Origin of the sequence: Bacteroides togonis (assembly GCF_900130135.1) — a bacterium.
Taxonomy (GTDB): domain Bacteria; phylum Bacteroidota; class Bacteroidia; order Bacteroidales; family Bacteroidaceae; genus Bacteroides; species Bacteroides pullorum.
Window position 1 is genome coordinate 3,638,165 of the sequence record NZ_LT670820.1, and the last position, 115,343, is coordinate 3,753,507.

Consider the following 115,343-nt stretch of genomic DNA (forward strand, 5'->3'; position numbering starts at 1 on the left):
TAAGCATTTTGTTAATCTTTAGAATCATTCTTAACAATTATCGCCTCTTCATCGTTATTCTCATCCCTATCTTCAGAACCTATCCGAACTCTTACAGAACTTCTATAATCTAAAAAATCTTCAGGCATTTCTGGTTCAATAACTCCAGACATTATTTCCGGTTCCGTAGATTCGTTGTTCAATGCTCTTCTTATTGTTTTGCCAACAAAACTACCTGCAGTATCAATTAATGTTCCTAATTCCTTAAACATAATAATATTCATTTTAATGATTTATTTTGTCAATCTTCTTCTCCAACGAATTACCCACCATGTCTAAATCATCATCCTCAAGCAGCAACTTTTCTAGTTCGTCGGAAAGACACCCCATCATCACTTCTAAACCATCGTCCTCAAGCACATCATGAAGCACATTTCTGGTCTTTCTTCCTGCATTATCTACAAATTCTCCTAGTTCTTTAAACATAAAAATTAGATTATGATTTTATCACCAGCTAACAATTTATTATTAAGATGTGTTTCTATTTCAAGTAATTCTTTTTCACATACAGAACAAGTTCCCGTTGCACATTGTTTATGATGACATAAATGCGGTGTATATGGTATATTGTTAGCCGCAGCGATTTCAATCCTTATTTGTTTTAAAACCTCACAAACAGCTTTACCATAATTCATCTCCTCACTTGTATTTTGCTCCTCAGGACATTTAGGTTTCTTATCCGAAGCACGATAGGTAAAACGGTCAAATTTTGTAATTCCCAATGCCTTTAATTCTGCAATTGAATTTTCAACATCTTGCTCGGTATTATATTCAGGAATAAGAGGGACTCTAATGGTTAGCCTCTCCGTCAAATTATTGTCAACCATATATTTAAGGTTGCGAATAGCTTTGCGATTATTACAGCCTGTATATCGTAAATATATCTGATTATTCACATCTTTTATATCAACAATATAAGAATCAACAGCCGGAATTAGTTCCAAAAGGTTCTCTAACGGAATATTCAAAGATGTTTCCAAATATATATGCAACCGTTCATCGCAAATCTTTCTAAACTCCGAAATAAACTTACTGTGAAGTCCTGGCTCTCCACCGCCAAAAGTTATACCTCCCCCAGTAGCTATAAGATATATTAAATCTTTTTTTATTATATCATATAACTCTGCTGGTGTATAACTAATTATTCCAGTTTCTTCCCAACATAATTTATTGATACAATATTTACATCTTAAGGGACAACCCGAAAATCCAACAAGAGTTGTTACTCCCTCTCCATCTGTCAGTAAACGATGACGACAAATGCCAATAAAGAATGTTTTATCCATTCCTTTACTGCTAGAATCTGTCGCATCTTGTAAGAAACCAGAAGGAGAGTCCTGAATAATTCCTGTAATTAAAGAACTAAGTATTCCCATGATATTTATATATAGCTATTTTTTACTCTTTTCATACTCTATCAACTTTTTAATAGAATCAATTTCTAACGCATCATTAGGTGTAAGATGATTTTTAGCAGTCAATCGCAGAACTTCTTTTTTTATGAAAGCCTTGACTTCCAATTGCATAATTTGACAGTGGGTTAAATCTCTATTTTGAAGAGTGCCACGATATAAATAATTGCAGGCGATACATGTAGGACAAGATGATACATATGGACATGTTGCACATCTAACATCGGAAAAGTCTTTAGTTTGGAATATCAACCCATCTTTAATTTTCTGCAATTTTTTACCTTCTAGCACAAGTGGAGAAAGAATATGACATGGATATGATTGTCCATCAACATCAAATACTTGAAAACCATTTCCAACTCCACAAATTTCCCATTGCTTTTGTGGTACATCTACACAACGAGCATATTCATTTAAATCATGTATGAACTGTGAAATCAAAGGCTTGTCGTAATGCTCATTATAGTATTTTAAGAGTATGTTCAATTGCTTTCCATATTCTCGAATATGTTCTTGACTCCACTCATATTCTTCGTAAGCGACATTAGGATGAACCAATGCACCTCTTTCCAGTAAATAGATGACCCCATCTGCCATTTTTCCAACCGTTTCCGTGTTAATAGTCATTTGAATGGGCTGTTTAGGCCAAGTTGAGAGGAAGAAATCTATATCAATCTTGTTGCTACCTCTATTATTGGTTTGTGATGTGGGCAACCCGTCATAACTTAGTCCTAGCGATAGAATATGAGAGTGTTCTTTTAACCAATTCTTCAGTTCTGTAGTGAGTAATGTACCATTCGTACTTCCGAACAGACGGTAACTCCTGTTCCAGTTACCTTTTTCTATCCATTCTACAAGAGGTCGTATCATACTCATGGCCATTAGGGTTTCACCTCCCATAAATGCAATATCCAAACGCCCTTCATCTTTTTTTAGTAGAAATGGCTCAAGAATGTTTTGAGCCATTTCCAAAGTCATATCTTTATTGCGTTTTGTTCTGATATAACAATATTTGCATTTCAGATTACAACGATATGTTGTTAGTAATCCAACGGCTTCTCCACAAGTACTATTCAGACATTCTGTACTATTATTCATAATTAACCCGGATAAGAACCATAAGAATAATTGCAATCTGTTGCACCTTGGCAACCATGCCTAGTTGCACATAACTTCTTACCGACCGAAGATTCTTCCTGATTGTCATCACCTTCGCGTTCTATGTTTTCCGCTCTTTTCTGTAATTCTTCGAACTCTTTCATTGGCGCAGCCAAAGGATCCTCCTCTGAAAGAGATGATGAAGAAAGACCATCTGAATCTGTATTTGAAACCTCTTGTTCTGTTGAAATGATAGCCTCCTCTGTAGATCTTTCTCCATTCGTCACATTATCTTCTAATTCCGTTTCATTGGCATTGATATCAACATCATCATAACCATTATACATTTCGTCCATGACTAATTAATTTAAAATATTATAAACTATAACTCAATCCGTATTGAATTTATGGATTTTCCTGATCTCCATCTTCATGTTGCATAATATCAGACAAATCCATTTGTGGTGTAACAATCTCATCATTCCATTGTTCGGCATTTTTAATTGTTTCATAAGATGCTTCAGCATCATGTTCAATCGCATTATAATTGCCTAAAATTTTATCTAACATACTTGTCCTCCCACATTAAAATTCATCAAAATTGTATGTCTCATCTATATCAAGCCCATTATCTCCCAATGGAATAACTTCATCCAAATAAGAACTATCTCCTAATTGAAGATATGTATCCGGCATTTCATCCAATTCGAATAGATCGTTAAGATAATTGAAGTCGGAATCTTCCCAATGTTCAATAAATTCCTCATGAGACAACCCTTCGGCCACATTGAAGAGATGCCCTTCATTATAATACGGTTCATACCCATCAGAATCTAATTGATATATGTCAGAGAACTCATTATGAAAAGGAAACTCTGCCACTGAGTATTCTGTTGCGAAGTTTGAGAATTCCATTTCTCTTGTCAGTTCGTTATACTGATATGGTGCCGGAACATCAGTCGCCATCATATAGAAATCGGAATCTTGCCATGCGTGCACAAAATGTTCCATTTTGTATTCTATAAACACATCACCGCGTCCAGGATCTGTAATTATCACAGTTGAGTTCTCGGGATGAAGTGGGTCAATTCTTGCTCCAGCAACAACAATGGCATGATTAGGGCTCTTCATCTGCTGAAAGAACTTCCATTCATCAGAACCAGGTTCTGCCCACAATTCGTCAGCATCAACAGACACTATTACCCTATGCCCACTCTCTAATTCTTTTACCAAATCATATACTGTGTTGTCAAAACTTGTATGTGTGCTAATTTTGCATGTTTCAAGCAGATTACCAATATCTTTTGTCATCGTACCATCTTCCGGATTATACCAACCTTTTTCAGTGGCATACTCCATTAGTTCATCCTGCGGAATCTGAATCCCGTAATCACGCATAATAATCTGCTGACAGCGTACAGCACACGACGGTGTAGTTCCTTGGAAAATATTCAGATCCAAGGTATCTGTATTTCGATTTGCTCCTCTTGAAAATTCCAACATTGTGTTCCGTTTTTTACAAAGATGATAAAATAAATCATTTTCTATCAGCTAGTATCCCTTGTTGATTTGTTTCAAGAATAATATCTTGTTCAACGATACCGGTAAAGTCGCAGCCTTCATTTGCCTTTACAAACTCAAATGCAAGCACATCGCCATTTTCGTCTTGTGCAATTCGCGTAATTGTATCTGAGTTCACAACATCATCTTTAATCAATGACTTGCCATTCAAGACAATACAGAATTCCTCGTCCAAAATACTTTCCGAGCAAGTCTGCCCATTTAAAAATGCTTTTAATTTAGACGTTATAAGCGTGTCAATATGAACTATAGATTTAACTCTCCCCGATGAGGAGATTTGCTTCTTAGCCCATATAGCTCCGTCTTGCTCAAGTATGTACATCTTAATTAACAATGATAGCCAGCATTTTTAGCTTTTTCATGATATTCTTTTTCTTTAGCTTCATTCGCAATTATACCATAGATTTCGCTTCCATTTTTAAACAATTCTGCCATATGGAATAACGCCGCGGGTTCTGTATATTCTTTGCGTAGCTCATTAAGTACATCATATTCTGAAATGCCAAAAAAATCGGCAAAAGATTTGTGTTGATTATATGAGCTTACCAATGCATGCAAATAGGATTCTAATTCATTTAAATGGTCATATTTAAATCCTAAATGAGTTGCAATATCCTTTACAAACTCAACTTCAGCAGGTTCCAAAATACCATCTATTGAAACCATTCTGCATGCCATATCTAGCATCTCACATTTGATTGATTTAGTATTCGCATGCTTACATATCTCATCAAGAGACATCAACTTTTCACGTTCGTTAATATTAACCTTTAATTGATATTCATCACATAATTCTTTGAAGACAGATTTTTCAAATTCTGTCACATTATTATCAGACCATAATGCTAATGCAGCAATATGTAATAATCTTAATTTTTCCTCTTCTTTTTTAAGAAAACTATTTAATGCATTATTTGTATTATTTATAGAATCATTAAGCTTCTTTTTGGCTTGTTTTACCTCTTTAAAACCTCTAGACATATCTTCTAGTGTAAACGCTATGGAGGACTCGGGTATTTGATTAACATATTTATCTGCATATACTTTATCTGCAATAAAAACAAGTACAGATTTTCTTATGTCTCGTCCAGAAAATCCTTCTGATATATCAGCTAAATAACTTAAGTCATTCTCTGACAATGGTTTCACCAATGGTATGCAATTGGGGATCAATTTTTTTATTATTTTGATTCGAGCATCCTTGTTCGGAATCTTAAACTCAATAGGTTCAATAATACGGGAAATTACGGCTGGATCGAAATCAGTAATATGATTACTCGCAAAGATTATACATCCATTATGCTCTTCAATGAGTTGATATAACTCATTAGACATACTATTATAGATTTTTGAATTCGCATTTGAGCTAGGTAATCTTTTGCTTAAAAAGGTGTCTGCTTCATCTATAAATAAAACTGCATCTTGTTCTTCTGCAGCTTGGAAATATGCTCGCATATTTTTTTCACCCTCTCCTGTATATTTTGACTGAATTTTAGAATAGCTTGCAACAAGAATTTGTTTTCCTAGCAAGCGGGCAACAGCATGAGCACACATCGTTTTTCCAGTACCAGGTGCACCATGGAAACATAATATTGACTTGGTTGCAGGATCAATTTTATTATATCCCCAAGTATTAAATATCAGCTTTTTATCCCTAACTATAGTAAGTGCTCTTTGGATGGCTCTTGATTCATCATCATTAATAATTACATCCTCAAATGAATATTTAGGGTCTATAGCAACATACTGAACTGATGCATCATCTTTATTGAAAGGAAATATATCTGATTTATTTATTTCATTTAAAGAATAGAAAATAAATACTGCATTAATTAGTCCTTCAATCTTTATATTATTTGAAATTGCACAGCTAGATGTTGTATAGAATGAGGATGTTTCTATATATGAATCTATAGATTCATTTTTCCCAACAAATACACCTTTTGACAATTCTTGGAAATTTGGATTATTAGGAAGATAATTAAAAAAAAGATAAACATATAATTTCCCATCCAATGTTCTTGCTCTGGAAGACAAAAATCTATCCTCTAGGATATGAGAAATTTTTGAAGATATACTTGATGCATCATTATTAATAGGATGTTTTTCATCCATTTCGGATATTAATGTAATCTTCATATTCTAAGAAAATGATTGGTTTATATACATATTAGTTGATGAACCTGTAACTACTATATTTGCAATAGTTTCTCCACTACTATTTTTGCCTGACACTTTTAATCTAGGACCAACAGTAGTGTGCTCAATTTGTGTTACAAGGAAACTGTTTACAGCATTTAATGCTTCTCTTTGTTTTGCCTCCTCTTTAATTTTCAAAGCTGTTATACATCCTTCTATGTAAAATTCTATTTCAGCAATGACAGCTCCAATAGCTGCACCAATAGCTGCACCGAGTAAGAAACTTAATATCATAATTATTCAATATCTTGTTCAAATATATCCTTACCTAAAGAAAAGATATCTTTTATGTCTTTACTTATTGATTTATAAGAGTAAAATTTTATATACTCTATCTCGTTGTTAACAAATAATACAACAGAAATACAATTATCTCCCACATTAAAAGATAATGACTGCCCTTCATTTTTAAGGATAGCATACATTTGAGCCGTTGGAATATTATTTAATATTTGAATTTTACATCTTTGTCCTTGGTAAGCAGCCATATTATTTTGATATATTTTTTTTACATCTGAAATCAATATATCGTAATTGACTTCGTCAACATCAGTTTTAACAATTTTTTTTCTCTTTTCAGCTACCTCGTTATCTGTAAGTAATCTTTTGATAATTAGAAAACCTCCAACTACTACTGCTGCAGATACTAGTGCGATTTTTGTGATACTCATATTATAATTTTTTAGTGAGAATACTTTTACCTTGTCAAAAGAACAGTGTTTTATAACAAGGTAAAAGTCATCCTATATTATTCAACTTCTTGTTCAACGATACCGGTAAAGTCACAGCCTCCATTTACCTTTACAAACTCAAATGCAAGCGCATCGCCATTTTCGTCTTGTGCAATGCGAGTTATAGTATTAGAATTCTTTACATCAGAAGACAATTTGAGTTTTTCACCAACGGTTATTGGCTGACCGTCAAGAAATTCTTTTAACTTTCTAGAAATTGTTGGATCTATGGTTTTCTGTTTTTTAAACTTACTCCCAAATTTTTGATATTGTTTAGAAGCCCAACTCAATCCTTCTTTTGCTAAAGAATAAACTCCATAAACAATCAATGCTACAGCTAAACATGCTGTTTTAAGTATTGACCACGCAATTTGACCAAGACCTGTGATAACTTGTCCGAGTCCTTGAAAAAATCCTGCCATAATAGTTATTTGCTGAATGATTGTACATATATGTTTTTATTCCCAAATAAATCGCTGATGTCTTTTGGTAAAACATCACAAGTATAACAGATTTTCGGATCGTGCCTTTCCGCATAAACACGATCTTCATCAGCAAAAAATACAGCAATAGCAATACTTCCGTCATTAAAAAAACCTCTTACCATATAATATCTGTCACCTTTTAAGTTTTGTTTTATCCATTTTAAAATTACAGAAAAATCATCGGCTGCTGACAATTTGTGATGTTGACAATATCCTCTCGAAACTTCTGATAACATGTAATTTAACACATCTGTCGTCGAAGAAAATTGAACATCCTCTTTTCTTCCTAACATTTTTTTCAAACCACCGCTAAGGTTGTTTTTCCCTTTTTCGAATGATTCATCAGCAGACTCGGCTAATGAAACAACTAGTTTTTTTAATAAATCACCCATTTTTATTTGTTTAAAGTAAATATATATTTATTAGTTTTTTTATAATACGCATCAATATCTTGAGGAAGAGTTTCATAATATGAAATTAAAGATGTTTGAGACACTTGTGCTTCATCTTTAACATAAAAAAAACCTAGTAACAAATATTTGCACATGTCTTTTGAGTATGCTCTAATTAGCTCAAATGATGTATTTTCTTCCTTTCTATATTTGTTTATCCATTCTTTTACTTCCTGCGAAGATTTAAATCTATTATTTACATATTTGAAATCATCCAATTCAATCATAGATTTCAGATTTTCATATATATTACTGGCTTCTTCTAGTAAAGAATCATATCTATAAATTTCTGATTTCAACATATTAACATCAATATTAATATTAGAAAATTTATCTATTGAAATATTCTTTATTTTATTTGATAACATATTAATTTCAATTATTTCATCTGTTTTCAATTGAATATCCTTACAGATTATGACAATAATATTGACCGCATTGTATACCAAATCGTATGTTCCTAAGGCTATATTATTTGAAACCTGTTTAAGATAAAAAAAATTATAACTATTATTTAATTTTATTTTTGCAGATAATTCTTTTAATGAAGAACAATACCATAATGTCATATTTAGTTTTTTCCTATATAACAATTGTGCGGCTTCTGTTGGAAAAGGAATCTCATCATCAACAAAAGATTTTATATTATTATATAAATCAATGATGCTCTGAGGATTATTATGCAATTTAACGGCAACCCCATTAAACTCCTCTGTGTAAATCTGTTTGTATTGAGAGCTATATATACTCTTTAACATAGTCGCTAGTGTATTCTTATTATTTATAATCAACAGAGGTAAAAGAGGTGGATATCCATAAAAATCCCAATAATACTTGTCTGCGATAAAACCTATTAAACTTTCCAGGTAGGGAACAAATTCCTCAACTGTTGTATCTATTAAATCGCCTTTAGGACTCTCATCATTAGGTGAGTAATTCATTCCTTTTATATAGTCATCTTCATATGAAAAAACTCCATTAGCAGGAACAATCTTAACATCCGTATCTTTTCCCATGCCCCACATTTGCACTTTAAAATATAAATTGGGACTGAAATACGGAGTGATTACAACGGTAGGAACATTCTTTAGTTGAGTCTTCAATAAATCAACATAATCTAAGTCAAGACAGGATTTTCTCCAAGCTCCCCCATAATATGCAATAGGATGAGATGACTGCGTATTCCAGTGTTGATTACAAGAAGCTTCCAACTGTAAATCGATATCTGTATATACAGCCTCATTAAATCTATCGCAATTCGATGGTGTTAATATTACATGAAGAACGATACTTTTTGTTCCATTAAAAAAGGTTCCAAAAGATTCTCCACGCATTACAAACGGAAGAACTTTCAGAGGCCACTTCTTGATAGCAATTTCTGTAGAGTATTGTTTGACAATGTCATCGTAATTTGCCTCAATATCCTCCAATCTTTGTTTATGAACATCAGCTTCTATTTCCAATGCCAATTGAGCCGCTTCACGTTGTAATTGGCGCATCCGGTCAAAATCTTTCTGCTGTGCAGCTCTTTGGAACTCTCTCTGACGGGCTTGAAGTTCTTCTGCTTTCTTATTTGCTTGCCAGCTATTGAATAATTGAGCTCCAATGCTGGCTGCTATCATTGTCCATGGCATATGCGTACTCTTTTATAGATTTTCAATCATTTTTGTAGCATTATTCAGTTGTCCGATTAAAATTGTTTTTTCATCGTCCGTGAATACTTTTTTAGATGAGTCCAACTTCGTTAATGATTGTATTGTATTTCGGTAGTCATTAAGAATAAAGTCCAAAACAGGCTTGTTCTCTTTTGCTAACAACATTTCTCTCAAAGCCTCGTCTTCCTGAAGCAACTTTGGAAATGTTGGAGTTAAACCATGTGCCAAAAGGACATACGAATCACGAGCACAACCAGATATAACAGTCGTAATCATTGTTAACTTTTGTTGAAACGCCTGTCGGTAGTCAGTCGATTTCAATTGCATAAAATCACAATCTATTGAAAATAATGGTCGAACCAAGGGCTTAGTCTCGCATTGCGCATCCCACATTGCAGCGGTAAAATGCACCTTGTTTTTCCAGAAGAGAGGAGATATGACAACAGTGGGGATATTTCCCAATATAGCATGTAAGTTAAAAAGTGCCGCATTCCGTGCCACATCCTTATCACACCAGCGTCGATATACTATATTCCCTAATTTATCACCATAGAGGTCTAGAGTATCAACGATTTCGTCGTAATCAATTCCAGCATTTCCCAATGTATGCAATAAGATAACATTAAGTGGTACCTGGGTTCCATAACCTAATTTTCTGTATTCTTCAATTGCATCTATAATAATCGGGAAGGCTTCGTCTTTTAATGGGAATTCCTTATCTAATAAAGTTTTTAGTTCGCCCATTAAAGATTTGAGTTTTGAACTCTCAAATTTTTCGATTAAGCGATATTCTCTCGTTACTCTCATCTTATGCCGCATATCGGCGACCTTTTTCGCTTCGATTTCATCTTGAAATTCGCGTTTAGCTTCAGCCAATTCTTCTTGAAATTGTTCGCTTTTTGCAGCAGCCACATCTTGTTCTCCTCTACGATGGTATCCCATGAGGGTTTGTGCTACAGCGTTAACTAGCATATATGATCCAAAGCCGCCTCCTGCATTAATATTCGTCCCAACTGTATTCATTCCTGTCATACTTATCATGATTATAACTCCGTGTTATCAGGCATACATTCCGTATCCCCATTTAAGTCGTTGTGAACTTCAATTCCATCACAATTCGAATCATCCCCTATTTCTTCTGGGATATGATTATCACCTGATCCAAGCATTTCGTCAGATTCACTATATGCAGATGTTGCGACTTCAATATCTTCTATTTCAGATATTGGGTTCGACCAATCTAAATTAGAGTGCAAATCAAGGGTCAATGGCACTTCCGGCAATTCAAACTCCGTGTCAAAATTAGGATGAGCATCAAAAATAGACTCCGTTATATCAGGATCTGCAACAGAAACCTCAACTACAAAATCCCTAAAATCATTGTCCAAATTCATCATATCTTCCACTTGAGTTGTTTCTGTTGAAGACAAATTTCCTTCCAAATAAGCTCCTAATGTCTCTTCGGAAATTGGTAATGGTTTAATATTCTTTATCATATCAAGCCCTCCTTCTTTAAGACATTAGTAAATTGCTCTTTTGCAAGTTTGTGCTTATTGTAGTAATTGTCCATCGACATTCCCAATAATTCTGCTGTCTCTTCATTTGTCTTTTCTTCCACATAACGATAGCGAATTAAATCACGATAACGTTTGTTGCGCATTAGCCCCAACATAGCGTTAACATCTGCTTGATTTAAACTTTTTATGTTTATAGTGGCTATACTGTCTATTTTTCTATCACTTGAATCCTCTGAAACTTCTATAATCATTGGCCTTTTCTTAAAAAGTTGATGACAATAATTCTCTACAACAATTTTTAACCAATGTTCTAAACGACATCCAAACCCGAAAGATGCTAAATAACATTTTCCTTTTTGGGGGGTTGGTGTCATCAAATACACATATATTTCATTAATAAATTCAAGACAGGATTCACAATCCGTATAATATTTATCATATCTTGTTTTGAAAATGGGATAATACATTTCATAGAGATACAATCGAGTTACACGAGCATCTCTTTTTAGAATAGCCTGAACAATCTCTTGATCAGACAAAGATTTGATATATTCTTTATCTATTTGTTTCACTCTTATTATCGTTACAATCAATTATCAAAGTGCATTTACCTTCATATCTCCTGCTAGGAGATAGATATTCACGTTCATATATCTAATAGCCATAGTTTTATGTATGAATTTTTCATAAAATTTGTTATACTTTAGAGATTTGGACGAAAAATTATTAACCGACACTGAAAAAAAACATCAAAATAATGAGCTAAAATGCAGCAAAACAACTACATTTGCATAAATGTATCTATCTCCTAGCAGAAGATTGATATTTTACCTAAACAGTTTGAATAAAAAAGGAGTCTGTTGAGGACTCCATATAATAAGATTTTTGATTATAGCAGTTTTAGTATTTTCCGATTAGCTTTATCTATTACCTGCGTTTCTAAAGAAGCAAGATAAATTTGTGTAGTACTTTCAGAATCATGCCCCATTCCTTCGCTGATAATTGAAATCGGTATTCCTTCACTTCGTGCAATGCTTGCCCAAGAATGACGGGCACAGTACATGGTCAATGGTATTGGCAAATTCAAATCCTTTCCTATATTTTTGAGATTACGATTAATTAACGACTGTACATTTTGGTACTGTTTGCGCACATTTCCTTCAGGTCTTTTTATGATAGGCAAGAGATAGGGAGATATGGTAGAAGAAGAATATTTATTAACGATTTCCTGCATACAATGCTCCCATTGAATATTCAATAATTGCCCGGTCTTTTTCCTGCGATAACTCAATACATTGCCCTTTAAATCCTTTTCCTGTAAATAGGCAATATCCACGAATGACATTCCCCGAGTATAAAAACTGAATAAGAATATATCACGAGCAAACTCTTTTGAAACTGAATAACTTAAATCCAAGTTTTTCAGTTTTTTTATATGTTTTAGTGAAATGGCTCTTTTAACTGTTTTCTCGGAAGATGTAAATACACGCCTAAACAAATTTTTATTTTCAACAAATCCGTCATCAATCGCTTTATTATAAACGGCTCTCAGACGTTTCATATAAAAAGATATTGTGTTAGGAGAAAGAGATTTAGACTTAAGATGATATTCATATGCAAGCAGCAGGTCAGAATCCATATCTTCAAAATATAGATCCACTCCATTCCTGAATTCAGAAAAACTGTTAAGAGTAGATGAATATGTTTCACTCGTTCGATACTGTCCCTGTTTCCAAAATCGGCTAATCATATTATTCATATAGTTGAATAAAGTAATTTCCGAAGCTTGATTCTGAAACTCCTGTACTATGTCGTCCGTAGTGAATGTTTTATTAGAAGATAACAGTCTGTTAAAAATTTGCTGAAATCTTCTTTTGTCCCATTCTATTTTCTGTATGACTGTTGACAAGTAATTATATCTTGGCATATCCGCCTGACTAAATTCCAGATTACCGCTATATATATTCCATTCAGCAGTCTTTATTTTATAATCTGTCACAAATTGTCGAGGTACTCTCTTATATATTATTTGGTAGTATAAACTACCTTCCTTTCCATCAACGGTTGATGGTCTAAACTTTACCTTTACTGATATCATACTTATAATTTTACTTTGACAAGAAAAAAGCCTTCTCTTTGTATCAAAGGAAGGCTTATAAATAATTTAATCACGGTATATAAAGGAGTTCAAACTCCACCTTCCTTCTCCGTTCAATGCTCGGAACTACCTTGCCTCTATAGCAGCGGAAGGAAATGTACTCCTTATAAATGTCCCTGTTCCCGGCTTCCAGTTTCTTGACAAGAGTGCTCTTGGGTATCTTCTTACTGCCTAAAAGCCTATAAGGACCGACATTATAGGCAAGCGTGGCCAGTAGCAGAGAATCCTTTCCGAATTGCCTGAACATGGCGCAGAACTTGCGCAAATCCTTCCTGAGAAGTTCATCAGCCTGTTGCCTTGTCATGGTATGGGCAGAATACTTTTCCCCGGGTTGCAGGCAATGCCCCCAACCAACATAGGGGTAATGCCGGGAAGAATGCCAGCCCTCAAACCGCTTGATGCACTCGACGGCAAGGCTGAACCTGTCCTGTTTCTCCTTTACCGGATTCTCCGCCCACAACGGTATGCTCCCGAAGCAGGCAATGGCGAAAAACGCCGCAAACAATTTTGCTCTTATTCCCATAGGCAGGTCAGGTTCATTGTGATACGATGACGACAGGCTGTTCCTTACCGCCGGAGGTAACCACGGTATCCTCATCCTCGGTCTCATTGTTGAAATCGAAGGTCAGCTGGAAAAGCTGTGCCGGCTCGCTGTTGTCCTCAAAATAGATGTCGATGCTCTGCTGGTCCTCACACTCGGAGGTGTAATAAAGGCGGAACACTTCCCTGTCCAGGGGATAACGGTCGTTGGGCAGCAGCACCATCCCGTCGTCCATGCGCAGCTTGCCTTTGCCGTCCGGCTGGAAATAGCGGATGGTATATCGGGCGTCGGAGAACCGTCCTTCACGTTTCAGTTCACAGCGGATTTCCACGGTTTCACCCTTCACAATACGTGTGGGAACCGGCATCGTCTCCACCTTAAAGGGATAGGACTGCTGCACGTCAAGGTCATCGCTGCACGAGGTCAATATACTGAAGGTCATGCCCATCAGGGCGCATACAAGGGCAAACAGCCCTTTCTTGTTCATAATCGGTTTCATATTCATTTCTTGTTTTAACGGTTTATAAAAAAATTACTGTTCAGGCGGAAAATTGCTTTCCAGATATTCGTTCAGGTCCTTGCATCCGGCATACAGGTCGGAACAATCGTCAATCCTGTCACCGTAGCGTTTCCGAAGGACGGCCAGTGTCCTTTTTCCGGCATCGTCATTGTCCAGGTAGCACCGGATTTTCCCGTAATGGTCCAGATAAGAGAACGAGCGTTCAAGCAGGGCCACCGAATTGAGGACCAGATAGTCCTCACCGCGGCTGATGCCGAGTACCTTCCACGAAAGGAAATCGATGAAACCCTCAAACAGGTTGCAGGTAAGCGAGCCGTTGCGGATAACGGAAATATCCTTGGGCGGGATACACCATTTCATGAACCTGCTCCGTAGCTCATAGCCTCCACTCATATTCCTGAAGCCGACGGCAAAATACCGCTTGCCGTACAGCCGGAACCGTACTTCCTCGCACTCTGCACGGGCAATTTCGGCAGGAATACCGCGTCCCTTCAGATAACCGAGCAGGACATTGCAGTACAAGGGACTCCGTACCACTTCCTCAAAGCGGGAAGCCTCTTTCCGCTTTTCTGTCCTGACACTTTCCTTTTCTCTTTTCTGTCCGGCATATTCAGGTATTGTGCCTCCATATACTCCGGCGATAAACCTCGCCTGAGCCATGAAGCCGTCACATCCCGAAAGTTCTCCCGCAAGGGTGAAGATGTCGCCTCCATGCCCGGTACCGAAGTCGTGCCATACACCCTTGCGGGTGTTCACATGGAACGAAGGTGTCCTTTCCTCACGGCACGGGGAGAGATACCAGCATTCGTCGCCGTGCCTTCTGACGGGCTCATGTCCCAGACGGGACAGGAATTCCTCAATGGGAATGCCTCTGATCATCTCTATATCCATAGGCGTCTAATTGATGATGAAACGGACTCCAAGCCCGAACTGTGTCGTGAACTTTCCCAGCGAACTTCCCCAAAGCACACGTTCACGCACATGGGCAAGCAGCACGATACGGTCCGTCACATAGCTTTCCAGCTCCAGCGTCAGGGCTCCGCCATAGACGAAGGCATCGCGGTGGGAAAGCATGGAACCGTCATACAGAACCTTTTCTCCCCAGTTCAACGTCTCATATCCCACCAGGGCGGAACCGCCGACAGAGAGGAAGAATATCTTCGCCGGGTCGGACAGGAACTTCAGGTAATAACCGCCCTCGGCCGTAAACTGGGCCCGTGGAACGGAAGTCCCGCGATAGCCGTAGTTCTTCAGCAGGTATTCCACGCCAGCCACCCAATGGTTGGCCCTTTTCGTATAGCCCGACACGGCAACCCCCGTGTACCAGTCAACCGGAGATTGCAGGCTTCCGGCAAAGCCTCCCCTGAGTTCCACGCCCTTCATTCCGGGAAGGTAACGCTGGGCGTATGCCTGCCCCGATGACAGGGCAAGCGATACGCATACGGCAAAAAGAAACAGATACTTCTTCATGGTCATTTCACTTTAAGTTCATTGATCACCCTCGCTCTCACGATATCCTCACTCTCCACGGTGAAGGTCTGGTGACGGCCTCCGCTCTTCTCGTGCATCTCCACCACCAGCATCTTGTCGGCGGGAATGGTGAACTTGTCAAAGACAAAGACGGTACGCTCGTCCTTCTTTCCGGCAACAGCTGTGGCATAGTTGTAGGCACGCAGCGGAAATATCACCTGTTCCTGAATGGCCGTGCGCTTGAGTACCTTCTTGTCCACGATCTTGAACGTCACGAAATCCACCTCATAAGGCACGTTCGACGTGTTCTTCACCTGGGTATGGAAATAGAGCAGCCCGTTGTGGGTATAGAGCCCGCGCAGCAGGTACTGGATGCCGAACGCCTTGCTCCCGATATGCTTGACATGACGTCTGTTATCCTTGTGGATGGCCTTGGCAATAAGGTGTACCAGCTTGGGCGACTCACTGCCGAGTTCCTTCAGGTAGATGTCAAGGGCATTGTTCGGGCGGTTCACCTCGCTGCCGTCATGAATAAAATCGGCCATCTCAATGTTGAGCAGCAGAGGCTCATCGGCATACTTGACATTGAAGGTGTAGAAACTTCCGCTTTCGGTAATCACCGACATGTTGGTCTCCTCACGGAAGTTCTTTCTGGTAGCCTTGACCCTGATTACATTCTCTGAACCGTCCGCCTTGCCCGCAATCAGATTAGGAGAACCGAGATCCACGTAACGGACAGCCGAGGGAAAGATGATATGGGTTGTCTTGTCATACGTCACTTCCAGTCCGTATGGCGGAATCATCCGGTCAAAGGTGAGCTTTCTGGACAGCCCGTGATAGAGGTCGCCGTCCTCCTGCTGCGGATAGATATCCGCCTTCAGGGTCAAATCATTTACGGCCGTGGTATCAGCCGACTGTGCATGTGCACTTGTAACGCCGCCTGCGAGGGCAAGCATCAAAAGAATCTTTTTCATGTCTTTACTGTTTTAATGGGTTATTGATTGTTGTTCTGATAAAGCATCAGTCCGTAGTCTGATTTGAGATGCACCTTCTCCTCGCGCATCTTCTTGGAAATGTACTGCGACACGCCCTGTATGGCCCCCCGTCCAAGCTCGGAGAGGAGCTGGTCGCCTGCCGACTGGTTGGTGATGGAGATGGTCGTGCCGAGATTCTGTCCCATGTTGGCGGCCACTTCCCTTACCGCATTCGCTTCCGTCGAACCGGGAATGAATATCCCGTCCTGTCCGTCACTGTCCAGCACCGCCAGTTCCACGGGAATGACATTGCCGTCATATTCGACCTGAAGGATTTCAATGCCAAGCCGTTCGCCCTGGATACGTCCCTCACCGGTCAGCAGGGTATTACGGGGAAGCACATATCTTCCCACACGCATGGCCTCCAGCAGCCTGAGACGCACGCTTTGTCCGCTGATGACGGTCTGGTCGCCATGCACGCAGGCTCGTATGGTATTTTTCGTCCTCTGTGTCCCGGCACTGCCCACAGCCGTATGGAAGCCGGCATCCGCACCGGAAAGCAGTCTCGCGAACTGCACCGAGTCGGCAAGAGGCTGAGGAAGGGACGACACGACCGGAGAGGAAACCAACCCGACGGGAACGGCTTTCGCCTTCCTCTCCCTTGAGGGGCTTTCCGTCTCCTGACTCTCCGCTGTTCCCGTGCTGCCGCCCGAAGGCATATATTTGGCGGCAAGCTCATAGGACTTCTCCAGCAGGGCCACCTGCTCCTCGTAGCTCGGTCCGGCCGTCTGCGTTGCGGCAGCCTGGCGGAGCTGTTCCACCTCTGCTTTCAGCGCCTCCTTCTCCGGGTCTTCCTCCGGACTCTCGTAAAAGCTGCCAAGCGTGGCGTTGATGTCGTTGTAGGCCGAGGCGGAAGAGGCGAAAGCTCCCGTCCTGCCGTTTCCTACGGAACGGTACGCACGGCTTTCATTTTCACTTCCAATCTCCTGCTCCGTTTCTGTTTCCGGGACATTTTCCTGTCTGTGTCCATCGGCCAGGGCGGAGAAGTCGGCCAGCGTACGCTTCTTCTCCTCCTGCCGGCGAACCATGTCCGCCTGCTCATAGGCAGCCATCTTGTCCGCCTCGATACCCGTACCCCTCGGGTCGGGAAGTTCGGCATTGAAGCCCGTCTTCCTTTCCGCCTCCTGCCTGTCTTTCTCGGACGGGGCGAAAATCAGCCACATACACCCGAGGAACAGCAGGAACATACCGGTGAAAACCAGATATTTCCTGATTTTCTGCTTCTGTTTCAATTTTTCTGCATCCGTACTCATAACCTTACCTGTTGAACTGGTTAAAAAACTCTTCCATCTCACGGATTTTCACGTCGGAAAGGGTATCCGCCGGCACAAAGTCGGGAACCTCAAGCGGCGTTATCCTGATGATGTCCTGCCGGGCGTCCTCCCGTCCGATGTCATAAATCGCCCGGAAAATCATGTAGAAATTCACCAGCGCGAAAAGGGAAGCCATCACGATGACGGCGATTGCCCTCTGACGGGGTGTGAGCCTGTCACAAAGGCCGCGCAGCCTGCCCCCGATAAAATCCTTGATTTTTACATACATCTTTCTCATACATACCTTGTTTTTATCTGTCATACATTCTGATATCCCTGTTCTCCAGCACATGGAACCCTTCCAGGATGAACCCGTGCGGATTGTTGTCACTGCGGGTGGAATTCCGAAGCCTGCCATGCGTGACAAGGCTGCGTTCCGTCACACTCTTCTCACGGATGATGAAAAGGCGTGCGTATGTCATGACATCATACGGATAGGTGTTGAAGTCGCATTTCACGCTGTCTATCTCGATACGCTGGCTGACATTGCCCGAAATTATTCTATTGTAATAACCCTGTTCGGCCAGATCCCCGTAATGGGAATAGGCGGAACGGTCACTCAGGAACATGGCACGCTGCACGTTCCCCTCGATGGCACTCTTGTCAGGGGCCAGCGTGAAGAACAGCTCATGGAAACGTCTGACATGTTCCCTTGCCTCCACGGGACGGTTCTGCTCCAGGTCCTGCGAGAGGGCGAGCATGAGCGACTTCCCCTCATCCAGCACATAGATCTTCTGGCGCTGGGCTTCGGCAAAACTGTATGCCTTCCACACGGAATAGCCCACAAGCAGGGTGCAGACACCCAGATAGACTATTCCGAACAGGCGCAGATGCCGGAAGCTGGTCTCGATATTTTTCAATGATTTGAATTCCATTCTTATTCGTTTTATGATTGTTACTTGATTAGTCTTCCGGCCACATTTCCTACAGTAGCACCTGCGGCACCGCCCACAATGGAGCCCGTCTTGGAAGCAGCCTGATTCACGTTCTTGCCGTAATTTCCTGCACCTCCACCGGCCTGCACGATCCAGTTGGCCACGGTCGGAATCGTGAAATACCCGATGATGCCGATAATCAGGAACGTGATGTACACGGCATTGGAACTGTCCGGAATGAAGTTGGGGTCGGACAGCTGCTCGATGTCCCTCTGAAGCATCAGGGTCTGTATGCGTGCCAGCACGCTGCTGAAAAGATCAGAGACGGGCAGCCACAGATAGATGCTGATATAGCGAACAAACCATTGGCTCAGCGAGGCCTGAAAGCCGTCCCAGCACGAAATGGCAAAGGAAATCGGTCCGAGAATGGAAAGGACAATCAGGAAGAATGTCCTTAGCGTGTCCACCACAAGCGCTGCCGCATTGAACATCAGTTCCAGCAGCTCACGGAAAAAATTCTGCACGGACTTCTTCATGTTGTACATGGCACGGTCCACATACATACCGCAAGCCTCGATAGCGTCCAGAGCTCCCAGTTCATCCAGTTTGTTGTCAAAAGCCTCCTTGTCCACCAGGTAGGCCGTCTCGGGATTCCTCCGCATCGCCTCAATCTCCAGCTTGTCCTTCTGCTGCCGATACTCGTTCATGTCGAAGGTCTGTGTCTCAAGAATCCTGTGCGTCCCGGTCACAATGGGTGACAGGATGCTGTTGAGCGTACCCAGCACGATGGTCGGAAAAAACATGATGCAGATACCCAGAGCAAACGGACGCAGCAGGGGGAATACGTCAATGGGTTCGGCCCTGGCCAGCGACTGCCAGACACGGTACGCCACATAAAAGAGGGCTCCCAATCCGGCAAGGCCCTTGGCCACGCCGGTCATCTGCGAACAGAGCGGCATCATGTCCGTGTACAGACTTTGTAGGATCTGGTGCAGATTGTCAAAATTCACAGCCAACAATACCATAAGCAATCCTCCTTGAAATTACCAGTAGCGTTCGTTGGGTGAACCGTACAGGGCCATCACGCGGTCAAGGTCATTCTGTTTCTTGGCTCGCAGGTACGACACGCCGATGTTCTTGTTGGTATAGTACTGCACCAGACTACGGTATTGCAGCATGTCGGTATAACAGCGGTCGATGATGTCCATACGTTCCTTGTCGTTCATCGAAAGGCCGTTCTCGTTGACCACCGTCTTCAGGTCCGTCAGCAGATTGGCACTCTCCTCCAGCAGCTTCGTGTAGCCGAGGGCGATGGCACTCAGTTCCTCAGGGGTGAAATAAGGGTCACTGAGCATACGCTCATAACTGGTCACATAGATTTCCGTGATGTCGCCGACCATCAGGATGGTCTGCTGCACCTTGCGGGCATCGCGTACCAGATTCTTCACTTTCCTAAGGCCGTCATAATACTCCTTGCCCTGCTTGTAAATCTTGACCGTCTCCTGAAAATTGTTGAGCATGTTGCCAGCCGTCGAGGACGTGTGGACGATGTTCTTGGCGGCATTGATGATGCCCTGGGCAAGATTCCCGGGATCGGTCACTACCCATTGGGCGTGTGCCCTGCCTGCCGAAAGGAGGCAGATACAGCATAAGGCTGTCAGAATTCTTTTCTTCATGTCGTTAATCTTTAATGGTTGATAAATCTTTTCCGTTAGTTCAGAGTCCCATCTTGCGGCCTTTCGGCTTAGGACGGACGTTGATGTGCGGTTTTCTCCGCAGTGTTGTTTCCGAAGAGACCGTGCGGGCAGGCCTGATATTCCTGAAGAACTCGTCCGCATAGGGACGTCTGCCGGTCATCCTGACAAATCGGGCGTCCAGTTCCCGGTAAGCCTTCTCCGCCTGTTTCCGTATCACATCCTCCGGACTGCTCCTGTCAATGCCGTATTTCACAAGAAAATCCGGGCGGATATGTATCGGGTCATGTACGGAACCCGGCGAGGCGGCAATACTGCCCAGCCTCTCCAGTTCCCCGTTCAGCTTGTCAAGGTATTCAGCCGGAGGACGGGGACACACACTTTCAAAAATCTTCTCCACCGCATGTGTCAGTCTTGCATCCACCTCCAGAATGTCGGGTACTTCCCCCATCTGCCTCTTCCGCAGGTATTCGTCAGGAGCCATCCCTTCAAGCTGATGGAACAGACGGTAATCCTCCGTGAGTCCGTAATACTCCTGTATGGAAAGAGGAATATTCCAGCCCTGCATCAGGGACCAGTAGAGGGATGACACGACCTCACGGCGTTTGCTTTCATTAGATTCCAGATCGCTATACATAAATTCAGAAGTTTAATTGGTTGATAAATGATTTCACTTTTTCCTCTTGCTCTCGGCCAGCTGCTTGATTGCCAGCTCGATATTGCCACCCAGCTTCCGGGTAAGCCGCATCAGTTCCAGCTTTTCCGTCTCCTCGGTCGTATAGGTGTAGTACTCTTCCGGCGAGACCTCGGTGGCATAGACCGCCGACTGTGTTCCGCCGAGACCTATCCACACTTCCTTGTACTTGCGGGACGGGCTGTTGGCCATATTGATGGAGAGAATCTGGGCACGTTCCTTATCGGTCAAACCCAGCAGGGACTGGATTTCATCGAACTTGTTGACATACTTCCTCTGGTCCAACAAAATCTTGCAGTCGCTGTTGTTGATGATGGTTCCCTTGACGATGGGTGACGAAATGATGTCTTCCACCTCTTGGGTAACGACAACAGCCTCTCCGAAAAACTTTCGGACGGTCTTGAAAAGGTACTTCAGATATTCCGCCATACCTTCCTTGCTGATGGCCTTCCATGCCTCCTCCAGCAGAATCATTTTGCGAATACCTTTCAGCTTTCTCATCTTGTTGATGAAGGTTTCCATAATGATGATGGTGACAATCGGGAACAGTACCTTGTTGTCCTTGATATTGTCCAACTCAAAGACAATGAAGCGTTTGGACAACAGATCAAGCTGCTTTTCGGAGTTTAACAGATAGTCGTATTCGCCACCCTTGTAATAAGGTTCCAGCACATTCAGGAATCCCCACACGTCAAAATCCTTCTCCCGTGTACGCTTGGTCTTCAGGATTTCCTGATACTCGTCGCGGATGAACTCATAGAAGGTGTTGAAGGACGGAACCACGGTACTGTCCGTGCGTATCTTCTCCAGAAAGAGATTGACCGCGTTGGAGAGTGCCACCTCCTCGGCACGTGTCGGCGGCTCGTCGTCACGTTTCCACAGGGTAAGGATAAGCGTCTTGATGGACTCCTTCTTTTCGATGTCAAACACACCGTCCTCCACGTAGAAAGGATTGAAGGCTATCGGATCGCTCTCCTCATAGGTGAAATAGATGCCGTCCTCGCCATGCGTGCGTGCATGGATAAGGCTGCACAGTCCCTGATAGGAATTTCCCGTGTCCACCAGCAGCACATGCGCTCCCTGTTCGTAATACTGGCGCACCATGTGGTTGGTGAAAAATGACTTTCCGCTGCCCGAAGGTCCGAGGATGAATTTGTTGCGGTTGGTAATCGTACCGTTCTTCATCGGCAGGTCGGAAATGTCCAGATGGACAGGCTTTCCGGTCAGACGGTCCACCATGCGGATGCCGAACGGCGAGAGTGAATCCTTGTAGGACGTTTCCCCGATGAACAGGCACAGGGCCTGCTCGATGAAGGTGTAGAAGCTTTCCTCTGACGGGAAATCACCGGCATTGCCGGGAATGGCCGCCCAGAAGAGTGTCGGCACATCGACCGTGTTGTGACGGGGCTTGGCCTCCATCAGGGCAATCTGACTACCCACATCATTCTTGATACGCTTCAGCTTCTCCCGGTCATCGCTCCATGCAAAGACATTGCAGTGCGCACGGATGGAAGTGAGTCCCTTGCTGTGCGCCTCGTTCAGATACTCCTCAATCCATTCACGGTTGATCTGGTTGGAACGGCTGTAACGGGACAGCGAGTGCATGTTGCGGGCGGTCTGCTCGAACTTTCGCAGGTTCTCCGCCGAATCGTCTATGAATAGATACTGGTTCACGATATGGTTGCACGTGAGCAGTATCCCTATCGGTGCGGCAAAGGACAGGCGGCAGTCGCTGTGGTCCGTGGACAGCCGTTCATAACGGCTGTCCGTACCCACGGATGACGGCAGGTCTTCCGTTTCGGAGAGGGTATGCAGGCAGAGCAGGTTGTCGCCGACCTTCATTTCCCCGGCTCCGAGAGTGATGTCCTGCAGGCTGGTCGTGTCCTCCTGCGAGAGCGAGAAATACTTTTCGATAATGCCCGCGGAGGTTTCAGTACCGATAATCTCTTCGTCCGTCAGCCTGACCATGCGAACCAGGCCGCTGTCGTTCACGATACGCTCGAACTGCCCGCAGCATTCCAGGAAGCGTGCGACGGTATCCTTGTCCTGCATCTCCTTGGGGATGATGAACCCGCGCGTGAGGGCGTTAAAGCTGCTGGTCGTGCGGCTGTGCTCCTTCGTGGTTTTTGTCAGGAACAGATAGCAGGTATGGTTCAGGTACGGCCGCTCGTTGAAATGCCGTTCAAAGCTGCGGCTGAGGAAACTCAGGTCATCCCGGCAGATATCAGGTCTGTAGCTCTCCTCAATGAAGATGTCCTGCTTGTGGACGATGCTGTAGTTCGGCAGAACCCGGACAGCCTTCGCCCATGTGGAATGGAGGGCCTCGTACTCGGCGCGTGTCAGCGTAAACACTTCGGGCAGCTCCACCCTGTAGGCCACGGTGATGTCGGCATCCTTGCTGATGATGCACCCGTGCTCGACGGCCATCAGAGGAAACCGGCTTTCCAGTGTGGCGGCTTTCATTACATTTCTCATACATTACGTTTTTTCGGGGTTGGACAAATCAACCGGAGGAAACCCTTCCGGCTGATGATGTAGCGGGGATGGCGGCGCAGCGCCTGCAATTTCATCAGTCCCCATTCACCATATTTCGCGTTCAGGCGGAAAGTCACCCAGACAAGCACCGAAGCGCAGATGACACCGAAGCCGATACATACCCACTGGTCGATGCCTGCCATGTACATGATGACAAACAGGACGAACAGGGCGAGCAGTCCGCCGGCGAAAATGAACAGGTACTGGCTTTTCAGCCCCTTGAACTCAGGGCTGCGGCCGATTCCCTTGTTGATAGGATACTCCGCCATAATCAGAGGAAGAATGAACGTAAGATTGTGGCGGCTACGATTAAAAAGATGCAGGCACCGAACCAGCTGGCTGCCGTCTTGGAGGTGTCGGGATCTCCCGAGGAAAACTTGGAATAGACCTTCACGCCTCCGATAAGACCGACCACGGCTCCGATGGCATAAATCAATTTGGTTCCCGGATCGAAATAGGAAGTGACCATGTTGGTGGCTTCAGTGATACCGCCGATACCGTTACCCTGGGCGAAGGCCCCTGTCGTTGCAAGCAGCATCATGGCTGCAAAAAAGAATCTTTTTTTCATGTGTCGAAACTTTTAATTGGTGAGACAAAAAATGATTTCGACCACGAATATATAACGCTTAATTAATTGATTTACAACACTGACGATGCATGACATCGGGTGTCATTACGTTACATCGGAAAGGGATTTCCAAACGATATGAAAAAGAATTTTGGGCAGCCGCTTGAAATAAGGGAGAATATAAAAACGGGCACTCTCCATGAAAAAATAAAAACGCTGCAACTTGTCAGAATCAAAAAAGCGAAGTCTGAAAACCGGGCGGCTTTCAGACTTCGCTTCATGTCATGTGAACGCTGTTTACTCTGCTGCTGAATCGGAAGAGAAGACACGCTGTTTCCTTCGTTCCTCCTTTTTCTCTTTTTGCAGCTTCTTTTTGAATTCCATTTCCTTCAGAATCTGTTTCAGCGGCCTGACAGTTTCAGGCTGCTCACGCTTGAACCTCTTGAAGTAGATATTCTCTATGAACTGCGGAAGCGGAACTTTCCACGGCTCCTGTCTGTGGTTGTCAATCTTCCCGAGTTTGTCAGGATTCAGACCAAGTTCACGTGCCATCTGCACATGCCTGTCCGACAGACGGTGACGCTTCTGGGCCGCCATCCATTTTTCCAATATTGCTTTTGTTACTGCCATAGACCTTTCTTTATCTGATTGCAAAATAACGACAAATTATCCTGAATCAATGATATATAGAACTATTTAACTTAAACATATTTTCCAATATCAAATGACTCATCCGAGTTGTCCGGGACATATTCCGGTACATTATTGATTTGATCCATCATATTGTCCAACAACATTCCTATTTTCTGCATATTCTCCTTTTCCTTTCTGACAAAATCCTGAATATCATCATCTGACAATATCAAGACAGCTCTATGTCCGGCTGAATTTTCTGACGAAGGGTTTTCAGAGCCTATGCCTTTACGTTTAACGGTCTGTTCCATCTTTACATATACTTGTTCCAATCAATAACATTCCTTTTTGAATTCCGCTTTGAAACTTCCGTTTCAGACAGCAGCCGTCCAGAGGAGTCCAGATGCTCCTTCAGCAGTTTTTCGACCTGGGCGGTTGTACTTATCTCAGTGGAAAAGAATCCGAACAGATCCGTATCCTGAAGACGGTACAGGGTTTCTGCGGCAGCCTGAATGTTTTTCCGGTCTTCCGTGGCAGACATCAGTACCTCTGCCACATTACTCAGTTCTTCAAAAGTAAGAGGCTTGGAGAACTCAGGGTCAGGAATAGACTCCTCGGAAGCCATGAGGTCCTGTCTGTCCGATTCCGTCAATCCGTTACCGGAAGTGATTCTATTTTCCACGTCATCCGAGTTAATCTCTTCATCCTGGTCGATTGCGACCTTCTCCAGTTCCATAGTGCGTACAGGTATCTTGCGGGCCATATCCGGGTCTTCCAGATATACAATGTTTGTCTTGCCGATCACGTCATCGTCCGTATCATTGTCCGCCCGTACAGGCGAGTATGTACCATCCTTTACAGCCGAACCCCGACTGTCTCCGACAAAGGTTTTCCCGGAATTCTTTCCCGCTTTCTCCACCATGCGTTTTTTCCGTTTCCTCCACAGTCCAACACGTATACGGCGGGCATGACGAAGAAGCCTGTCCCAGAAATCATACGACACAGGGCAGAAAATGATTGCCCACACTTTATGCAATATGTAGATGGCTGACACCAACTTTACTGAAAAATAAAATACTGACATTTCCATAACTTTCAAATTTTAGGGGGTGAAAAACGTTCCTTATACATTTGGGTAATTTCATCTATGTTAAGTTCGATATGCTCCGCAATGATATTGCTGATATAACTTGAAATGCTAACCTCCGGAGCTATTACATGAAGATAGTTCTTTATCTCATCGTACAGCTTACGGTTAAGATACACCTGAATACGTCCCGGCATGGGGGTATTCACCAGATATTTCTGTCGGAAGCCACTGTCCGACTCACGTTTTCTGCGTGTCTTCGGTCTGTCCGGCACGGTATCCCCGACAGGTTCCGGCTCGGACTCCACTTCAGAAGATGTATCCTCTTCCCTGGCATTGTCATTCCTACCGGGCTTGTCGGTCATGGCGGCTACCATATACCCACGGACAGCATCCTCATCCACTTTCACGATCTTCTTTGCCATATTCATTAAAAATTAAGTTTTACAATCAATTCATCGGCCAGTTCCTGCAAACCGCTGCCCTTGAGCTGTCCTGCCGGAGGAGGCAAAAGAGAACAACGGAAAAATGTTCTGGATGACGAGGAAAACTCCTTCTCATAACGGCACAAATCCGGGATGGTAGAATCCAGTACTTTAAGTCCCTGTTTCTTCATCAGTGCCATATAATTGTTGAGTACTTCGGTATTGCTTCTTCTTCTGACCTTAGTCCAGAACAGGAATACATCTTTCAGGGGAATATCCTTCCGTTCCCTCGTGAACTTCATGACACTGCTTGCAAAACTGAAACTGCTGTCCATGACAAAATTGTCGGCGGCAATGGGAGTCAGCACATAGTCCACATTGAAAATGGTCTGCAAGACGCCTGACACATCCATTGTCCCTGGCAAGTCTATGAAAATGATGTCATAATCACCTGTTTCCGCAAGTTCTCCGGCAATCTGACGCGCATCCTCCGGCCTTGCCCTTCGGATAGGATAAATCCTGCGGCCTCTAAGCCTCTGCTCATCAAGCTGTACCATATACTTCTTGTTCTTCTCCACCATTTCCATGTCACGCTCCCTCAGATTGAACAGGCTGCGCTGGGTGGAATCACAGTCAACGATGGCGATATTCCTGTCCATCGAATAACTCAGGAGACTGGCAAGCGTTACAAGCATCGTACTTTTGCCTACTCCTCCTTTCTGGTTGCTCACGGCAACGAATAACGGGTTCTTCTTCATAACTGATTGTTTTAATTGTTTATTACACGGTTGTCTTATCTGTCTGTTGTCTGCTTGCTTGGTGATACGGTTGTATGGTGCGCACCAACCGACAAACCAAACGTCATCGGTTGCAACAGACAAATAACCCGACCAATGTCTGTCTGTGTACTGCAACAGCCGGTTACACGAACCGACAGAACAACAGGGAAACAGGTACAGACCTGTCTGTTGCAACCGTCCGCACTGCAAATAAAAGAGGATTTTCCCGAATAATCACCATCATCCGGAGACGGTGACGACCCTTGTCACCGTATGACATCTTGTTACATATAATCCGCTGTTTTACAGATAAATATACCGCCGTAACTTTGCCACCGACAACGGAATGGATACCGGATGGAGCTATCCCGAAGCCGAAGAATGAGGCTGAAGGTCAAAACTCAATTTGACTTCAGGCAAATTCATGTTCAAGCGAACATAGCAAGTTGTGTTTTGGGCAGCCCGAAATGATTCGGGCATCCCAAAACAAACTTGCCACTCGCCTGAAGGCTCGGGAGGGATTTCCTCCAAAGTCGGAAATCCATGACGTAAAATCAGAAACAGAAAATCTCAATGCGTATGGAAGAAAACAGTAAAAGAAGAACAAGAAGAAGCACGGGCAGAAAACCGAAGACCGACCCGGCAGTATTCCGCTACGGTATCAAACTGACTTCGGAAGAGAACGGAAATTTCGAGCTGCTGTTTGAAAAATCCGGGATGAAACAACGGGCAAGATTCATCAAGGCGATGATTTTCGGACGCGAAATGAAGGTAGTCAGAATCGACAAAGCGGCGATGGACTACTACATCAGGCTGACCAATTTCTACCACCAGTTCCAGGCTATCGGCAACAACTACAACCAGACGGTGAAGGCAGTCAAGTCCAATTTCGGCGAGAAGCGGGCATTCGCCCTGCTCCGAAATCTGGAGAAAGCCACTATCGACTTGGTGGTACTGAGCAAGCGGATTGTCATGCTTACCCGGGAGTTCGAGGAGGAATACCTTATAAAAAGAAGGAAGGAGGAGCAGCAGAATGGTAGCTAAGATCAACCGTGGTGTATCGCTCTACGGGGCGGTCATCTACAACCAGCGTAAAGTGGACGAGGCAACCGCCCGTATCATCGCAGGCAACCGCATGATTACCGACCTCAGCGGAAATCCCCACAATGTCATGCAGCAGACGCTGTGGGCTTTCGAGAGCTATCTCGCAGCCAACAGAAACACGGAGAAACCGGTACTGCACATCTCCCTGAATCCCTCGGTGGACGACCGCCTCACGGACGGGCAGTTCGCGGAACTGGCACGCGAGTACATGCAGAAGATGGGCTACGGCGACCAGCCCTACATCGTTTATCTGCACGAAGACATTGACCGCAGGCATGTCCATATTGTCTCCACCTGCGTAAAGGAGAACGGCGAGAAAATCAGTGACGCATACGAATGGAACCGCTCGATGAAAGCCTGCCGGGAACTGGAAAACAAATTCGGGCTCAAACCTGTGGCAGACAAGCGGAATGAACTGCTGGAACCGTATCTAAAGAAAGCGGACTACCGGGACGGGGACGTGAAACGTCAGGTCGGCAATATCCTCAAGAGCGTGTTCACCGCCTACCGCTTCCAGACATTCGGGGAGTTCAGCGCCATGCTCTCATGTTTCAACATCGAGGCCAAACAGGTTCGAGGAGAATTTGAAGGTTCACCCTACAACGGTATCGTATATACCCTGACAGACGATACGGGCAGGCCGGTATGCACGCCTATCAAGTCCTCGCTCATCGGCAAGCGCTTCGGCTACGAAGGGATAGAAAAAAGGATTGCCGTCAATGTCCGTGACTTCAGGAGCCGGAAGTGGCAGCCGAAAATCCATGACACCGTCGCGCTGGCCATGCACGGATGCCGTGGAAACCGGGAAGACTTCATCCGGCTTCTCGGGGAAAAGGGCATCGATGTGGTGTTCAGGGAAAACGAGGAAGGCCGCATCTACGGCGTGACTTTCATCGACCACAGGAACCGTGAGGTATATAACGGCTCCCGTCTGGGCAAGGAGTTTTCCGCCAACGCCTTCGAACAGCTTTTCAGCAGGCCGCAGGAATTTCCGGAACAGGAAGCTCCCGGACAATATGCCGGCACACGGGAGAGCCTTTCCGACAGCATGGAAAGTACCATCGAGCAGGCTTTCGGGATATTCAGTCCCGACATCAACGGGCCGGACCCGCAGGAGGAGGCACTCGCCCGCAGGCTGCAACGCAAGAAAAAGAAGAAACGCCGTTCACGCGGCATATCCTGATTGTCAATTACCAACCATCAAAATTTTTACAGTTATGCAACAAGAAGATGATTTGAGAGGACTGGCCAAGGTCATGGAGTTCATGCGTGCCATTTCCATCGTGTTTATTGTCATCCACGTCTACTGGTTCTGCTACGGGACATTCGTGGATATGGGTATCAACATCGGAGTCGTGGACAGAATCCTGCTGAACTTCCAGAGGACGGCAGGACTGTTCAGCAACCTGCTTGTGACGAAAGTGTTCGCCTTCATATTCCTGGGCCTTTCGTGCCTGGGTACGAAAGGGGTCAAGAACCAGAAGATGACGTGGCGGAAGATATACGCCGCCTTCCTCGGCGGCATCGTCCTTTTCTTCATGAACTGGTGGATGCTCGACCTGCCGTTCAACCCGACGGTGAACGCTACCGTATATACGCTGACGCTCACCGCAGGCTACATTCTCCTGCTCATGTCGGGAGTATGGATTAGCCGTATGCTGAAGCATAACCTCATGGAGGACGTGTTCAACACCGCCAACGAAAGTTTCATGCAGGAAACAAGGCTCATGGAGAACGAGTATTCCGTCAACCTGCCCACGAAATTTGTCTATCAGGGCAAGGAATGGGACGGCTGGATCAATATCGTGAACCCGTTCCGGGCCTCTATCGTGCTGGGAACACCAGGCTCGGGAAAGAGCTATGCCGTGGTGAACAACTACATCAAACAGCAGATCGAGAAATCATTTGCCATGTATATCTACGACTACAAGTTTCCGGACCTCTCGGAGATAGCCTACAACCATCTGCTCAAGCACAGACAACATTACAAGGTCAAGCCGGAATTCTACGTCATCAATTTCGACGACCCCAGACGCAGCCACCGCTGCAATCCAATCAATCCTAGATTCATGGCAGATATCAGCGATGCCTACGAAAGTGCCTATACCATAATGCTCAATTTGAACAAGACCTGGATACAGAAACAGGGTGATTTTTTCGTGGAGTCACCGATTATCCTGCTGGCCGCAATTATCTGGTATTTGCGGATTTACAAAGACGGAAAGTACTGTACGTTCCCTCATGCGATCGAATTTCTGAACAAGCCCTATGCGGATATTTTCACGATTCTGACCTCGTATCCGTCCCTCGAAAACTACCTCTCCCCGTTCATGGACGCCTGGCAAGGAGGCGCACAGGACCAGTTGCAAGGCCAAATCGCAAGTGCGAAAATCCCGCTTTCAAGGATGATTTCGCCACAGCTGTACTGGGTGATGACGGGGGATGATTTCACGCTGGATTTGAACAATCCCGCACACCCCAAAATCCTTTGCGTGGGTAACAACCCGGACAGGCAGAATATCTATTCGGCAGCATTGGGACTGTACAACTCCCGTATCGTGAAACTGGTGAACAAGAAAGGGCAGCTCAAGAGCTCCATCATCATCGACGAGCTGCCCACCATCTACTTCCGTGGTATCGACAACCTGATTGCGACGGCCCGAAGCAACAAGGTGGCCGTCTGTCTCGGCTTCCAGGACTTCTCGCAACTGGCACGTGACTACGGGGATAAGGAAGCGAAGGTAATCCAAAACACGGTGGGCAACATCTTCAGCGGACAGGTGGTTGGAGAAACGGCAAAATCACTGTCGGAACGGTTCGGCAAGATTCTCCAGCAGCGGCAGTCCATATCCATCAACCGTCAGGACACTTCGACTTCCATCAATACGCAGCTTGATTCCCTGATACCGGCCTCCAAGATAGCCAACCTTTCGCAGGGTACGTTCGTGGGCAGCGTGGCCGACAACTTCGGGGAGGAGATAGAGCAGAAGATTTTCCATGCCCGCATCATCGTGGACAGCGCAAAGGTATCGGAAGAGATGAAAGCCTACAGGAAAATTCCTGTCATCAACGAGTTCAGGGACGCGGACGGAAACGATATCATGCAGCAGCAGATTGACCGCAACTACTCGCAGATAAAGGCGGATGTCTTGCAGATAATAGAAGAAGAAATGGAAAGAATAAAAAATGATCCGGAGCTGAGACACCTCATCCCGCAGCAGGAGGGAGAAGAGAACAATGACGGAGAATAAAGGAAAAAGGAGACCGCTGTTTTATTTCCGCCTGCAAAGGTCGTCCCGTGCCCGCTGGATTGTGCAAGGCCGGGCCCCTCCGTGGTTTGCTGAAAAAATCATCCTCGCCCGGGGGCTCCGGTATTTTTTCGCAAAGCCTTGCGCAATCCGGCACGGGACAGAAAGGCAGGCAAGAAATAAAATACCGGCTTGACAAGCCGCAGATGTCTAACTCAAAAAAATGAAAGATATGAGCAGAAGCAACTTCACCCCGATGGAAAGATTCCATGAGATTCTAAACGGACACGGACTACAGGCCATGAACGTAGGTATAAATCATATCCGCATCTTCAGGGACGGCCGGAAAATATTCGACTACTATCCGCTGAGGATGAAACTCTTCGACTACCACAACTGGTACCAGCTTACCTATCCATCCTTCGGCAATGGCGACGGAAAATGGGAACAGGAACTTCAGGAGATAATCGGCAGACTTTCCGCCGCATAAACGGTATGCTATGGCAGCGCACATGAAAAAGACGGAATGGGACAACATTCCCGAATGGGCCATATATGCCCTGGAATACGGAACGGAAGAGGACGGCAGCCTGAACGAAGAGGAACGGGCCATGATTGAAAAGTTTGTCGGCACACATTTCCCGAAAGGATACACGATGAGCGTTAATTGGGACGCCTGCAACGAGTTTGACCGCTATCCCGCATTTGGAGAGCCTTGCAAGACCTGCAAGGTTCTTTTTGTTTCACCATAAATACACAGAAAAATGAAAAGAATGACACTGAGCGAATACCTCGCTGTCCCCGAAAATTACCGGGGAGTATGGACTACCGAACGATGGGACATTCCCGATTGGGAAAACTTGAGAAAAAGCCACATGGGAAAACGTACCCTGATGGTATATGACAAAGGCACGTGCCTGCTTGTCGAGGGGCTGAGTCTTGAAATCGTGGATGACAGTTCCTGGAAGAAGCCGGAGGAAATCAAGAAGGAAATCCGTGAAAAATATCAGGAGTACCGTACTGAAAAGGGACGTGAACCGCATTTCCTCGAATGCATCATACGCTGGAACGACACCTTGGAGACACTGGAGACAAGAATAGCCCTGGACATGGATTCCGATACGGAAATGGACGATGAAATCTTCTTCTACTGCGATACTCTGGACAGCCTGCTGTCGCTGGCTGACAGAAGCGGGGAAGATTTTGTCATAGCCGGATGTTTCAGCTTCGGTGAATATGAAGAACTGTTACAGACAACATAAAAATGAATGAATATGATAATCAAATGTCAGGAACACTACGACAAGGTGGTGGAATACGCAAAAAGTATCGGAGACAATACCTTACAACAGTGCATCGAACGATTGCAACAGTGGGAAAAGAACTCAAACGGGAAATATGAAATAGAACTCTACTGGGACTTTGCACCCCATTCGTTCGGATTCGCCGAAAGAACTCCCGACGGACGGACTGGAGTCGTCGGAGGGGTACTCTATCATGGCAGACCGGACGAATCATACGCCGTGATGCTCAATCCGTTCCATGGATGGAGCATACACACCTGAAGATAAAATCCTGTAAAGCCCATTTCCCCCAGTAAATGAGAAAATGGGCTTTCATCACTTTTGTAACCTGTCTAACAGGAGCGTTCGTACCACCTCATAGCCTTCCTGCGGATTGAACTCTTCATCCGGCCGAAGCAACTGCATGGTATCACCCAAGAACTCATCATCCTGCATTTTGTCTTCCATATTGATAATAAATTCTTTGTAAGTAGGAATATGGTCAACCACAAATTCCATATACTTCTGATAGCAAGCCAGCACGTTGTCTATGTTGATGTCTGATGTGGTCAAGGCCTTGTACAAATCATACAAATCACGTCCTTTTCTCCGTTGGTACAAGGCACGCAGTTTTGTACCAACCAGTTCATCCAACTGATAAGTCAGGACATCGCATTTTCCGTTATACCATTTGTTGACCACTGAAAATGGCATACGTTGCATAGGCAGTACACTGAAATGTTCCTTGCAGTTGATTTCCACTTTCAGATGAATCGGGACTACTGGTATGGATTCTGATTCCAGCCTGAAAATCAAAGTGTTGTTGTGCTTTTTCTGCTTCACTTTCGGCTCTCCGAGAAAAGCGAGTGCATCTCTTATATGGTCATAGGTCTCTTTGATCGGTTCTGCATTAATCTGTACCAAGTCAATATCTTCACTGTACCTGGGTTGGGGCGAGAGAAACAACTTGTGTAATGCGGTCCCTCCGCGAAAAGCCAGATGGGAAGCAAGATATTCATCCTTGTATATCTCAGTCAAGGCTCTGCATATCAGCAGATCCTGTTCGACCTGTTCGGACTCTGTCCATGGAACATGTTCGCTCCATTCTCTGATTGCAAATTCCGGTATCATTCGTCTATTTCTATTTCCTGGTTAATGATTACTTTCCATTTCTTGTCAACCTCACAACCCTCTGTCGGTTTGTTTATCTTAAACGGTATCTTTCTAAATTTCAGTCCTGCAACCTCCATTTTGGAATATAAGGTTTCCGCCAAATCCGCTCTTTCCAATACATGTTCCAGAATATAACCCAGACGTTGAAAGACCGGTATGGCCGATGTCTTGAAAAAGGAATCATCCAGGCTGTCCAGATTCATTGTCTCAACCAATTCATTCAACACGGTGCAGACGCGATTCAGACCACCTACACTTTTTTCGTTTTCCACCAGGTCAACAGCTGTCAGTTCAGGACAAGAAACATTGATATGACCTGTCTGCGTCTTGTGCTTCCTTACAAATTCCATACTTATTTCCTTCTTGGAAAAGAACAATATGGATGTTCCGCTCTTTGAAGTATTCCTCATGCCCGGTTGTTCCACCATGAGGGAAAATGTCTGTACTCTTTGATGTGACGCGCCATAAAATGAAGCCGCATTCAAAAGAGCAACATAATATCTTTTCCCAAGATAAGACATCAGCTGATCCATATAGAAAACAGGCGGAATTACGCCTTTTAACGAATATTCAACAGGCATAATGACATAAAAATTACGCCAGGGAGAAACTATCTTCGCTTTGGCGGCCAAACGGTACAATGCGGTTTTAATATATACCTTACCCGCTGAGGGGAATTGCTTTTCTATATCCTCTTTAGTGAAGGTGTAATATCCCCTTACTTCCCGGCTTTCAATCCAATCTGACAAAGTTTCTATATGCTTCTTCATAATTTAACTGCAATGGCATTGCAAAAGTAGTCATTTTTTGACTACTTACGCAGATTTATTGCATTTTTTATGTTGAAAGGGAATTTTTCTCCATATTTCTATAAAATGGCATCATAAGCCACGCTTCACTTGATAAGTCCCTTCAGAGAAGTTAACTCGGAGGGCGAATACCTCCACGTTCAAGCCTCCGGTTTTCGGGACACAAAATTCCCTGCGGTAATTTTCCGCCCGAAAAAACGCTCCGGTATTGCCGTCCGAGTTGGGGAAAGTACCGGGACTTAGCAAGCGAAGCGACCTACGACGCATAGATACAGGTCAACATAAAAAAGAATCCGGCGGGAGAACCATGCTCCCGTATGCCATCCCAATGGATTACGCCATCCGGTTATTCCACTAAACGGAAATCCGCATCCTGTCACAAAAGGACACATCAAGGGGGACAAAAGCAGCTCGCTCCCAACTCTGCATAATTACAGTTTTTCCTTTTCTTCCGTGCGGTAGTGCGTACCACCACGCCCGTGCATGTCCGGCCTGTTCCAGCCTTTTCCCTTTCCTTTGCCGCCTTTTGTTTTTTCTCCTTTTCCTGCCGTTTTACCCCGTTTTTTCACTCCGTTTTCTCCGGCCTGCGGTGTAATGTGATGACACAAGATGTAATGTGTGTCCTAACACATTGCAAATCAATTATTTATCAACTTTTCTCCTATATATTTGCGGTGACAACATGAGTTATCAACACTAAAAATCAAAAATTATGGCAAAGAAAAATGCAAGGGAAGACCCCCCGAAACCGCAGGTCTCCGAAAACGAGCAGATGAGTGACATCGTGTTCATCCTCGACAAGATGGAACTGATTCTGGAAGCGGTGTCGCAAATCGGACAGGACGGAAAATTCAACACAGTAGCCGCCGACAGGCAGAACCGGAACTCCTTCCTGAAGATTGACCGCTATGCAGACGCCTTCGAGAACTTCATCAAGAACTTCTGGAGCCAGCTGAAAGACCCGACACGTTTCGGAATCCTCTCCGTCAAGGAAGACAGGCTGGACGACCCTGCCGTGCAGCAGGCCATCGAGGACATCGCCGCAGGAAAAAAGACAAAAGCCGTGGAGGAATTTCTCAAGCAGTACGAGATTGTTCCGCGCAACAAGGAAAACCAAAGTATCAACCAAAAAAATCAAGAAGAAATGGCAAAGAAAAATGAAACCCAGCAGCAGGCTGCCGCAGCCGACAGCCAGCCGCAGACCCAGTCCCCCCAGTACCGTTACAACGAGTCCATGATCAACTGGGAACAGCTAAAGAATTTCGGAATCTCCCGTGAATACCTTCAGGAACGCGGACTGCTCGAACAGATGCTCCGTGGCTACAAGACCAACCAGGTCGTGCCCATCAGCATGAACTTCGGCTCGGCCGTACTGAGGACGGACGCACGCCTGTCCTTCCAGCAGTCCATGGCGGGCGATGTGGTACTCGGCATCCACGGTATCCGGCAGAAACCCGACCTTGACCGACCGTATTTCGGACATATCTTCTCCGACGAGGACAAGAAGAACCTGCTCGAAACGGGCAACATGGGACGTGTCGTGGAACTGAAAGGGCGTAACGGGGAGTATATCCCATCCTTCATCAGCATCGACAAGCTGACCAACGAGGTGGTAGCCATGAAAGCGGAGAACGCCTTCATCCCGAGGGAAATCAAGGGCGTGGAGCTGACCGAGCAGGAGCAGAACGACCTGCGTGAAGGCAAGAAGGTCTATGTCGAGGGCATGATCGCCAAGTCCGGCAACGAGTTCAACGCCTTCATCCAGGTGAATGCCGAACGCAGGGGCGTAGAGTTCATCTTCGAGAACGACAAGCTCTTCAATCGCCAGACACTCGGGGGCGTGGAACTGACACAGAAACAGATTGAGGACCTGAACGCCGGAAAAGCCATCTTCGTCGAGGGAATGCAGCGCAAGGACGGTGAGGTATTCTCCTCCTACGTGAAGCTGGACGAGGCGACAGGCCGCCCGTCCTACACCCGCTACAACCCGGACTCGCCGGAGGGCGCACGCGAAATCTATATCCCCAACGAAATCAACGGCGTGAAAATATCGCTGGAGGAACAGCAGCAGCTCCGTGACGGCAAGGTGATCTTCCTCAATGACATGGTGAACCGCAAGGGAGAGGAATTCTCCTCCTTCATCAAGGCCGACCTGGAGACGGGACGCCTGAGCTACTCCCGCACGCCGGACGGCTTCGAGCAGCGCGAGGATTTCAAGATTCCTACCAAGGTGTGGGACGTGGAGCTGACCAGAAAGCAGCGTGCTGACCTGCAAAGCGGAAAGGCCGTGCTGGTGGAAGGCATCAAGGGATATGACGGGAAGACCATCTCGCAGTACGTCAAGGCGAACTTCAACCAGGGACGGCTGGACTTCTACAACGAGAATCCCGACCGCAAGCGTGACGCCTCGCAGCGCAACGTGGTGGCAAACAATCAGCGACAGGAACAGGGCAACCGCAAGTCAAAGGGTGCGAGCATTGCCTGATGGCAGGCAACTGAAAAATAAATGTTGAATCAAAAAAAGAAAGAAATATGAAAAAGGAAAACGGAAACGACATGCCTTTCAAGGCTGATGAAGTGAACTGGGACGAACTCTCCGGTATCGGTATCATGAAGGACGAGCTGGAACTCTCCGGCGAGATGGACACCCTCCTCAGGGGAGAGAAAACGAAAGTGATGTCCCTGAGCCTCGTGCTCCTCGGCGTGGACGTGGTGATGGACGCCACCCTCCAGCTGGTCCGCAAGGGCGAGGCGCCGCTGCTGGAAATCCAGGGAGTGACACCGCTGGGCAAATAACCTGAGAGCAATTATCAAGTAAACCGATGTCTTACCGCCGTTTCCTGTCTTCCGCATGGAAAACGGGAAACGGCTTAATTTTTATCCAATATGATAGCAATCATCAGTGAAAAGCCGAGTGTAGGCTTGGACATAGCCCGTGTAGTCGGGGCTGATACAAGAAATGACGGCTACTGTTCCGGTAACGGATATATGGTGACCTGGGCACTGGGACACCTCGTGTCACTGGCCATGCCGGACACTTACGGTTACACGAAAACGGCGGCGGAGGAGCTGCCGATGCTGCCGGACCCGTTCCGTCTGGTCTCCAGACAGGTACGCACGGACAGGGGAATGGTTACGGACATCGCCTCCTCGAAACAGCTGAAAGTCATAGAAAACGTGTTCAACCGCTGTGACAGCATCATCGTGGCTACCGATGCCGGTCGCGAAGGGGAACTTATCTTCCGCTGGATATACGACTTTCTGGGCTGCACGAAACCGTTCAGACGCCTGTGGATCTCCTCGCTGACCGACGAGGCCATACGGAAAGGGCTGGAGGAACTGAAGGACGGCTCGGAATACGACAGCCTGTATGCCGCCGCCGACAGCCGCGCGAAGGCGGACTGGCTGGTGGGCATGAACGCCAGCCGTGCCCTGGCCATCGTCTCCGGCTCTTCCAACAACTCGATCGGACGGGTGCAGACTCCGACGCTCGCCATGATATGCAGCCGCTACAGGGAGAACCGCAGTTTCGTATCCACACCATACTGGCAGCTGCATGACACCCTCAATGGCGGCACGTCACACCGCCGCTTCTTCCATCCCGCGACCTTTGACGACAGGCAGAAGGCGGAAGCCGCCTACCGCAGTCTCTCTCCCGATTCTTCGGCGACGGTCACGAAAGTGGAGCGCAGGAAAACCCTGCAACAGCCGCCGCTGCTCTACGACCTGACGGCACTCCAGAAGGACTGCAACGTGTATCTCGACCTGGCCGCAGCAAAGACGCTGGACATCGCCCAGTCGCTCTACGAGAAGAAGCTCATTTCCTACCCGAGAACGGGAAGCCGGTATATTCCGCACGATGTGATGGCCTGCGTGCCCGGTCTGCTGGAAAGAATCTTGGCCATGCCGGGATTCGCCACAAGTGCCGGAATCCTTGACTTTGCGTGTCTCAACACCCGCAGCGTGGACGACAGCAAAGTGACGGACCACCATGCCCTCATCACGACCGGCATCGCACCCGAAGGGCTTTCCGAGGCGGAAGAGGCCGTCTATACGCTGATAGCCGGACGTATGCTGGAGGCGTTCTCGCCCTGCTGCGAGAAGGAACTGATTCTTATGGAATGCCGTCTGGACAACATGGATTTCCGCTCGAAAAGCTCCCTTGTCGTCAGTCCGGGATGGCGCGGCATCTTCCGCAGGAAAGAGGACAGGCAGGACGACGAACCGGAAACCGACGAGGGTACGGCCGTATTTGCCGAAGGGGACACGGTACCGGTTTCAGGATTCGGACTGGCCCAGAAGAAGACCGTGCCCAGACCGCTCTATACCGAAGCCACGCTGCTGGCAGCGATGGAGACCTGCGGCAGGGAGATAGCCGACGAACAGGCACGCGAGGCCGTGAAGGAGCTGGGCATCGGCACGCCCGCCACAAGAGCCGCCATCATCACCACACTGTTCAAGCGTGACTATATCGCCCGCTCCGGCAAGAGCATCGTCCCCACGGAAAAGGGACTCCATATCTACGATGCGGTGAAGGACATGCTCGTGGCGGACGTTTCCCTGACAGGAAGCTGGGAGAAGACCCTGCTCCAGATAGAGCGGCACACGCTCGGACCGGACACGTTCATGGCATCCATCACGGACTACACCCGCAAGGCTACCCGTGAAATCCTGAACCTCAGCCTTCCGGCGGTAGCCGCCCGCACGTTCACCTGTCCCAAATGCAAGACCGGACACATCATCGTCAGGGAGAAGAGTGCCCGCTGCGACAATAAAGGGTGCGGACTGACCGTGTACCGCAGATTCCTGAACAAGGAACTGACGGACCAGCATCTGGAACAGCTTTTCTCCTCCGGCTCCACACGGCTCATCAAGGGATTCAAGGGAAAGAAGGGCGTGGCTTTCGACGCTTCGGTCACTTTCGACGCCGGGTTCACCCTGACACTCTCGTTCCCCAAAAACGGGAACGGCAGGAAAAGGAAATGATGAAGCCATCCCGATTCGCGGGGCAAAGGTCGCAGCCCGCCCGTTTCCACCGGCAAGGTCGGGCCTTACGGTTTCTGGGAAAAATCATCCTCGCCCGAGGCTCCGGTATTTTCCCCGAAAACCTTGCCTGTGGAGGCGGACTGCAAGAAAGCCCCTGAAACCGGGAATGGCATTCCCGCCAAACACATGAAGATTATGAAAGCAAAAGAACGTATCAGAAAGATAGCGGACAGCAGATGGACAAGGACACTCGCGCTGGCCGTAACAGCAGCCATCATATTCAGCTGGCTCTATTCCCACGGCATATCGCCCGTATGGACCGCCGTGGCCATCATCTGTTTCAGGGGATTCTTCAGGTTCCTCTACCGTATAGCCTGTTTTCTCGTGGCACTGGCCATCATTCTGTGCATCCTGAGTTTTCTGGTCTTCTGAAATCTGACGATATGGAACATGCACGGAATTTATCATTGCAGCATAAGGGAGCTGTCCGGGAGCGGGCGGCTCTTTCTGTATCCGTCACAGCCGGAAATGACACGGGAAGAAAAGGGAATGGACTAAAAACACAGACATTGGCAAACCGAGAACTACAGGGCAAAGTTGGCAAACGCTTCTTGTCGGACGGCAAGGTCAGGCCGCAAGCGGTTTCGGAAAAAATCATCCTCGCTGCGCTCCGGTATTTTTCCCGAAAACCCTGCCTTTCCGGAAGCATTTGCCGTTGGGCCCTTGTAGTTCAACGGGCTGCCAAAGCCCGGGTATTCACAGTTAAAAATTAAAGAATATGCAACAAGCGATCATCACAAGACAGTCACCTGCCCCGATAGGGATACCCGTGACAAGAAGACCGAAAGTACACGTCCCGCAACCGGCAATCAAGCTGCCGCCAAGGGGAACCACCGGCCCCGTTCACATCTCAAAGCTGCTGAACCCCGTTCTGGAAATATGCAGACATCCGGACAGGGACAGGCTGCTGGCAGAATTCTTCAGCGAATATTGAAACACATCGTCTAATCATTTAATTTTTTTCAATTATGTTTTTCACAGCAATCCACCAGATGATGACGGAAAGCGTGGACCTCACGATCGTCATCCGCAAGACAAACGGACAACTGACCGTTTCCACATTACCCAAGTCGAACGGACTCAAGGACGAGGCCCAGAACCACATCGTGCCGCTGACTGTCACGGGCACACCGCAGGAACTTGACACAGGATTCCTGCAGGCAGTCACAAGACCGATACAGAAAGCCTGCGGGCTGATCTCCAACATGGCACAGTTCGAGGCTCAGGCGGACAAGGCCGCCGCCAGCAGCAAGGCCGCCAAGGAAGCGAAATCCAAGGAAACGAAGGAAGAACGCGAGAAACGGGAAAAGTACGAGAAACTGATGAAGAAGGCGGAAGAACTGACAGCCGCCAAGAATCACAGGGAGGTCATCAATGTGCTCGGACAGGCGAAAGCGTATGCAACAGCCGCCCAGCTGAAGGAAATAGAGGAGAAGATAAAGGCGGCAACTTCCGAAATGAACAAGGGCAGCCTTTTCGACCTGATGGAGCAGGAAGCACAGCCGGAACAGACGGCATATGCACAGACACCGCAGGCGCAACATCCGCAACAGACTGTACCGCCACAGCCTGTATATACACAGTCTCCGCAGCCTCCTATGCCTGGACAGGGACAGACAGTGGCGCAAAAACCGCCGCAGCCTGTACCGCCGCAACCGGCATACACACAGCCACAGATGCCGGGACAGGCACAGCCCGCACCGCAGAGACCGCAACAGGCATACACGCAGCATCCGCAGCAACCGGGAATATGGCCGCCGCAACAACAGCCGCCACAGCCGCAGGCAAGACCGCAGATACAGCCGCACGCGCAATACGTGCAGCGGACAGGCGGACAGCAGCCTCCCCAACCTCAATACCCGCCGCAGCCTGAAATGCGGGAGTGGCAGGAAGAGAGGCTCATGCAAGAGGACGAACAGCAGCAACCGTACCTCTCCGACCAGGAGTACCCCGCATATAGTGAGAAGGACTATGAGGAATACGTTGATTTCCCACAGTCCATGCTGGAACCCAAGTATTCATCTTATCAGACAGTTTAAGCCATGGCACTCGAAATTAAAGGAATGATACGTTCATTCAGATTCAAGAAAGGAACAGAGTATATAACCCTTCAGGACCCGGATCCGAACATCTCGCCGGACATGGTCATGGGCTACTATTCGAACATGTACCCGGAACTGACGACGGCCACCGTACACGGTCCGGTCATCAGGGAGGACATGGCGGAATATGAGTTCAAGACAACCATCGGAACGAAAGGATAAAGGATATGGCAAAGGACAACAGAAAAAAGAAGGAATCATGCAGACTATTGAGCGAATCCCAAATGGAACAGCTTGCAAGGTACATCATACAAGGAACCGGACAAGCCTACCGTTACGGAACAGAAAAGAGAAAAAGGATTGCGGCGCCCAGCGGTGCCGTAATCATTTTTTAAGTACGGCTTTCTCCAATATCGTACCTGGTTTTCTCATAAAGGACTACGATGGGGAGCCGTTCAATATACTGACGGATGAAAACTACGGATTCCTGCTCGCCTCATACCGGAAATATGCGGAACTCATGGGGGTAAAAGCCCATCATGTCCCCGGAAGGAATATCGGGGAAAGCATCAACCAGCTGGTATATGACATGGAAACCCTGCTCAAGGACAATGTGGGTGTCAACATAGAACAAAATCAGCAACACCTGTATTTCAACCTGTGGAAATACCACCAATGGGGAGAATATACGCTGTACTATTTCCCCGTAAAATTCGTGGAAGCACTGAACCCGGTCTTGAAACGGATCTCAATATCGTTCATCTGCGATATGGCTAATGCCAATGGAATCGCCACGATACTGGACGGTGAAGAAACGGACATGGTACTCGACTGGCTTGAAACGGCGGAATGGGACGAACCTGAAACCGACACACGGAACAGGCTCGCCACAATCCGTTCATACAGGAAAGGGAAAGTCCGCAGGTTGCTGAAACGGGTGGAAAAGACATCCTATTACAAGAATCTACCCGCCGCCATACGGAAATATTCCCCGAAGGACAAATGGGAAACGACCCTGCTGGAACTGATGACAGAGGGAGTGCAGTTTCTCTTTCCGGAAAAACCGATCATGCACTACTGCTATGACCCGTACTTCGAGGAGGAACCGGATTACTGGCCGATGGGACTTGACAGACAGATACGGATAGCTTATGACATCTATGATATTGTAACGGAAAGCCTTGAAAACCAATACAATTCAGAGAGGCAAGAAACATATGACCTGATTCCCGTCACCACAATGAAAATATCACCGGAAACTGACAGCCTGTTCAGAATGGAAGACGATTATCCCGAACGTTTTTTCAGATGGGCGGACAAATTCATAAACCATATATCGAATAAAGAAGATGGAAAAGAATGAACTTACGAATACGATACATACCACCCTTTGCCCCCGTGCGGTACTGATAGCTTACACCTATGCCCAGGACAAAAAGTATTTCCTGGAACAGCGGAGCATTGACGCGAAGGGAAGAATGGGTGAAGGACACCCTGTAACTGTGGAATTCATGAATGAACTGGTACGCAACTACTCGGAAACATACAGCGGAACGCCGTATGGCAGACTGCCGTCCAATCTGCTGTATGCGGACACACGTAAGGGAAGCGAGGAATACATCTGGTACAATCCTCCCGGGAAACGGATGATGTATTTCGTGGAAAATCTCGGAATCGAGAACGCGCAATACAACCTGCCTGGCATAATCTATCAGGCCAAAGAAACACAGCTGGATGTTTATGCCTATAAGGACAACCTGCCTGACATGGAGACGGCACTATATGCGGCGCCTCTGTTCAACGTGACAGGCTCAAGCGTGTGTCTCGGTTCGGCAAGAATAGAGAAACCCCGGAACCTGACCTATGCGAACCTGCTCGAATACTGGGAAAAGAAATTCTGGCTGACGGAATTCACCCACCTGGGAGGAAACGGGAACCCGACAAAGTCAAACCTCGTGCTGGTGACAAAGGCGGCACGGGACAGGGATTTCAACCTCGACGAACTGAAACCGTTGAACAATATGAAACTTAAAGACATACTGAAATGAAAAGGGTACATTACATCGACAACTATCTCATAAACCCGCAGCATCCGGTGACGGTAAACCTTATCGGAGCGGGAGGAACAGGCTCGCAGGTGCTTACCTGTCTGGCAAGGCTCGACACGGCACTCAGGGGACTCGGACACCCCGGACTGTTCATAACCGTGTATGATTCCGACATCGTGACGGAAGCCAACATCGGGCGGCAGCTCTTCAGTCCATCGGACATCGGACTGAACAAGGCGCAGTGTCTCGTCACACGCATAAACAACTTCTTCGGCAACGACTGGAAGGCGATACCGGACATCTATCCGACAATCATGAAGGACACCAGACGGGAAAACCTGGCCAACATCACAATCACCTGTACGGACAACATCAAATCCCGGCTCGACCTCTGGAACATACTGAAAGCCGTGCCTATATCAGAATACAGAAGCCACGAAACGCCCATGTACTGGATGGACTTCGGGAATACGCAGGACACGGGACAAGTCATCCTCGGAACCGTGCCGAAGAAAATCAGGCAACCGGCATCCAAACTGTACGAGACAGTCGAATCGCTGAAGGTAATCACCCGCTATGTGAAATATGAGAAGGTTAAGGAGAAAGACTCCGGACCGAGCTGCTCGCTGGCGGAGGCTCTGGAGAAGCAGGACCTGTTCATTAACTCCACGCTGGCACAGCTCGGCTGTAACATCCTGTGGAAGATGTTCCGCAATGGCATGATTGAACATCACGGACTGTACTTGAACCTCTCCACCATGAAAATGAATCCGATAACTGTATAATATAAAAGCGTTTCCATATGATTAAAAGATAAAAAGAACTTGGAAAATAATCCTGAAAACTGATATTTTCCGTAACTTTGCAAACAGAAATCATTAAGCATAATATAAAAATGGAACCATCATTATACAGCTATTCACTTATTTTTGCGCTGCCGTTGATGTTATTCTTCGGCGTTTACTTACTATTATTCAAAATGCCGGAAAAGAGCATTTTCAGGAACTATCTGCGTTCCCGCCGGATTATGGGTGTGGCCATGCTGTTGCTCGCGGTGAACTATTCCGTACATTTCTTTTTCGGAATCAGGTTCAAGAATGCCGATGCTGCCATTCTGATGAACCTTTCAACCTACTTCCTGTGCTACTGGCTTTTCAGTTCGGCACTCACAATTCTGTTAGACCGTTTTTACATAACGAAACGTCGATTATGCACACATATCAGTCTTTGGATTATATATTCTATCCTTTCCTGTATTGTATTGCTGCTACTGCCGAAAGGAATCTTCCAGACGGTTGCATTGCTGGTTCTGGCTGCTTGGCTGGTCATTTATGGATTGGTTCTGGCTTGCAGACTTCTTCGGGCTTATAATAAGGCGATCCGGATTTTTGAAGACACTCAAGCGGATGACATCGACGCGTATATCAAATGGCTTTCCATATTCACTTACTGGGCTATTATCTTCGGTGTCGGATGCGGACTATTGACATTCCTTCCGGATAAATATGTTTACATCTGGATTCTGTCATCGATACCGTTCTACAGCTACCTGTTTTATTCTTACCAGAACTATATGATATTTTATGAACAGGTTGAACGTACTTTGGAGATAGGAAATGAACCGGTTGAAGAAGTAAAGGCTGAATCAGAAAAGGAATTGCCTAAATATTTTGAAAACATCGAGAACAATCTGATTCCATGGCTGGAGCGTAACGGTTACACGCAGCCGGGGCTAACCATACAGGATTTGACACAAATGCTCGATACAAACAGAACATATCTGATTGCTTATATAAAGGAGAAATATAAGGTCTCATTCTGTGAATGGATAACCGGACTAAGACTGGAATACGCCAAAAAACTACTGAAGGGACATCCCGAAATGAGTGTGCAGAAATTGGCTGAATCATCAGGCTTCTTATCCCGTAGTTACTTCATCAAATCTTTTACCAAGAAAGAAGGATACACACCGGCCAAGTGGAGAAAAGCCAATATGGAGTAATTTTATGATAAAACCAGAATTTTCTATTGACTAAAAGTGCTCTATTGACAAAATAAAAGTGCTCAATCAGCAAAAAAGTGCTCATACAACAATTTGAAAAGTGCTCAATCTGCAAATAGTATAAAACGCTAAAATTTTGCGGAAAAAGTATTTATAATATTTGTGCCGGTAAATGCTATTTATTACTTTTGGAGAGTACAAAGATAACAAATTCAAGTTTATATGAGCAGAAAAATCTCTTTTCTTACTCTGTTCCTGTGGCTGACGGCAGTAACTTTTCCTGTCTTTGCGCAGCAGAAAGCAGACACGACCTACACCTTCCGCTTCGTGCCGCAGAAGGACATGTTCTATGTTCCCTGGAACGGCAATGACATGGAACTCGCCCGTCTGCTGGAGTGCATTGAAAGCAACAAGACGGACATTCTTGACGGCAAGCTGCCGCTTTATGTCGATGGCTACTGCAATTCCTTGAATGGCGAAAAAGAAAACCTCGCGATAGCCAAAATTCGCTCGAACCGCGTAAAATCAGAATTGATTACACGTGCGGGAATCAAGGAAGAAAGTTTCATCACCCGCAACCATCCGGCAGAGGGCGATTTCGTGACCGTGCGCCTGACGGTGCCGGCTGAAGAAACAACCGTATCAGATGCGGAAGCAGAGGCACGGCGCAAAGCGGAAGCCGAGCGCTTGGAAGCCGAGAAACGTGCCGGGCAGGAGCGTCTCGCCGAGGAGCAGCGCAAAGCGGAAGAAGCCCGACTTGCCGCTGAAAAGGCAGAAGCCGAAAGGGCGGCCCAACAGCAACAGACGGCAACACAGCAAAATACCATCGTTGCCGATACTCCGTCGGAAACAGAAACCCTAACCGATTATCATCTGTCCCTGCGGGCGAACCTGCTGCGCTGGGCGACCCTGACACCCGACCTTGGCGTGGAATGGCGTATCAGCCCATCATGGGGCATTGCCGTAAACGGCTCGTGGACTTCATGGAGCTGGAACGACAAGGACCGCCGCTACGCCCTTTGGGAAGTGGCTCCGGAAGTACGTTACTATATGGGTGAGAAGAAAGCCTGGTATGTGGGCGCGATGTTCAAGGCAGGGCAGTTCAACTACAAGCTCTCCGGCACGGGCAAGCAGGGTGACCTGATTGGCGGCGGCATCACCGGCGGCTATCAGCTGCGGCTGAACAAGGCACTGGCCCTCGATTTCAGCCTCGGTCTGGGCTACCTGAATGCCGACTATGAGAAATATGAAGTCATCGACGGTGTACGAGTGCGCAAAGGCAGTGAGACAAAGGACTGGTGGGGCCCCATCAACGCCGGTGTGACATTGGTGTGGAAACTTTTCTAACAGAGGGAGGAAGACGATATGAAAGTAAGACAATATATAAATATGATGGGAATGGCAGCCGCCGTGCTGCTCTCTTCCTGCGTGAAGGACACGCTCTATGACACGCCGCACCCCGACTACGGGAAGATTGCGGTGACAGCCGACTGGTCGGCCCGCGGTGAGGGCATCGACATACCTGCCACATGGACGGTCTCGATGGGTGACTATACGGGTACGGAGACTTCCGCCACCCATGCCCCCGACCATCTGTTTGCTCCGGGCAGCTACACCCTTGCGGTGTGGAACCCGGCTGAAGGAATCACGGTAAGCGGTACCACCGCCACCATTGCCGCAGCCACGGGAAACCGGGCAGGCACGGATGCCTTTGTGGACAATGCTCCGGGGTGGTTCTTCACCCATACGGAACAGGTGAGCATCGAGAAAGACAAGGACTATCCGCTGACCGCCGCAATGAAGCAGCAGGTGCGTGAGCTGACGCTTGTCATCGAGCCTACCGGTGATGCCGCCGGACGCATCACGGAGATTGCAGCCAGCCTGACGGGTGCAGCCGGGACACTTGACTTCGCTACCGATACCTACGGAGCCGCTTCGAGCGTCGTGCTGCCCTTCACGAAGATTACCGAAGGAGCCGATGCCGGCAAGTGGACGGCCACGGTGCGGCTGCTGGGTGTGACCGGCACGGAGCAGCTGCTGACGGGCGAAATCCGCTATGCTGACGGCAACCCGCTCCCCACGACGCTGGAGAGCGACCTCACGGAAGCCCTCAAGGATTTCAACGCCGGAAAGAGCGAGTCGCTGACCCTCGGAGGCACACTGGTCGAGACCCCAGAAGAGACGGAATTTTCAGGATTCGAGATTACCGGATGGGAAACGGGGGACGGAGGCGACGTTAGCGCGGAAATGTAAGACAATTAACAATTAACAATGAATAAAATGAAGACTAAACACTTTGCACTCGCAGTGCTGGCATTGTCACTTGCCGCCTGCAACAATGAAAATGAGATTTTGAACAACGACGGCCCCGTAGCCGCACAGTTCACCGCCGACATCTATAAGGCCGTATCCACCCGCGTCAATTCGGAGGGGACCGGCTTTACCGACAACGACTGTATCGGCATCAACAGCGAAGACATCACCAACGTGCCCTACGTGAGAGAGAACGGCCAGTTCGGGCCCAAGGGTACAACCATCTATTTCAATGACACCGAAACGAAGACCTTCAGCGCCTACTACCCGTATAGGGAGGACAGCGAATTGCAGAATGGAATCGTGTCAGTCAACACCGATCAATACGGTCAGGGCCCCGAAATAGACTTCCTTTTCGCCTCGGGAGCCACGGGCAGCACCAGCAGCCCGACGGTGAGCTTCACCGGCGAGCATGCGTTCAAGCACTGCATGAGCCTCGTCAAGTTCAATTTTTTGGAGGGCGAAGGCGTTGACTTCAGCGAAAAAATTCTTAAACACTGCATATTAGAGGGTCTGAAGACTGTAGGCACTTTCAACACCACTACCGGTGAAACCGCCCTGACTGTCAACTATCCCTCGCCGATTACCATGTGGTTTGACGACGGCGCCACCACCTCGCAACTCTTCATTTTCCCGCAGACATTGGATTTTACAACGCCCCTTAACCTGAGTGTGGTGTACAACGGCGTGGAATACACAGCCACGCTGCCGAATCCATCCAAGCCCGTAGCGAATCAGTTCTCCGCAGGCTATGCCTACACCTACAACATAACGCTCAGCAACAAGGGCATCACGGTGGAAGAACCGGAGATTACCCCGTGGGAACCCGGAGAAACGAACAATGTAAGCATCACGCTGTAAGCCCCACATACCGCTGCCCCGGCGCATGCGTCAAGCCGGAGCTGCCCATAGATATTATGGTGCGACGGCCGCCTTCGCAGGCGGCGGCAGCACAAAACGAAAACAAATAAAAAACATCACGATATGAAGAAAAGACATTCCATCCGGATACTTCTCGCCGCAGCCGCACTGCTCCTTGCCACGGCTGCCTGCACGAAGGACGAACTGGCGGACGGCGACCGTCTGCCCGAAGGACAATACCCGCTGGAGATAGCCCGCATCACCCTCAGTGTGGAGGGCGGCGAGGCACAGCCCTGGGGCGCACCGGCGACGCGCGTCAGCGAGGACGGGGACGGCAAAAGCAGCACGTTCGACGCGGACGACAAGTTCGCCGTGCAGATAGACGGCGAGGGAGAGGTCGGCACCTACACCGTGCAGGACGACGGTTCCGCCGAAGCCGAAATACCCCTGTACTGGAGCGACAGGGACGAGGACCACACCGTCACCGCCTGGTATCCCGCCACGGACGGCACCCTCGACCTCGGCGACCAGAGCCAAAGTCTTGCCTACCTGCTGGGCGCCACGGGCACGGGCGACTACCAGACCCCCGTCACCCTGAGTTTCACCCACGCTCTGGCGAAGGTGCGCGTGACACCCACGGACGATGCACTCGGCGAAGTGCAAAGCCTCCAGCTCTATGCCTACACACAGTGTACTTATGAAAAGGGCACGGTAGTGCAAGGCTCGCAAGAGAGCTGGATAGAGATGAAGAAGTGCGAATACACCGAAAACGGCAACGCCATCACCTGCTGGGAGGCGAACGTGGTGCCCGGCTACACGATAACCAAGCTGCAGGCAAACGGCACCGAGGAACGCAACCTCTCTGCCGCCATCACCCCCGAAGCGGGCAAGTTCTACAACATCACGCTGAACAAGGACAAGGGATATACCGACGACGGACAGGGCAACTACACCGTGACCTCCACCGAGGGCCTGAAGAACATCGCCAAGCTGGTGAACGAAGAATGGAAGTTAGGCATCAATATCACCCTGACGGCCGACATCGACCTGAAGGGCATCGACTGGACACCGATAGGCAAAGATGATAACAAAGCATACACCGGCACCTTCGACGGCAATGGCAAGACCATCACGGGGCTGACCGTGACGGGAAGTGACCAATATGCGGGTCTGTTCGGCTACATCGGCTCCGGCGGCACGGTGAAGAACGTGGTGCTGGAGGGCGTACAGATAGAAAGCGATAACAGTTCGGGCTATGCCGGCGGCGTGGCAGGAGATAGCTGGGGTACCATTGAAAACTGCTCGGTGTCGGGCAGCGTCAGCGGCACAACGTTCGCAGGTGGCGTGGTGGGCTCTCAACGGGGCGGTTCCATCACCGGGTGCAACTCCTCGGCCACAGTGAAGGGCGTGATCTTTGCCGGCGGCATAGCGGGAGAAACGAATAGTGGGGCCTCCCTGACCGGCTGCTACGCCACGCGCGACGTGACCGTTGAAAATGACGGTACGAACAACTCCCATGCCGGCGGCGTGGTGGGATACAACGGAGGCGGCACCCTGACCGCCTGCTATGCCACGGGCAGCGTGACCGGTAGCGGAAGCGGCACCATCTATGTAGGCGGCGTAACGGGAAGCAACAATTTCGGCATCCTGACTGCCTGCTACCATGCCAAGGAAGATGTCAGCGGCCCGACCGGAACCACAGGCGGCGTGGCGGGAAGGAACTTCAAGGGCTCCATGTCTGGTGGCGGTATCATCACCGCCTGCTACTGGGGAGACAACGGCCAGACACAAGGCATCGGTGAAGACCAGGTAGGCACCGGCGGAACCACACAGGTGACGGACGGTAACTGGTCAGGAGCCAAGGATGCCATGAACGACGCCCTGACCGCTGAAAATGAAAGTTGGCGATACCAAATTAATCTCGTCAATTCATTACTTGAATTGGTGCAAAATCAATAAAAAGGCAGCCCAAAAGTTTGGCTGATTGGATATAAAATAGTAAATTTTAGGCATTTATGATACGCAAGATACTGACAACTTACGCTGCACGGCTGGATGAATATCTGGCCCGCTCACACCGGCAGCCCGAAGGGGTGGCCGAGGTCGGGCTGATAGGCTCTGCCGGCGAGCAATGCCCCAACAAGCTGGTGGTCTCTCTCGTTAATCTGGAACGGGAAGCCAGCGGCGATGGCGGCTATATGCAGCGTGCCGCAACCGGCTATGCCGGCAGACGTCAGCCGCTGCTGCTGAACATGCACATCATGATGGCGGCAGTATATGAAGACAAACGGTATGCCGAAGCGTTGTCAGTATTGTCCGATGCACTCACTTTCATTCAGTCGCTGCCTCGGTTCGAGGTCGGCAATGAAAGTTATACTTTGGAACTGGTCCCCATGTCCACTACGGATCTGCACAACATCTGGACGACCATGGGAGGGCAGTATTACCCTTCGTTCATCTGCAAGGTTCGCGGACTGACAGTGGATTCCGCCGAAATCATGTCCGGCAGCAGCATGGCAGGAACTACGGATGTGAAAACATAAATATAATCAAAAGTTAGATATATGGGCACTTATCGACCGTTATACAGCCTTCGTGTGGAGCACGACTACTATGACAATCTTGCCTGTCGTGCCCTCGCTTTCCGGCTCAAAGCCGGTGGGGTCGATTTGTGCCGGCGAAGAGGACTGCTGTTCAGACAGACAGCGGTCAACGAGTGGACACTGTTGTATGACTGCGACAGTGCGGGGGTGGACACCTCTTCCGACAAGGTCGAAGCGGAACTCTGCATTACGGATCCGGCTTTCGTCCTGTTCACGGATTGGGCGGCACTGCGCCCCGAAAATGCCTATACCCTGGAGTTGCCTGCATCACGCGATACGGTTGAGGCGGCAGAAGCCATCCGCGAATCCGCTGACAGAAGGCGTATCGGCAGCGGCTTCTGTTCGGTAAGCATCCTGATGACGGAGAAAATCCTTGCAGCCGCACAGAAAGAAAAACACAAGACCTGCACGCTTCGTTTCCATGCCCCGCAATGCAAATGGGAATACCTGCTGGTGCCCCGCGATGGAGGCAGCCCTGATCCCAGGCAATGCCGGATGGAAGAACAGGGCGGCACGCTGGCGTTCACGCCGTTCAAGACATTCAAAGCATACGGGCTGGAAGTGCTTCGCACCGTTTCACAGGAGGCTGTCCCCATGAAGGAACACTATGCCTACAGGCTCAAGGTGTTCTCGTCTGCAACAGGGAGCGGACGCAGGCAGGTATTGCTCAAGTACGTCCCGCCACCGGAACCGGGCAAGTTCCTGGATGCGGAACCGGGCCTGCTCAGGCAGGTCTGCTATCTCTAATAAACTGAATATACCAGATAACTGATTGTCTAACTATTTAAAACAAAAGCGTATGGCACAAATGAAGACACCAGGCGTTTACATCGTAGAGAAGAGCGCCTTTCCGAACTCGGTAGTCGAAGCCGCTACCGCTATCCCTGCTTTCATCGGCATCACGGAGAAGGCACAGAACGGTCCTGATTCATTAAGCGGAAAGCCGTGGAAAATCACTTCCATGACGGAGTTCCAGCAGTATTTTGGAGGGGCACCGTCACCGGTATTCACACTTTCCGTAGGCGAAGCCCCGGCGGAGGATGAGAAGGTTCTCTTTTCCATCCCTTCATCGGACGGCACGAAAGCCCTCAAAGTGGCGGATACGGAAAACCCGTTCTCACTCTATTACAACATGGTGATGTTCTTCGCCAACGGTGGCGGCACCTGCTACATCGTGTCTGTAGGCACATACGCTGAAGGTGCGCCGGTGGACAAGGAGAAGGTGGTGGCGGCGCTCGCCGCACTGGAGAAGGAACAGGAAATCACGATGGTTGTCGTTCCTGAAGCCGCATCCACACCGGACTGCAAGGACATCCAGGGACAGATGCTGGCACACTGCGGAAAGATGATGAACCGCTTCGCCATCCTCGACGTACAGCCCAAGGCCAAGGCCAACGAGGTGATGTCGGAACAGATAGACAAGTTCCGCACGAACGTGGGAGCGAACTTCCTTTCCTATGGAGCAGCGTATTATCCGTGGCTGAATACCTCCGTACTTTCCGACAAGGACATAGACGGTTCCGTACTGGTATGGGCGGACACTTCCGCACCGGACCTGACACCGTTCTTTGCCCCGGGCTCGAAGTTCCCGAAGTATTTTGAAGAGACCTACTCCGATATCGCCGCCGGCAAGAAGGTCGTAAAACCTGCCGTGACAGACGAAACCGGAGCGGAAACGGAACCTGCCGAGACTGCGGACTGCACGCCGGACGAAATTGCGGCCATGAAGAACAACCTGCACAATGCCCTGCTGCAGAACCTTCCGGGCTATCAGTACATTGTCAACCGTGTGAAAGACAGGCTGAACCTCCTTCCTCCGTCAGCAGCGATGGCAGGACTATATACCATGGTGGACAATACGCGCGGCGTATGGAAGGCTCCTGCAAACGTGTCCGTCAACTATGTGAACAGCCCGACGGAAAACATCGACAACGCACAGCAGGAAGACCTGAACATGCCGATGAACGGTAAGGCGGTGAACGCCATCCGCACATTCCCGGGCGAAGGCATCAAGGTATGGGGAGCCCGTACACTCGACGGCAACTCGCAGGACTGGCGGTATGTGAACGTGCGCCGTACGATGATTTTCCTCGAAGAGTCGGTCAAGAACGCAGCCAAGGCGTATGTGTTCGAGCCTAATGTGGCGGCTACCTGGATGAATGTGAAATCCATGATTGACAATTTCCTGCGCAGCGTATGGAAACGTGGCGGACTTGCCGGTTCCACTCCGGAAGATGCCTACGAAATCCATGTAGGGCTGGGCGATACGATGACAGCGAATGACATCCTTGACGGAATCATGCGCGTTACCGTACTGGTGGCCATCACCCGTCCGGCCGAGTTCATCGAAATCACCTTCCAGCAGCAGATGCAGAAGAGCTGATATGACAGGTAAATTTAGTTATATATAAACATTAAAAAATAAGATATTATGGCAGAAGACGGATCAGCACAGAGCGCTACCACGTGGCCCGTGCCGGAATTTCATTTTAGCGTAGAGATCTCCGAGGTAGGAAAAATCTCCTGCAAGGAGGTGTCCGGACTCGATATGGAGTTCGATGTAATAGAGTACCGATCAGGTGACATGCCAGGATTCACCAAAATCAAAATGCCTGGACTGAAGAAGAGCGGTGATGTAACTCTTAAAAAGGCAATGTTCAAGGACGACAAGAAGTTATGGGACTGGATCAACACCGTGAAGATGAACACCATCAAGCGTGCCAGCGTCACAGTGGCCCTGCTGGACGAGAGCGGAAGTCCTGTACAGAGCTGGAAACTCACCAATGCCTGGCCGAAGAAATATACCGTAGAGGGCTTCAAGGCCGACGGCAACGGCGTGTCAATGGAAACCATCGTACTCGCCCATGAAGGTGTGACACCGGCATAATGTAAACCTTAAAAAACGAACAAGGATGGCTTCTGACTCAAATACATGGAAACCTCCTGTACTCTTCCACTTCCGGGTGGACTTCCAATGGAAAGGAGGAGACAAGGCATCCGCCTCCTTTGCGGAAGTGGACGGCTTGAGTCAGGAGCTTGTGCTTGCAAAAGGTGAAGATAATATTGAACTGCCTGAAGATGTGAAATATACGAATATAATTCTGAAACGTGCGCTTGAACCCGTCAATGAGGATATTTCTTTATGGATCAATAACGCCTTCAGATTCAAGGAAGGAATTAAAATTACACCATGTACACTACTTATCTCTCTTCTTGATGAACAAGATAATATAGTTGCAAAGTGGACTTGCGAATGGACTTTCCCTATTAAATGGTCAATCAATCCGTTGAATGCATCCGAAAGCAAGGTAGCCGTTGAAACCATCACCTTGCGGTATAAATCATTAAGGAGGAGTGAATAATGCCGATAATCATTAAGGAAATACAGGTAAGTACGGTTGTGGAAAAGAAAATCATTCTTCCGGAGGAGATTTCGCCGAAGACATTGGAACTTGTCAAACGGGCTGTACTGGAGGAACTGTCCGAAATGGAGGAGCCTGGACATACAACGGACATCAGAAAAAGAGAACGTTGAATCGTAAAAAACTGTAGCAATGAATAATCTGACATTCACGGCATATACGGATGGGAATTACAGCAGTGAGATTGGCAGCTATGACGCACTGCTGGAACCCAATACGTTCAAATTCGATAAAGTGATAGAGTATGCCGAAGACCGACAGCTCGGAACCATCGGCGGGAATGTGAAGTTCGTCCGTTACCGTGCGGAGAATCTCTCGTTCAAGTTCACTATCGATTGCACGGGCATTGTGGAAGGGACCAAGGAGGCCGATCAGGTATATAATGAAATACAGAAAGTAGAAAACCTGCTATATATATACAAGACGGAAAGTCATCGTCCTTCCTATGTAAAGGTGCTGTATGGCGCAGTATTATTCAAAGGGCAGGTGAAGAAGATGGATGTGGATTATACCCTCTTCGACAATAAGGGGATTCCTCTACGGGCATCGGTAACTCTGGCGTTCACGGGCTATCGCAGCAGTGAGGAAGAACGCAAGAAATTCTCCAAAAAGTCGCCGGATATGTCACGGCTCATTACCGTGAAAGAAGGTGAAACGCTGCCCTATCTCTGTCACAAGATATACGGTGATTCGCTGCTTGTGCGTGAAGTGGCAAGGTTCAACAACCTTGACGGATTCAGGAATATACCGGCAGGAACGGAACTGCTGTTCCCGCCGCTCAAAAAAGAATGAACAAGCTATTGTAAACCAGTAGAAAATAATATTACAATATGGCCGACTCTCCATCGAAATATGCAGACCGTATCCTTGCCTGGACAGTTTACGCAGGCGGTACCAGGCTCGACGGTTCCTACGAACTCGTTTCAGTCAAAATACGTCTTGAACTGAACCGTATCGGCAAGGCCACCCTCTGCTTCAACGCCGGGGACATGGATGCCCAGACTTTCGATGAGAGTGATTCGGACAGTTTCAAGCCCGGAAATGCCATCCGCATTGACGCGGGCGACCTGAACGACCAGAAGACCTTGTTCGAGGGCATCATCATGCAGACAGCCATCCGCATCGGGAAGGGACATCGTTCCATGATGGTGGTGGAGTGCCGCGACAACGCATGGCCCGCCACGCAGGGACGGCACAACCGTATCTTCGAGAAAAAGAAGGATGCGGACATGATCAGGGAAGTGCTGAAGGATTATGGAAACGTATCGGTGGACAGTACGGACTACCAGCATCCTGAAATGGTGCAATACTATTGTACGGACTGGGACTTCGCCCTCTCCCGTGCCGATGCCTGCGGAATGTTCATCCTGACCGTGGGAAAGGACATCAAGGTATTCAAACCGAAAGTAAGCGCATCACCCGTCCTGACTGTCACCTACGGCAGCGACCTGATAGATTTCGATGCCGGACTTTCGGCAGGCGACCAGTATTCCGGCTATGATGCCGTGTCATGGAATCCGGAAGAACAGAAGCAGGTCAAGGCATCAGCATCCGCACCGTCACTGAACAGCCAGGGCGACCTGAAGGCGGGTGACCTTTCTGCCGACGGCAACATGCTGCTCCAGACGGATGCCCCGACCGACAGTTCTGTGCTGAAGGCATGGGCGGACAGCATGGCATTGAAGGCCGGACTCGCCCGTTATCACGGCACGTTCAGCTTCTATGGTGCCGCCGAAGCCATACCGGGCTGTATCATCGAGCTGAAGGGTCTCGGCAAACGGTTCAACGGGAAGGCTTTCATCGGCTCCGTAACCCATATCATCGAGAAGAACGAGTGGATTACCAAAGCCGGAATAGGTATCAGTCCCGGCAACATCACCGACGAATCGGATGTGGTAAGTCCGCCGGCAGCAGGGCTGCTTCCGGGTATGGAAGGACTGCACACGGCTGTGGTGAAAAAACTGGACGGCGACCCGCTGAAGCAATGCCGCATACAGGTGGAACTGCCATGGATGGACGGCAAGGAAAAACTGCTTTGGGCACGCCTGTCAACCCTTTACGCCACAGGAGGTTCAGGTTCCTTCTGGCTTCCCGAGCCGGATGATGAGGTGCTGGTGGGATTCGTGAACAACGACCCGACGCACCCGGTAATTCTCGGAAGCCTGTACGGGAACAAGCATAAGCCTCCCTACGAATACGAAGCGAAGAACAACAGGAAAGCCCTCGTCACACGCGAGAAAATGCGCATTGAGTTCGACGAGGAGAAGAAAATAATAACGGTCTCCACACCCGGTAATAACAAAGTGGAAATCAACGACGACGGGAAATCCATCACCTTGTCCGACCAGAACGGCAACAGCGTCAAGATGGACAAGAATGGTATCTCGCTCTCGTCTGCCAAAGACATCAAGCTGACGGCAAAAGGCAACATTTCAATGGATGCCACGATGAAACTCAGCGGCACAGCCAAGCAGGATGCCAGTCTCGAGGGCTTGAATGTCAAAGTGCAGGCTAAAATAGGCGCTACCGTCAAAGGCAACGCCACGGCAGAAGTTTCTGCCAGCGGCCAGACCACCATTAAAGGTGCGATGGTAATGATCAACTAAAAAAGAAAGGAGGACAATATGCCACCGGCAGCAAGACTTACAGACATGCACACCTGTCCCATGCAGACTCCGGCATTCCCATCGCCGATACCGCATGTGGGCGGCCCTATCACAGGACCCGGAGTACCCAACGTATTGATCGGTAAACTGCCTGCGGCAGTCGTAGGCGATTTATGCGTCTGCACCGGTCCTCCAGACACGATTGTCAAAGGCTCCGCAACGGTCTTTATAGGTGGGAAGCCTGCCGCCCGCATGGGTGACACGACGGCACACGGCGGCGTCATCGTAGCCGGATGCCCCACGGTACAGATAGGAGGATGATTGCTGCGGAGGTCACCGTAAAAAATGCGCTGAAGGCCCCGAAAATCATTTTCACGCCCAAGCAAAAGATGCATGATGCCGCCAACAAGGTGGAACAGAGCATTGACAAGGGCACGGTAACAACGTCATCCTCCGGCAGCAACAACGAAGGCGGTGAAGCTAAAGTGTTTTAATTGAGTAATAATCTTAAAAATTTGATAGATATGTACGCAGCAAGACAAAATAAGGAGGCTCTCAGACGAATAATTGAATCTACGGGGAATATCGAAAGAAAACGAATGAATACAAAAAACACATTATTACAATGCTTGCGGTATGACATTCATACAGGAGGATTCCCTTTTGAATATGTCATTGATAGTAACGAATTAGGAAGAGGAACAAAAACTAATCCGGTTACAAGAAATCATGTTAACAATAATATGATTGCTCCGAATAATTTTAACTTAGTATATGTGACATATACTAACCAAGCGGATGCATTGAATGACGTTGGACATATTTATAGAAGTCCTATACTTCAAGTACAAAATCCTGTAATTCCAGGAACACGATGGGATGCTGGTCATGCTTTAGCTAGACAAAATGGTGGACTAGGTGATATTGTTAATCATGTATTTCCTCAAAATAAAATAATTAATAGAGGGTGGAATGGAACTTACAATAATTGGAAATTTTATGAACAAGATTTTCATAATAAGGTTTTCCGAGATGGTTTTGGGCGATGGCGTATATATTGAGTTGAATAAATCATTTTTCCCGTCCCGTCGGATTTGCAATCCGACGGCAATGAGTATCAGGATTTGTAATCCGTAACCACAAAGCAACAGCGTTCTTTGATATACAGGAAAAAGGAATAATGGAAGAATATTCGTTAAATATTAGCAATGCGAAATAAAAGCATTGCTTTTGTAGCTTGACAGACAAAAGGTTAAAGCCCATATAAAACAGGAAATCCGAGGTTTGCCTTCCGGTAAGGACGACAGGGGCTGACACTGCAAAAGCAGTTTTTTATCGAAGTTGTAGCCCAAACAAACATTTACACAATTCCATTATTCCGCTTGTTCTTTTGCGAACAACCGCAAAAGGCAGGCGGTTTCCTTTTTCCAGTCTGCCAAGAACAAGATTTGAGAATAAATGAAATAGTAACACTATATAGAACGAAATATGAACGAAAACAGGGCATTCCTCGGTAACGGCTGGAGCTTTCCTCCGGCATTAGATAAGGACGGCACTCCCACCAAGATGGCCGCCTATGAGGAGAACATCCGCCAGAGTCTGTGGACGCTGCTGAGCACTTCGCCCGGCGAACGCGTCCACCGCTACGGCTACGGCTGTCCGATACGGCGATATGTATTCGAGATTATGGATGTCTCCACACAGACCCTGCTGCGCGATGAGATAGAGCGTTCCGTGGTGATGTTCGAGCCGCGCGTGGATCTGAACCGGGTGGATTTCGAGGTGGATCAGAAAGCAGGCATCCTGAAGATTTGCCTCGACTATACCATCCATCAGACAAACCGCCGTACCAACATGGTCTATCCCTTTTACCTGAATGAAGGAACGGACCTTGTCGGACTGTGAGCAAGCATTGAAAGTACGAATCCGATAAAGTTGACCCTATGGCAGAAAAGACGACATACGAACTGAAAGGCACGTTGCGGGAAGAATGTATGAAGGATACCGCAACCTTGGATGGTTTCCGTGCCTTGGAATGTGACTGGCATGAGCTGTTCCGCTGGCTCATGTCCGTAAGCGGCGACCTGCCGTTACGGGACGCCGACGGCAAAGAGACGGACCGCCTTTCCTGCCTGTGGAAAGACCATGTGCTGGTCGTGCTGGTGGAGATTGTCCGCAAGCACCTCGGCAGCTACATCACTTCTTTCGTGGAAGGACAGGGCACCTCTGCCCAAAAGTGGTTCACACGGAAGCTGATGAACAATTGTACGGACTGGATATTGCGTCTGGACCGTTTCATCCGTATGTCACACGGCTACAGCTCTGACAGTCCTGCGATGTTGGTGGCCTTGGAAATCAAGGAAAGACTCGAATCCGCACTCCCTTCGAGAAAAGAGGAAAAGCGGATGCGCAGCATGCCTTCGTTCATGGACAACAGAAGCCAGCCGTATTACCAGATGCTGGGTGTCCTGGAGGATATACAGGCAAAGGCGGACACTTACATGGCCCGCATAGAATCAGGAGGCGACATGGATGCTTCGCTCGCCTTGTTGCTGACCATGGTACGGAACTATTGCGGAATTGTCTCGAATTTCAACGGCAGATTTTCGGACTGGACGGAATTCTACCGCAGGGAGATTCTGCATGACAAGCCGAAAGGAGCCGTACAGGACGGTACTTACGTCACTGTAATTCCGGACAGGAACCGGACAACGGAAACTTTCTCGCTACCCAAAGGAACCGTTTTTCCGGCAGGTAAGACATCCGGAGGCGATGACCTGCTCTACAGGCTCGATGAAAAGGCGTACGTTGTCCCCGGCAACCTGGCGTCTGTACAGTCTGTATTCCGCAAGGACGGAAAGTATCACACGATGTCCCTGCTCACGGCAGAGAATCCTGTCTTCTCTCTTTTCCCCGACAGCAATGCCGCATCCGAGGAACTCGAATACGGGTGGCTGGTCGTTTCACGAAGCCTCGTTCTATCGGAGGGCAGGCGCGACGTGGAACTCGGATTTTATTTACGGAACGACGACGGAGCATCGCTTTCCGGCCTCTGGACCGGGGAGGAGGAAGATGTCCCCTCATTCAGGCTCTTTGTCAGCAGCGAGGAAGGCTGGATGCCGCTGACAAGCAAGCCGGCATACAGGGCCGGTGGAGATGTGCTTGAATTTACCTTTTCATTCGAAGAAGATGACCCGTGTCCGGCACCGTGCGTCGGGGATATCCACGGGCTCGATACGGAATATCCGGCTGTCAAGGTCCTTTTTGCGGACCGGAGCAAGACAGACACCCTGCCGGAAGGATTACGCATCCGGAACATACGTATCCGGACCAGAGTGGAAGGCATGAAAGGATTCATTCTGCGTGGCGACCTGGGAGATATGGATCCGGGACAACCGTTCTATCCCTTCGGCCCGTTGGGAGAACGTGGCAGCAGGCTCGTGTTCGGCCATCCGGAAACGGCATTGAAGAATATTGTCAGGGTGTCTCTGAAAGGAATATGGAACCGACTGCCGGAAAAAAGCTATCGGGAGATATACCTCCACTACGGCACACAGACCGCCATCAGCAACAGCAGTTTCAAGATAGGATGTGAATGGCTGGCAGGCAACCGGTGGCGTCCGTGTACGGGTTCTCCCATCCAACTGTTCAGGACGGCAGACAATGGTGCATTGTCCGACCGCGCCGTAATGGAACTGAACCTGGACGGATCTGCCGGTTATGCGGACGCACACGACAGAAAAGGGCTTTACCGTCTCACGCTGGAATCTCCCGAAATCGGCTTCGGCGTGAATGATTATTATACGCTCTATGCGGCAGCCATGATGCACAATGGCAAGGAAAAGGAAAAACATCACATTCCCGTACCGGAAATGCCGCAGGTCCCTCTGCTGGCGGAAGCCTCTTTCGGATATGAATCGGACGAGACGTTCATACCGGGTGACACAGGTACGTCACATCTGCTTCAGGTGTCCGAAACGGCCGGATGCGATGAATACACCAGTGCGGACGGTGACTCGCTGCCTCTTTTTGTCCCTGCCATGGCAGTGCCTTCACTGGTTCTCGGGTTTACCCGGCTGGGTGACACGGCACATATCAGACTTTGCTTCAGCCTGAGATATGTCATGACCGGCGACAAGGTCGCTAACTGTACAGGCAGGAACGGAAGCGGACGTATGGCCGTTTCCTGTTACCGGCACGGTGAGGGATGGAAGGAACTCCCGCAGGAATATATCCTGTGCGAAGAAACGGAAGGTCTGACACGGAGCGGATTCATCGAGGTGCAATGCCCTGAACACGGAGAAGACGACAGGGCATGGCTGATGTTCCATTTCCCCGAAGGAAGTGCCCCAACGGATACGGCAGTAGAAGGCGTCTGGATGAACTGCTTCCATGTGACAGCGGAAAACGGCGACGGGAACCCATTGCCGGCAGGCACCATTAGCTCCACGCTTGCGGAAGACAGCCGTATTGCCGGTGTGGAACAGCCGCTTCCGGGCTACGGGGGCATACCTGCCGAAACAGCTGCAGTCTCCCATATCCGTGAACGTATCCGTATCTCCACCCGTGGCAGGGCCGTATGCCCAGGCGACTACGAGGCGTTAGTCATTGAAAAGTTCTCCGATATTGAAAAGGCCTGCTGTATTCCTTCCTCCGGACAGGAAGGCAACGTGACGGTGGTGGTATTCCCTAAACCTGCCAGACGTACCTATCCGCTCCTTCCGCTGTGGAAACTCGCCGAGATGGAAGATTACCTCCGCTCGAAATCCTCCCCGTTCGCCCGGATAAGGGTCATCAATCCGGTTTACGAGCCGATAGATGTCACCTTCAAGGCAGTAGTCCGTCAAGGAGTGCAGGACATAGGCGAAGTGCGGCGCAGGCTGAAACGCCGCATCAGGAGATTTTTCTGTACCTGGCTGGAGGACGGCACCCTTCCTGACCTGGCACTGAAATTCTCTTACGAAGCTCTGCTGGCCCGTGTGGGCAACGACGAGGCCGTCACGGAGACCATCTTGCTGAGAGTCGATGGAGCCCGGAATGAAACAGCCGAAAATGACCTCTGGTACATCGCTTCGACCATTGGCGGAGTGCTGTATGTCAAGGATATCCATATCGACCTGACAGAAAACCGATCCGGGGTGGAAGAGGCACGTATCGGCGATGATTTTGTGATAAGATAATTGATAACAAATAATAGGACACACCATGGATAACAGGCATAAAAACAGGGAGACGCTCAAGTCGTACTTTCAAAAAGGTCGGGTTCCAACTGAAGAACAGTTTGCCGCCCTGATCGATTCGTTGCACAACATCAACGATGACGGATGTCTGACCGCCTCCGAGGACGACGGACTGATATTGTACCCTGCCGGCAACGGACGGGTTCTTGCTTCGCTGTTCAGCAGACAGCCCGTATTGCCGGATACAAAACCCTTGTGGCGAATCTCGCTGGCAGACGACGGTTCACTGGTCATCAGTAACGGACAGGGGGTGAAGTTCCTGATTATCGGAAAGGACGGAAGTGTGGCCATGCAGGAACGAAAGGACAACGGCAGTGGAGAAGACCGGAAAGAACCGAAGGAAGAGAGCGTGCCGGACAGCGACGGTATCGTGAAGGTGAAGGCCGACGGCTACTGGCACGACCTGCCCGTAGAGGCCGCCGTGAAAAGGAAGAGTGACGGATGCAGGGTGTACCGCATTTCCGCCTGCTGGCATCATCCGCGTTCCGGGAAATATGCCTTTTGCGAAGCTACCGCTTCCCATTCGGACGGTACGCGCCGCAAGATGTCGTCCCGCAGGAGACACTGGTGGGGATGGTCCGGTAAAATCAAGATACGCTGGCAGATACAGGACCGCAAGCTGTATCTGCAGATGAAAAGCTGTCGGAACAGGTACGGCGAGGAGTACATTTCCTGCCGGATAGAGACTTTGTGGGATATGTAAAACCTAATTTCAGACAGGATGGCTGACAAATCATTATATATAACCCGGCCGGAAGGGGACGATCTTTATACCGTCCTCCAACGGAAAACGCTTGAAGAGCTTCAGCGCATTTCAGGAGAAGTGTGGACCGACTACAATCCCCATGATCCCGGAGTGACCGTGGCCGACACGGTGAACTATGCCTTGACGGAAATTGACTATAAACTGGATTTCGACCTGGAGGATTACCTGACTGATACGGACGGGACATGGCAGGTGGGCAGATACGGTCTGTTCCCGGCTTCCGAGGTCTATCCTACGACTCCCGTCACGGCCGATGATTACCGCAGGCTTGTCCTTGCCCGTTTCCCGATGGTGCAGAATGTGACCGTGAAGACAGACCGTGAAGCCCGTGCCTACGATTTCACGCTCCGCCTTTCCCCTTTCTTTGAGGATGAGAACGGTATTGTCAACCGCGTGAGGAGTTTCCTGAACAGACACCGCAACTTGTGCGAGAACATCGGCAAAGTGGAAGTGGAACACCCGAAGGAATTGACTTTTGAAACCGAATTCGAGATATTGCCCGGATATAACGCTACCGAGATACTGGTACAGATTTATTGGAATGCCATGCAGTATCTTTCCGGTTCGGTACAACTGGAAATGGACGGTTCCGGACATTCCGGGGAAACGTGCAGCCCCGATGTCTGGTATGACGGTCCGGTAAAGGATGTACGGGTAGTGATTCCCGACCAGGTGAATACGGAGCGGGAACTCTATTGGATACTTTACGGTATCGAAGGTCTCAGGGACTTCAAGACCTGCTGGTTCAAGGACAGGGACGGACACCCTGTAACGGACTTCAGCGACGGATATATGCTTCTGATTCCGGACGATTTCCGGAACGTGAAGGTGAAAGTGCGAGATGAACAGGTCTATGCCGATGTGGACGAGTTCAAGGAGAGGCTGAAAGCCATGTATTTCATGCGCTCCACCTTGCGTATGCGGCACTTCATGCAGGAAAAGGGCCGTGGCATGAATGACATGCACGGAGATACGTCCGTGCAGGAGTTGGTGCGAAAAGCCCACTATAGGAATGTATATGGCCATTATCCGGTAAGCCGGGAACTTCCCAAGTGTTACCATACCGCCGATGCGGATTTCATGAGCGGTACGGACGGGAAGGAAAGGGCGGAAGCGGTGAACTTCGGCAGCTATCTCAGGCTGTTCGACCTGCTGATGAAACGCGGTCTGGAAGAACTGGACGGGCTGAAAAGCGTGCTTTCCCTGAGAGACACCGATACCCCCGGACGCATCCCCACGCTTCCGGATGAGGAACTTGACATGCGTAAGGTCAGGGACAAGTTCCGGAAAGTGGCAGACCTGAAAAACGAATACATGGATTTCCTCGACGGATTATACGGTGTAGACAGTGCCCCCGTATGGCTCAGGGAATTCGATTACTACAGCCGTACGGAAAGCGGCAGGCTGCGCCGACGGATGGCCTTCCTGAGGGAACTGCCGAGGCTGACACGTTACCGTTCACGGGGAATGGACATCACGGGAGCATACGGTGGAGAAAACATACCGACGATAAAACGCTATCTTTCCCTCCTGCTGGACTTCAACTGCGACGAGGAGATTTCCGTAGGCAACGTACTTCCCGGGCATAACCTGATTCTGATGGGTGACGGTGAGAAAGGACAGCGCGTCCGTGAACTGATGAACTCGGCCATGATTGACGATTCCCTTTTCGTTACCGACACAGTGGAAGCAATCGAACCGGATGAGCCGCCCAAGACGGAAGCGGAAAAACTGGAACGCGATGAAGAATTGAGGCGTCACCTGCCGATATTCAATTCCAACTGGATCAGCGGCTCGCTCTTCCGCGAAGGAATCCGCCTGAGTGCCTACAATCTGGTGAAAGTGGGCAACGGAGAATGGCTTCTTGTATTCCAGGGACGGGAAGAACGTCTGCGTATGAACCTCGGTCGTTCGGACGACAAGCAGAGACTCCGGGGATGGGCCAATACCCTGTGCCGTTACCTGCGTGACCTGAACCGGCAATGCGAGGCCGTATATGTGGTGGAAAAGAGCCTGTTCGACCCCGCCGAACCGCTGACGGTACTGTTGGTGTTCACCGGATGGACGGCCAGAACACGTTCCATGCGCTTCAGGGATGCCTGTACGCAACTGGCACGGTCGGTACTGCCGGCCCATCTGAAGATGGAAACCTGCTGGCTACGCTCCTCGCAGATGCAACGGTTTGAGGAATGTTACAGGAAATGGCACGACTGCTTGGCTGGCAGGTTGCCCGAAGACCTGAAACCGCTCCTGCAGAAAACGATGATGGATATAATAGAAAAACAGGGACAGGGATAGGATATAACACAGAGACGTATGACAGTGATTGACAAAATATCGTTCAGGTTCAGGATGGCGGACGAAATGTTTGCCAGAAACCTTTATGCGGACTGGGACGGGTTCTGCCGACACTGTGTGACGGACATTCTGGAAGAATTCTTCGCCGCATACGATGACATGGAGACCTGCCTGGAAATTCCCACCCTGGAATTGGATCTGGGAAGCATACCTCAGGAACGGTTCCTTGAAGTTTTTCCTGTCAGGTTCCGCGAAGAGCTGGAAAAGAAATTCTTGTCATATAAGGAAATTTTACGGACGGATATTCCGGAGTCTGTCTCGGCCGGAAATGCCCGTACAAGACGTTTTGAAAACCTGCTGCATTATCTGGAGCACGGTTTCTGCCTGCCGGAATGGGAAAGGCCGGACTTCGACCTGTATGAAGAACTCCGCAAATACATGGATATGGGGTACGGAAACCGGCTGTTCCCCCTGATGGAACATCCCCATGTACTGGCGAGGCTGTTTACCCGACTGGACAGCGCCCAGCTTGAAAAGTTGTTTTTCAGTGCGGCTGACGGGGCAGGAACCGATTCATTCCTTTCCATGCTGTTCTCCCACGAATTTTCACTTGGTCGCTACGAACGTCAGAGACTTCTGTCCATGATTCTGGAAACGGTACCCCAGAGTGTGGTATGGTTCATCCATGTTTCGCACGACTCCGGCAGACTGGACTTCATGGCGGAGTTGCTGGAAAATCCGCATGTCAGGTCCATCATGGCCACCGAAACGGAAGACCATGCGGAAATCGGCGTGCCGGAATACTGGTACAGACTGTACGGATGGCTTCTGGAGTATTACCCATTCAACGGGGTGCCCATGTTCGGGGACAAGCCACATTTCCGGATTTACCTGAACCGCAGCCTGCTGACTTTCATACATAAGAGAAATTCACCCGTCTATCTTTCAAAAGTGGATATGACCATGCAGTTCCTGCTGGAAGTGTTCGGAGCGGACTATTACCTGACCGTGCTTGACATCATCTACCATAACCAGCGGCTGGACAAGGACGGCTCTCCCGAAAGCGGCGACAGCTATGTATGGGAACTGTATTACATATTGCTCCAACTGTCCCTGATTCGGACAGAACAAGATACAGCCGGGCATACCGGCAGACCAACGTCTGATGAAAAGGCAGATGAAGTATCCTTGTCTGTCCAGGTTCCCGAGGCCCTTGCCCGCAATGACGGCGCATTCGACAGATGGCTGGAAAATACGGAACTGCCGGACGGGATGAAGCGCAGAACGCTCTCACGGCTGATACAGGACAAGCCTGAACTGTTAATACGGTGGCTGACAGGGCGACCGGACAGGAAGTATCTGTCCTTACTGGCGGCTCTGACCGGACAGACGGCTTTGATGAGACTTGCGGGACATGTTTCCCTGCAACTGGCGGAGACACTTGCCGTCCTGTCTGATACGGTTGAAAAGGCATCCGCATCCGTCATGTGGTTACGGGATGCCGGAAAAGACCGGGTGACAAATGCTTTGAAGATGGCCGTATGGCAAGGGATTTCCATGGGTGCATACCCGGATTCGGATTCCGCTTCGGCCCGGATGCGGATGCTGTCCGGATTGTTTTATAAAGAAGTAACCGGACGGGAACTTCCGTCCGATGACGATGTATATGCCGGAATCCTGGAAGCTGCCGGCATGTCCGAATCAGGGTTTACGGACATTACGAAAGACCGTTCCCGCATGGATAATCAGGCTGGGAAGATAATCACTTCCCTAAAGACCGTCCTTTCGGACAACAGCATACCGGAACAGGCAAAGAAGATATTTGTACTGCAATGGTTCGACATTTATCGGGGCAAGGAAAACGAACTGGTTTCTGTCTTGCTGTCGGAGAAACTGTCGGATACCGTCTTCGCCCTGCTTGACAGGACAGCATTACGTAACCTCATCATGAGGCTCGCCGGACAGGTTTACAGCCCAAAAGCCGGGACGGATGCCGTACGCTTTATCGGATGGCTTGTACAGCATATCGAGACAGTAGCAGTACTTGTGTCACGTCCTGTAAAAGACGTATGGCATTCACTATTCCGGTCACTCGCTTCATGGGATATCAGGACAGTTTCCATATCGGCGAACGATGCGGTTGTACGGTTGCTTTCTGCCGTGACCGGCAATGACAGCAACAACATAAAGACGGTTCTCGAATCACTGATCAGCCGATTGTTACGTATTCCCGATACGGCAGTAGCGGATAATGAAAGGACATATCACGACTCCAATACGATAAGAACCCTTCCGGACTTGGAAGACAACTTTCTATTGTCCTTATTGGTCCGGACATGGAGATACATCCGTTCGGAGGACCGGACTTCTGAATGGCCTGCATCGGATGTTCACTACGGCAATCCGACTAATACAAATACCGCTTTACACCGGATTCCGGAGGATGACAATCCTGACAGGATTGCCTTGAATGAGACACGAACCGCATTTGAACAATATGTAAACGACATGACCGGACTGACCGGCTGGTTGCGAGACGGTACATACACATCCGCATTGAAAAGTGAGGTGTTCCGTCATTATATGAATGATTCGCCCAAAGAAGCAATACGTCTGCTTCGGGAAACCGTCACCTTGGATGAAGGCACTGTTGAACTGTGGGCTGAAATCATCGGCAAGGATGCCTTGCTTTATCTTCTCGGACAGTCAGATTCCATGTTGTCAGAAAGGTTGTTCCAAACCATCGGAGCGATAAATACAGTATTGCCTGGTAACGTATTGTTTACAGGCGGTAGCGAAGAATGGGAACAGTCCGTTGCGAAAGCCACGCTCCGCATGATGACGGCAAGAGTAGACATGGGAATAATGAATGTGGAAGCGACCGTTTCCCTTTTCCTGCGCCACCTTCATCATATCCTGACTGGGAACAGAGAATATACGGATGCAGACCGCGGTCAATGGAAAACAATAGAACGACAGACTGTTCGTATAATCACGCCGGAAACACCCTTGGAGGATACTGAAAACAAGAGTACATCCGAACAGAAAGCAGCTTCACTCTCTTTCGACGTTTCCGGAACCGGACAGGACGAAACACTCTTCGATGAATGGGCGACATGGTTGTTGTCCCCGTCTGTCAGTGATACGGAAAAATCACAGATATTACGCCATTATGCCCGCTGGCAACCGGAACTGCTCTGGAAACTGGTACGGTATTCGACCGTCAGTACTCCCGGCAGGAGGCATGTCGCTTCCGCTCAATGGAGTGAATGGCTTGGTGTTGAAGATTGGCTGGAAATGATTTCCGGCATGTCTCTCTCTCTGGGAGACACCTTGGGGCGGACAGTCGGAACGGTTTCGGAAAAATACGGAATAGAAAATAAAGTACTTGCTGAAGGACTGGTACGGTTTGTGGCTTCTTATCCTATAGAACGCATCCGTTACGGCAACGCTTCGGACATCGTCAAGAAGTATCTGGAGAATGTCATTGCCCTCTCATGGGAAAACGGAATGCCGGAGTACATCCGTGAACGGTCCACCGGCTCAGGAGTTGAAAACAGGTCGGAACAGAAAGAACCGGAAGAAGAAAAACAGACGGAATCACCACTACCTGCCGAAAGGAAAACCGCACTGGAAGCGGTTGTTAAGATTGTGGAAGAGGAACTGCACCTGACCGATGCGGAACAGGCGTTGGAAGAATCCGTACTGCCGGAATACATCGAAGTGCCGAATGCCGGACTGTGCTTGCTGGCTGTTTGGTTCACGCGCCTGTTTGGAATGCTTGGCTTGCTGGAAGAAAAAGAAGACGGCAAGAAAGACCTGAAGGATGCCGAAGCCCGGATCCGCGCCATCTTTATCCTGCAGCGGATTGTTACGGGAGAGCCTCGTGAATACAAGGAACAGGAACTGGCATTCAACCGCATTCTTACCGGATGCCCGTTCTATGTGCCTTTACCGAAAACATTGACCCTGACCAGTCAGGAAATACAGACCGTAGAATCCATGCTTTCGGGAGTGAAGTCGAACTGGGACAAGCTGAAGAATACCTCGGTAAAAGGTTTCCAGCATAGTTTCATCGAACGTCCGGGCAAACTGGAACAGCGTGAAGACAAATGGGTGCTGTATGTGGAAAACCGTTCCTACGACATCCTGCTGGATACCCTGCCGTGGTCATATCGACAGATACGGTTGCCGTGGCTCAAGAAGAAAATCAATGTCATCTGGCGTGACAAGGAAGAATTTGACTTTGAGAATTATAACAATTAAATATATACCTATATGGAAGCGGAAAAGACCTATCAAAACAAAGTGGCGCGTACCATCCAGCAGAAGCGTAATGGTGAAGGCGCATTGGAGTTTGCGGATAACCGTCCTGCCGGAATATTGCAGGCCGTGGCAGAACCCGTACAACGTCTTGACGACGAGGACGAGACTTTACAGGGCAAGTTCGAACAGCTTGTACAACGGCTTGATGACGAAGAAGACGAACCGTTGCAGGGAAAATTCGTGCAACCCATACAGCGTGAAGAAGACGATGATGAAGCCCTACAGGGTAAATTCGAGCAGCCTGTACAGAAGAAGAACGAGACAGGTATGCCCGATAATCTGAAAGCGGGCATCGAAGACCTGTCCGGCTTCTCTATGGACGATGTGCGTGTGCACTACAATTCGGACAAACCGGCAACCGTACAGGCATTGGCCTATACACAAGGGACGGACATCCATATCGCTCCCGGTCAGGAGCAGCATCTGCCCCACGAGGCATGGCATGTAGCTCAGCAGATGGCAGGCCGTGTCGAACCGACCACCGAAGTGAGCGGACTGCCCGTAAATGATAATGTGGACCTCGAACATGAGGCCGATGTGATGGGTGCAAAAGCAAACAGTTATTAAATGCAGAAATGATGTAGCCTATGATGACAGCGCATATCGAATGGTTTGAAAGGATGCTGACCACAGCCATACAGCTGTATTTTCAGCAAGGATGTGAATACGCCTCAATAGAGGAAGTCACACCACCTGCTGACGAATGGCTGGAAAGCATGACCGGCAGACAGGAAATCACGTTCAACGAACGGGTTATTATCATGTTGGCTCTGATGCCACATACTTGTCCGCAGGCATTGGATATCTTCTTCGTGCAGAACAAAAACTTCGACCGCCAGTACACCGAGTTCGGCGGCTGGAAAGGGCTGTCTCATGGTGGCTTCCTGCCCACCGGCGAGACCGCTTCGTTCATTATCGCCGGAGAGGACATGGAGAAAAAAAAGGCTGTCATTCACATGTTCCAGCGGGACCACTGGTTCTATACGCAGAATATCTTGCGGCTGGAAGGAGCCGGCGAAGGCGAACCGTTCCTGAGCGGCCAGCTCCGTCCCTCCGAAGAGTTTCTGAGCCATGTCCTGCTGGATCGGGAATATAAACCAGACTATACAATCGGTTTTCCGGCCAAGCTCATTACAACTCCATTGGAATGGGAGGACATGATATTGGATTACAACACATACGAAGCCCTTGAAGAAATCAATACATGGATTGCACACCAGCACACCATCATGGAGGATTGGGGGTTGAAACGCATCTTGAAGCCTGGATACCGTGCCTTGTTCTATGGCCCACCTGGAACAGGAAAGACCCTTGCAGCTACTCTGCTCGGCAAGAAAAACCAGATGGACGTGTATCGTGTGGATTTGTCCATGATTGTATCGAAATACATCGGTGAGACGGAAAAGAACCTCGCCAAAGTTTTCGACCTGGCGGAGAACCGCAATTGGATTCTGTTCTTCGACGAAGCGGATGCTTTATTCGGCAAACGTACATCGACCAACACCTCCAACGATCGTCATGCTAATCAGGAAGTAGCCTACCTGCTTCAACGCATCGAGGATTTTCCCGGCACGGTCATACTTGCCACCAATCTGAAATCCAACATCGACGAAGCCTTCTCCCGCCGCTTCCAGTCTATCATCTATTTCCCGATGCCTGATGAGGAACTCCGTGCCGCCCTCTGGCGCAGTATGCTCCCGAAAGAATGGCTCGGGGATGATGCGGAAGAACTCATCGCAAAAGCCGCCGAAACGGAACTTTCAGGGGGTTCCATTACGAATGTGGTAAGACGGTGTGCGATTGTTTGTGTAAAAAATATAAATCATAAAATAAATGCCAAATACATTAATGAAATCATTAAATTATAATATTATGTACGAAAAAAAGATACAGATGAATAAGGAAAGTCGTATTCTTGATATAAAAACAAAACAATGTTTAATAGACGAGAAAGATAGAAGACTTAAAGATAGTAAAAAGTTGAGAGATCATTTAGCAAAAGAACTAGATATCAGAGATTGTGCACATCCTAAACATAAAGGACGATATGATGACAGTAAAGATTCTCCAGAAGCCATCTTAAGAGATTTAGTATCAAAAGTATATGAAAAAAAAAGGGAAATGAAATATATGGAAGGACTGAAAATTATTCAACGAATTACAGAAACCGCACAAGGTCTAAAGCTTTATAAGGACGCTATCTCCAGCGGAATAATAGATGAGACAAAAATTAAAACTGAAATAGATGAATCACATCATTCAATATTATTGATAATTGATACAACTGAAAAAAATATTAAAATTCATCTTCACTTAAAAATTAATGATGAAGATTCTGCTTTAGATATAAAAGATGGAAATTCAACATATCTTTTATATTTTGAGGAAAAAGATGAAAGAGTTGCTAAATTTATTAAGACATGTCTAAAGGCTTCTTTTGTAAATGATTGTAGAAATATTATATATAGATTTGATCATCGTCACTCTCATCCTAAATATTTATCAGGTATACAAGAATTGATAATGGGAGACTATTTCTGACAAAAAGTATAAAAAAGATAATAGCATACCCTATTGTATGTAAATGATATATGAATATACAGCATAAGATTATTCTCGGCTATGTCATCCTTTTGGCGGTCATTGGTAGCATGGCCGCCATTTTAGTATATGAACGGCAGCGGATGCGCGAAATTGAGGCTGAAACGGCAAACATAAGCCATATACGTCGTAGTATCAACACGGCACATCGCCGTATTACGGGGCTCGCTACATTGGGTGAGGGTGTGGTAAATTGGAACAAAGCGGACTATCTATACTATCGTAACCGCCGACTTCAAGCCGACAGTTTACTGAACTCGCTTAAACGGCACTGCCGTGAATATGTACGCCCGGAACAGATAGACACTCTTCGTGCTCTGCTTGCCGAAAAGGAGACACACCTACTGCACATAATGGAAATGTTTGGGCGACGGACCGAAGCGGACAGCCTGCTGGTAAACCAGTTGCCGGAAGTGGCGAGACGTGCGACACGTATCCGTACCATAGAACAAAAGAAAAAAGGGATTGCAGGATTCTTCGGGAAAAAAGAAGAAATGCAAGTAATGCCATCCCAAAAAGAACTTCATGATTTCAGCGACAGCCTGATAGCCATACAGCAAAGGCAAGCGAGCGAAATGGATATTTATGCCGACAGCCTCCGTATGCGCAATAGGGAATTGAACAGGACATTGAACAAACTTATAAATGACCTTGACGAACAGGCACAGACTGCCTTCTCACAAAGAGAGTTAAAAATGACAGAAGCAGAGAAAATGTCATTCTTTTTAATGGCAGGAGTAATCGGCATGGCCATCATCCTGCTCATCATCTCGCACCTTATCATTATGCGTGACATTAACCAAAGGGAACGGGACAAGGCTGAACTGGAAGATACGGCAGCACAAAACCGTACACTCTCCGACATGCGCAAGAAAATAATCATCACACTTTCCCACGACATACGAGGACCTCTCAATGCCATCAGTGGCAGTGCTGAACTGGCCATGGATACTCGGGACCGGAAACGCCGCAATGCCTATCTCGGAAACATCCTTGAATCATCCCGTCATATCACCCGACTAGCCAACAGCCTGCTTGACCTCTCCCGTTTGGACGATGCTAAAGAAACCTTGAACGAAATTCCTTTCCATCTTGAATCCTTTCTGGAAAGCATCGCTGAAGAATACACACGCAAGGCGAACGACAAAGGACTGATGTTTGACAAGGATTTTATGGGTTGCGGCATCACCGCCCTTGGCGATGCAGACCGCATAAGGCAGATAGTGATCAACATTCTGGAGAATGCTGTAAAATTCACCCGTACAGGTTGTATCAAACTTCAAGCAAGTTATGAAGACGGTGCTCTTTCACTACAGGTCAAAGATACGGGGATAGGAATGGACGAGAACACAACACAACGTATTTTCCAGCCCTTTGAACGGGCTGCTCCGGATTTGGATTCAGAAGGCTTCGGGCTAGGACTTTCCATTACGAAAGGGCTGGTGAACCTGTTTGGAGGAAGACTCTCTGTTTCGAGCCAGGTCGGTAAAGGTAGCGAATTCAAGGTGGAAATTCCGCTTAGAAAAACTGATGATCCTGTAATAGACAATTCAAAACCGGAAGCAGGAAGTCTCAGACTCCCGCGACGGGTTCTTGTAGTCGATGACGATCCCATACAGCTGCGCAACACAGTTGAAATGATGGAACGGAACGGTATCTCATGCCGAGCCTGTACCAATGCACAGGAAGTGGTCAAAGCATTGAGAACCGGAGAATACGACCTGTTGCTGACCGATATACAGATGCGTGGTACGGGAGGTTTTGCCCTGTTGCATCTGCTACGCCTTTCCAACATAGGAAATTCACGGACAATTCCCATAGCTGCAATGACCGCCCGTAACGATGGCAATGCAGACCGCTATATTCAGGCAGGATTTGCCGGCTGTATCCACAAGCCGTTCTATACAAGAGACCTGCTTGTATTTCTCTCGTCACTCATTGGACAGGACAGAACTATGGATGATAACCGTTCCCCAGATTTCGAGGCTCTGTATGTCACTACGGGAGACGAACGCTGGACCTTGGAGACTCTTATAGAGGAATCCAGCAGGAACAGTTCGGACTTGCGGGAAGCTCTGAATCCGTTAAACCCCGACAAAAAGAGAATAAGGGAAACACTGCACCGGATGTATCCGGTGTGGGAACAATTGGGCATATCCCATGAATTGGAACCATACAACCGTGAGCTGTTTGCGGGAAATACGGATGAGTATGAATTCCGCACCGATGTAGAAAGAATTGTCAAGAGAATTGACTGGCTGATAGCCGAAACAAAAAGCCGATTATCGGAAATGGACGGACATAATTAAATGAAAACATGAATGAAATACAGGATTCTGATAGTTGAAGATAACATCATGCTCGCCGGGCAACAGAAAAAATGGCTGGAAAAATCCGGCTATGAAGCAGAGATAACAATAGATGAACCAGGGGCACGAAAACTGCTCAAGAAAGAAAGTTTCGACCTCGTGCTGTCCGACGTACGCCTGCCGGAAGGGGACGGTATATCTTTGCTCGAATGGATGCGGAAGGAACGGATGGATATTCCTTTCATTATCATGACCGGATATGCTTCAGTACCGGGTGCTGTGCAAGCCATAAAACTGGGAGCCAAAGACTATCTGGCCAAACCGGTACAAATGGACGAACTACAGAGACAACTGAAAGACATTTTCCACCCTCGTTCCGTAATATGTGACAAGGACAAGGGCTTGCTACCCAGAAACAGCCTTCAGATGAAAGAAATAGAACATCTGGTCAATACTGTTGCGCCGTTTGATATTTCGGTACTCATACTTGGTCCGAACGGCGCCGGAAAAGAATCGGTGGCACAGCGTATCCACTATATGGGAGAACGGAGGGATATGCCGTTTGTCGCCGTGAATTGTGGAGTTATACCCAAGGAACTCGCACCTTCACTCTTCTTCGGACACATAAAAGGTACATTTACCGGTGCCGACACCAATAAGGACGGGTATTTTGAAATGGCGAAAGGCGGCACCCTTTTCCTTGACGAGATAGGTACATTGTCTGTTGAAGTCCAGGCTATGCTCTTACGAGTGCTTCAGGATGGTACATACATTCCAATAGGTAGCAACAGGGAAAAACGGGCTGATGTCAGGATTGTAGCCGCTACAAACGAGGACCTCCAACTTGCCATACAGGAAAAACGGTTCAGGGAAGACCTATACCACCGGTTATGCGAATTCGAGATTGTCATGCCTTCCCTGCACGAATGTCCTGAAGATATCCTGCCGTTGGCAAACCATTTCAGGAAAAAATTTTCCGGAGAACTGAAAAGACCAACCGAGGGATTCAGCCCTGAAGCGGAACAACTGCTTCTCTCTTACCATTGGCCGGGAAATGTGCGGGAACTGCATAACAGAATAAGAAGGGCGGTACTCATGGCAAAACAGCCGCTCATTAAAACAACCGACCTGAACATTAAAATGGAAGCGGCAAATGAGGAGATCAATCTTTTCCCCGAAAACGATGCAGAAGAGAAACGCTCGATAGTCCAGGCTTTGAAAATCTCCCACGGGAATCGCAAACATGCCGCAGCCATGCTGCATATCGACCCGTCCACGCTATACCGTAAGATGAAAAAATACGGGTTGAACAGAAAATAACAGGTATTCTATATGCTTGTTCGGAATAAAATGCCTACATTTGTAAATGATCGGAAGTCCTGCCATGCAGGACAGACGGTCAAAACATAAGAAAAGAATATCGGCATTGCTTGGAGCCTTGCCGAATGTTACAACATAAGTCGCAAGACGTCTCAGGTAGAAATCTGGTAAATTTCAAATTGTAGAGACTATTGCGTGTAGCTTATGCTATGTCTTATAGCGTGAGCTCATGCATGATTCTACAATGGGCTTACCAGAGCCTCTACCTGATAGTGCGTGAGTTTCACGCTTTTTATTTGAAGGAAAAAGGTATGGCAAGGTTACGGGTTCTGATAGCAATGACATTAGACGGCTCCATTCCGACAGAGGACGATCCGTTGCGACAATGGCTGAGAGACGATAAGGACGGATTTTCATATGGACGCGGTAAGAGTACCCGCCGGCTATATCCGGGTTATCCGCTTGTGGATTTCATGTGTGAGAAAGACATGTCAGCCCCATCAGTCCTTTATCAAGCCGAAATACATGACGAAGAAAGCATAGAACTCCTGCGTGGCCTCTCACTTTATCATCTTATTGACGAGATAATCATCTTCCTGTTTCCATCCACCCGTCCAGACTACAAATCCGTCTCAAAACATATACCGCAGGGTGAATGGAAAATCGTAAAAACCAAAACATTCAAAAACGGAATTTGCCGCCTGATTTATTGCAAAACATTGCAATAAGGTATTGCGACATATTGCATTTGCAATGCTTCCATCAGTCTCGTTTTTATGGGGCTGATTTTTTATTTCTCTATTATTCAGTGACTTGCCATGTTTTTATGTGGCAATATGCTCCATTGGTCCATGTTTTGGCCTATATCATAATGAAACCTGTTGCGCAACACGGTGTAAAAAATGGAATTATTACACTAAAAACAGAATTCATTATGATACAGATAGACAGGGAGACATTCCAGATGATGCTCCACCAGATAATGGAACGGTTTGACAGGATAGACGACAGACTGAACCGCATGAACAGGCAGACTGCCGCCCTTGAGGGTGACAAACTGCTTGACAACCAGGATATGTGCGAACTCCTTGGTGTTACCAAGCGTACACTTGCACGCTACCGCCAGAAGAAGCTCGTCACATACTACATGATTGACGGACGTACCTATTACAAAGCTTCGGAAGTCCAGGACTTCCTGAGCAGGAAAGGAAAGGTACTTCCGGCAAAGATTAAAAAGGAGTTCGGTATTCAATCCTAACAAAACGGCAGTATGGAAATTATATGTATAGACAAACGGACATTTGACGAACTGGTTGTCCGACTCAGCATGATAGAGAAAAAGGTCACCGGTATATGCAGTCCGGCCAAAGACGCGGGACTGAAAAAATGGATGGACAATCAGGAGGTGTGCGGGGTTCTCCGCATATCCAAAAGAACGCTTCAGGTATATCGAGAGAAAGGGCTGTTGCCTTTTACCCGGATCAAGAACAAGTTCTTCTACAAGCCGGAAGATGTGCAAAGCATATTGGAATCAAGTTATCACCCACAAAAAAGAAAGCCATGAGTTACGATCTTATAGACAGAAAGGACCAGCGGATTGATACTATTTTCAAAGGGCTGGAAAACATGGAGCGTATGATAGACGCAATAAGGACAGCTCCGAGACCCGCATTCCACGGTGATTATTTCCTCACGGACGAGGAACTTTCAAAGCTGTTGAAAGTAAGCCGGCGTACCTTGCAGGAATACCGGACCCTCGGCGTGATACCTTACTACCTTGTGCAGGGAAAAGCCCTTTACAAAGAGTCAGACATACAGAAAGTTCTTGACGACGCATATAAAAGATGCAGGGAAGAACAGCGATGGGTATGAAACAATGCAAAAGAAACGGCCTCGTTACAAGGTCGTTTCTTTGTTGTCGGACAATTGGTATCCGAATTTCCTTCTCCGTTTCCTGACAATAACCTCTTCTTCGTACAAGCCAAAAGTTCGGTCCATTCCGGCTGCTTTCAGCCGTTTCATGTCCTCGTCCACTTTCCTGTCAGTCACTTTGGCATAAAGCTGCGTGGTCTCAATACGCATGTGCCCCATCATTTTGCCGACTGTCTCGATTGGAACACCCAATGAAAGGGTTATATGAGTTCCGAAATTGTGTCGTGCCTTATGAAATGTAAGTTCAAATCCATAAACTTCACCCAACTGGTGGGCGAGCATAATGAAATACGTACGACTATACAGATTGAAGACCTTGTCATCCTTTCTCTGTTCCCGGTATTTCTCGATTATCTTCAACGGAATATCCAGCAATCGGACAGAAGACAGTGTTCCTGTTTTCTGGCGGTGGATATGAATCCACCATGAACCGTCTTCAGACTGGGTAATATCATTTACCCTCAGTTTTTTCAAATCCGTATAGGCAAGTCCAGTAAAGGTGGAGAAGATGAACATGTCTCTGACAAACTGAAGCTGTGGCTTATTGACTGGAGTTGTAAGCAGTGTCTTCAGGTCTTCCAGTTTCAGATGACGGCTTTTCCGTTTGGGCAGTTCCGGATGGAGACGGCAGTACGGATCACGACGTATAGTGCCCTGACTGACGGCCCGCATGGTCATCTTTTTCAATCTGTAAAGATGTTCATGCACGCTCTTCGGACTTAACTTCCTGTCTGTTCTAAGAAAGAGCTCAAAGTCATCATAGAACACACGGTCAAGATTACGTAGCAGGACATCCTCTACACCACGTTTTTCCTCGATGAAAGCCGAAAGATGCTTATATGAACGCAGGTAAGAGTCATAAGTTTCTTTTATCCGGTCTATTCCGATACGTTTTTTGAACTCCTCGTTATGCTCCCGGAAAAGAGCCAGGAGTGTAAGCGGCTTCTGTCCGACACCCATCACGGCATTCTTCACCTGCTCTGCCGTAATGAATCCCAGACTGCTCTTTATCCGTCTGTAATGCTCATTTATTTCTTTGGTCAAATCATCAATGGCCCGGTTGACGGTAAGGGCATTCTCACTGCGGCCGTCAGCCCGTCCCTTTTCCGGATTCCAGACGGCAGGATTGACAGACACTTTCGTCCCTATCTGTTCCCATTTGGCATCTATGCTTATCTTGCACAGCAACTGGCATGTTCCATCCTTACGGATTTTGGTACGGTTTATATAAAACAATATCGCAAATGTACTGCGATGTCTGATTTCCGTATTGTTAATTTTTTCTTTCATAATCTTGTCCTTTTATTCGTTTATCAAATGACTACAGAAAATCTTTCAGAAATTTTCTTGTCCAATGTTTTCGTATCTGTATCTATCTTGTTGTCTGTCACCTTTGCATAATGCTGTGTGGTCTCAATACGACTGTGTCCCAACATTTTACTGACTGTCTCCAACGGGACTCCATGCGAAAGAGTAATTTCTGTCGCATAGGTATGCCGGGCTGCATGGAAAACCAGCTTACGCCCTATACCGCAAATTTCGGCGATGCGTTTCAAGTAACGATTCAACGAACTGTTGGAATACATAGGGAGAAGCTTTCCTTTAGGAGCCATATCACGGTATTTTTCTATGATACGAAACGGCAGTTCCATAAGGGGTATTTCAAAATCAACTCCTGTTTTCTTGCGAGAACTTCTGATCCACCAGGTACCGTCTTCCGCAAGAGAAAGATTTTCATTTGTCAACAGACGCATGTCACTGTAGGGTATACCCGTGTAGCAGGAAAACAGGAACATATCTCTCACATGATAAAGAATCTGATCATGCAGAGGTGTTGTCATAATTCTATCCAATTCTTCAGAAGTGAGATATTTCTGTTCCGGCTTCGGATGTACCGGTTCATATCCGACAAACGGAAATACTGTTATTATACCGTCAGCAATAGCTTCTCCGACAATTGTTTTCAGTTGGACGGTAAGATTGACTATTGTGCCTGAAGCCAGACAACATTCCGTACGTAGATACAAGTCATATTTTTCAATGAAGGAACGGTCCAATGCGGCAAAAGGGATATCTGACAGCTTATATTGCATCTGTAAAAAACGTACCAGATGATTGTAGGAATTGCGGTAAGCCCTCAATGTCTTTTCCGTACGATTGATCCCAACACGTTTCTCGAAATTTCTAATGAAAAGTCTGAAATAGCTTAATAGGGTTTCCTGTTCCGAAGCCATACCCAAAAGTTGATGCTTTACATCTTCAGCTGTTACATCCTCACGGATTGCGGATTGTTCCGCATAGATGCCGAGCGCGGCAGCACGTATTTCATCCAGTCTATTGTTTATGTCTCTTGCCGCAACACTTTTTCCACACGCCCGTCCGGATGACCACAATGACTGTGGCACACGAAACTTGACACTGAATGCTGTTTCAGAGTGCTTGCCGACAATAAGCCGTGCCATCACGGGACAGTTTCCCTTGGCATCCGCCTCGCTCTTTTTAAGGTAGAACGAAACCTTTACATCTGTCTGATTCATAATCTGTTCCATTGTTTGCAAAGTTAACGGAGACAGAGTTAATCATCGGCATGTAAAATATCGTCAGACATCGACAAAGCTATCACCATTGACTTCCGGAACCTATATTTTTCATATCTCAAAAAAAATAAGTACCTTCGCTAAGCCAAAATGATGAAACTGCGTTCTTTACGGTCGGAGCAGAAAGGATTTTCAAACAACTCCATACAACTGGAATGGGCAACGGATAGGTAGCAATTTTTTCGCTTAACTATTCAAAAAACGGCTTCAAAGCACACATTTACAAATGCGGAATAATGCTGCGTATCTCCCTGAAAGCCCAATAGTTTACATTATTCTTCCTAAATCCATCCGAAATCGGGCGAGTTTCACTATATTTGCGCTGAAATTTATATTAATACATTAAAAAAAGAAGAATTGATTTATGAAGACGAGAGTATTTTTAGCTGTAGCGTTGGTGTTTTCGTTGGCTATGATGTCCTGTGGCAACAAGAAGGCGGCAGAGGCAAATTCGGAAACGACCACGCAAGTTTGTGATTCTGCATGCACAAAAGGCGCAGGAGAATGTTGTGCCAATGATAGTACTTGCAATGGAACCTGTAACGGAACTTGTGCCGGCGATTGCGAGAACGCATCCTGCCCGAAAAAGGCGTGCGACAATGCTTGCGAGAAATAACCTTTCGATAAAGAAATAAAAAAGATCGGGGCGTGTCCACAGAGGATACGCCTCGATTCGTTTCATATTAACTGCAATAATATGCGTATTGTTATAGAATGTCGCATTTTGATTGAAAAAAGTAACGGATTTGTTTGCATGCTATGAAATAATCTCTACCTTTGCAGCGTTTTAAAGTCAAAAAGAAGATAAGATGATTCAGAACTTTACATATATTCTGCTGTGCGGCATTATTATTCTGCTAGGAAGATGTAGCGGAAGTGAGTGTCGTGCGTGATTATATGTATGTTGAATGATATATGAAGCCTTTCTCACTTCCGTAGTGCGAAAGGCTTTTTTGTTGGACATAACTATAAATACGATATACAAGATGAGTGACAGATTATTTATTTTCGACACAACGCTCCGCGATGGTGAGCAGGTTCCGGGATGTCAGTTGAACACAGTAGAGAAAATCCAAGTGGCCAAGCAACTGGAACTGTTGGGCGTGGACGTTATTGAAGCGGGCTTCCCCATTTCGAGCCCGGGCGACTTCAATTCGGTGATTGAAATATCCAAAGCAGTGACATGGCCTACCATCTGTGCCTTGACACGTGCCGTACAGAAAGATATCGACGTAGCGGCTGAAGCCTTGAAATATGCCAAACACAAACGTATCCACACGGGTATCGGTACTTCGGATTCGCACATCCGCTATAAATTCAACTCCAATCGTGAGGAAATCATCGAGCGCGCCGTGGCTGCCGTGAAGTATGCCCGCCGCTTTGTGGACGACGTGGAGTTCTATGCCGAAGATGCCGGCCGTACGGAGAATGAATACCTGGCCCGTGTCATCGAGGCCGTCATTAAGGCGGGAGCGACGGTGGTGAACATCCCCGATACGACAGGTTACTGCCTGCCTTCGGAGTATGGTGCCAAGATCAAATACCTGATGGAGCATGTGGACGGTATTCACAACGCCGTTATTTCCACTCATTGCCATAACGACCTGGGTATGGCAACGGCCAATACGATGGCAGGTGTATTGAACGGCGCCCGTCAGGTGGAAGTGACCATTAACGGTATCGGCGAGCGTGCGGGCAACACGTCGCTGGAAGAAATTGCGATGATCATCAAGTGTCACAAGGACATCGACATCGAGACGAATATCAATACGCAGAAAATCTATCCAACGAGCCGTATGGTATCCAGTCTGATGAATATGCCTGTCCAGCCCAACAAAGCCATCGTGGGGCGCAATGCTTTTGCCCACTCTTCGGGTATCCACCAGGACGGCGTGTTGAAGAACGTACAGACGTATGAAATCATCGACCCGCACGACGTGGGTATCGACGACAACTCCATCGTACTGACCGCCCGTAGCGGACGTGCTGCTTTAAAGAACCGTCTGCATGTGTTGGGCGTAGAACTGACGCAAGAAAAGCTGGATAAAATATACGAAGAATTCCTCAAACTGGCCGACAAGAAGAAAGATATCAACGACGACGACATCCTCGTCTTGGCCGGTGCTGACCGTACCCAAAATCATCGCATTAAGTTGGAGTATTTGCAAGTGACCAGTGGTGTGGGCGTTCGCTCTGTAGCCAGCCTTGGTTTGAATATCTCGGGCGAAAAGTTCGAGGCGGCCGCCAGCGGAAACGGTCCGGTAGATGCTGCCATCAAGGCTTTGAAGAAGATTATCGACCGTCAGATGACGCTGAAGGAATTTACCATTCAGGCTATCAGCAAGGGTAGCGACGACATGGGTAAGGTACACATGCAGGTGGAGTACGACAACCGCATCTATTACGGTTTTGGTGCCAATACCGATATCATCGCCGCTTCTGTCGAGGCCTATATCGACTGTATCAACAAATTTAAGTCATGATTTAATAGCATCCATTGATAGATATGAATACACTCTTTGATAAAATATGGGACGCCCACGTGGTACAGAAGGTAGAGGACGGCCCTACACAACTTTACATCGACCGTCTCTATTGCCACGAGGTAACCAGTCCTCAAGCTTTCGAGGGTTTGCGTGCCCGCGGTCTTCGTTGTTTCCGTCCTGAGAAGATATTTTGCATGCCCGATCATAACACGCCGACGCATGATCAGGACAAGCCGATTGAAGACCCGGTTTCTCGTACACAAGTAGATACGTTGGCAAAGAATGCCGAGGAATTTGGCTTGACACACTTCGGCATGATGAATCCAAAGAACGGCATCATTCACGTTGTAGGTCCTGAACGGGGACTGACGTTGCCGGGTATGACCATTGTCTGCGGCGACTCCCATACCTCGACCCACGGAGCGATGGGTGCCGTAGCCTTTGGTATCGGTACCAGCGAGGTGGAGATGGTAATGGCTTCGCAATGTATCCTCCAGACACGGCCCAAAACGATGCGTATTACCGTCGATGGTAGGCTGGGCAAGGGAGTGACGGCCAAGGACCTGGCTCTCTACATGATGTCGAAGATGACAACCAGCGGTGCTACGGGCTATTTCGTGGAATATGCGGGCGAGGCCGTACGCAGCCTGACGATGGAGGGCCGTCTGACTTTGTGTAACCTCTCCATCGAGATGGGGGCACGCGGCGGCATGGTGGCACCCGACGAGGTGACCTTCGCCTACATCAAAGGTCGTGAATATGCTCCGAAGGGCGAAGCGTGGGACAAGGCTGTGGCTTATTGGAAGATGCTGAAGAGCGATGACGATGCCGTTTTCGACAAGGAAGTACGTTTCGACGCCGCCGACATCGAGCCGATGATTACTTACGGTACCAACCCCGGCATGGGCATGGGTATCACCGCTCACATCCCTACGACCGAAGGCATGGGCGAGGCGGCACAGACTTCGTTCAAGAAATCGCTGGGCTACATGGGCTTCGAGCCGGGCGAGTCTTTGTTGGGCAAGACAGTGGACTACGTGTTCCTTGGTGCTTGCACCAACGGTCGCATCGAAGACTTCCGTGCTTTTGCCTCCATCGCCAAGGGACGCAAGAAGGCTCCGCACGTGGTGGCTTGGCTGGTGCCCGGCTCGTGGATGGTCGATGCGCAGATACGTGAGGAAGGGCTGGACAAAATATTGGCCGAGGCTGGTTTCGAAATCCGTCAGCCGGGCTGTTCGGCCTGTCTGGCGATGAATGACGACAAGGTGCCTGCGGGCAAGTATGCCGTGTCCACGTCGAACCGCAACTTCGAAGGACGTCAAGGCCCCGGTTCGCGCACACTGCTGGCCAGCCCGCTGACTGCTGCCGCGGCCGCCGTGACGGGCGTGATTACCGACCCGCGGACATTGCTGGATTAAAACAGTGTTTTGTAGTCCGTAAAGCACTGCTTTAAGGACTGCAAATCATTGCTTTATTGAGAACAAAGAAAAGATGTATCGTAACATTCAATAGACGAATAATGAAACAGAAATTTAACATCATAACCTCCACCTGCGTTCCCCTTCCGTTGGAGAACGTGGATACAGACCAGATCATCCCCGCCCGCTTCCTCAAGGCGACAACCCGCGAGGAGAAGTTTTTCGGCGACAACCTCTTCCGCGACTGGCGCTACAATGCCGACGGCACACTGAACAAGGACTTCGTGCTGAACAACCCCACCTACAGCGGCTGCATCCTCGTGGCCGGCAAGAACTTCGGTTCGGGCTCCAGCCGCGAACATGCTGCCTGGGCCATTGCCGGGTATGGCTTCCGCGTAGTTATCTCCAGTTTCTTTGCCGATATTCACAAGAACAACGAACTGAACAACTTCGTGCTCCCTGTCGTGGTGAGCGAAGGTTTCCTGAAGGAACTGTTCGAAAGCATCGCCGCTGACCCCAAGACTGAGGTGGAAGTGAACCTGCCCGCCCAGACCGTGACCAACAAGGCAACGGGCCGTAGCGAGACCTTCGAAATCAATGCCTACAAGAAGCATTGCCTGATGAACGGACTGGACGACATCGACTTCCTTGTGGAAAATAAAGATAAGATAGAAGCATGGGAAAACAAGTCAAAATAGAAATCATGGACACCACTCTGCGCGACGGGGAGCAGACTAGCGGCGTCTCTTTCGTGCCCCACGAGAAGCTGATGATAGCTCGTTTGCTGCTCGAGGAGCTGAAGGTGGATCGCGTCGAGGTTGCCTCCGCCCGCGTGTCCGACGGCGAGGCCGATGCCGTACGCATGATTTGCGACTGGGCTGCTCGACGTGGCCTGTTGCAACGTGTCGAGGTGCTCGGCTTTGTGGACGGGCATGCGTCTGTAGACTGGATACACTCCGCAGGGTGCCGTGTCATCAACTTGCTGTGCAAGGGCTCGCTCAAACACTGCACCTACCAGCTGAAGAAGACGCCCGAGGAACACATCGCCGACATCCGTGCGGTAGTGGACTACGCCGAGGGGCTCGACATGGAGGTCAATGTTTACCTCGAAGATTGGAGCAATGGTATGAAGGACTCGCCCGAATACGTCTTCCAGCTGATGGACGCCCTTGCCGATACAGGTATCCGCCGCTTCATGCTGCCCGATACGCTGGGCATACTCAACCCCCTGCAGGTCATTGAGTTTATGCGCAAGATGAAGAAGCGTTATCCTGATACTCATTTCGATTTCCATGCCCACAACGACTATGACCTGGCCGTGTCCAACGTGCTGGCCGCCGTGCTGAGCGGTTGCCGAGGATTGCACACCACCATCAACGGCCTGGGCGAACGTGCCGGCAACGCACCGTTGGCCAGTGTGCAAGCCATTCTGAAGGACCACTTCAATGCCGTGACTGGCATCGACGAAAGCCGCCTGAACGAGGTGAGCCGTGTCGTGGAGTCGTACTCCGGCATTGCCATCCCTGCCAACAAGCCCATTGTGGGCGAAAACGTCTTCACGCAGGTGGCGGGCGTACATGCCGACGGCGACAACAAGCGCAACCTCTATTACAACGATCTGCTGCCCGAACGCTTCGGCCGACGGCGCGAGTATGCCTTGGGCAAGAACTCCGGTAAGGCCAACATCCGCAAGAACCTGGAAGACCTGGGGCTACAGCTGGACGACGAGTCGATGCGCAAGGTGACCGAGCGCATCATCGAGCTGGGCGACAAGAAGGAGCTCGTCACGCAGGAAGACCTGCCCTACATCGTTTCCGACGTGCTGAAGCACGACGTCCGCACCGAATGCGTCAAGCTGAAGAGCTACATCGTCAACCTGGCCTACGGGCTGAAGCCGATGGCCACCATCAAGGTGGAAATCAACGGCAAGGAGTACGAGGAGAACAGCAGCGGCGACGGTCAGTACGACGCCTTCGTCCGCGCCCTGCGCAAGGTGTACAAGGGTACGCTGGGCCGGCGCTTCCCCATGCTGACCAACTACGCCGTCAGCATCCCCCCCGGCGGGCGCACGGACGCTTTCGTACAGACGGTCATCACGTGGAGCTTCGACGACAAGGTGTTCCGCACCCGCGGACTGGACGCCGACCAGACGGAGGCGGCCATCAAGGCTACGATGAAGATGCTGAACCTCATCGAGGACGGCTTTGGAGAGCCTTCGGAATCCCCTTTGCAAAACACCGGCGTGTAGCCGGAACCGGAGCAGCGTGTAGCCGAGACCGGAGCAGCGTGTAGTTGTGACCGCACCGGCGTGTAGTTCGGAGCGGAGCGGCGTGTTTCCGGTCCGTCTCTCGGAAGAAGGTTGGGAAACAGTGTAGTTTTAAGAAAAATTAGAGCCGGAGATACGGAATAAAATGCTTATTTTGAGCCCCAAAAGCGAGAATCGGATATGAAGAAGATACACCTGAAACCCTGGCAGCGCTACGTGCTGGTCTTCGTCCTGCTGCTGGCCGTCAACGGCCTGTTACGCTGGATAAGCCCCGGCGAGGAGTGGAAAGACGGAAATCTGCTGGTCAGCCTCGTGACGGCGGCCCTGCTCACCGCAGGCTTTATCGCCGCCGACCGCGTGCGCCTCAAGAACAAGCAATACAAAGATAAAGTAGAAGAATTACTAAAAAACAACGAATAAACAACATGGAACTGAAAGTAGCAGTGTTGGCCGGTGACGGTATCGGCCCCGAAATATCCGCCGTAGGGGTGGATGTAATGACCGCCGTATGCGAGAAGTTTGGTCACAAGGTGTCGTACGAATATGCCCTCTGCGGCGCACATGCCATCGACGAGGTGGGCGACCCCTTCCCCGAAGAGACCTATCAGGTATGCAAGAACGCGGATGCCGTGCTCTTCTCCGCCGTGGGCGACCCCAAGTTCGACAACGACCCTACGGCCAAGGTGCGTCCCGAACAGGGACTGCTGGCCATGCGTAAGAAGCTGGGTCTCTTTGCCAACATCCGCCCGGTGCAGACCTTCAAGTGCCTCCTGCACAAGTCGCCCCTGCGTGCCGAACTGGTCGAAGGCGCCGACTTCCTCTGCATCCGCGAGCTGACGGGTGGCATGTATTTCGGTGAGAAGTACCAGGACAACGACAAGGCCTGGGATACGAACTACTACACCCGTCCCGAGGTGGAGCGCATCCTTCGCGTCGGCTTCGAGTACGCCATGAAGCGCCGCAAGCATCTCACCGTAGTCGACAAGGCCAATGTGTTGGCCTCTTCCCGCCTTTGGCGTCAGATTGCCCAGGAGATGGCTCCGCAATATCCCGAAGTGACGACCGACTACATGTTCGTGGACAACGCTGCCATGAAGATGATTCAGGAACCGCGTTTCTTCGACGTCATGGTGACCGAGAATACCTTTGGCGACATCCTCACCGACGAGGGTTCCGTTATCAGCGGTTCGATGGGGCTGCTTCCCTCAGCCTCTACGGGCGAGAGCACGCCGGTATTCGAGCCCATCCACGGTTCGTGGCCGCAGGCCAAGGGGCTGAACATCGCCAATCCGCTGGCGCAGGTACTGTCCGTGGCCATGCTCTTCGAGTACTTCAACCTCAAGGAAGAGGGTGCCTTAATACGTCGTGCGGTCGATGCTTCGCTCGATGCCAACGTACGCACCCCTGAGATTCAGGTGGAAGGCGGTGCCAAGTACGGTACGAAGGAGGTCGGCGCCTGGTTGGTAGATTATTTGAAAAAAGCCTGACATACCATGATAGCCAGGAATCTCATCGACCTTGTGGGCCGCACGCCGCTTATGGAGCTTGTGGCCTACAGCCGCCTGCACGGCCTGACGTGCCCGCTGGTGGCGAAGTTGGAGATGTTCAACCCCTCGGGCAGCGTCAAGGCACGTACCGCCCTGGCCATGATCGAGGATGCCGAGGCGCGCGGCCTGCTGCGTCCGGGCGCTACGCTCATCGAGCCCACCAGCGGCAATACGGGCATTGGACTGGCTATGGTAGCCACGATCAAGGGCTACCGCCTCGTCCTCACCATGCCCGAGACGATGAGTCTCGAACGCCGCAACCTGCTGAAGGCGCTGGGTGCGGAGATCGTGTTGACACCTGGTGCCGAGGGTATGGCGGGTTCCATTGCCAAGGCCGAAGCCCTGCGTGACGCTACGTCCGACGCCGTCATCCTCCAACAGTTCGATAATCCCGCGAACGCCGCCGTGCACGAGCGCACCACCGGCGAGGAAGTGTGGGCCGACACGGACGGGCAGGTCGATGTCTTTGTGGCGGGCGTCGGTACGGGCGGCACCGTCAGCGGCGTGGCCCGTGCGTTGAAGAAGCATAACGCTGCTGTACGTGTGGTAGCTGTTGAGCCCGCTTCCTCGCCCGTACTCAGTGGCGGTAAGGCGGGGCCGCATCGCCTGCAGGGCATCGGCGCCAACTTCGTGCCCGGCAATTACGATGCTTCTGTCATCGACGAGGTGCTTTCCGTGGCCGACGACGACGCCTTTCGTGCCGCTCGTGAACTGGCTGCTACCGAAGGTCTGTTGGCGGGCATTTCTTCGGGGGCTGCCCTCCATGCCGCGTGCACGTTGGCTTCCCGTTCCGATCTGCAAGGCAAACGCATTGTGGTGCTCCTGCCCGATACAGGCGAGCGCTACTTGTCGGCGGGATTGTATTGATTGCGCATCGTTATTAGTATATTAACTAGAATAAATATGAGGAAAATCGTTCTATCCATCTTTTTAACTCTGGTCTCTTGCCTTATAGCTCTGTCACAAACCTATGATGAATGGTGTGAACGTGCCGTAGCCGCTACAGAACAAGATAGCCTTGAATTAGCAGAAAAGTGTATCCGTCAGGCCTTGAAACTGGAGCCAGCCAATCCGCGCAATGCCCTTCTCTTTTCCAATTTGGGTACCATTCAACGTAGCCAGCGTCGCTATGAGCAGGCTTTGGAGTCTTATCGATTAGCTTTGAACATGGCTCCCATGTCTGTACCTATTTTGATGAATCATGCTACTCTTTCGCTTGAGCTGGGGCAGAATGACAAGGCGCGTGCAGATTATTCACAGGTTATTGAATTAGAGCCTCACAATGTTGAAGCATTATTGATGCGGGCCTATATTTATATGCAGCAACGTGACTACAAGTTTGCCCGCCTTGATTACGATACGCTTCTGAAAGTGGATCCACAGAATTATAGCGCTCGTTTGGGACTGGCAACTTTGTGTCAAAGGGAAGTTCGTTATGATGAAGCGTTGGTCGTGTTGGATGGTATGCTGGCCGATAAAGGCGGGACGAGACCTTATACCACTGGTGAATTGGCCACTGTTTGTGTGGTTCGTGCCGGTGTGGAGCTTGACATGTTGAAGCCCGACCAAGCCTTGCTGGATTTGGATGAGGCCATTCGCCTTGATCCTCGTCAATCGGAAGCTTATCTGATGCGTGGTCGTGTACATCTGATGTTAAAGAAGAAAACACTGGCCAAACGCGATCTGGAAAAAGCAGTATCGTTGGGCGTGCCTCAAAGTGAGGTACGAGAGTTGATGAATCAATGCAAATAGGAAAGTAGAGTATCAGACAAAATTTCGGATGAGCTTTACAAACTCTTTCCCATATTTCTTTTTCTTATAGTCGCTGATGCCGCTTACGTTGCCGAAAGCGTCGAGCGTGGTTGGTCGTTGAACGGCCAGCAGATGCAGAACTTTGTCGGACAGAACGAGGTAAGCAGGCAGTACCTCTTCGTCTGCTAGCCGTTTGCGTAGGCTTCTAAGAGCTTCGAAAAGGTCGGTGCTTTCTCCGCTTTCCATGCCCAGAGACAGTTCGCGCATGACGGGAGCAGATGTTCTTTTTTTCCTTCCTCGTGTGGCCGATATCTCTTCTCTACGTATCACTACCAGGTGTGCCTTTTCCCTGCCAAATAGCACATCACTTCCGGCTGGAGTAATCTTCAGATGGTTGCTTTCGTTGTAGGCCACCTCGAAATATCCCATTTGCAACATCTGTAGCAGGTAGTCCTGCCAGTCGCGGGCCGGTATATCGCGTCCGGCACCATAGGTTTTCAGTTGGTGATAACCTTTTTCTTTCAGTTCTGCATTCAGATTGCCGCGCAGGATGTCTACCAGCATCGGGGTGCCTACCTGCTGGTTGGTACGGGCGATAGCACTCAATGCTTTTTGCACGATGATGGTACCATCGAATCGTTCAGGAGGATTTTTGCATACGTCGCAATTGCCGCAATCGTGCATTCGTTGCTCGCCGAAGTAGTTCAGCAGGATGCGTCGGCGGCAAATGTCGGCCTCGGCATATTGTTGCATGCGTTGGAGTTTTTCCAAATTGATTTCACTTTGTCCACTTTCGGTTGCAAATTTGGTTAGCATGATGAGGTCGGCCATCGAATAGAAGAGTAGCGTGTCGCTCGGCAAGCCGTCGCGTCCTGCACGTCCTATTTCCTGATAGAAACTCTCAATGCTCTTGGGCAGGTTGTAGTGGATGACCCACCGCACGTTGCTCTTGTCGATGCCCATGCCGAAGGCGACGGTGGCACATACCACTTGTACTCGGTCGTTGATGAAGTCGTCTTGCGCACGGTTACGCTTTTCGGTTTCTAGTCCTGCGTGGTAGATGGCGGTTCGGATACCGTTTTTTTGTAGCATTTGTGCCACGTTTTCCGTATTTTTTCGGCTCATGCAATAGATGATGCCACTTTCTCCCCGATGTTGGGCAATGAATTCAAGGATGGCTTTATTCTTTTCCTTCGATTGGTATCCCCGTTTGACGGTGAGGCTCAGGTTAGGACGGTCAAATGAAGAAAGGAAGATACGAGGCTCTCGCAGGTGAAGTTGCTTGACAATGTCTTCGCGTGTCAACTTGTCTGCCGTAGCGGTAAGGGCGATAACGGGTGTTTGTGGGAAGAGACTACGTAAAATGCCAAGTTGGGTGTATTCGGGACGGAAGTCGTGTCCCCATTGCGAGATGCAGTGTGCTTCGTCGATGGCGAAGAAGGAAACGTGTATGTCGCGCAGGAAATAATTGGCTTCTGCCACCAGCTTTTCGGGAGAGATATAGAGTAACTTTAATTTCCCTTCCATGCAGGCACGTCGAATGCGTAGGTTTTCCGTTTCGTCGTTGTTGCTGTTCAGAGCTGCTGCGGCGATACCATTGTTTCGGAGACTCTCTACCTGGTCTTTCATGAGTGAGATGAGTGGTGATACCACAATGGCAGTCCCTTTGCAAATGATGGCTGGCACTTGGTAGCAGACAGACTTCCCGCCACCTGTCGGCATCAGCACCAGTGCATCTTTATTCAGTAGCAGGTGGCTGATAATTTCCTCTTGTAATGGACGGAAATCGGTATATCCAAAATAGGTTTTAAGTACTTGTTGTATTGGGTTCATCAGTTGCTGTCTGCTTTTTTTCTTGGGCAAAAATACAGCAATTATTTGAATATCCGTTTCTCTCTTCTCATGAATGTTCGGAAAAGCTTTCTTCAATTTTGGAGGGAAGTGTTAAATAATTATTCCTTTATTCAACTTTTTTTATCCTTTCGACGTTGAAAAAAAGTACCATAATTCTTGCATATTTCAAAAAAAAAACAGACTTTTGTCAAGCCTTATAAAATAGGCAATTAATGTACAACCCCTAACCAGTTTATTTGATGAGTGATTTAGAAAACAAAACGCAAGAAGAGGCTCCGAAAAAACGCCCCTATAATTTGCGTGAGAAAAAAGAAAAAGATGCGGCTTATCGCGCATTGATCCGTCCAGAGTTGGCTGACGAACTGTATGACAAGATCCTTAATATCATTGTTGTGCAGAAAAAGTACAGAGATCGTGACTATTCTGCCAAAGATTTGGCCAAAGAGTTGGAAACCAATACCCGTTACTTGTCTGCTGTAGTCAATTCTCGTTTCGGAATGAATTATTCCTGTCTTTTGAACGAATATCGTGTGAAAGAAGCTATGCATTTGCTGAAGGACAAGCGGTATGCCGACAAGAATGTGGAGGAAATCAGTACGATGGTAGGTTTTGCCAATCGTCAGTCTTTCTATGCCGCTTTCTATAAGAATGTAGGTGAAACACCTAACAGCTACCGCAAGAAGCATGCGGAAAAGAAAAAATAATCCGACTCCTGAAGAGGAGATAGATTGAAAGGAAATATCTGGGGATTTTCCCTCCCCGGATACTTCCTTTTTTATTTGTAATCCCAATAAGCTGATAATATGAAAAAGCATTTCTTTTCAATGGTAGCTGCCTTGTCTATGCTGACGGCATGTGGAGGCGCTTCTCAACAAACGACTGCTGAGGCAGAAAAATTTGATTATAACGTGGAACAATTTGCTGATTTACAGATTTTACGCTATCGCGTACCTGGATTTGAGGAACTCTCACTCCAGCAAAAACAACTGGTTTATTATCTGACAGAAGCCGCTTTGCAAGGTCGGGATATTCTCTTTGACCAGAATGGTAAATACAATCTTCGCATTCGTAAGGTATTGGAGGCCGTTTATACAGGTTATAAGGGCGACAAACAGTCGGCCGACTTCAAGGCAATGGAGGTTTACCTCAAGCGCGTATGGTTCTCTAACGGCATTCATCATCACTACGGATGCGAAAAGTTTGTGCCGGGCTTCACTCCCGAATTCTTCAAGCAGGCTTTGGCCAGTGTCGATGCTTCTGAGCTTCCTTTGGCCGAAGGGCAGACGCTGGAGCAATTCTGTGACGAGATTTTCCCCGTCATTTTCGATCCGGCCGTGATGCCCAAGCGCGTCAATCAGGCCGATGGCGAAGACCTGGTGCTCACCTCCGCCTGCAACTACTATGAGGGTGTGACGCAGAAGGAAGCCGAAGACTTCTACAACGCCCTGAAGGATCCCAAGGACGAAACGCCCGTTTCCTATGGACTAAACAGCCGTTTGGTGAAGGAAAACGGCCGTGTTCAAGAAAAGGTATGGAAGGTGGGTGGACTTTACGGTCAGGCACTCGAGAAGATTGTCTACTGGCTGAAGAAAGCCGAAGGCGTAGCCGAGACACCCGAACAGAAAGCCGTCATCGCCAAATTGGTGGAGTACTACGAAACAGGCGACCTGAAGACCTTCGACGATTATGCCATCCTGTGGGTGAAGGATCTGAATTCGCGCGTGGATTTCGTGAACGGCTTTACCGAAAGCTATGGCGATCCGCTGGGTATGAAGGCCAGCTGGGAGTCGCTTGTCAACTTCAAGGACCTTGAGGCTACTCGTCGTACGGAAACTATCAGTGCCAATGCTCAGTGGTTCGAAGACCATTCGCCCGTGGACAAGCAATTCAAGAAAGAAGAAGTGAAAGGCGTTTCGGCCAAGGTTATCACCGCCGCCATCTTGGCTGGCGACCTCTATCCTGCCACGGCCATCGGCATCAACCTGCCTAATGCCAACTGGATACGTAGCCAGCATGGCTCCAAGTCGGTGACCATCGGCAACATCACCGATGCCTACAATAAGGCCGCCCATGGCAATGGCTTCAACGAAGAGTTTGTTTATAGCCAGGCCGAACTGGATAATATCAACAAGTATGCCGACCTGACCGACGAGCTTCATACCGACCTGCACGAATGTCTCGGCCACGGTTCGGGCAAGCTGCTTCCTGGTGTCGATCCCGACGCCCTGAAGGCTTACGGCTCTACTATCGAAGAAGCCCGTGCTGACTTGTTCGGCCTCTACTATGTGGCCGATCCCAAGCTGGTTGAGTTGGGACTCCTGCCTGATGCCGATGCCTACAAGGCCCAGTTCTATACCTACCTGATGAACGGCTTGATGACTCAGTTGGTACGTATCGAGCCGGGTAATCAGATTGAGGAAGCCCACATGCGCAACCGTGCCCTCATCGCTCGTTGGGTGTACGAGAAGGGAGCGGCCGACAAGGTGGTTGAATTGAAGAAGAAGGACGGCAAGACCTACGTGGTAGTGAACGACTACGCCAAGGTGCGCACCCTCTTCGGCGAATTGCTGGCCGAAATCCAGCGCATCAAGTCGACAGGCGACTTCGAAGGTGCCCGCCAGCTGGTCGAAAACTATGCCGTGAAGGTCGATCCCGAACTGCATGCCGAGGTACTCGAACGTTACAAGAAACTGAACCTGGCTCCTTACAAAGGTTTTGTCAATCCGAAGTATGAGCCTGTGGCCGATGCCGAAGGCAACATCACCGACGTGAAGGTGACCTACGACGAAGGCTATGCCGAGCAGATGCTCCGTTATAGTAAGGATTACGCCACCCTGCCTTACGTCAACGAATAAGGTCTGACGTACGCTATACCTGTCTTTAGGCACGGATGCCACGGATTTTCACGGACAAACCGATGTGACAATTCGTGTCGTTCGTGCCTAAAGTGTCCCAAGAAACAGTCTTATATTGTTATTTTCTATATATTTGAATGATGGATTTACACGAACAACTGAAAGATCTCAAGACCCAGCTCCGACTTTCGATGAACGGAGCTGTGTCGCAAAGCATGCGCGAGAAGGGGCTTGTCTATAAACTGAACTTTGGTGTCGAGCTGCCCCGCATCAAGGGGATTGCTGCCGCCTATGAAAAGAATCACACTTTGGCTCAGGCTTTATGGAAGGAAGACATCCGTGAGTGCAAGATACTGGCCGGTTTGCTCCAGCCCGTCGAAACCTTCCTGCCCGAGATTGCCGACATATGGATAGACACCATGCCCACGGTCGAGATTGCCGAACTCACGTCGATGAACCTTTTCCAGCACCTGCCCTATGCACCCGCCAAGGCTTTTCGTTGGATAGCGGACGAACGCGAGTTGGCGCAGGTGTGCGGCTTTCTCACCATCGCTCGTCTGCTTCAGAAGAAGGGCGATATGGAAGATCGTGTGGCCAATGAGTTTCTCGACCAGGCCGTGTCGTGTTTCCTCGCCGGTTCTTATGCAGTACGCAATGCCGTTTCCGCCGCCCTCCGCCGCTTCATGGAGCATAGCGAGGAACATGCGTTCAGGGCTTGCCGATGTGTGGACGGTATGAAAGATTCATCGAAAGAATCGGAGCAACTTCTATATGGTTTGGTAAAGGATGAAGTAGGAGGGTAAAGGCGTAAGTAAGAAGGGGGAATTCAAAAAAAGAAAGAACTGTACTTCAAAAGTTTTTATTAAACCTTTGGAGTGCAGTTCTTTTTTTATATTTTTGCCGTGCAAGAGTAGCGACTCTGCACAATACATATTAGAATTTTAAGAAGCGTTATGCTTATCTTGTGATTGGAAACCTGAGAAATTTCGAATTGATACAAGAGGATAGCATAGTGGTTCTCACGCATATAGCGTGGGCTGCTATTTCCTACACTTGTATCAAGGTTTTCTCAGGACCTCCAATCAGAACGTGGGCATGCAGTTCCACGCTTTTTTGTTTTTATAACTATCTTGGGAGCTGAAGATAATAATTATGAAAGTGCTGTTATGGAAAAGACGGTTTGTTCAAATTGTGGGGAAAAATTAGTGGTGGATAAATGTTTGGGTGAAAAAGATGCTGTGATGAAGTGTCGTCATTGCAAAAAGGGCTTTAATGTCTCTTTTGATGAAAAAACATTTCCAGCCAAATTCAATTCTTTCAATTGGGGTGCCTTCTTAATGGGGTGGATATGGTGTTTAGGTAATGGGAAAAAAGGGTTAGGTGTTCTACTATTCCTGTTATATTGCTTTATGAATATACCTTATATAGGGATTTTGTTTTCAATTCCAGGTCTTATCATTTCTTTTTGGTTAGGTGTAAGAGGAAATAAAATAGCCTGGAATAATAAAGCGTGGAAATCGGTGGAAGAATTTGAGAAAGTACAAAAAAGTTGGACTGTCGCAGGAGTAATACTTCTCTCTATTGCTTTCATTTTCGGTCTTTGTGCTGTTTCTAAACTTTAACTTTAATACTATGAAAATAGAAGAAATAGATTCTAAGAAAAATCATATTGTCATTGATGAACACCAAACGAACATTAAGACAATAAAAGAAACCAATCCGAATGAAAATAAGCAGATGCCCTCACGTAGTTATTGGTTCCCATTATCAGTAGGATGCAATAGGCTATTATGTGTATTATGTCTTATATTAACGGTAATCGTAGCAGCAGGGCAAGACGAGGATGATGTTGTGACTGCTATCTTCGTTACTCCCATTGTTGGATTTATATTATACTTGGCTGCAATTTGGGTATATCAAGGTTTCAAAGAATCCTCAAAAGCTTTCAACGGCAATGAAAAATAAATATGCAATCCCGTTGGCTATATTAATCATATTGATATTGGGTGTATTGGGAACCGTTGTCGATATACAAATCGAAGAAAAGAAAGAAGAAAATCGGGAACGGTATTTATCGGGGTATTACGATGAACCAGTCTTAATGGAGCAGTCAAATTTTACGAAAGATTGGGATACATATCAGATGTATGGGGCATTTAGCATTAAAATACCTCCTTCGATGGAAGTAAAAGATACAAATTGCATTTATACGCCCGATATGTACGATTATCACTGGAAAAGGAGACGTATTAAAAGAACCCCCATCATCTTTATCCAAAAGGGACTGGTTGCAAGAAACCCTTCTGCAATCAATACTTATTGCCGGATCATTATTGATTTCGAACAAGGGCAGAAGGGGGAATTCTTGAAAGCAGATGAAAAAGAAGAACTGTCTATTGAGGATATTCGCTATTTTCAAAAAGAAGTAGACGTTGGGGATTACGAATTGCTAGGAAAACCCGAGGTGAGGTGGGTTAGAATCGGAACTATATATGCTCTAAACATTGAATACACAAGGAAGGGTGAAGGAAATTATCACACAAACGTGAATACCTATCTACTATCTAATGATGATCAAAATATTGTCATGACGCTCTCTTATAGGAGAGAAGATGAAAGCCTGTGGGAAAAGGAACTGGAAGCTGTCATAAGCAGTTTCAAATGGGGGTAGTTCTTGATAGAGTACTACCGTAGCTAAGCTTTCAAGTACGGAAAACCAGCCTGCTGATTACGAGTGGCAAATGAGCCGACAAATATGCTCTGTATTTGTCGGCTTGTTTGCTTTTTGTTGAAATTCAGCTTGTTATAACGGGCTTCCGCCTTCTTCTCCTTCAGATGGGTTTCCTTCTTCTTCGGTACCGGGTGTGGTCTGTGCTTTGTCGTATTCAATCCATTCGATATTTTTGCTTACCATGCTGCGGGTGGCTGACCCTGTAGAGGCAGGGTAGCTGGTTTCGGGGGTAAAGTTTACTTTTACATGTTGTAGTTGCGTCTGGAAATCGAAGTCTTCTTCGTTTGCTACGCCTTTTGTGTTTAATCCCAATCGGAAAGAGCCGAGGCCTTCCAGTTTTACACTTTTGCCTTGTGCCATGTATTGTGACATGACGTCTGCCATTTCTGTCAATACTGCTTTGACGTCTGTTTTGGTGACAGTGCTCCTGTTTGCTAAGGCTTCTGCTATTTGGTCAGTATTGACGGCGGAGCCTATTGTAATTGCGCGGGGATAATACACATTGGTTTTGGGGTTATATGCTTTTTTATAAAATGCCATATTCGTGTTGTTTTTAGGTTAATATTCTGTTTGTATTTCGGATAGATTTGTAACAATGGCTTTGTGGAAATACTTGTTGGGCCATGTCCTGTTGTCTCTATGGAAATGTCCCTGTAAGGTTCGGGCCATGTTGTCTATGTTGTAATTGGTGGTTTTGATGTAATTCCATTTTATTTCTGACTTTTGTTTTTTCTTCTTTCTCTTTAATAGTATAACGTAAATAGTTTATTTTAGTTGTTCTGCATATAACAAATATTATCTTAAATTAATATGATTTAATAGCTCTTTTGTTTACATTTGCATTCTTAACCTATGAAATAACAGCAAAAAATGTATTAATTGATTTTTTGTGAATTTTCGAGCGCGAAAATGTATGTTATTTTGTAGTTAAACTTATGATATTCAGGCATCTGACAAGTCCGGGATGAATTGGTCTCAGAATTGTGGGATTTGAGATATTCGGAAATCTCGATTCTGAATTGGGGATTATGAGATGGAAGATTTCTCGAGGATGCCTTGAAGGTAATTTTTCTTTACTTGAAAAGTTGCCAAGTTGGTTATTTCGGAAGGTTTCAAACCATCGAAAAGAGTTTTTGTATGCAAATTTATGATTTTCAGCTAAGATTTTAAGGTTGGACTCTTCCCGGGTATTTCTTCTTCTGATAGCGGTTTTGTAAAATAAAGTAGTAAAAAAGTTACAAAAAAAAGAAACTTTTCCCGATTTTCATCGTTACTACTTATGATGAGTAGTTAATGAGTAGTTAAGTAGTAGTTGATAGTAAGTAGGTATACTAACTATAATCACTAGTCTGTTGTAGTCATATTAAAGTAATATCAATAGTAGGTAGTTATATTATGTCCTTACTTAAGATATTATGTTCTTACTTCGAAGTTCTTTTTTCTCTTTCTCTGTAGTTTCTAAAGAAAAAATCTCTATTATTACTTGCTTTCCACAAAAAAGGCTTAACTTTGTTGGCTGATAAAAAAGAAAATGGACTGAAGGATGGAGGTTCAAAATGTGAAAGATACGGTCAAGCAGATATTCACCGAATATCTCAATGCGAACGGGCATCGGAAGACTCCCGAACGCTATGCCATACTCGATACCATCTACTCCATCGACGGCCATTTCGACATCGACACGCTCTACTCGCTCATGGCCGACCAGGAAAAGTTCCGCGTCAGCAGGGCTACCCTCTACAACACCATTATCCTGCTTATCAACGCGCGGCTGGTCATCAAGCACCAGTTCGGCAATTCGTCGCAATACGAGAAGAGCTACAACCGCGATACGCACCATCATCAGATCTGTACCCAGTGTGGCAAGGTGACGGAGTTTCAGAACGAAGACCTCCAGCACGCCATCGAGCACACCAAGCTCAGCCGCTTCAACCTGACACACTATTCTCTCTATATCTATGGGTTGTGCAGCAAGTGCGAGCGGGCCAACAAGAAAAAATTGAAAAACAACATTCATAAGAAAGAAAAATGAAAGTAGATGTACTGTTAGGATTACAATGGGGCGACGAAGGCAAAGGCAAAGTCGTCGACGTACTGACGCCGCGCTATGACGTGGTGGCCCGTTTTCAGGGTGGCCCGAATGCCGGCCATACGCTGGAGTTCGAAGGCCAGAAGTATGTACTCCGCTCGATTCCTTCGGGAATTTTCCAGGGCGATAAGGTGAATATCATCGGTAACGGCGTGGTGCTCGACCCGGCCCTCTTCAAGGCTGAGGCCGAAGCGCTCGAAGCCTCGGGTCACGACCTGAAGCAACGCCTTCACATTTCGAAGAAGGCTCATCTCATCATGCCTACCCACCGTCTGCTCGACGCCGCCTATGAGGCTGCCAAGGGCGATGCCAAAGTGGGTACGACAGGCAAGGGCATCGGTCCTACCTATACCGACAAGGTGAGTCGCAACGGTTTGCGCGTGGGCGACCTGCTGCACAACTTCGACCAGAAGTATGCCGCCGCCAAAGCCCGCCACGAGCAGATACTCAAGAGCCTGAACTTCGAATACGACTTGGCTGAGGCCGAAAAGGCCTGGTTCGAAGGTATCGAATACCTGAAGCAATTCCAGCTGGTGGACAGCGAACACGAAATCAACGGCCTCCTGAACGAAGGCAAGTCTGTCCTCTGCGAGGGTGCACAGGGCACGATGCTCGATATCGATTTCGGTTCTTATCCTTTCGTTACTTCGTCCAACACCATCTGTGCAGGTGCCTGCACGGGCTTGGGCGTGGCTCCTTGTAAGATTGGAGATGTCTATGGCATCTTCAAAGCCTATTGTACGCGCGTAGGTGCCGGTCCTTTCCCCACCGAGCTCTTCGACGAGACGGGCGACAAGATCTGTACCCTCGGACACGAATTCGGTTCCGTCACCGGCCGTCGTCGTCGTTGCGGATGGATCGACCTCGTAGCATTGAAATATGCCATCATGGTAGACGGCGTGACGAAGCTCATCATGATGAAGAGCGACGTGCTCGACACGTTCGAAACCATCAAGGCTTGTGTGGCCTACAAGATGAACGGCGAGGAAATCGACTACTTCCCCTTCGACATTGCCGAGGGCGTGGAGCCTGTCTACGTAGAGCTGCCCGGTTGGCAGACCGACATGACCAAGATGCAGAGCGAGGACGAGTTCCCCGAAGAATTCAATGCCTACCTGTCCTTCCTCGAAGAGCAGCTGGGTGTGCCCATCAAGATTGTGTCCGTAGGTCCCGACCGCGAACAGACCATCGAACGATATACCGAAGAATAATTCGGATGTGATAGACAAAACGTAGGCTTTCCTGTCCGTTTCAGGAAGTCTACGTTTTTTGTTCCTTAAAACATAGTTTTCATTCACTTAAAACACCCTTTTCTTCATGAAGACACATCTTTTAGCTTTAGCCCTTTTAGTAGGGGCTTGTTTGTCACTTCCCGTACGTGCTCAAAGTTATACGCCTACGGAAGAAAATCTGAAATCTCGCCAAGAGTTTCGTGATGCCCGTTTCGGCATTTTCCTCCATTGGGGCTTGTATGCCATGCTGGCTACAGGCGAATGGACAATGACCAACAATAACTTGAATTATAAAGAGTATGCCAAATTGGCAGGCGGATTCTATCCTTCGAAATTCAATGCCGCCGAGTGGGTGGCCGCCATTAAGGCTTCGGGTGCCAAGTACATTTGTTTCACCAGCCGTCATCACGAAGGCTTCTCCATGTTCGACACGAAATACTCCGACTACAATGTGGTAGACGCTACGCCTTTCAAACGCGACATTTTGAAGGAACTGGCCGACGAGTGTCACAAGCAGGGCATCCGTCTGCATCTCTATTATTCACACCTCGACTGGTATCGTGAAGACTATCCTTGGGGACGCACGGGTAGGGGGACAGGCCGTCCTGACGCCAAAGGCAACTGGCCGAGCTATTATCAATTCATGAACAACCAGCTGACGGAGCTGCTCACCAACTATGGTCCGATAGGTGCCATTTGGTTCGACGGCTGGTGGGATCAGGATCAAAATTCCGATTTCGACTGGCAATTGCCTGGTCAGTATGAGCTGATACACAAGCTTCAACCCGCTTGCCTTGTAGGCAACAATCATCATCAGACGCCTTTTGAGGGCGAGGATATCCAGATTTTCGAACGCGACCTGCCGGGTGAAAACAAGGCCGGCCTTTCGGGGCAGGACATCAGCAGCCTGCCGCTGGAAACGTGCGAGACAATGAACGGCATGTGGGGCTACAAGATTACCGACCAGAATTATAAGTCGACCAAAACCTTGATTCATTATCTGGTGAAGGCCGCCGGCAAGGATGCCAACCTGCTGATGAACATCGGCCCTCAGCCTGATGGATGTCTGCCTCAGGTAGCCGTAGAGCGCTTGAAGGAGATGGGCGAGTGGATGAAGACCTATGGCGAAACCATCTATGGTACGCGTGGCGGTTGCGTGGCTCCTCATCCTTGGGGTGTGACTACGCAGAAGGGTGATCGTTTGTTTGTCCATATCCTTGATTTGCAGGACAAGGTACTCTTCTTGCCTTTGGAAGGCCAGAAGGTGAAACGTGCGATGGATTTTGCAAGCCGTCAGGCCTTGAAATTCAAGCGCGTGGACGGTGGCATTGTTCTTCAGCTTGACGAAATCCCTACAGAAGTGGATAAGGTTGTAGAATTGCAACTTGATTGATTGGGACGTAAAACAATGGAAAATTTATAATCTGTGTTAATTCCTGAGGCTACTTGCCTGTCATCGCTTATCTTTGGCAAACTATTTGCACTTGGTAGAAAAACGCATATTGTCAAATGATTAAAATAATAGAGAATAATAGATTATGGTAATAGGAATGCAATGGATTATATTTATCGGCGTAGCCGTTGTGAGCTGGTTGGTGCAGATGAACCTGCAAAACAAGTTCAAGAAATACTCGCAAATACCTACAGGTAACGGTATGACAGGTGCCGACGTGGCTCGTAAGATGCTTAACGACAACGGTATCTATGATGTGCAGGTTACTTGTACGCCCGGTCATCTGACCGACCACTACAACCCTGCCAACAAGACCGTCAACCTGAGCGAGAGCGTTTACTCCAGCAATAGTATCATGGCCGCTGCCGTAGCTGCTCACGAGTGCGGACACGCTTTACAACACGCCCGTGCCTATGCGCCGCTCACCCTGCGTAGCAAGCTGGTGCCGGTCGTTTCGTTCGCGTCGAGCATCATGACGTGGGTATTGTTGGCCGGTATCTTGTTGCTGGATGTCAATTCGAACTTCCTGCTGGCAGGTATCATCCTCTTTGCGATGACCACGTTGTTCAGCTTCATCACTCTGCCGGTGGAAATCAATGCCAGCCGCAGGGCGTTGGTATGGCTCAGTGCGAGCGGCATCACCAACTCCTACAATCACGCTAAGGCCGAAGACGCCCTCCGCTCTGCCGCCTACACCTATGTAGTGGCCGCCTTGGGTTCGTTGGCTACGCTTATTTACTACATTATGATTTTTATGGGCCGTCGTGAGTAATGTCGCTTTGTCGATAGCCTTTGTAAAGAATGGTTACGGCCGATATCTTTCTTCCTTTTTCGAGGAGAATAGATGTCGGCCGTATTTCTTTTTATAAAGATGATGCTTGTTTGGCGAAAAATGGTTATCTTTGACCGCTGGTATTGTTAACTTTAACCAATTTCTATATGATTAAAATCCGTTTTGTTTCGAAGGCTTTGTGCCTTGTTGTATTTTCATTGTTTGTGCAGATGGGTTTGTATGCCCAGAATGAGAAACCTTTTGTTGTCCCCGAACTGAAAGAGTGGAAGGGGAGTGAAGGGGCTTTTATTCCTTCGGCTGATATGCGTGTCGTTTATGCGCAGGAAGCCTTACGTTCAGTGGCCGAAGCCTTTGCCGCCGACTATGGGCAGATGTTCGGTGTCACTCCTGAAGTAATTCAGGGCAAGCCTTCTGCTGGTGACATTTATTTTACGCTGAAGAAAGACAAGAAGTTGGGTCGAGAAGGTTATGCTATCCGTACGGATCGCTACGTCACCGTCTCTGCCCCTGAGGCTGTTGGTGCCTACTGGGCTACGCGAACTTTGCTCCAGATGAGTGAGCAGACAGAAAAACATCAGTTGCCGAAAGGTCAGTTGCGCGACTGGCCCGACTACGCCATGCGCGGCTTCATGATGGATTGTGGGCGCAAGTTCATTCCCATGTCCTATATGCGCGACCTGGTGAAGATGATGGCCTATTATAAGATGAACACCTTGCAGGTACACCTCAACGACAACGGCTTCAAGCAGTTCTTTGGCCACGACTGGGGACGCACCTACGCCGCTTTCCGTCTGGAGTGCGATACCTATCCCGGCCTCACCGCTCGCGACGGTTACTACACCAAACGCGAGTTTATCGACTTCCAGGAAGAGGCTGCTTCACGTTTCGTAGAGATTATCCCCGAAATCGATGCGCCTGCCCATACGTTGGCTTTCACCCATTACAAGCCTGAGATAGGTAGCCAGGAGTATGGTATGGACCATCTCGACCTGTTCAATCCCGAGACTTACAAGTTCATGGACGGCCTCTTCAAGGAATATCTGGAGGGTGACAAACCTGTATTCCGCGGCCCGCGTGTCCACATCGGTACCGATGAGTACTCCAATAAGAAGAAAGACGTAGTCGAGAAGTTCCGTGCCTTCACCGACCATTACATCCGTCTGGTGGAAAGTTACGGCAAGCAGGCCTGCGTATGGGGCGCTCTGACTCATGCTGCCGGCGAAACACCCGTCAAGTCGGAGAACGTTATCATGAGTGCCTGGTACAACGGATATGCCGACCCCAAGGAGATGGTGCGTCAGGGTTATAAGCTCATCAGCATCCCCGACGGGCTGGTTTACATTGTGCCTGCTGCCGGTTATTACTACGACTACCTGAACACTCAATACCTCTATGAGAAGTGGACGCCTGCCCATGTGGCTAAGGCTGTCTTCGAGGAGAAAGACCCCGCCATCTTGGGCGGCATGTTTGCCGTATGGAACGACCATGTGGGCAACGGCATCTCCGTCAAGGACATCCACCACCGCCTCTTCCCCGCCTTGCAGACGCTGGCTGCGAAGACTTGGGATGCGCAGGTCGATTTACCTTATGTTGACTTCGACCGTCTGCGTCAGGGCTTGAGCGAAGCTCCTGGTGTCAACCAACTGGGACGTATCGGACGCACCGAAGGCCTGGTTTATGAAGTGGCCGAAGTACATCCAAATACCAATCTCGCCCACGAGGAGATTGGCTACGGCTATACCGTCAGCTTCGACCTCGAGGCAGCTGATGAGGCTCCCGGTACCGAGCTGTTCCGTTCGGATAACGCAGTCTTCTACCTGGCCGACCCCATTAGCGGACGTTTTGGCTTTGCCCGCGATGGCTATCTGAACTCCTTCCAGTTCCGTCCCTATCCGGGCGAAAAGCTGAACGTGCAGGTGAAGGGGGACAATCGCTCCACTTCGCTTCTCATCAACGGCAAGCTCGTCGAGACGATGGACATCCAGAAACGCTACTTCAACGGTGGCAAGGACTCCATGAACTACGTTCGCACCCTCGTCTTCCCGCTCAAGAAGGCCGGCTCGTTCAAGAGCAAGATCACCAACCTGAAAGTCTATAACCAATAATTTACCTTTGCATGAAGAATTTCAACTTTTCAGCTTCCCTGCTGTGCTCGCTTTCAGGCACGGCAGTTGTGTTGCCCCTGCTCTCGTCCTGCTCCGCGCAGAAGAAGGCCGAGGCCAAGCCATACAACATCGTCTACATCATGACCGACGACCACACGGCGCAGATGATGAGCTGCTATGACCAGCGCTACATCGAAACGCCCAACCTCGACCGCATCGCCGCCGATGGTGTGCGCTTCACCAACAGCTTTGTGGCCAATTCGCTGAGTGGTCCCAGCCGTGCCTGCATGATTACGGGCAAGCACAGCCACGCCAACGGCTTCACAGACAACACTACCTGCGTGTTCGACGGCTCCCAGCAGACCATGCCCAAGCTCCTCCAGCAGGCGGGCTACCAAACGGCCATTGTCGGCAAGTGGCACCTCGAAAGCTTGCCTACCGGCTTCGACTATTGGGAAATCCTGCCCGGCCAGGGTGACTATTACAATCCGCGCTTCATTACCATGCAGAACGATACCGTCAAGGAGAAAGGTTACCTGACCAACCTCATTACCGACAAGAGCATCGACTGGATGGAGAACCAGCGCGACAAGGATAAGCCCTTCTGCCTCTTCATCCACCATAAGGCTATCCATCGCAATTGGTTGCCCGAGCTGAAGTACCTTTCCCTGTACGAAGACAAGACTTTCCCCATGCCCGATAACTTCTATGACGACTACGAAGGTCGTCCGGCCGCTGCTGCTCAGGAGATGAGCATCTGGAAGGACATGGACATCATGTATGATACAAAGATGTATCGCAAAGACCTGAAGTCGCCGCTGAAGGGTGCTTACGAAGCTTATGTTGGCCGCCTTACGCCTGAAGAACGTGCCCAGTACGATGCCTTCTACGCACCCATCATCGAGGAGTTCTACAAGAAGAACCCGCAGGGACGCGACCTGGCCGAATGGAAGTACCAGCGCTACATGCGCGACTATGCCAAGGTAGTGAAGTCGCTCGACGACAACGTGGGCCGTGTGCTCGACTACCTGCAGGAGAAAGGCTTGCTGGACAACACCCTCGTGGTCTATACCTCCGACCAAGGCTTCTACATGGGCGAGCACGGCTGGTTCGACAAGCGCTTCATGTACGAGGAGTCCATGCGTACGCCGCTCGTGATGCGTCTGCCCAAAGACTTCCAGACCCGTGGCGACATCCCGCAGATGGTTCAGAACATCGACTACGCGCCTACCTTCCTCGACCTGGCCGGAGCACCTATCCCCGACGATATCCAAGGCGTCTCCCTGCTGCCCCTGCTCCGTGGCGAAAAGCCGGCCGACTGGCGCAAGTCGCTCTATTACCACTTCTACGAGTATCCGGCTGAGCACATGGTGAAGCGCCACTATGGCGTGCGCACCGAGCGCTACAAGCTCATCCACTTCTACAATGACATCGACGAATGGGAACTTTACGACCTGCAGGAAGACCCCACTGAGATGCACAACCTCTACGGCCAGCCTGGCTACGAGCAGGTGACGGAAGACCTCCGTGCCGAGCTGAAGAAGCTTCAGGCCCAGTATCAGGACCCTATCGAAGAGAAGCTTCAGGCCGAAAAGGCGCAGAAAAAGTAAACTTTATTATCTATCGGATGAGTGGCAGGCCCCCGTCGTCTGCCGCTCATCCCCCTCTTTCCCTGTTGGCAGAAGCAAAGGTATGCCATCTTCTTCAGGCGGCCAAAAACGGGGTATTTGTATGTTCTAAAAATCTGTTAACGAAAATCGGATTTCGTGTTAATAAAACTAATGCGTTGATTTGCAGGGAGGAAAACGATGCTTTCGTGCGTACAAAGCGGTGCTTTCCGATTGGCAGCGCAGCGTGCGTGTGCTGTGGATTTGGGTGTTGCACTTCGTTTTTGTTTTATGTCTGCACGGTTCTTGTGGCTATACTTTCAGGAAAGCGTTTATTGGCTTGGGAAATAGTAGATAAAAGCGTGACGTGTGACAATTGTGACAAATGACAATTAGTAAATCTGTCACAGAAAAACGGGAAATAGAAAATTAATACTATATATATTATATATTTATATATAATATATATAGTATTAAAATATTTAACACTCTCTTCCCGATTCAGGTTAAAAAGTCGATTTTACTAATTGTCATTTGTCACAATTGTCACACTGTCACGTTTTCGTTTCTTTCCAATCTCCAAAGAGCAACACATCCTGTTCTTCTTGAATCGTTGTATGTTTCAGTTTTTCAGACTGTTAAGTATTTTGTTGATTGTGTATGCCCTGAAATGATGCTTGTGCTCTTGGTAATTCGCCAGCTTTTGAGTATCTTTGGGATGGCAATGGAGACAAGAACACTTTACAACGATTTCCCGACTTTTCTGAAGCACTTTTTCCCCGGCAAAGTGCAGAAGATTTCACTTAATGCGGGATTCACGTGCCCCAACCGTGACGGAACGGTGGGTTACGGAGGATGTACGTATTGCAACAACCAGACGTTCAACCCCGAATATTGCCGTACAGAGAAGACAGTGGCCGTGCAGTTGGAGGAAGGGAAACGCTTCTTTGCGCACAAGTACCCCGAAATGAAGTACCTGGCTTACTTCCAGGCCTACACCAATACGTATGGCGAGCTGGAGGCGCTGAAGCGCAAGTACGAGGAGGCACTGGCGGTGGACGACGTGGTGGGGCTGGTCATCGGTACGCGTCCCGACTGCATGCCCGATGCCTTGCTGGACTACCTGGAGACGCTTTCCAAGAGGGCATTCGTGCTGGTGGAGTATGGCATCGAGAGTACGCTGGACCGCACCCTGCGCCGCATCAACCGTGGACACACGTGGCAGGCGGCGATGGACTCCGTGGAGCGTACGGCCGCCCGCGGGCTGCCCGTAGGCGGACACGTCATCCTGGGGCTGCCTGGCGAGTCGCGCGAGGACATGTTGGGACAGGCGGCGGACATCTCGCGTCTGCCACTCGACACCCTGAAGCTGCACCAGTTGCAACTGATACGCGGTACCCGCATGGCGCGCGAGTACGAGGAGCGGCCCGAAGACTTCCACCTGTTCGACGACGTGGACGAATACATCGCTCTGGTGGTGGATTACATCCAGCGTCTGCGCCCTGACCTGGTGCTGGAGCGTTTCGTTTCCCAGTCGCCCAAGGAGCTGCTCATCGCACCCGATTGGGGGCTGAAGAACTACGAATTCAACCACCGCCTGCAAAAAAGAATGAAAGAACTGGACGCCTGCCAGGGAAAGTTGTATAATCAATAAAAATATTGTATTTTTGCATCACGTATCATGACTGGAATGAATCCAAATAAGACTATCAAAGTATGAATCAGAAAACATTGATTAAAGGAAAAGTACATTACGTGGGAGTGAACGACCGTAACAAACACCTTTTCGAAGGAATGTGGCCTTTGCCCTACGGTGTTTCTTACAACTCGTATCTGATAGACGACGACATCGTGGCGCTGGTGGACACCGTGGACGCGTGCTTCTTCGAGACGTATCTGCGCAAAATCCGTTGCATCATCGGCGACCGCCCTATCCAATACCTCATCATCAACCACATGGAGCCCGACCACTCGGGATCTATCCGCCTTATCAAGCAGCACTACCCCGACATTGTCATCGTGGGCAACAAGCAGACCTTCGGCATGATCGAGGGCTATTATGGCGTGACGGGCGACCGCTACGAGGTGAAAGACGAGTCGATGCTCGACCTGGGCCACCATAAACTGAAATTCTACCTGACACCGATGGTACACTGGCCCGAGACGATGATGACTTTCGACGAAACCGACGGCATCCTCTTTGCCGGCGACGCTTTCGGCTGCTTCGGCACGCTGGATGGCGGCTTCCTCGACACACGCATCAACTTGGACAAGTACTGGGAGGAAATGGTGCGCTACTACTCCAACATCGTGGGTAAGTATGGCAACCCCGTGCAGAAGGCACTGGCCAAGCTGGGACACCTGCCCATTACGACCATCTGTTCAACCCACGGGCCGGTTTGGACGGAGAACATTGCTCGCGTGGTAGGCGTTTACGACCGCCTGAGCCGCTACGAGGCCGAGGAAGGCGTGGTCATCGCCTACGGCAGCATGTATGGCAATACGGAGCAGATGGCCGAAGCCATTGCCGCCGAGCTGTCTGCCCAAGGTATCAAGAACATTGTGATGCACAACGTAAGCAAGAGCAATCCTTCATATATACTGAAAGATATCTTCAAATATCGCGGCCTCATTGTGGGCAGCCCTACGTATAGTAACCAGATTTATCCCGAAGTGGATTCGCTCCTCTCCAAGATACTGGTGCGCGAAGTGAAGGGACGCTATCTGGGCTGGTTCGGTTCGTTTACGTGGGCAGGTGCTGCCGTGAAGCGTATCGCTGAGTTTGCCGAAAAGAGCAAGCTGGAAATTGTGGGCGACCCTGTAGAAATGAAGCAGGCCATGAAGGAAATTACCTACGAGCAGTGTGAAAACCTGGCTCGCGCCATGGCCGACCGCCTGAAGAAGGATCGGAAATAAATATTACTAACCTTATAAATTAATCAGACATGAGACTAATCATTCAGCCGGATTACCAATCCGTATCGAAGTGGGCAGCTCACTATGTAGCTGCGAAGATCAAGGCCGCCAATCCTACGGCGGAGAAACCCTTTGTATTGGGATGCCCCACAGGTTCTTCACCCCTGGGCATGTACAAGGAGCTGATTGACCTGAACAAGAAGGGACTCGTTTCCTTCCAGAATGTTGTTACTTTCAACATGGACGAATATGTAGGCCTGCCGAAGGAACACCCCGAAAGCTACTATTCTTTCATGTGGAACAACTTCTTCAGCCACATCGACATCAAGCCGGAGAATACCAACATACTGAACGGCAACGCTGCCGACCTCGACGCCGAATGTGCTCGCTACGAGGAGAAAATCAAGTCGTACGGTGGTATTGATCTCTTCATGGGTGGTATTGGTCCTGATGGTCACATCGCCTTCAACGAGCCGGGTTCTTCCCTTTCGTCTCGTACCCGCCAGAAGACGCTGACTACGGATACCATCATTGCCAATTCACGCTTCTTCGACAACGATGTGAACAAGGTGCCCAAGACGGCTTTGACCGTAGGTGTAGGCACTGTACTCAGCGCCAAGGAAGTGATGATCATTGTAAATGGCCACAACAAGGCACGCGCCCTGTATCATGCCGTAGAAGGCCCTGTAATGCAGATGTGGACTATCAGCGCCCTGCAGATGCACGAGAAGGGTATCATTATCTGCGACGATGCCGCTACTGATGAACTGAAGGTGGGTACGTACCGCTACTTCAAGGACATCGAGGCCGACCACTTGGATCCAGAGTCACTTTTGAAGTAAAACTTTTTAAATGAAGAATGAAGAATTAAGAATGAAGAATTAAGAATGAAGAATTTCCCTGCGTACGGAATAATTCTTCATTCGGAGGCGAAGCCGATATTCTTCATTCTTCATTTTTTATCCTTCCTCCAGCCATCCGGCTCCCTGGCGTATGATTTCCGCCTCGCCCTGCGTACAATCCACTACCGTAGAACCTTCCATGTTTCCGATACCGCCGTCAATGATGAGGTCCACCGTGTCGCCCCATTTCTCGTCAATCAGTTCGGGGTCGGTGACGTATTCGATGTCTTCATCTTTGTCGTGAGGCAGGGTAGTGGTCATAATGGGTGCATCCAGTAGGCGTGCAATCTCACGGATAATGGGGTTGTCGGGCATGCGGATGCCTACTTCCTTGCGGTTGCGGAAGATTTTGGGCAGGCGCGTGGTGCCGTTCAGGATAAAGGTGAACGGGCCAGGCAGGTTGCGTTTCATCAGCTTGAAGGTGGCGTTGTCCACCTTGGCGTACTCGCTGATGCTGCTCAAGTCGTAGCAGATAATGGAGAGGTTGTTCTTCTTGGGATCGATGTCCTTCAGGCGGCAGATGCGCTCGATGGCACGTTCCTTCAGGCCGTGGCATCCGATGGCATACATGGTGTCGGTAGGATAGATGATGAGGCCGCCGTCGTTCAGCAGGTCGACTACGCGTTGCAGATCGGCGGGGTTGTTGTTCTTGTTGTAGAGTTTCAGTAGCATGACTTTTGGCAATAATGGTTGCGCAAATGTAGTCATTTTTCCCCTCTTTGCGTTTATTCTTTCCGCATTTCCTTATCCAGTTTCTTGATTTTTTTCCACGCTTCCTTAAACTTGGGGCAGAGGGCCACGGCTTTCTCATAGTTGCGCAAGGCAGCTTCCTTCATGTCGTGCTTCAGGCATTCGTCGCCCATGTTGATGTATTCGCGGGCATATTTCACGAGGGTCTTCTCCTTTTCGAGTGCGGCGGTACGCAGGGCACGGTTTTCTTCGCGCAGACGGTTGATGACGTTCAGCTTGCGGCGGATGAGGCGCTGGGCGGCGGGGCGCTCGATGTCGTAGCGCGAGTGGATGGCCTTGAAGAACTCCGTGAGGAAGGTATCGAAGTCGCCACGGTCGAAAGCTTTGGTTGCGGCGGCATATTGCACGTCGGCCTGTGCCTGCTTCAGGGCGCGGTCGATGGCTTGGCGGTTGTTGAAACGTTCGGCGAATTGTACAATTTCGGGGCGGACAAAGACATCGGCACGGCTGACGGGCTTTCTTAGGCGGATACCTTCGAGCGAGGTACATCGGCTCAGGGCCACGTAGGTTTGCCCGCCTGCGAAGACACCGCCCGTGAAGTCGATGACCACGCGGCTGAATGTCAGTCCCTGACTCTTGTGGACGGTGATGGCCCACGCCAGGCGGACGGGGAACTGGGTGAACGTGCCCAGTTCTTCTTCCTCAATCTGCTTCTTCTCTTCGTTGTAGGTGTAGCGGATGTTGCGCCACGTCTCGCGGCGAACGTCGCAGGCACGGCCGTCGTCGGTGGTGATGTAGAGCGTCTCGCCGTCGAGGTCGAAGCCGCTCACCACGCCGATGGTGCCGTTTACCCACCGGCGTTCGTAGTCATTCTTGATGAAGATGACTTGTGCGCCAGGCTTTAGTACCAGTTCCTGTGAGGTGGGCAAGCTGCTTTCGGGAAAGTCGCCGTGCACTTCGCCGAGGAAGCTTTCGGGCTGGCCGGGGAGCTCCTTCAGGTGGCGCTCGTTGATGTAGTCTACGTTGTCGCGGCGGGTGGCCAGGGTGATGTAGAGGTCGTCGGCGTCGGCGGGCTCGGTGGCTGTGGTGTAGCGGGTGTTGAGCAGCTGGAGGTCAGCGGAGCCGGCGGTGTTGTTGCGGATGTGGTCCAGCACGCCGATGAACTTCGGGTCACTCTGGCGGTACACCTTTTGCAATTCGATTGATACCAGTTCTATCTGGCCGAATACACGGGCGGAGAAGAAATAGGGCGTGGGGTAGAAGCGGTTCAGGATGTCGCGCTCGTCGGCCTTCACCACAGGCTCCAGCTGGAAGACATCGCCCACGAGCAGCAGCTGCTTGCCGCCGAAGGGTTCGCGAAGGTTGTGGCTATAGACGCGCAGGATGCGGTCGACGGCATCGATGATGTCGGCCCGCACCATCGAAATCTCGTCGATGATGACCAGCTCCAGCTCCTCGAGCAGCTTGCGGTGGGGCTTGGTGTACTTGAAGAACTCGTGGATGCGTCCCTTCTGCAGGCTCAGGTTGGGATCGTCGGGCAGCAGGGGGTGGAAGGGTAGCTTGAAAAAGCTATGCAGGGTACTTCCGCCCGCGTTGATGGCGGCGATGCCTGTGGGGGCTAGCACGACGTGTTTCTTGCGTACGTTGTCGCAGACGTAGCGCAGGAAGGTCGATTTGCCCGTACCGGCCTTCCCCGTCAGGAAGAGCGACTGGCGGGTGTACTTCACGAGGTTCAGGGCGTCCTGAAACTCACGGTTGCTGGTGTCGGGGAGGAAGGCTTTATCCATTCTCCATTATCCATTTCTGAATGGCTTTCGCTATACCGTCTTCGTCCACCGTATCGGTGATATAGTTGGCGGCGGCTTTTACTTCGTCACGGGCGTTACCCATGGCGATGCCGATACCTGCATGGCGAAGCATGGAAATGTCGTTACCTCCGTCGCCGAAAGCAATGGTGTCTTCGAGGCGAATGCCGAAGTGGCGGATGATTTCGTCGATGCCTCGTTGCTTGGTGTTGCCGCGGGCGGTGACATCGACAAAGGCCGGATGCCAGCGGCCCATCTCGCAATGGGTGAGGGAAGGCACTATTTCCGCCTCCTGCGCTTCGTCGAGGAAGGGCGTCAGCTGGAAGATTTCCTTGCCGTCAATAGCCTCATGGAGAGGTGTGTCGGGGAGGGGTGTCGTGACACGCAAGTGTTCGTGGAAGATCTGTTGCACACGTTCGTCAGGCTGGCAGACGCAGATGGTGTGTTCGCCCACTACGATGCAGGGGATGCTCCTCTGGGCACAATAGTCGGTGAGCGTGCGGACGTCGTCGGCTGGTATGGAGCTCTTGTAGATCACTTGGTCGCCCACGAAGCAATAGGCGCCGTTCATCGTGACATAACCGTCTATCAGTCCTCGTTCCTGCAAGGGACCCAGGTTGTTGATGATGACGCGCGGACGGCCGGTAGCGATGAAGATGCGGTGGCCTTTGGCCTTGGCGGCCGACAATGCCTCGACGGCCGAGGCGGGTATCTCGTGGGTGCGGAAGCTGACGAGCGTTCCGTCGATGTCGAAAAACAGAGCTTTGGTCATTGCGTTCAATTCTTTATCTGGGGCACAAAATTAAAGATTTTAGGCGGAATAATCTAGTGCATTCTCTTTCCTTTTTCAGGAAATGGCGAAGATATTTCGTACATTTGTACCCCCTAACCTATAACAAGTTTTTGTATATGAAGAAACATGTTTTGAAAGATTGGCTGGTGGCCGTTCGGCCCTGGTCGTTTCCTGCCTCGGCTATGCCTGTGGCGGTGACGTTGGCTTATCTCTATTGGATGCAACAAGACGTGAACTGGACAAACGGTGTATGGGCGTTGCTCAACATCATCGTGTTTCATGCCGCAGGCAATACGTGGAGCGACTATTTCGATTACAAGCACCACGTGGATCGCGAAGACACCCATGGCGTGCGTACGCTGACAGGCGGCCTCTTCCGTCCGCAGGAGATTTTCCGCCTTTCGCTCTCGCTGCTCGTGGTGGCGCTGATAGCAGGTGTCGGATTGATGCTTCGGACAGGGCTTCCCCTATTATATATAGGTATCGGCGGAGCGGCTTGTACGCTGCTCTATCCGGCGTTGAAGTATCGTGCGCTGGGCGACGTGGTTATCTTCGTGGCTTATGCGCTGCTGCCCATGCTGGGCACGGCCTATGTGGCGACGGGT

General features: G+C 48.8%; 119 protein-coding genes and 1 pseudogene (1 of these 120 cut by a window edge). 73 read left to right on the top strand and 47 right to left on the bottom strand.

The features are described 5' to 3' along the window. Positions 1-11: 11 nt before the first annotated feature. The 32 genes and pseudogenes from BQ8005_RS15275 to BQ8005_RS15425 form a co-directional block, all read right to left on the bottom strand. A complete protein-coding gene (locus tag BQ8005_RS15275) occupies positions 12-251 on the bottom strand; it encodes a hypothetical protein (protein WP_144430718.1) in 240 nt (79 codons plus the stop codon). A 13-nt stretch (positions 252-264) separates the two neighbouring features. Further along, positions 265-465 (bottom strand): hypothetical protein, encoded by a 201-nt coding sequence (locus BQ8005_RS15280; RefSeq protein WP_029426939.1) that lies wholly within the window; start codon positions 463-465, stop codon positions 265-267. A 260-nt stretch (positions 466-725) separates the two neighbouring features. Beyond that, a pseudogene (locus tag BQ8005_RS15285) lies at positions 726-1,325 on the bottom strand (radical SAM protein); the annotation flags it as partial. A 105-nt stretch (positions 1,326-1,430) separates the two neighbouring features. Continuing rightward, entirely contained in the window at positions 1,431-2,549 is a 1,119-nt protein-coding gene (locus tag BQ8005_RS15290; protein ID WP_075318631.1) for a radical SAM protein, read from the bottom strand. 2 nt (positions 2,550-2,551) lie between these two features. After that, on the bottom strand, positions 2,552-2,905 hold the full coding sequence (locus tag BQ8005_RS15295; RefSeq protein ID WP_075318632.1) for a hypothetical protein: 354 nt from the start codon (positions 2,903-2,905) through the stop codon (positions 2,552-2,554). Positions 2,906-2,954: 49 nt separating this feature from the next. After that, positions 2,955-3,119 carry a hypothetical protein gene (locus BQ8005_RS17450; protein ID WP_158508046.1) on the bottom strand — a complete coding sequence of 55 codons (165 nt, stop codon included), beginning with the start codon at positions 3,117-3,119 and terminating at the stop codon, positions 2,955-2,957. A 15-nt stretch (positions 3,120-3,134) separates the two neighbouring features. Then, the gene (locus BQ8005_RS15300) at positions 3,135-4,052 is read right to left on the bottom strand and encodes a C39 family peptidase (RefSeq protein WP_075318633.1); all 918 of its coding nucleotides are present in this window, start codon (positions 4,050-4,052) and stop codon (positions 3,135-3,137) included. Positions 4,053-4,086: 34 nt separating this feature from the next. After that, a complete protein-coding gene (locus BQ8005_RS15305; RefSeq protein WP_075318634.1) occupies positions 4,087-4,452 on the bottom strand; it encodes a hypothetical protein in 366 nt (121 codons plus the stop codon). 5 nt (positions 4,453-4,457) lie between these two features. Further along, positions 4,458-6,269 (bottom strand): AAA family ATPase, encoded by a 1,812-nt coding sequence (locus BQ8005_RS15310; RefSeq protein WP_075318635.1) that lies wholly within the window; start codon positions 6,267-6,269, stop codon positions 4,458-4,460. Positions 6,270-6,272: 3 nt separating this feature from the next. After that, positions 6,273-6,563: a hypothetical protein gene (locus BQ8005_RS15315; RefSeq protein WP_075318636.1), complete on the bottom strand. Its 291-nt coding sequence runs from the start codon at positions 6,561-6,563 to the stop codon at positions 6,273-6,275. 2 nt (positions 6,564-6,565) lie between these two features. Beyond that, positions 6,566-7,000, bottom strand: coding sequence for a hypothetical protein (locus BQ8005_RS15320; RefSeq protein ID WP_075318637.1), 435 nt, complete (start codon positions 6,998-7,000; stop codon positions 6,566-6,568). A gap of 77 nt (positions 7,001-7,077) precedes the next feature. Further along, positions 7,078-7,482 carry a hypothetical protein gene (locus BQ8005_RS15325; RefSeq protein ID WP_075318638.1) on the bottom strand — a complete coding sequence of 135 codons (405 nt, stop codon included), beginning with the start codon at positions 7,480-7,482 and terminating at the stop codon, positions 7,078-7,080. A 5-nt stretch (positions 7,483-7,487) separates the two neighbouring features. Then, positions 7,488-7,937: a hypothetical protein gene (locus BQ8005_RS15330; RefSeq protein WP_075318639.1), complete on the bottom strand. Its 450-nt coding sequence runs from the start codon at positions 7,935-7,937 to the stop codon at positions 7,488-7,490. 2 nt (positions 7,938-7,939) lie between these two features. Next, positions 7,940-9,631: a hypothetical protein gene (locus BQ8005_RS15335; RefSeq protein WP_159436275.1), complete on the bottom strand. Its 1,692-nt coding sequence runs from the start codon at positions 9,629-9,631 to the stop codon at positions 7,940-7,942. Between the two features lie 12 nt (positions 9,632-9,643). Continuing rightward, positions 9,644-10,684, bottom strand: coding sequence for a hypothetical protein (locus BQ8005_RS15340; RefSeq protein WP_159436276.1), 1,041 nt, complete (start codon positions 10,682-10,684; stop codon positions 9,644-9,646). 11 nt (positions 10,685-10,695) lie between these two features. Further along, positions 10,696-11,148: a hypothetical protein gene (locus tag BQ8005_RS15345; protein ID WP_029426951.1), complete on the bottom strand. Its 453-nt coding sequence runs from the start codon at positions 11,146-11,148 to the stop codon at positions 10,696-10,698. After that, the gene (locus BQ8005_RS15350) at positions 11,145-11,741 is read right to left on the bottom strand and encodes an RNA polymerase sigma factor (RefSeq protein WP_144430717.1); all 597 of its coding nucleotides are present in this window, start codon (positions 11,739-11,741) and stop codon (positions 11,145-11,147) included. The genes BQ8005_RS15345 and BQ8005_RS15350 overlap by 4 nt, the downstream gene beginning before the upstream one ends. Positions 11,742-12,058: 317 nt before the next feature. Then, on the bottom strand, positions 12,059-13,267 hold the full coding sequence (locus BQ8005_RS15355) for a tyrosine-type recombinase/integrase (protein WP_075318642.1): 1,209 nt from the start codon (positions 13,265-13,267) through the stop codon (positions 12,059-12,061). Between the two features lie 70 nt (positions 13,268-13,337). Then, positions 13,338-13,850 carry a glycoside hydrolase family protein gene (locus BQ8005_RS15360; RefSeq protein WP_075318643.1) on the bottom strand — a complete coding sequence of 171 codons (513 nt, stop codon included), beginning with the start codon at positions 13,848-13,850 and terminating at the stop codon, positions 13,338-13,340. Between the two features lie 13 nt (positions 13,851-13,863). Next, complete coding sequence (locus BQ8005_RS15365) at positions 13,864-14,367, bottom strand: DUF3872 domain-containing protein (protein WP_075319290.1); 504 nt, start codon at positions 14,365-14,367, stop codon at positions 13,864-13,866. 33 nt (positions 14,368-14,400) lie between these two features. Further along, the gene (locus BQ8005_RS15370) at positions 14,401-15,279 is read right to left on the bottom strand and encodes a toprim domain-containing protein (protein ID WP_075318644.1); all 879 of its coding nucleotides are present in this window, start codon (positions 15,277-15,279) and stop codon (positions 14,401-14,403) included. A gap of 6 nt (positions 15,280-15,285) precedes the next feature. Then, positions 15,286-15,858: a conjugal transfer protein TraO gene (locus BQ8005_RS15375; RefSeq protein ID WP_075319291.1), complete on the bottom strand. Its 573-nt coding sequence runs from the start codon at positions 15,856-15,858 to the stop codon at positions 15,286-15,288. A 2-nt stretch (positions 15,859-15,860) separates the two neighbouring features. Next, complete coding sequence (traN, locus tag BQ8005_RS15380; RefSeq protein ID WP_075318645.1) at positions 15,861-16,832, bottom strand: conjugative transposon protein TraN; 972 nt, start codon at positions 16,830-16,832, stop codon at positions 15,861-15,863. A gap of 20 nt (positions 16,833-16,852) precedes the next feature. Beyond that, positions 16,853-18,145, bottom strand: coding sequence for a conjugative transposon protein TraM (traM, locus tag BQ8005_RS15385; RefSeq protein WP_075318646.1), 1,293 nt, complete (start codon positions 18,143-18,145; stop codon positions 16,853-16,855). 4 nt (positions 18,146-18,149) lie between these two features. Then, entirely contained in the window at positions 18,150-18,443 is a 294-nt protein-coding gene (locus BQ8005_RS15390) for a TraL conjugative transposon family protein (RefSeq protein WP_075319292.1), read from the bottom strand. 13 nt (positions 18,444-18,456) lie between these two features. After that, positions 18,457-19,080, bottom strand: a complete 624-nt coding sequence (traK, locus tag BQ8005_RS15395) for a conjugative transposon protein TraK (protein ID WP_029426967.1) — start codon at positions 19,078-19,080, stop codon at positions 18,457-18,459. A 20-nt stretch (positions 19,081-19,100) separates the two neighbouring features. After that, positions 19,101-20,105: a conjugative transposon protein TraJ gene (traJ, locus tag BQ8005_RS15400; protein WP_029426969.1), complete on the bottom strand. Its 1,005-nt coding sequence runs from the start codon at positions 20,103-20,105 to the stop codon at positions 19,101-19,103. Positions 20,106-20,123: 18 nt separating this feature from the next. After that, positions 20,124-20,756 (bottom strand): DUF4141 domain-containing protein, encoded by a 633-nt coding sequence (locus tag BQ8005_RS15405; protein ID WP_055172651.1) that lies wholly within the window; start codon positions 20,754-20,756, stop codon positions 20,124-20,126. 40 nt (positions 20,757-20,796) lie between these two features. Beyond that, on the bottom strand, positions 20,797-21,411 hold the full coding sequence (locus tag BQ8005_RS15410) for a hypothetical protein (RefSeq protein WP_075318647.1): 615 nt from the start codon (positions 21,409-21,411) through the stop codon (positions 20,797-20,799). A 33-nt stretch (positions 21,412-21,444) separates the two neighbouring features. After that, entirely contained in the window at positions 21,445-23,943 is a 2,499-nt protein-coding gene (locus BQ8005_RS15415) for a TraG family conjugative transposon ATPase (RefSeq protein WP_075318648.1), read from the bottom strand. Further along, positions 23,940-24,272, bottom strand: coding sequence for a DUF4133 domain-containing protein (locus BQ8005_RS15420; RefSeq protein ID WP_005801790.1), 333 nt, complete (start codon positions 24,270-24,272; stop codon positions 23,940-23,942). The genes BQ8005_RS15415 and BQ8005_RS15420 overlap by 4 nt, the downstream gene beginning before the upstream one ends. Positions 24,273-24,274: 2 nt before the next feature. Further along, a complete protein-coding gene (locus tag BQ8005_RS15425) occupies positions 24,275-24,571 on the bottom strand; it encodes a DUF4134 domain-containing protein (RefSeq protein ID WP_005801791.1) in 297 nt (98 codons plus the stop codon). Between the two features lie 138 nt (positions 24,572-24,709). Here BQ8005_RS15425 and BQ8005_RS17755 point away from each other — a divergent pair, with 138 nt between their 5' ends. Then, positions 24,710-24,883 (top strand): hypothetical protein, encoded by a 174-nt coding sequence (locus BQ8005_RS17755; protein ID WP_234984069.1) that lies wholly within the window; start codon positions 24,710-24,712, stop codon positions 24,881-24,883. Here BQ8005_RS17755 and BQ8005_RS15430 read toward each other — a convergent pair. From BQ8005_RS15430 to BQ8005_RS15450, 5 genes are all read right to left on the bottom strand, one after another. Then, positions 24,869-25,201: a hypothetical protein gene (locus tag BQ8005_RS15430; RefSeq protein WP_029426974.1), complete on the bottom strand. Its 333-nt coding sequence runs from the start codon at positions 25,199-25,201 to the stop codon at positions 24,869-24,871. The genes BQ8005_RS17755 and BQ8005_RS15430 overlap by 15 nt on opposite strands. Positions 25,202-25,272: 71 nt before the next feature. Further along, on the bottom strand, positions 25,273-25,515 hold the full coding sequence (locus BQ8005_RS15435) for a hypothetical protein (RefSeq protein WP_075318649.1): 243 nt from the start codon (positions 25,513-25,515) through the stop codon (positions 25,273-25,275). 2 nt (positions 25,516-25,517) lie between these two features. After that, the gene (locus BQ8005_RS15440; protein ID WP_029426976.1) at positions 25,518-26,294 is read right to left on the bottom strand and encodes a DUF4122 family protein; all 777 of its coding nucleotides are present in this window, start codon (positions 26,292-26,294) and stop codon (positions 25,518-25,520) included. Between the two features lie 5 nt (positions 26,295-26,299). Continuing rightward, a complete protein-coding gene (locus tag BQ8005_RS15445; protein ID WP_075319293.1) occupies positions 26,300-26,716 on the bottom strand; it encodes a DUF3408 domain-containing protein in 417 nt (138 codons plus the stop codon). 5 nt (positions 26,717-26,721) lie between these two features. Further along, positions 26,722-27,474: a ParA family protein gene (locus tag BQ8005_RS15450; protein ID WP_075318650.1), complete on the bottom strand. Its 753-nt coding sequence runs from the start codon at positions 27,472-27,474 to the stop codon at positions 26,722-26,724. A gap of 594 nt (positions 27,475-28,068) precedes the next feature. On the opposite strand from BQ8005_RS15450, the gene mobA reads away from it, so the two are divergent. From mobA to BQ8005_RS15485, 7 genes are all read left to right on the top strand, one after another. After that, complete coding sequence (mobA, locus tag BQ8005_RS15455; RefSeq protein ID WP_075318651.1) at positions 28,069-28,539, top strand: conjugal transfer protein MobA; 471 nt, start codon at positions 28,069-28,071, stop codon at positions 28,537-28,539. Beyond that, positions 28,529-29,782, top strand: coding sequence for a conjugal transfer protein MobB (mobB, locus tag BQ8005_RS15460; RefSeq protein WP_075318652.1), 1,254 nt, complete (start codon positions 28,529-28,531; stop codon positions 29,780-29,782). Before mobA ends, mobB begins: the two co-directional genes overlap by 11 nt. Positions 29,783-29,816: 34 nt before the next feature. Beyond that, positions 29,817-31,850, top strand: a complete 2,034-nt coding sequence (mobC, locus tag BQ8005_RS15465; protein WP_075318653.1) for a conjugal transfer protein MobC — start codon at positions 29,817-29,819, stop codon at positions 31,848-31,850. 229 nt (positions 31,851-32,079) lie between these two features. Continuing rightward, positions 32,080-32,337 carry a hypothetical protein gene (locus tag BQ8005_RS15470; protein WP_055172787.1) on the top strand — a complete coding sequence of 86 codons (258 nt, stop codon included), beginning with the start codon at positions 32,080-32,082 and terminating at the stop codon, positions 32,335-32,337. 22 nt (positions 32,338-32,359) lie between these two features. Next, positions 32,360-32,599: a DUF6926 domain-containing protein gene (locus tag BQ8005_RS15475; protein ID WP_075319294.1), complete on the top strand. Its 240-nt coding sequence runs from the start codon at positions 32,360-32,362 to the stop codon at positions 32,597-32,599. A 12-nt stretch (positions 32,600-32,611) separates the two neighbouring features. Further along, on the top strand, positions 32,612-33,109 hold the full coding sequence (locus BQ8005_RS15480) for a hypothetical protein (RefSeq protein ID WP_075318654.1): 498 nt from the start codon (positions 32,612-32,614) through the stop codon (positions 33,107-33,109). A 12-nt stretch (positions 33,110-33,121) separates the two neighbouring features. Further along, complete coding sequence (locus tag BQ8005_RS15485; RefSeq protein WP_005801808.1) at positions 33,122-33,412, top strand: DUF4120 family protein; 291 nt, start codon at positions 33,122-33,124, stop codon at positions 33,410-33,412. Positions 33,413-33,466: 54 nt separating this feature from the next. On the opposite strand, the gene BQ8005_RS15490 is transcribed toward BQ8005_RS15485, so the two are convergent. The 3 genes from BQ8005_RS15490 to BQ8005_RS17455 form a co-directional block, all read right to left on the bottom strand. Then, on the bottom strand, positions 33,467-34,261 hold the full coding sequence (locus BQ8005_RS15490) for a nucleotidyl transferase AbiEii/AbiGii toxin family protein (protein WP_005801809.1): 795 nt from the start codon (positions 34,259-34,261) through the stop codon (positions 33,467-33,469). Next, positions 34,258-35,073 (bottom strand): type IV toxin-antitoxin system AbiEi family antitoxin domain-containing protein, encoded by an 816-nt coding sequence (locus tag BQ8005_RS15495; protein WP_083610583.1) that lies wholly within the window; start codon positions 35,071-35,073, stop codon positions 34,258-34,260. Before BQ8005_RS15495 ends, BQ8005_RS15490 begins: the two co-directional genes overlap by 4 nt. A gap of 470 nt (positions 35,074-35,543) precedes the next feature. Further along, positions 35,544-35,681, bottom strand: a complete 138-nt coding sequence (locus BQ8005_RS17455; protein WP_159436277.1) for a hypothetical protein — start codon at positions 35,679-35,681, stop codon at positions 35,544-35,546. 143 nt (positions 35,682-35,824) lie between these two features. Here BQ8005_RS17455 and BQ8005_RS15505 point away from each other — a divergent pair, with 143 nt between their 5' ends. From BQ8005_RS15505 to BQ8005_RS15695, 40 genes are all read left to right on the top strand, one after another. Next, positions 35,825-37,597: a DUF3945 domain-containing protein gene (locus tag BQ8005_RS15505; RefSeq protein ID WP_075318655.1), complete on the top strand. Its 1,773-nt coding sequence runs from the start codon at positions 35,825-35,827 to the stop codon at positions 37,595-37,597. Between the two features lie 47 nt (positions 37,598-37,644). After that, entirely contained in the window at positions 37,645-37,908 is a 264-nt protein-coding gene (locus BQ8005_RS15510) for a DUF4099 domain-containing protein (RefSeq protein ID WP_032944512.1), read from the top strand. A gap of 90 nt (positions 37,909-37,998) precedes the next feature. Next, entirely contained in the window at positions 37,999-40,098 is a 2,100-nt protein-coding gene (locus BQ8005_RS15515) for a type IA DNA topoisomerase (protein ID WP_075318656.1), read from the top strand. Between the two features lie 195 nt (positions 40,099-40,293). Next, a complete protein-coding gene (locus BQ8005_RS17255; RefSeq protein ID WP_075319296.1) occupies positions 40,294-40,530 on the top strand; it encodes a hypothetical protein in 237 nt (78 codons plus the stop codon). Positions 40,531-40,876: 346 nt separating this feature from the next. Next, positions 40,877-41,092, top strand: coding sequence for a hypothetical protein (locus BQ8005_RS17760; RefSeq protein ID WP_075318657.1), 216 nt, complete (start codon positions 40,877-40,879; stop codon positions 41,090-41,092). 34 nt (positions 41,093-41,126) lie between these two features. Then, positions 41,127-42,197 (top strand): PRTRC system protein E, encoded by a 1,071-nt coding sequence (locus BQ8005_RS15535; protein ID WP_075318658.1) that lies wholly within the window; start codon positions 41,127-41,129, stop codon positions 42,195-42,197. Positions 42,198-42,200: 3 nt separating this feature from the next. Next, positions 42,201-42,422, top strand: a complete 222-nt coding sequence (locus tag BQ8005_RS15540; RefSeq protein ID WP_075318659.1) for a PRTRC system protein C — start codon at positions 42,201-42,203, stop codon at positions 42,420-42,422. Further along, the gene (locus BQ8005_RS15545; protein ID WP_317044840.1) at positions 42,388-43,563 is read left to right on the top strand and encodes a hypothetical protein; all 1,176 of its coding nucleotides are present in this window, start codon (positions 42,388-42,390) and stop codon (positions 43,561-43,563) included. The genes BQ8005_RS15540 and BQ8005_RS15545 overlap by 35 nt, the downstream gene beginning before the upstream one ends. Continuing rightward, the gene (locus tag BQ8005_RS15550; RefSeq protein WP_057252935.1) at positions 43,550-44,248 is read left to right on the top strand and encodes a prokaryotic E2 ligase family D protein; all 699 of its coding nucleotides are present in this window, start codon (positions 43,550-43,552) and stop codon (positions 44,246-44,248) included. The genes BQ8005_RS15545 and BQ8005_RS15550 overlap by 14 nt, the downstream gene beginning before the upstream one ends. Further along, a complete protein-coding gene (locus BQ8005_RS15555; protein ID WP_075318660.1) occupies positions 44,245-45,033 on the top strand; it encodes a PRTRC system ThiF family protein in 789 nt (262 codons plus the stop codon). Before BQ8005_RS15550 ends, BQ8005_RS15555 begins: the two co-directional genes overlap by 4 nt. A gap of 110 nt (positions 45,034-45,143) precedes the next feature. Next, positions 45,144-46,250, top strand: a complete 1,107-nt coding sequence (locus BQ8005_RS15560; protein ID WP_188521406.1) for a helix-turn-helix domain-containing protein — start codon at positions 45,144-45,146, stop codon at positions 46,248-46,250. A 222-nt stretch (positions 46,251-46,472) separates the two neighbouring features. Further along, a complete protein-coding gene (locus BQ8005_RS15565; protein WP_075318662.1) occupies positions 46,473-47,597 on the top strand; it encodes a DUF3575 domain-containing protein in 1,125 nt (374 codons plus the stop codon). Positions 47,598-47,615: 18 nt separating this feature from the next. Then, a complete protein-coding gene (locus BQ8005_RS15570) occupies positions 47,616-48,503 on the top strand; it encodes a FimB/Mfa2 family fimbrial subunit (protein WP_075318663.1) in 888 nt (295 codons plus the stop codon). Positions 48,504-48,530: 27 nt separating this feature from the next. Beyond that, positions 48,531-49,424: a fimbrillin family protein gene (locus BQ8005_RS15575; RefSeq protein ID WP_075318664.1), complete on the top strand. Its 894-nt coding sequence runs from the start codon at positions 48,531-48,533 to the stop codon at positions 49,422-49,424. A gap of 123 nt (positions 49,425-49,547) precedes the next feature. Next, a complete protein-coding gene (locus tag BQ8005_RS15580) occupies positions 49,548-51,383 on the top strand; it encodes a GLUG motif-containing protein (protein ID WP_075318665.1) in 1,836 nt (611 codons plus the stop codon). A 56-nt stretch (positions 51,384-51,439) separates the two neighbouring features. Beyond that, on the top strand, positions 51,440-51,967 hold the full coding sequence (locus BQ8005_RS15585; protein ID WP_075318666.1) for a Pvc16 family protein: 528 nt from the start codon (positions 51,440-51,442) through the stop codon (positions 51,965-51,967). Positions 51,968-51,988: 21 nt separating this feature from the next. After that, positions 51,989-52,774: a hypothetical protein gene (locus tag BQ8005_RS15590; protein ID WP_159436278.1), complete on the top strand. Its 786-nt coding sequence runs from the start codon at positions 51,989-51,991 to the stop codon at positions 52,772-52,774. Positions 52,775-52,826: 52 nt separating this feature from the next. Continuing rightward, positions 52,827-54,410: a phage tail sheath family protein gene (locus tag BQ8005_RS15595; RefSeq protein WP_075318668.1), complete on the top strand. Its 1,584-nt coding sequence runs from the start codon at positions 52,827-52,829 to the stop codon at positions 54,408-54,410. Positions 54,411-54,458: 48 nt separating this feature from the next. Continuing rightward, a complete protein-coding gene (locus tag BQ8005_RS15600; RefSeq protein WP_075318669.1) occupies positions 54,459-54,914 on the top strand; it encodes a phage tail protein in 456 nt (151 codons plus the stop codon). Between the two features lie 25 nt (positions 54,915-54,939). Continuing rightward, on the top strand, positions 54,940-55,389 hold the full coding sequence (locus tag BQ8005_RS15605; RefSeq protein ID WP_075318670.1) for a phage tail protein: 450 nt from the start codon (positions 54,940-54,942) through the stop codon (positions 55,387-55,389). After that, positions 55,389-55,562 (top strand): hypothetical protein, encoded by a 174-nt coding sequence (locus tag BQ8005_RS17460; protein WP_159436279.1) that lies wholly within the window; start codon positions 55,389-55,391, stop codon positions 55,560-55,562. Before BQ8005_RS15605 ends, BQ8005_RS17460 begins: the two co-directional genes overlap by 1 nt. Positions 55,563-55,581: 19 nt before the next feature. Beyond that, positions 55,582-56,241: a CIS tube protein gene (locus BQ8005_RS15610; protein ID WP_075318671.1), complete on the top strand. Its 660-nt coding sequence runs from the start codon at positions 55,582-55,584 to the stop codon at positions 56,239-56,241. Positions 56,242-56,279: 38 nt separating this feature from the next. Continuing rightward, positions 56,280-58,055: a type VI secretion system tip protein VgrG gene (gene vgrG, locus BQ8005_RS15615; protein WP_075318672.1), complete on the top strand. Its 1,776-nt coding sequence runs from the start codon at positions 56,280-56,282 to the stop codon at positions 58,053-58,055. Between the two features lie 18 nt (positions 58,056-58,073). Next, positions 58,074-58,376, top strand: coding sequence for a PAAR domain-containing protein (locus BQ8005_RS15620; protein ID WP_075318673.1), 303 nt, complete (start codon positions 58,074-58,076; stop codon positions 58,374-58,376). Beyond that, positions 58,373-58,549, top strand: a complete 177-nt coding sequence (locus BQ8005_RS17465; protein WP_159436280.1) for a hypothetical protein — start codon at positions 58,373-58,375, stop codon at positions 58,547-58,549. The genes BQ8005_RS15620 and BQ8005_RS17465 overlap by 4 nt, the downstream gene beginning before the upstream one ends. A 30-nt stretch (positions 58,550-58,579) precedes the next feature. After that, on the top strand, positions 58,580-59,116 hold the full coding sequence (locus BQ8005_RS15625) for a hypothetical protein (protein WP_075318674.1): 537 nt from the start codon (positions 58,580-58,582) through the stop codon (positions 59,114-59,116). A gap of 427 nt (positions 59,117-59,543) precedes the next feature. Continuing rightward, the gene (locus BQ8005_RS15630; RefSeq protein WP_075318675.1) at positions 59,544-59,960 is read left to right on the top strand and encodes a GPW/gp25 family protein; all 417 of its coding nucleotides are present in this window, start codon (positions 59,544-59,546) and stop codon (positions 59,958-59,960) included. 38 nt (positions 59,961-59,998) lie between these two features. After that, positions 59,999-63,235, top strand: a complete 3,237-nt coding sequence (locus tag BQ8005_RS15635) for a baseplate J/gp47 family protein (RefSeq protein WP_075318676.1) — start codon at positions 59,999-60,001, stop codon at positions 63,233-63,235. Positions 63,236-63,260: 25 nt separating this feature from the next. Then, positions 63,261-63,998 (top strand): hypothetical protein, encoded by a 738-nt coding sequence (locus BQ8005_RS15640; protein WP_075318677.1) that lies wholly within the window; start codon positions 63,261-63,263, stop codon positions 63,996-63,998. A gap of 18 nt (positions 63,999-64,016) precedes the next feature. After that, entirely contained in the window at positions 64,017-66,359 is a 2,343-nt protein-coding gene (locus BQ8005_RS15645; protein WP_075318678.1) for a hypothetical protein, read from the top strand. Positions 66,360-66,377: 18 nt separating this feature from the next. Continuing rightward, complete coding sequence (locus BQ8005_RS15650; RefSeq protein WP_159436281.1) at positions 66,378-70,625, top strand: contractile injection system tape measure protein; 4,248 nt, start codon at positions 66,378-66,380, stop codon at positions 70,623-70,625. Positions 70,626-70,637: 12 nt separating this feature from the next. After that, entirely contained in the window at positions 70,638-71,252 is a 615-nt protein-coding gene (locus tag BQ8005_RS15655; RefSeq protein WP_083610584.1) for an eCIS core domain-containing protein, read from the top strand. A gap of 23 nt (positions 71,253-71,275) precedes the next feature. Beyond that, a complete protein-coding gene (locus BQ8005_RS15660) occupies positions 71,276-72,553 on the top strand; it encodes an ATP-binding protein (RefSeq protein ID WP_075319298.1) in 1,278 nt (425 codons plus the stop codon). A 25-nt stretch (positions 72,554-72,578) separates the two neighbouring features. Beyond that, positions 72,579-73,226, top strand: a complete 648-nt coding sequence (locus BQ8005_RS15665) for a hypothetical protein (RefSeq protein ID WP_159436282.1) — start codon at positions 72,579-72,581, stop codon at positions 73,224-73,226. Positions 73,227-73,276: 50 nt separating this feature from the next. After that, positions 73,277-75,595: an ATP-binding response regulator gene (locus BQ8005_RS15670; RefSeq protein ID WP_075318681.1), complete on the top strand. Its 2,319-nt coding sequence runs from the start codon at positions 73,277-73,279 to the stop codon at positions 75,593-75,595. 12 nt (positions 75,596-75,607) lie between these two features. Then, the gene (locus tag BQ8005_RS15675; RefSeq protein WP_075318682.1) at positions 75,608-76,915 is read left to right on the top strand and encodes a sigma-54-dependent transcriptional regulator; all 1,308 of its coding nucleotides are present in this window, start codon (positions 75,608-75,610) and stop codon (positions 76,913-76,915) included. A 311-nt stretch (positions 76,916-77,226) separates the two neighbouring features. After that, positions 77,227-77,643 (top strand): hypothetical protein, encoded by a 417-nt coding sequence (locus BQ8005_RS15680; protein WP_075319299.1) that lies wholly within the window; start codon positions 77,227-77,229, stop codon positions 77,641-77,643. Between the two features lie 206 nt (positions 77,644-77,849). Beyond that, positions 77,850-78,173: a helix-turn-helix domain-containing protein gene (locus BQ8005_RS15685; RefSeq protein WP_075319300.1), complete on the top strand. Its 324-nt coding sequence runs from the start codon at positions 77,850-77,852 to the stop codon at positions 78,171-78,173. A 12-nt stretch (positions 78,174-78,185) separates the two neighbouring features. Beyond that, complete coding sequence (locus BQ8005_RS15690; RefSeq protein WP_075318683.1) at positions 78,186-78,479, top strand: helix-turn-helix domain-containing protein; 294 nt, start codon at positions 78,186-78,188, stop codon at positions 78,477-78,479. Further along, positions 78,476-78,787 carry a helix-turn-helix domain-containing protein gene (locus BQ8005_RS15695; RefSeq protein ID WP_075318684.1) on the top strand — a complete coding sequence of 104 codons (312 nt, stop codon included), beginning with the start codon at positions 78,476-78,478 and terminating at the stop codon, positions 78,785-78,787. Before BQ8005_RS15690 ends, BQ8005_RS15695 begins: the two co-directional genes overlap by 4 nt. Positions 78,788-78,811: 24 nt before the next feature. On the opposite strand, the gene BQ8005_RS15700 is transcribed toward BQ8005_RS15695, so the two are convergent. Continuing rightward, entirely contained in the window at positions 78,812-80,137 is a 1,326-nt protein-coding gene (locus BQ8005_RS15700) for a site-specific integrase (RefSeq protein ID WP_075318685.1), read from the bottom strand. A gap of 23 nt (positions 80,138-80,160) precedes the next feature. Continuing rightward, positions 80,161-81,384 carry a site-specific integrase gene (locus BQ8005_RS15705; RefSeq protein ID WP_075319301.1) on the bottom strand — a complete coding sequence of 408 codons (1,224 nt, stop codon included), beginning with the start codon at positions 81,382-81,384 and terminating at the stop codon, positions 80,161-80,163. Between the two features lie 424 nt (positions 81,385-81,808). Between BQ8005_RS15705 and BQ8005_RS15710 the strand changes: the two genes are divergently transcribed. From BQ8005_RS15710 to BQ8005_RS15750, 9 genes are all read left to right on the top strand, one after another. Further along, entirely contained in the window at positions 81,809-82,060 is a 252-nt protein-coding gene (locus BQ8005_RS15710) for a hypothetical protein (protein WP_075318686.1), read from the top strand. A 370-nt stretch (positions 82,061-82,430) separates the two neighbouring features. After that, positions 82,431-83,927 (top strand): 2-isopropylmalate synthase, encoded by a 1,497-nt coding sequence (locus tag BQ8005_RS15715; protein ID WP_021847122.1) that lies wholly within the window; start codon positions 82,431-82,433, stop codon positions 83,925-83,927. A gap of 23 nt (positions 83,928-83,950) precedes the next feature. Next, a complete protein-coding gene (gene leuC, locus BQ8005_RS15720) occupies positions 83,951-85,348 on the top strand; it encodes a 3-isopropylmalate dehydratase large subunit (protein ID WP_075318687.1) in 1,398 nt (465 codons plus the stop codon). 101 nt (positions 85,349-85,449) lie between these two features. Beyond that, the gene (gene leuD, locus BQ8005_RS15725) at positions 85,450-86,046 is read left to right on the top strand and encodes a 3-isopropylmalate dehydratase small subunit (RefSeq protein ID WP_075318688.1); all 597 of its coding nucleotides are present in this window, start codon (positions 85,450-85,452) and stop codon (positions 86,044-86,046) included. Further along, entirely contained in the window at positions 86,025-87,596 is a 1,572-nt protein-coding gene (locus tag BQ8005_RS15730; protein WP_075318689.1) for an alpha-isopropylmalate synthase regulatory domain-containing protein, read from the top strand. The genes leuD and BQ8005_RS15730 overlap by 22 nt, the downstream gene beginning before the upstream one ends. A gap of 198 nt (positions 87,597-87,794) precedes the next feature. Further along, the gene (locus tag BQ8005_RS15735) at positions 87,795-88,034 is read left to right on the top strand and encodes a hypothetical protein (protein ID WP_075318690.1); all 240 of its coding nucleotides are present in this window, start codon (positions 87,795-87,797) and stop codon (positions 88,032-88,034) included. A 5-nt stretch (positions 88,035-88,039) separates the two neighbouring features. Next, positions 88,040-89,101, top strand: coding sequence for a 3-isopropylmalate dehydrogenase (gene leuB, locus BQ8005_RS15740; protein ID WP_021847117.1), 1,062 nt, complete (start codon positions 88,040-88,042; stop codon positions 89,099-89,101). 6 nt (positions 89,102-89,107) lie between these two features. Next, on the top strand, positions 89,108-90,028 hold the full coding sequence (gene cysK, locus BQ8005_RS15745) for a cysteine synthase A (protein ID WP_075318691.1): 921 nt from the start codon (positions 89,108-89,110) through the stop codon (positions 90,026-90,028). Between the two features lie 36 nt (positions 90,029-90,064). Further along, positions 90,065-90,913, top strand: a complete 849-nt coding sequence (locus BQ8005_RS15750) for a tetratricopeptide repeat protein (RefSeq protein WP_075318692.1) — start codon at positions 90,065-90,067, stop codon at positions 90,911-90,913. A gap of 12 nt (positions 90,914-90,925) precedes the next feature. Here the strand turns inward: BQ8005_RS15750 and recQ are convergent, their stop codons facing one another. Then, the gene (gene recQ, locus BQ8005_RS15755; protein ID WP_075319302.1) at positions 90,926-92,737 is read right to left on the bottom strand and encodes a DNA helicase RecQ; all 1,812 of its coding nucleotides are present in this window, start codon (positions 92,735-92,737) and stop codon (positions 90,926-90,928) included. 269 nt (positions 92,738-93,006) lie between these two features. Here recQ and BQ8005_RS15760 point away from each other — a divergent pair, with 269 nt between their 5' ends. The 6 genes from BQ8005_RS15760 (at position 93,007) to BQ8005_RS15790 (ending at position 98,293) form a co-directional block, all read left to right on the top strand. Then, on the top strand, positions 93,007-93,471 hold the full coding sequence (locus tag BQ8005_RS15760; protein WP_021847113.1) for a helix-turn-helix domain-containing protein: 465 nt from the start codon (positions 93,007-93,009) through the stop codon (positions 93,469-93,471). A gap of 99 nt (positions 93,472-93,570) precedes the next feature. After that, positions 93,571-95,622, top strand: coding sequence for a dipeptidyl-peptidase 3 family protein (locus tag BQ8005_RS15765; RefSeq protein ID WP_075318693.1), 2,052 nt, complete (start codon positions 93,571-93,573; stop codon positions 95,620-95,622). 140 nt (positions 95,623-95,762) lie between these two features. Next, positions 95,763-96,425 carry a DNA alkylation repair protein gene (locus BQ8005_RS15770; RefSeq protein WP_075319303.1) on the top strand — a complete coding sequence of 221 codons (663 nt, stop codon included), beginning with the start codon at positions 95,763-95,765 and terminating at the stop codon, positions 96,423-96,425. Between the two features lie 363 nt (positions 96,426-96,788). Continuing rightward, positions 96,789-97,244 (top strand): hypothetical protein, encoded by a 456-nt coding sequence (locus tag BQ8005_RS15780; protein ID WP_159436283.1) that lies wholly within the window; start codon positions 96,789-96,791, stop codon positions 97,242-97,244. A 10-nt stretch (positions 97,245-97,254) separates the two neighbouring features. Continuing rightward, positions 97,255-97,587: a hypothetical protein gene (locus BQ8005_RS15785; protein ID WP_075318695.1), complete on the top strand. Its 333-nt coding sequence runs from the start codon at positions 97,255-97,257 to the stop codon at positions 97,585-97,587. Next, on the top strand, positions 97,577-98,293 hold the full coding sequence (locus BQ8005_RS15790) for a hypothetical protein (protein ID WP_075318696.1): 717 nt from the start codon (positions 97,577-97,579) through the stop codon (positions 98,291-98,293). Before BQ8005_RS15785 ends, BQ8005_RS15790 begins: the two co-directional genes overlap by 11 nt. Positions 98,294-98,425: 132 nt before the next feature. Here BQ8005_RS15790 and BQ8005_RS15795 read toward each other — a convergent pair whose 3' ends face one another. Beyond that, complete coding sequence (locus tag BQ8005_RS15795) at positions 98,426-98,893, bottom strand: HU family DNA-binding protein (RefSeq protein WP_075318697.1); 468 nt, start codon at positions 98,891-98,893, stop codon at positions 98,426-98,428. A gap of 1,003 nt (positions 98,894-99,896) precedes the next feature. On the opposite strand from BQ8005_RS15795, the gene BQ8005_RS15800 reads away from it, so the two are divergent. From BQ8005_RS15800 to nagB, 9 genes are all read left to right on the top strand, one after another. After that, positions 99,897-100,385, top strand: coding sequence for a Fur family transcriptional regulator (locus tag BQ8005_RS15800; protein ID WP_021847110.1), 489 nt, complete (start codon positions 99,897-99,899; stop codon positions 100,383-100,385). Further along, positions 100,382-101,653, top strand: coding sequence for an adenylosuccinate synthase (locus tag BQ8005_RS15805; protein WP_075318698.1), 1,272 nt, complete (start codon positions 100,382-100,384; stop codon positions 101,651-101,653). Before BQ8005_RS15800 ends, BQ8005_RS15805 begins: the two co-directional genes overlap by 4 nt. Before the next feature lie 106 nt (positions 101,654-101,759). Then, entirely contained in the window at positions 101,760-103,067 is a 1,308-nt protein-coding gene (locus BQ8005_RS15810; RefSeq protein WP_075318699.1) for an alpha-L-fucosidase, read from the top strand. A 145-nt stretch (positions 103,068-103,212) separates the two neighbouring features. Continuing rightward, on the top strand, positions 103,213-103,899 hold the full coding sequence (locus tag BQ8005_RS15815) for a zinc metallopeptidase (protein ID WP_075318700.1): 687 nt from the start codon (positions 103,213-103,215) through the stop codon (positions 103,897-103,899). A gap of 167 nt (positions 103,900-104,066) precedes the next feature. Next, positions 104,067-106,025, top strand: coding sequence for a family 20 glycosylhydrolase (locus BQ8005_RS15820; protein ID WP_111936083.1), 1,959 nt, complete (start codon positions 104,067-104,069; stop codon positions 106,023-106,025). Positions 106,026-106,036: 11 nt separating this feature from the next. Next, positions 106,037-107,635, top strand: coding sequence for a sulfatase family protein (locus BQ8005_RS15825; RefSeq protein ID WP_075318701.1), 1,599 nt, complete (start codon positions 106,037-106,039; stop codon positions 107,633-107,635). A 721-nt stretch (positions 107,636-108,356) separates the two neighbouring features. Continuing rightward, positions 108,357-109,286: a tRNA modification radical SAM protein MnmL/YtqA gene (locus tag BQ8005_RS15830; RefSeq protein ID WP_075319305.1), complete on the top strand. Its 930-nt coding sequence runs from the start codon at positions 108,357-108,359 to the stop codon at positions 109,284-109,286. Between the two features lie 62 nt (positions 109,287-109,348). Continuing rightward, positions 109,349-110,548, top strand: coding sequence for an FprA family A-type flavoprotein (locus BQ8005_RS15835; RefSeq protein WP_021846654.1), 1,200 nt, complete (start codon positions 109,349-109,351; stop codon positions 110,546-110,548). 29 nt (positions 110,549-110,577) lie between these two features. Continuing rightward, on the top strand, positions 110,578-111,390 hold the full coding sequence (gene nagB, locus BQ8005_RS15840; RefSeq protein ID WP_021846653.1) for a glucosamine-6-phosphate deaminase: 813 nt from the start codon (positions 110,578-110,580) through the stop codon (positions 111,388-111,390). 117 nt (positions 111,391-111,507) lie between these two features. On the opposite strand, the gene BQ8005_RS15845 is transcribed toward nagB, so the two are convergent. The 3 genes from BQ8005_RS15845 to BQ8005_RS15855 are packed head-to-tail and all read right to left on the bottom strand — an operon-like array spanning position 111,508 to position 114,717. Continuing rightward, the gene (locus tag BQ8005_RS15845) at positions 111,508-112,122 is read right to left on the bottom strand and encodes an L-threonylcarbamoyladenylate synthase (RefSeq protein WP_075318702.1); all 615 of its coding nucleotides are present in this window, start codon (positions 112,120-112,122) and stop codon (positions 111,508-111,510) included. A 53-nt stretch (positions 112,123-112,175) separates the two neighbouring features. Continuing rightward, positions 112,176-113,927, bottom strand: coding sequence for an ATP-dependent DNA helicase (locus BQ8005_RS15850; protein WP_075318703.1), 1,752 nt, complete (start codon positions 113,925-113,927; stop codon positions 112,176-112,178). Then, positions 113,920-114,717, bottom strand: a complete 798-nt coding sequence (locus BQ8005_RS15855) for a Cof-type HAD-IIB family hydrolase (protein WP_075318704.1) — start codon at positions 114,715-114,717, stop codon at positions 113,920-113,922. Before BQ8005_RS15855 ends, BQ8005_RS15850 begins: the two co-directional genes overlap by 8 nt. Before the next feature lie 137 nt (positions 114,718-114,854). Between BQ8005_RS15855 and BQ8005_RS15860 the strand changes: the two genes are divergently transcribed. After that, a protein-coding gene (locus BQ8005_RS15860; RefSeq protein ID WP_075318705.1) for a prenyltransferase crosses the window boundary here: on the top strand, positions 114,855-115,343 show its 5' portion. The gene runs 405 nt beyond the window's last position; only the first 489 of its 894 coding nucleotides appear in the window; its start codon is at positions 114,855-114,857; its stop codon lies beyond the right edge, outside the window.

Bases quoted from the DNA above. Each gene is read 5' to 3' on its own strand.
- BQ8005_RS15275 (WP_144430718.1), bottom strand. From the start codon at position 251: ATGTTTAAGGAATTAGGAACATTAATTGATACTGCAGGTAGTTTTGTT.
- BQ8005_RS15280 (WP_029426939.1), bottom strand. From the start codon at position 465: ATGTTTAAAGAACTAGGAGAATTTGTAGATAATGCAGGAAGAAAGACC.
- BQ8005_RS15290 (WP_075318631.1), bottom strand. From the start codon at position 2,549: ATGAATAATAGTACAGAATGTCTGAATAGTACTTGTGGAGAAGCCGTT.
- BQ8005_RS15295 (WP_075318632.1), bottom strand. From the start codon at position 2,905: ATGGACGAAATGTATAATGGTTATGATGATGTTGATATCAATGCCAAT.
- BQ8005_RS17450 (WP_158508046.1), bottom strand. From the start codon at position 3,119: ATGTTAGATAAAATTTTAGGCAATTATAATGCGATTGAACATGATGCT.
- BQ8005_RS15300 (WP_075318633.1), bottom strand. From the start codon at position 4,052: ATGTTGGAATTTTCAAGAGGAGCAAATCGAAATACAGATACCTTGGAT.
- BQ8005_RS15305 (WP_075318634.1), bottom strand. From the start codon at position 4,452: ATGTACATACTTGAGCAAGACGGAGCTATATGGGCTAAGAAGCAAATC.
- BQ8005_RS15310 (WP_075318635.1), bottom strand. From the start codon at position 6,269: ATGAAGATTACATTAATATCCGAAATGGATGAAAAACATCCTATTAAT.
- BQ8005_RS15315 (WP_075318636.1), bottom strand. From the start codon at position 6,563: ATGATATTAAGTTTCTTACTCGGTGCAGCTATTGGTGCAGCTATTGGA.
- BQ8005_RS15320 (WP_075318637.1), bottom strand. From the start codon at position 7,000: ATGAGTATCACAAAAATCGCACTAGTATCTGCAGCAGTAGTAGTTGGA.
- BQ8005_RS15325 (WP_075318638.1), bottom strand. From the start codon at position 7,482: ATGGCAGGATTTTTTCAAGGACTCGGACAAGTTATCACAGGTCTTGGT.
- BQ8005_RS15330 (WP_075318639.1), bottom strand. From the start codon at position 7,937: ATGGGTGATTTATTAAAAAAACTAGTTGTTTCATTAGCCGAGTCTGCT.
- BQ8005_RS15335 (WP_159436275.1), bottom strand. From the start codon at position 9,631: ATGCCATGGACAATGATAGCAGCCAGCATTGGAGCTCAATTATTCAAT.
- BQ8005_RS15340 (WP_159436276.1), bottom strand. From the start codon at position 10,684: ATGACAGGAATGAATACAGTTGGGACGAATATTAATGCAGGAGGCGGC.
- BQ8005_RS15345 (WP_029426951.1), bottom strand. From the start codon at position 11,148: ATGATAAAGAATATTAAACCATTACCAATTTCCGAAGAGACATTAGGA.
- BQ8005_RS15355 (WP_075318642.1), bottom strand. From the start codon at position 13,267: ATGATATCAGTAAAGGTAAAGTTTAGACCATCAACCGTTGATGGAAAG.
- BQ8005_RS15360 (WP_075318643.1), bottom strand. From the start codon at position 13,850: ATGGGAATAAGAGCAAAATTGTTTGCGGCGTTTTTCGCCATTGCCTGC.
- BQ8005_RS15365 (WP_075319290.1), bottom strand. From the start codon at position 14,367: ATGAAACCGATTATGAACAAGAAAGGGCTGTTTGCCCTTGTATGCGCC.
- BQ8005_RS15370 (WP_075318644.1), bottom strand. From the start codon at position 15,279: ATGGATATAGAGATGATCAGAGGCATTCCCATTGAGGAATTCCTGTCC.
- BQ8005_RS15375 (WP_075319291.1), bottom strand. From the start codon at position 15,858: ATGAAGAAGTATCTGTTTCTTTTTGCCGTATGCGTATCGCTTGCCCTG.
- traN (WP_075318645.1), bottom strand. From the start codon at position 16,832: ATGAAAAAGATTCTTTTGATGCTTGCCCTCGCAGGCGGCGTTACAAGT.
- traM (WP_075318646.1), bottom strand. From the start codon at position 18,145: ATGAGTACGGATGCAGAAAAATTGAAACAGAAGCAGAAAATCAGGAAA.
- BQ8005_RS15390 (WP_075319292.1), bottom strand. From the start codon at position 18,443: ATGAGAAAGATGTATGTAAAAATCAAGGATTTTATCGGGGGCAGGCTG.
- traK (WP_029426967.1), bottom strand. From the start codon at position 19,080: ATGGAATTCAAATCATTGAAAAATATCGAGACCAGCTTCCGGCATCTG.
- traJ (WP_029426969.1), bottom strand. From the start codon at position 20,105: ATGGTATTGTTGGCTGTGAATTTTGACAATCTGCACCAGATCCTACAA.
- BQ8005_RS15405 (WP_055172651.1), bottom strand. From the start codon at position 20,756: ATGAAGAAAAGAATTCTGACAGCCTTATGCTGTATCTGCCTCCTTTCG.
- BQ8005_RS15410 (WP_075318647.1), bottom strand. From the start codon at position 21,411: ATGTATAGCGATCTGGAATCTAATGAAAGCAAACGCCGTGAGGTCGTG.
- BQ8005_RS15415 (WP_075318648.1), bottom strand. From the start codon at position 23,943: ATGAGAAATGTAATGAAAGCCGCCACACTGGAAAGCCGGTTTCCTCTG.
- BQ8005_RS15420 (WP_005801790.1), bottom strand. From the start codon at position 24,272: ATGGCGGAGTATCCTATCAACAAGGGAATCGGCCGCAGCCCTGAGTTC.
- BQ8005_RS15425 (WP_005801791.1), bottom strand. From the start codon at position 24,571: ATGAAAAAAAGATTCTTTTTTGCAGCCATGATGCTGCTTGCAACGACA.
- BQ8005_RS17755 (WP_234984069.1), top strand. From the start codon at position 24,710: ATGAAAAAGAATTTTGGGCAGCCGCTTGAAATAAGGGAGAATATAAAA.
- BQ8005_RS15430 (WP_029426974.1), bottom strand. From the start codon at position 25,201: ATGGCAGTAACAAAAGCAATATTGGAAAAATGGATGGCGGCCCAGAAG.
- BQ8005_RS15435 (WP_075318649.1), bottom strand. From the start codon at position 25,515: ATGGAACAGACCGTTAAACGTAAAGGCATAGGCTCTGAAAACCCTTCG.
- BQ8005_RS15440 (WP_029426976.1), bottom strand. From the start codon at position 26,294: ATGGAAATGTCAGTATTTTATTTTTCAGTAAAGTTGGTGTCAGCCATC.
- BQ8005_RS15445 (WP_075319293.1), bottom strand. From the start codon at position 26,716: ATGGCAAAGAAGATCGTGAAAGTGGATGAGGATGCTGTCCGTGGGTAT.
- BQ8005_RS15450 (WP_075318650.1), bottom strand. From the start codon at position 27,474: ATGAAGAAGAACCCGTTATTCGTTGCCGTGAGCAACCAGAAAGGAGGA.
- mobA (WP_075318651.1), top strand. From the start codon at position 28,069: ATGCGTATGGAAGAAAACAGTAAAAGAAGAACAAGAAGAAGCACGGGC.
- mobB (WP_075318652.1), top strand. From the start codon at position 28,529: ATGGTAGCTAAGATCAACCGTGGTGTATCGCTCTACGGGGCGGTCATC.
- mobC (WP_075318653.1), top strand. From the start codon at position 29,817: ATGCAACAAGAAGATGATTTGAGAGGACTGGCCAAGGTCATGGAGTTC.
- BQ8005_RS15470 (WP_055172787.1), top strand. From the start codon at position 32,080: ATGAGCAGAAGCAACTTCACCCCGATGGAAAGATTCCATGAGATTCTA.
- BQ8005_RS15475 (WP_075319294.1), top strand. From the start codon at position 32,360: ATGAAAAAGACGGAATGGGACAACATTCCCGAATGGGCCATATATGCC.
- BQ8005_RS15480 (WP_075318654.1), top strand. From the start codon at position 32,612: ATGAAAAGAATGACACTGAGCGAATACCTCGCTGTCCCCGAAAATTAC.
- BQ8005_RS15485 (WP_005801808.1), top strand. From the start codon at position 33,122: ATGATAATCAAATGTCAGGAACACTACGACAAGGTGGTGGAATACGCA.
- BQ8005_RS15490 (WP_005801809.1), bottom strand. From the start codon at position 34,261: ATGATACCGGAATTTGCAATCAGAGAATGGAGCGAACATGTTCCATGG.
- BQ8005_RS15495 (WP_083610583.1), bottom strand. From the start codon at position 35,073: ATGAAGAAGCATATAGAAACTTTGTCAGATTGGATTGAAAGCCGGGAA.
- BQ8005_RS15505 (WP_075318655.1), top strand. From the start codon at position 35,825: ATGGCAAAGAAAAATGCAAGGGAAGACCCCCCGAAACCGCAGGTCTCC.
- BQ8005_RS15510 (WP_032944512.1), top strand. From the start codon at position 37,645: ATGAAAAAGGAAAACGGAAACGACATGCCTTTCAAGGCTGATGAAGTG.
- BQ8005_RS15515 (WP_075318656.1), top strand. From the start codon at position 37,999: ATGATAGCAATCATCAGTGAAAAGCCGAGTGTAGGCTTGGACATAGCC.
- BQ8005_RS17255 (WP_075319296.1), top strand. From the start codon at position 40,294: ATGAAAGCAAAAGAACGTATCAGAAAGATAGCGGACAGCAGATGGACA.
- BQ8005_RS17760 (WP_075318657.1), top strand. From the start codon at position 40,877: ATGCAACAAGCGATCATCACAAGACAGTCACCTGCCCCGATAGGGATA.
- BQ8005_RS15535 (WP_075318658.1), top strand. From the start codon at position 41,127: ATGTTTTTCACAGCAATCCACCAGATGATGACGGAAAGCGTGGACCTC.
- BQ8005_RS15540 (WP_075318659.1), top strand. From the start codon at position 42,201: ATGGCACTCGAAATTAAAGGAATGATACGTTCATTCAGATTCAAGAAA.
- BQ8005_RS15545 (WP_317044840.1), top strand. From the start codon at position 42,388: ATGAGTTCAAGACAACCATCGGAACGAAAGGATAAAGGATATGGCAAA.
- BQ8005_RS15550 (WP_057252935.1), top strand. From the start codon at position 43,550: ATGGAAAAGAATGAACTTACGAATACGATACATACCACCCTTTGCCCC.
- BQ8005_RS15555 (WP_075318660.1), top strand. From the start codon at position 44,245: ATGAAAAGGGTACATTACATCGACAACTATCTCATAAACCCGCAGCAT.
- BQ8005_RS15560 (WP_188521406.1), top strand. From the start codon at position 45,144: ATGGAACCATCATTATACAGCTATTCACTTATTTTTGCGCTGCCGTTG.
- BQ8005_RS15565 (WP_075318662.1), top strand. From the start codon at position 46,473: ATGAGCAGAAAAATCTCTTTTCTTACTCTGTTCCTGTGGCTGACGGCA.
- BQ8005_RS15570 (WP_075318663.1), top strand. From the start codon at position 47,616: ATGAAAGTAAGACAATATATAAATATGATGGGAATGGCAGCCGCCGTG.
- BQ8005_RS15575 (WP_075318664.1), top strand. From the start codon at position 48,531: ATGAAGACTAAACACTTTGCACTCGCAGTGCTGGCATTGTCACTTGCC.
- BQ8005_RS15580 (WP_075318665.1), top strand. From the start codon at position 49,548: ATGAAGAAAAGACATTCCATCCGGATACTTCTCGCCGCAGCCGCACTG.
- BQ8005_RS15585 (WP_075318666.1), top strand. From the start codon at position 51,440: ATGATACGCAAGATACTGACAACTTACGCTGCACGGCTGGATGAATAT.
- BQ8005_RS15590 (WP_159436278.1), top strand. From the start codon at position 51,989: ATGGGCACTTATCGACCGTTATACAGCCTTCGTGTGGAGCACGACTAC.
- BQ8005_RS15595 (WP_075318668.1), top strand. From the start codon at position 52,827: ATGGCACAAATGAAGACACCAGGCGTTTACATCGTAGAGAAGAGCGCC.
- BQ8005_RS15600 (WP_075318669.1), top strand. From the start codon at position 54,459: ATGGCAGAAGACGGATCAGCACAGAGCGCTACCACGTGGCCCGTGCCG.
- BQ8005_RS15605 (WP_075318670.1), top strand. From the start codon at position 54,940: ATGGCTTCTGACTCAAATACATGGAAACCTCCTGTACTCTTCCACTTC.
- BQ8005_RS17460 (WP_159436279.1), top strand. From the start codon at position 55,389: ATGCCGATAATCATTAAGGAAATACAGGTAAGTACGGTTGTGGAAAAG.
- BQ8005_RS15610 (WP_075318671.1), top strand. From the start codon at position 55,582: ATGAATAATCTGACATTCACGGCATATACGGATGGGAATTACAGCAGT.
- vgrG (WP_075318672.1), top strand. From the start codon at position 56,280: ATGGCCGACTCTCCATCGAAATATGCAGACCGTATCCTTGCCTGGACA.
- BQ8005_RS15620 (WP_075318673.1), top strand. From the start codon at position 58,074: ATGCCACCGGCAGCAAGACTTACAGACATGCACACCTGTCCCATGCAG.
- BQ8005_RS17465 (WP_159436280.1), top strand. From the start codon at position 58,373: ATGATTGCTGCGGAGGTCACCGTAAAAAATGCGCTGAAGGCCCCGAAA.
- BQ8005_RS15625 (WP_075318674.1), top strand. From the start codon at position 58,580: ATGTACGCAGCAAGACAAAATAAGGAGGCTCTCAGACGAATAATTGAA.
- BQ8005_RS15630 (WP_075318675.1), top strand. From the start codon at position 59,544: ATGAACGAAAACAGGGCATTCCTCGGTAACGGCTGGAGCTTTCCTCCG.
- BQ8005_RS15635 (WP_075318676.1), top strand. From the start codon at position 59,999: ATGGCAGAAAAGACGACATACGAACTGAAAGGCACGTTGCGGGAAGAA.
- BQ8005_RS15640 (WP_075318677.1), top strand. From the start codon at position 63,261: ATGGATAACAGGCATAAAAACAGGGAGACGCTCAAGTCGTACTTTCAA.
- BQ8005_RS15645 (WP_075318678.1), top strand. From the start codon at position 64,017: ATGGCTGACAAATCATTATATATAACCCGGCCGGAAGGGGACGATCTT.
- BQ8005_RS15650 (WP_159436281.1), top strand. From the start codon at position 66,378: ATGACAGTGATTGACAAAATATCGTTCAGGTTCAGGATGGCGGACGAA.
- BQ8005_RS15655 (WP_083610584.1), top strand. From the start codon at position 70,638: ATGGAAGCGGAAAAGACCTATCAAAACAAAGTGGCGCGTACCATCCAG.
- BQ8005_RS15660 (WP_075319298.1), top strand. From the start codon at position 71,276: ATGACAGCGCATATCGAATGGTTTGAAAGGATGCTGACCACAGCCATA.
- BQ8005_RS15665 (WP_159436282.1), top strand. From the start codon at position 72,579: ATGAATAAGGAAAGTCGTATTCTTGATATAAAAACAAAACAATGTTTA.
- BQ8005_RS15670 (WP_075318681.1), top strand. From the start codon at position 73,277: ATGAATATACAGCATAAGATTATTCTCGGCTATGTCATCCTTTTGGCG.
- BQ8005_RS15675 (WP_075318682.1), top strand. From the start codon at position 75,608: ATGAAATACAGGATTCTGATAGTTGAAGATAACATCATGCTCGCCGGG.
- BQ8005_RS15680 (WP_075319299.1), top strand. From the start codon at position 77,227: ATGGCAAGGTTACGGGTTCTGATAGCAATGACATTAGACGGCTCCATT.
- BQ8005_RS15685 (WP_075319300.1), top strand. From the start codon at position 77,850: ATGATACAGATAGACAGGGAGACATTCCAGATGATGCTCCACCAGATA.
- BQ8005_RS15690 (WP_075318683.1), top strand. From the start codon at position 78,186: ATGGAAATTATATGTATAGACAAACGGACATTTGACGAACTGGTTGTC.
- BQ8005_RS15695 (WP_075318684.1), top strand. From the start codon at position 78,476: ATGAGTTACGATCTTATAGACAGAAAGGACCAGCGGATTGATACTATT.
- BQ8005_RS15700 (WP_075318685.1), bottom strand. From the start codon at position 80,137: ATGAAAGAAAAAATTAACAATACGGAAATCAGACATCGCAGTACATTT.
- BQ8005_RS15705 (WP_075319301.1), bottom strand. From the start codon at position 81,384: ATGAATCAGACAGATGTAAAGGTTTCGTTCTACCTTAAAAAGAGCGAG.
- BQ8005_RS15710 (WP_075318686.1), top strand. From the start codon at position 81,809: ATGAAGACGAGAGTATTTTTAGCTGTAGCGTTGGTGTTTTCGTTGGCT.
- BQ8005_RS15715 (WP_021847122.1), top strand. From the start codon at position 82,431: ATGAGTGACAGATTATTTATTTTCGACACAACGCTCCGCGATGGTGAG.
- leuC (WP_075318687.1), top strand. From the start codon at position 83,951: ATGAATACACTCTTTGATAAAATATGGGACGCCCACGTGGTACAGAAG.
- leuD (WP_075318688.1), top strand. From the start codon at position 85,450: ATGAAACAGAAATTTAACATCATAACCTCCACCTGCGTTCCCCTTCCG.
- BQ8005_RS15730 (WP_075318689.1), top strand. From the start codon at position 86,025: ATGGGAAAACAAGTCAAAATAGAAATCATGGACACCACTCTGCGCGAC.
- BQ8005_RS15735 (WP_075318690.1), top strand. From the start codon at position 87,795: ATGAAGAAGATACACCTGAAACCCTGGCAGCGCTACGTGCTGGTCTTC.
- leuB (WP_021847117.1), top strand. From the start codon at position 88,040: ATGGAACTGAAAGTAGCAGTGTTGGCCGGTGACGGTATCGGCCCCGAA.
- cysK (WP_075318691.1), top strand. From the start codon at position 89,108: ATGATAGCCAGGAATCTCATCGACCTTGTGGGCCGCACGCCGCTTATG.
- BQ8005_RS15750 (WP_075318692.1), top strand. From the start codon at position 90,065: ATGAGGAAAATCGTTCTATCCATCTTTTTAACTCTGGTCTCTTGCCTT.
- BQ8005_RS15760 (WP_021847113.1), top strand. From the start codon at position 93,007: ATGAGTGATTTAGAAAACAAAACGCAAGAAGAGGCTCCGAAAAAACGC.
- BQ8005_RS15765 (WP_075318693.1), top strand. From the start codon at position 93,571: ATGAAAAAGCATTTCTTTTCAATGGTAGCTGCCTTGTCTATGCTGACG.
- BQ8005_RS15770 (WP_075319303.1), top strand. From the start codon at position 95,763: ATGGATTTACACGAACAACTGAAAGATCTCAAGACCCAGCTCCGACTT.
- BQ8005_RS15780 (WP_159436283.1), top strand. From the start codon at position 96,789: ATGGAAAAGACGGTTTGTTCAAATTGTGGGGAAAAATTAGTGGTGGAT.
- BQ8005_RS15785 (WP_075318695.1), top strand. From the start codon at position 97,255: ATGAAAATAGAAGAAATAGATTCTAAGAAAAATCATATTGTCATTGAT.
- BQ8005_RS15790 (WP_075318696.1), top strand. From the start codon at position 97,577: ATGAAAAATAAATATGCAATCCCGTTGGCTATATTAATCATATTGATA.
- BQ8005_RS15795 (WP_075318697.1), bottom strand. From the start codon at position 98,893: ATGGCATTTTATAAAAAAGCATATAACCCCAAAACCAATGTGTATTAT.
- BQ8005_RS15800 (WP_021847110.1), top strand. From the start codon at position 99,897: ATGGAGGTTCAAAATGTGAAAGATACGGTCAAGCAGATATTCACCGAA.
- BQ8005_RS15805 (WP_075318698.1), top strand. From the start codon at position 100,382: ATGAAAGTAGATGTACTGTTAGGATTACAATGGGGCGACGAAGGCAAA.
- BQ8005_RS15810 (WP_075318699.1), top strand. From the start codon at position 101,760: ATGAAGACACATCTTTTAGCTTTAGCCCTTTTAGTAGGGGCTTGTTTG.
- BQ8005_RS15815 (WP_075318700.1), top strand. From the start codon at position 103,213: ATGGTAATAGGAATGCAATGGATTATATTTATCGGCGTAGCCGTTGTG.
- BQ8005_RS15820 (WP_111936083.1), top strand. From the start codon at position 104,067: ATGATTAAAATCCGTTTTGTTTCGAAGGCTTTGTGCCTTGTTGTATTT.
- BQ8005_RS15825 (WP_075318701.1), top strand. From the start codon at position 106,037: ATGAAGAATTTCAACTTTTCAGCTTCCCTGCTGTGCTCGCTTTCAGGC.
- BQ8005_RS15830 (WP_075319305.1), top strand. From the start codon at position 108,357: ATGGAGACAAGAACACTTTACAACGATTTCCCGACTTTTCTGAAGCAC.
- BQ8005_RS15835 (WP_021846654.1), top strand. From the start codon at position 109,349: ATGAATCAGAAAACATTGATTAAAGGAAAAGTACATTACGTGGGAGTG.
- nagB (WP_021846653.1), top strand. From the start codon at position 110,578: ATGAGACTAATCATTCAGCCGGATTACCAATCCGTATCGAAGTGGGCA.
- BQ8005_RS15845 (WP_075318702.1), bottom strand. From the start codon at position 112,122: ATGCTACTGAAACTCTACAACAAGAACAACAACCCCGCCGATCTGCAA.
- BQ8005_RS15850 (WP_075318703.1), bottom strand. From the start codon at position 113,927: ATGGATAAAGCCTTCCTCCCCGACACCAGCAACCGTGAGTTTCAGGAC.
- BQ8005_RS15855 (WP_075318704.1), bottom strand. From the start codon at position 114,717: ATGACCAAAGCTCTGTTTTTCGACATCGACGGAACGCTCGTCAGCTTC.